Annotated in this window: 101 protein-coding genes (2 of these 101 only partly in view); 64 read left to right on the top strand and 37 right to left on the bottom strand. The window is 42.9% G+C overall.

Features of this window, described 5'->3' with window-relative positions:
- Window positions 1–548, top strand: the 3' portion of a protein-coding gene (locus CWD77_RS11460) for a DUF4910 domain-containing protein (RefSeq protein WP_101073701.1). It extends 781 nt beyond the left edge of the window; the window shows 548 of its 1,329 coding nt (coding positions 782–1,329); the start codon falls outside the window, past its left edge; the stop codon is at window positions 546–548.
- A gap of 18 nt (window positions 549–566) precedes the next feature.
- Here the strand turns inward: CWD77_RS11460 and CWD77_RS11455 are convergent, their stop codons facing one another.
- Both CWD77_RS11455 and CWD77_RS11450 read right to left on the bottom strand, forming a co-directional pair.
- Window positions 567–1,997 (bottom strand): aspartate kinase, encoded by a 1,431-nt coding sequence (locus tag CWD77_RS11455; RefSeq protein ID WP_101073700.1) that lies wholly within the window; start codon window positions 1,995–1,997, stop codon window positions 567–569.
- Between the two features lie 84 nt (window positions 1,998–2,081).
- Entirely contained in the window at window positions 2,082–2,813 is a 732-nt protein-coding gene (locus CWD77_RS11450) for a porin family protein (protein WP_101073699.1), read from the bottom strand.
- Window positions 2,814–3,043: 230 nt separating this feature from the next.
- Here CWD77_RS11450 and CWD77_RS11445 point away from each other — a divergent pair, with 230 nt between their 5' ends.
- The 3 genes from CWD77_RS11445 to CWD77_RS11435 all read left to right on the top strand — a co-directional run bounded on the left by CWD77_RS11445 (window position 3,044) and on the right by CWD77_RS11435 (window position 7,783).
- Window positions 3,044–4,222, top strand: coding sequence for a DegT/DnrJ/EryC1/StrS family aminotransferase (locus CWD77_RS11445; RefSeq protein ID WP_108722897.1), 1,179 nt, complete (start codon window positions 3,044–3,046; stop codon window positions 4,220–4,222).
- Window positions 4,223–4,500: 278 nt separating this feature from the next.
- Entirely contained in the window at window positions 4,501–6,411 is a 1,911-nt protein-coding gene (locus CWD77_RS11440; RefSeq protein ID WP_101073697.1) for a polysaccharide biosynthesis protein, read from the top strand.
- A 424-nt stretch (window positions 6,412–6,835) separates the two neighbouring features.
- Complete coding sequence (locus CWD77_RS11435; protein WP_165779141.1) at window positions 6,836–7,783, top strand: MraY family glycosyltransferase; 948 nt, start codon at window positions 6,836–6,838, stop codon at window positions 7,781–7,783.
- A 25-nt stretch (window positions 7,784–7,808) separates the two neighbouring features.
- On the opposite strand, the gene CWD77_RS11430 is transcribed toward CWD77_RS11435, so the two are convergent.
- Together CWD77_RS11430 and CWD77_RS11425 are read right to left on the bottom strand one after the other, a co-directional pair.
- A complete protein-coding gene (locus CWD77_RS11430; protein WP_101073695.1) occupies window positions 7,809–8,087 on the bottom strand; it encodes a hypothetical protein in 279 nt (92 codons plus the stop codon).
- 407 nt (window positions 8,088–8,494) lie between these two features.
- On the bottom strand, window positions 8,495–8,890 hold the full coding sequence (locus CWD77_RS11425) for a hypothetical protein (RefSeq protein ID WP_101073694.1): 396 nt from the start codon (window positions 8,888–8,890) through the stop codon (window positions 8,495–8,497).
- A gap of 288 nt (window positions 8,891–9,178) precedes the next feature.
- On the opposite strand from CWD77_RS11425, the gene CWD77_RS11420 reads away from it, so the two are divergent.
- Complete coding sequence (locus CWD77_RS11420) at window positions 9,179–9,430, top strand: hypothetical protein (protein WP_101073693.1); 252 nt, start codon at window positions 9,179–9,181, stop codon at window positions 9,428–9,430.
- 52 nt (window positions 9,431–9,482) lie between these two features.
- On the opposite strand, the gene CWD77_RS11415 is transcribed toward CWD77_RS11420, so the two are convergent.
- The 6 genes from CWD77_RS11415 to CWD77_RS11390 form a co-directional block, all read right to left on the bottom strand.
- Entirely contained in the window at window positions 9,483–10,319 is an 837-nt protein-coding gene (locus CWD77_RS11415; RefSeq protein WP_240596803.1) for a lysophospholipid acyltransferase family protein, read from the bottom strand.
- A 5-nt stretch (window positions 10,320–10,324) separates the two neighbouring features.
- A complete protein-coding gene (locus CWD77_RS11410; RefSeq protein WP_101073692.1) occupies window positions 10,325–10,687 on the bottom strand; it encodes a YraN family protein in 363 nt (120 codons plus the stop codon).
- Between the two features lie 5 nt (window positions 10,688–10,692).
- Entirely contained in the window at window positions 10,693–11,280 is a 588-nt protein-coding gene (locus CWD77_RS11405) for a GbsR/MarR family transcriptional regulator (RefSeq protein ID WP_101073691.1), read from the bottom strand.
- A gap of 8 nt (window positions 11,281–11,288) precedes the next feature.
- Entirely contained in the window at window positions 11,289–11,537 is a 249-nt protein-coding gene (locus tag CWD77_RS11400) for an FmdB family zinc ribbon protein (RefSeq protein WP_101073690.1), read from the bottom strand.
- Window positions 11,538–11,625: 88 nt separating this feature from the next.
- Window positions 11,626–12,819, bottom strand: coding sequence for a pyridoxal phosphate-dependent aminotransferase (locus CWD77_RS11395; RefSeq protein WP_101073689.1), 1,194 nt, complete (start codon window positions 12,817–12,819; stop codon window positions 11,626–11,628).
- A 208-nt stretch (window positions 12,820–13,027) separates the two neighbouring features.
- Complete coding sequence (locus CWD77_RS11390; protein WP_101073688.1) at window positions 13,028–13,597, bottom strand: NUDIX hydrolase; 570 nt, start codon at window positions 13,595–13,597, stop codon at window positions 13,028–13,030.
- A gap of 13 nt (window positions 13,598–13,610) precedes the next feature.
- Here CWD77_RS11390 and CWD77_RS11385 point away from each other — a divergent pair, with 13 nt between their 5' ends.
- From CWD77_RS11385 to CWD77_RS11350, 8 genes are all read left to right on the top strand, one after another.
- Window positions 13,611–14,789, top strand: coding sequence for a phosphorylase family protein (locus CWD77_RS11385; RefSeq protein ID WP_101073906.1), 1,179 nt, complete (start codon window positions 13,611–13,613; stop codon window positions 14,787–14,789).
- A 323-nt stretch (window positions 14,790–15,112) separates the two neighbouring features.
- Window positions 15,113–15,340: a hypothetical protein gene (locus CWD77_RS15485; RefSeq protein ID WP_133120221.1), complete on the top strand. Its 228-nt coding sequence runs from the start codon at window positions 15,113–15,115 to the stop codon at window positions 15,338–15,340.
- Between the two features lie 145 nt (window positions 15,341–15,485).
- Window positions 15,486–16,106: a DUF2975 domain-containing protein gene (locus CWD77_RS11375; protein ID WP_101073686.1), complete on the top strand. Its 621-nt coding sequence runs from the start codon at window positions 15,486–15,488 to the stop codon at window positions 16,104–16,106.
- A 3-nt stretch (window positions 16,107–16,109) separates the two neighbouring features.
- Window positions 16,110–16,847 carry a hypothetical protein gene (locus tag CWD77_RS11370; RefSeq protein ID WP_101073685.1) on the top strand — a complete coding sequence of 246 codons (738 nt, stop codon included), beginning with the start codon at window positions 16,110–16,112 and terminating at the stop codon, window positions 16,845–16,847.
- A gap of 2 nt (window positions 16,848–16,849) precedes the next feature.
- Complete coding sequence (locus CWD77_RS11365; protein WP_101073684.1) at window positions 16,850–17,062, top strand: helix-turn-helix domain-containing protein; 213 nt, start codon at window positions 16,850–16,852, stop codon at window positions 17,060–17,062.
- A gap of 320 nt (window positions 17,063–17,382) precedes the next feature.
- A complete protein-coding gene (radC, locus tag CWD77_RS11360; protein ID WP_101073683.1) occupies window positions 17,383–18,099 on the top strand; it encodes a RadC family protein in 717 nt (238 codons plus the stop codon).
- A gap of 116 nt (window positions 18,100–18,215) precedes the next feature.
- Window positions 18,216–18,755 (top strand): RNA polymerase sigma factor, encoded by a 540-nt coding sequence (locus CWD77_RS11355; RefSeq protein ID WP_101073682.1) that lies wholly within the window; start codon window positions 18,216–18,218, stop codon window positions 18,753–18,755.
- 101 nt (window positions 18,756–18,856) lie between these two features.
- A complete protein-coding gene (locus CWD77_RS11350; protein WP_101073681.1) occupies window positions 18,857–19,651 on the top strand; it encodes a tetratricopeptide repeat protein in 795 nt (264 codons plus the stop codon).
- A 15-nt stretch (window positions 19,652–19,666) separates the two neighbouring features.
- On the opposite strand, the gene ppk1 is transcribed toward CWD77_RS11350, so the two are convergent.
- Window positions 19,667–21,901, bottom strand: coding sequence for a polyphosphate kinase 1 (ppk1, locus tag CWD77_RS11345; RefSeq protein WP_101073680.1), 2,235 nt, complete (start codon window positions 21,899–21,901; stop codon window positions 19,667–19,669).
- 83 nt (window positions 21,902–21,984) lie between these two features.
- Here ppk1 and ruvB point away from each other — a divergent pair, with 83 nt between their 5' ends.
- From ruvB to CWD77_RS11295, 10 genes are all read left to right on the top strand, one after another.
- Window positions 21,985–23,013, top strand: coding sequence for a Holliday junction branch migration DNA helicase RuvB (ruvB, locus tag CWD77_RS11340; protein WP_101073679.1), 1,029 nt, complete (start codon window positions 21,985–21,987; stop codon window positions 23,011–23,013).
- Between the two features lie 223 nt (window positions 23,014–23,236).
- The gene (metK, locus tag CWD77_RS11335; protein WP_101073678.1) at window positions 23,237–24,388 is read left to right on the top strand and encodes a methionine adenosyltransferase; all 1,152 of its coding nucleotides are present in this window, start codon (window positions 23,237–23,239) and stop codon (window positions 24,386–24,388) included.
- Between the two features lie 439 nt (window positions 24,389–24,827).
- The gene (locus CWD77_RS11330) at window positions 24,828–26,123 is read left to right on the top strand and encodes an amidohydrolase family protein (RefSeq protein WP_101073677.1); all 1,296 of its coding nucleotides are present in this window, start codon (window positions 24,828–24,830) and stop codon (window positions 26,121–26,123) included.
- Window positions 26,124–26,135: 12 nt separating this feature from the next.
- The gene (locus CWD77_RS11325; protein WP_240596801.1) at window positions 26,136–27,380 is read left to right on the top strand and encodes an amidohydrolase family protein; all 1,245 of its coding nucleotides are present in this window, start codon (window positions 26,136–26,138) and stop codon (window positions 27,378–27,380) included.
- Window positions 27,381–27,894: 514 nt separating this feature from the next.
- Entirely contained in the window at window positions 27,895–28,188 is a 294-nt protein-coding gene (locus CWD77_RS11320) for a hypothetical protein (RefSeq protein WP_101073676.1), read from the top strand.
- A 110-nt stretch (window positions 28,189–28,298) separates the two neighbouring features.
- A complete protein-coding gene (gene uvrA, locus CWD77_RS11315) occupies window positions 28,299–31,115 on the top strand; it encodes an excinuclease ABC subunit UvrA (protein WP_101073675.1) in 2,817 nt (938 codons plus the stop codon).
- Window positions 31,116–31,386: 271 nt separating this feature from the next.
- Window positions 31,387–32,004, top strand: a complete 618-nt coding sequence (locus tag CWD77_RS11310) for a porin family protein (protein ID WP_165779140.1) — start codon at window positions 31,387–31,389, stop codon at window positions 32,002–32,004.
- Between the two features lie 72 nt (window positions 32,005–32,076).
- Window positions 32,077–33,627 (top strand): hypothetical protein, encoded by a 1,551-nt coding sequence (locus CWD77_RS11305; RefSeq protein WP_101073673.1) that lies wholly within the window; start codon window positions 32,077–32,079, stop codon window positions 33,625–33,627.
- Between the two features lie 33 nt (window positions 33,628–33,660).
- Complete coding sequence (locus tag CWD77_RS11300) at window positions 33,661–35,202, top strand: hypothetical protein (protein ID WP_101073672.1); 1,542 nt, start codon at window positions 33,661–33,663, stop codon at window positions 35,200–35,202.
- The gene (locus CWD77_RS11295; RefSeq protein WP_101073671.1) at window positions 35,187–35,948 is read left to right on the top strand and encodes an ABC transporter ATP-binding protein; all 762 of its coding nucleotides are present in this window, start codon (window positions 35,187–35,189) and stop codon (window positions 35,946–35,948) included. The genes CWD77_RS11300 and CWD77_RS11295 overlap by 16 nt, the downstream gene beginning before the upstream one ends.
- Here CWD77_RS11295 and CWD77_RS11290 read toward each other — a convergent pair.
- Window positions 35,935–37,140, bottom strand: coding sequence for an MFS transporter (locus CWD77_RS11290; RefSeq protein WP_101073670.1), 1,206 nt, complete (start codon window positions 37,138–37,140; stop codon window positions 35,935–35,937). The two genes, CWD77_RS11295 and CWD77_RS11290, sit on opposite strands and share 14 nt — an antisense overlap.
- A gap of 199 nt (window positions 37,141–37,339) precedes the next feature.
- Here CWD77_RS11290 and CWD77_RS11285 point away from each other — a divergent pair, with 199 nt between their 5' ends.
- Window positions 37,340–38,095, top strand: a complete 756-nt coding sequence (locus tag CWD77_RS11285; protein ID WP_165779139.1) for a GNAT family N-acetyltransferase — start codon at window positions 37,340–37,342, stop codon at window positions 38,093–38,095.
- A gap of 34 nt (window positions 38,096–38,129) precedes the next feature.
- Window positions 38,130–38,897 carry a lysophospholipid acyltransferase family protein gene (locus CWD77_RS11280; RefSeq protein WP_101073668.1) on the top strand — a complete coding sequence of 256 codons (768 nt, stop codon included), beginning with the start codon at window positions 38,130–38,132 and terminating at the stop codon, window positions 38,895–38,897.
- Window positions 38,898–38,905: 8 nt separating this feature from the next.
- Here the strand turns inward: CWD77_RS11280 and CWD77_RS11275 are convergent, their stop codons facing one another.
- The 5 genes from CWD77_RS11275 to CWD77_RS11250 all read right to left on the bottom strand — a co-directional run bounded on the left by CWD77_RS11275 (window position 38,906) and on the right by CWD77_RS11250 (window position 47,839).
- Window positions 38,906–41,995 carry an efflux RND transporter permease subunit gene (locus CWD77_RS11275; protein ID WP_101073667.1) on the bottom strand — a complete coding sequence of 1,030 codons (3,090 nt, stop codon included), beginning with the start codon at window positions 41,993–41,995 and terminating at the stop codon, window positions 38,906–38,908.
- Window positions 41,996–42,082: 87 nt separating this feature from the next.
- Window positions 42,083–42,472: a four helix bundle protein gene (locus CWD77_RS11270; protein ID WP_101073666.1), complete on the bottom strand. Its 390-nt coding sequence runs from the start codon at window positions 42,470–42,472 to the stop codon at window positions 42,083–42,085.
- 28 nt (window positions 42,473–42,500) lie between these two features.
- Window positions 42,501–45,773: an efflux RND transporter permease subunit gene (locus tag CWD77_RS15680; RefSeq protein ID WP_240596799.1), complete on the bottom strand. Its 3,273-nt coding sequence runs from the start codon at window positions 45,771–45,773 to the stop codon at window positions 42,501–42,503.
- Window positions 45,774–45,785: 12 nt separating this feature from the next.
- Window positions 45,786–47,126: an efflux RND transporter periplasmic adaptor subunit gene (locus CWD77_RS11255; protein ID WP_240596797.1), complete on the bottom strand. Its 1,341-nt coding sequence runs from the start codon at window positions 47,124–47,126 to the stop codon at window positions 45,786–45,788.
- Between the two features lie 257 nt (window positions 47,127–47,383).
- Complete coding sequence (locus tag CWD77_RS11250; RefSeq protein ID WP_101073664.1) at window positions 47,384–47,839, bottom strand: GAF domain-containing protein; 456 nt, start codon at window positions 47,837–47,839, stop codon at window positions 47,384–47,386.
- A gap of 96 nt (window positions 47,840–47,935) precedes the next feature.
- On the opposite strand from CWD77_RS11250, the gene CWD77_RS11245 reads away from it, so the two are divergent.
- From CWD77_RS11245 to CWD77_RS11235, 3 genes are read left to right on the top strand one after another with little or no spacing between them, the layout of a single operon-like run.
- Entirely contained in the window at window positions 47,936–48,646 is a 711-nt protein-coding gene (locus CWD77_RS11245) for a MarC family NAAT transporter (protein ID WP_240596794.1), read from the top strand.
- A 4-nt stretch (window positions 48,647–48,650) separates the two neighbouring features.
- Window positions 48,651–49,118: a DinB family protein gene (locus CWD77_RS11240; RefSeq protein WP_101073662.1), complete on the top strand. Its 468-nt coding sequence runs from the start codon at window positions 48,651–48,653 to the stop codon at window positions 49,116–49,118.
- Between the two features lie 51 nt (window positions 49,119–49,169).
- Window positions 49,170–50,588 (top strand): alanine/glycine:cation symporter family protein, encoded by a 1,419-nt coding sequence (locus tag CWD77_RS11235; RefSeq protein ID WP_101073661.1) that lies wholly within the window; start codon window positions 49,170–49,172, stop codon window positions 50,586–50,588.
- Between the two features lie 78 nt (window positions 50,589–50,666).
- Here CWD77_RS11235 and CWD77_RS11230 read toward each other — a convergent pair whose 3' ends face one another.
- Entirely contained in the window at window positions 50,667–51,092 is a 426-nt protein-coding gene (locus CWD77_RS11230) for a hypothetical protein (protein ID WP_101073660.1), read from the bottom strand.
- Window positions 51,093–51,184: 92 nt separating this feature from the next.
- Complete coding sequence (mce, locus tag CWD77_RS11225) at window positions 51,185–51,607, bottom strand: methylmalonyl-CoA epimerase (RefSeq protein ID WP_240596790.1); 423 nt, start codon at window positions 51,605–51,607, stop codon at window positions 51,185–51,187.
- Between the two features lie 246 nt (window positions 51,608–51,853).
- Here mce and CWD77_RS11220 point away from each other — a divergent pair, with 246 nt between their 5' ends.
- Together CWD77_RS11220 and CWD77_RS11215 are read left to right on the top strand one after the other, a co-directional pair.
- Window positions 51,854–52,282, top strand: a complete 429-nt coding sequence (locus CWD77_RS11220) for a YciI family protein (RefSeq protein ID WP_101073659.1) — start codon at window positions 51,854–51,856, stop codon at window positions 52,280–52,282.
- A 15-nt stretch (window positions 52,283–52,297) separates the two neighbouring features.
- Window positions 52,298–52,876, top strand: a complete 579-nt coding sequence (locus CWD77_RS11215; RefSeq protein ID WP_101073658.1) for a DNA-3-methyladenine glycosylase I — start codon at window positions 52,298–52,300, stop codon at window positions 52,874–52,876.
- A gap of 408 nt (window positions 52,877–53,284) precedes the next feature.
- On the opposite strand, the gene topA is transcribed toward CWD77_RS11215, so the two are convergent.
- The 7 genes from topA to CWD77_RS11180 all read right to left on the bottom strand — a co-directional run bounded on the left by topA (window position 53,285) and on the right by CWD77_RS11180 (window position 59,843).
- A complete protein-coding gene (gene topA, locus CWD77_RS11210; RefSeq protein ID WP_240596788.1) occupies window positions 53,285–55,882 on the bottom strand; it encodes a type I DNA topoisomerase in 2,598 nt (865 codons plus the stop codon).
- 17 nt (window positions 55,883–55,899) lie between these two features.
- Window positions 55,900–56,373, bottom strand: a complete 474-nt coding sequence (locus CWD77_RS11205; protein ID WP_101073657.1) for a peroxiredoxin — start codon at window positions 56,371–56,373, stop codon at window positions 55,900–55,902.
- 153 nt (window positions 56,374–56,526) lie between these two features.
- Window positions 56,527–57,033 carry a pantetheine-phosphate adenylyltransferase gene (gene coaD / locus CWD77_RS11200; protein ID WP_240596785.1) on the bottom strand — a complete coding sequence of 169 codons (507 nt, stop codon included), beginning with the start codon at window positions 57,031–57,033 and terminating at the stop codon, window positions 56,527–56,529.
- Window positions 57,034–57,134: 101 nt separating this feature from the next.
- Window positions 57,135–57,689: a 16S rRNA (guanine(966)-N(2))-methyltransferase RsmD gene (rsmD, locus tag CWD77_RS11195; protein WP_101073656.1), complete on the bottom strand. Its 555-nt coding sequence runs from the start codon at window positions 57,687–57,689 to the stop codon at window positions 57,135–57,137.
- On the bottom strand, window positions 57,686–58,573 hold the full coding sequence (locus CWD77_RS11190; protein WP_101073655.1) for a hypothetical protein: 888 nt from the start codon (window positions 58,571–58,573) through the stop codon (window positions 57,686–57,688). Before CWD77_RS11190 ends, rsmD begins: the two co-directional genes overlap by 4 nt.
- Before the next feature lies 1 nt (window position 58,574).
- Window positions 58,575–59,051 carry a hypothetical protein gene (locus CWD77_RS11185; RefSeq protein WP_101073654.1) on the bottom strand — a complete coding sequence of 159 codons (477 nt, stop codon included), beginning with the start codon at window positions 59,049–59,051 and terminating at the stop codon, window positions 58,575–58,577.
- 126 nt (window positions 59,052–59,177) lie between these two features.
- Window positions 59,178–59,843 carry a class I SAM-dependent methyltransferase gene (locus CWD77_RS11180; protein WP_101073653.1) on the bottom strand — a complete coding sequence of 222 codons (666 nt, stop codon included), beginning with the start codon at window positions 59,841–59,843 and terminating at the stop codon, window positions 59,178–59,180.
- Between the two features lie 72 nt (window positions 59,844–59,915).
- Between CWD77_RS11180 and CWD77_RS11175 the strand changes: the two genes are divergently transcribed.
- Both CWD77_RS11175 and CWD77_RS11170 read left to right on the top strand, forming a co-directional pair.
- Window positions 59,916–61,217 carry an MATE family efflux transporter gene (locus CWD77_RS11175; RefSeq protein ID WP_101073652.1) on the top strand — a complete coding sequence of 434 codons (1,302 nt, stop codon included), beginning with the start codon at window positions 59,916–59,918 and terminating at the stop codon, window positions 61,215–61,217.
- Window positions 61,218–61,297: 80 nt separating this feature from the next.
- A complete protein-coding gene (locus CWD77_RS11170; protein ID WP_101073651.1) occupies window positions 61,298–61,795 on the top strand; it encodes a SixA phosphatase family protein in 498 nt (165 codons plus the stop codon).
- Here the strand turns inward: CWD77_RS11170 and CWD77_RS11165 are convergent.
- Complete coding sequence (locus CWD77_RS11165; protein ID WP_101073650.1) at window positions 61,792–64,020, bottom strand: S46 family peptidase; 2,229 nt, start codon at window positions 64,018–64,020, stop codon at window positions 61,792–61,794. The two genes, CWD77_RS11170 and CWD77_RS11165, sit on opposite strands and share 4 nt — an antisense overlap.
- 111 nt (window positions 64,021–64,131) lie before the next feature.
- On the opposite strand from CWD77_RS11165, the gene CWD77_RS11160 reads away from it, so the two are divergent.
- From CWD77_RS11160 to CWD77_RS11140, 5 genes are all read left to right on the top strand, one after another.
- Window positions 64,132–64,482, top strand: a complete 351-nt coding sequence (locus CWD77_RS11160; protein ID WP_101073649.1) for a hypothetical protein — start codon at window positions 64,132–64,134, stop codon at window positions 64,480–64,482.
- 132 nt (window positions 64,483–64,614) lie between these two features.
- The gene (locus tag CWD77_RS11155; protein WP_276307523.1) at window positions 64,615–65,118 is read left to right on the top strand and encodes a Dps family protein; all 504 of its coding nucleotides are present in this window, start codon (window positions 64,615–64,617) and stop codon (window positions 65,116–65,118) included.
- A gap of 159 nt (window positions 65,119–65,277) precedes the next feature.
- On the top strand, window positions 65,278–66,099 hold the full coding sequence (locus CWD77_RS11150; RefSeq protein ID WP_101073648.1) for a mechanosensitive ion channel family protein: 822 nt from the start codon (window positions 65,278–65,280) through the stop codon (window positions 66,097–66,099).
- Between the two features lie 182 nt (window positions 66,100–66,281).
- Window positions 66,282–68,483, top strand: coding sequence for a DUF349 domain-containing protein (locus tag CWD77_RS11145; protein WP_240596783.1), 2,202 nt, complete (start codon window positions 66,282–66,284; stop codon window positions 68,481–68,483).
- A gap of 230 nt (window positions 68,484–68,713) precedes the next feature.
- Window positions 68,714–69,817 carry an MBL fold metallo-hydrolase gene (locus CWD77_RS11140; protein WP_240596781.1) on the top strand — a complete coding sequence of 368 codons (1,104 nt, stop codon included), beginning with the start codon at window positions 68,714–68,716 and terminating at the stop codon, window positions 69,815–69,817.
- 209 nt (window positions 69,818–70,026) lie between these two features.
- Here CWD77_RS11140 and CWD77_RS11135 read toward each other — a convergent pair whose 3' ends face one another.
- Window positions 70,027–70,491, bottom strand: coding sequence for a hypothetical protein (locus tag CWD77_RS11135; RefSeq protein WP_240596779.1), 465 nt, complete (start codon window positions 70,489–70,491; stop codon window positions 70,027–70,029).
- A 322-nt stretch (window positions 70,492–70,813) separates the two neighbouring features.
- On the opposite strand from CWD77_RS11135, the gene CWD77_RS11130 reads away from it, so the two are divergent.
- The 8 genes from CWD77_RS11130 (at window position 70,814) to cdaA (ending at window position 80,307) form a co-directional block, all read left to right on the top strand.
- Window positions 70,814–71,383, top strand: a complete 570-nt coding sequence (locus tag CWD77_RS11130; RefSeq protein ID WP_165779138.1) for a TIGR04282 family arsenosugar biosynthesis glycosyltransferase — start codon at window positions 70,814–70,816, stop codon at window positions 71,381–71,383.
- A complete protein-coding gene (locus CWD77_RS11125; protein ID WP_101073646.1) occupies window positions 71,380–72,075 on the top strand; it encodes a TIGR04283 family arsenosugar biosynthesis glycosyltransferase in 696 nt (231 codons plus the stop codon). Before CWD77_RS11130 ends, CWD77_RS11125 begins: the two co-directional genes overlap by 4 nt.
- Before the next feature lie 210 nt (window positions 72,076–72,285).
- Window positions 72,286–75,492 carry a TonB-dependent receptor gene (locus tag CWD77_RS11120; protein WP_101073645.1) on the top strand — a complete coding sequence of 1,069 codons (3,207 nt, stop codon included), beginning with the start codon at window positions 72,286–72,288 and terminating at the stop codon, window positions 75,490–75,492.
- 76 nt (window positions 75,493–75,568) lie between these two features.
- Window positions 75,569–76,801: an alkaline phosphatase family protein gene (locus CWD77_RS11115; protein ID WP_101073644.1), complete on the top strand. Its 1,233-nt coding sequence runs from the start codon at window positions 75,569–75,571 to the stop codon at window positions 76,799–76,801.
- A gap of 19 nt (window positions 76,802–76,820) precedes the next feature.
- Window positions 76,821–78,062, top strand: a complete 1,242-nt coding sequence (locus CWD77_RS11110; protein ID WP_101073643.1) for an alkaline phosphatase family protein — start codon at window positions 76,821–76,823, stop codon at window positions 78,060–78,062.
- A 145-nt stretch (window positions 78,063–78,207) separates the two neighbouring features.
- Window positions 78,208–78,546, top strand: a complete 339-nt coding sequence (gene fdxA, locus CWD77_RS11105; protein WP_101073642.1) for a ferredoxin FdxA — start codon at window positions 78,208–78,210, stop codon at window positions 78,544–78,546.
- A 58-nt stretch (window positions 78,547–78,604) separates the two neighbouring features.
- Window positions 78,605–79,474 (top strand): dihydropteroate synthase, encoded by an 870-nt coding sequence (gene folP, locus CWD77_RS11100; protein WP_240596777.1) that lies wholly within the window; start codon window positions 78,605–78,607, stop codon window positions 79,472–79,474.
- 20 nt (window positions 79,475–79,494) lie between these two features.
- Complete coding sequence (gene cdaA / locus CWD77_RS11095) at window positions 79,495–80,307, top strand: diadenylate cyclase CdaA (RefSeq protein WP_101073641.1); 813 nt, start codon at window positions 79,495–79,497, stop codon at window positions 80,305–80,307.
- Between the two features lie 288 nt (window positions 80,308–80,595).
- Here cdaA and meaB read toward each other — a convergent pair whose 3' ends face one another.
- From meaB to CWD77_RS11075, 4 genes are all read right to left on the bottom strand, one after another.
- The gene (meaB, locus tag CWD77_RS11090; protein ID WP_206018003.1) at window positions 80,596–81,672 is read right to left on the bottom strand and encodes a methylmalonyl Co-A mutase-associated GTPase MeaB; all 1,077 of its coding nucleotides are present in this window, start codon (window positions 81,670–81,672) and stop codon (window positions 80,596–80,598) included.
- A gap of 58 nt (window positions 81,673–81,730) precedes the next feature.
- On the bottom strand, window positions 81,731–82,111 hold the full coding sequence (locus CWD77_RS11085; protein ID WP_101073639.1) for an endonuclease domain-containing protein: 381 nt from the start codon (window positions 82,109–82,111) through the stop codon (window positions 81,731–81,733).
- A gap of 269 nt (window positions 82,112–82,380) precedes the next feature.
- Window positions 82,381–84,516 (bottom strand): methylmalonyl-CoA mutase, encoded by a 2,136-nt coding sequence (gene scpA / locus CWD77_RS11080; protein ID WP_101073638.1) that lies wholly within the window; start codon window positions 84,514–84,516, stop codon window positions 82,381–82,383.
- Window positions 84,513–86,501, bottom strand: coding sequence for a methylmalonyl-CoA mutase family protein (locus CWD77_RS11075; RefSeq protein ID WP_165779137.1), 1,989 nt, complete (start codon window positions 86,499–86,501; stop codon window positions 84,513–84,515). The genes scpA and CWD77_RS11075 overlap by 4 nt, the downstream gene beginning before the upstream one ends.
- A 152-nt stretch (window positions 86,502–86,653) precedes the next feature.
- Between CWD77_RS11075 and CWD77_RS11070 the strand changes: the two genes are divergently transcribed.
- The 8 genes from CWD77_RS11070 to CWD77_RS11035 all read left to right on the top strand — a co-directional run bounded on the left by CWD77_RS11070 (window position 86,654) and on the right by CWD77_RS11035 (window position 96,304).
- Window positions 86,654–87,823: an acyl-CoA dehydrogenase gene (locus CWD77_RS11070; protein ID WP_101073636.1), complete on the top strand. Its 1,170-nt coding sequence runs from the start codon at window positions 86,654–86,656 to the stop codon at window positions 87,821–87,823.
- Window positions 87,824–88,056: 233 nt separating this feature from the next.
- Complete coding sequence (locus CWD77_RS15675; protein ID WP_101073635.1) at window positions 88,057–89,316, top strand: PAS domain-containing protein; 1,260 nt, start codon at window positions 88,057–88,059, stop codon at window positions 89,314–89,316.
- A 61-nt stretch (window positions 89,317–89,377) separates the two neighbouring features.
- Complete coding sequence (locus CWD77_RS11060) at window positions 89,378–89,812, top strand: SufE family protein (protein WP_101073634.1); 435 nt, start codon at window positions 89,378–89,380, stop codon at window positions 89,810–89,812.
- 86 nt (window positions 89,813–89,898) lie between these two features.
- On the top strand, window positions 89,899–90,510 hold the full coding sequence (locus CWD77_RS11055; protein ID WP_101073633.1) for a DsbA family protein: 612 nt from the start codon (window positions 89,899–89,901) through the stop codon (window positions 90,508–90,510).
- Between the two features lie 3 nt (window positions 90,511–90,513).
- Window positions 90,514–91,062, top strand: coding sequence for a gamma carbonic anhydrase family protein (locus CWD77_RS11050; protein ID WP_101073632.1), 549 nt, complete (start codon window positions 90,514–90,516; stop codon window positions 91,060–91,062).
- Between the two features lie 56 nt (window positions 91,063–91,118).
- Entirely contained in the window at window positions 91,119–92,255 is a 1,137-nt protein-coding gene (hemW, locus tag CWD77_RS11045) for a radical SAM family heme chaperone HemW (RefSeq protein WP_101073631.1), read from the top strand.
- A 6-nt stretch (window positions 92,256–92,261) separates the two neighbouring features.
- The gene (locus tag CWD77_RS11040) at window positions 92,262–93,971 is read left to right on the top strand and encodes an ATP-dependent DNA ligase (protein WP_101073630.1); all 1,710 of its coding nucleotides are present in this window, start codon (window positions 92,262–92,264) and stop codon (window positions 93,969–93,971) included.
- Window positions 93,972–94,063: 92 nt separating this feature from the next.
- A complete protein-coding gene (locus tag CWD77_RS11035; RefSeq protein ID WP_101073629.1) occupies window positions 94,064–96,304 on the top strand; it encodes an ATP-binding protein in 2,241 nt (746 codons plus the stop codon).
- Here the strand turns inward: CWD77_RS11035 and CWD77_RS11030 are convergent.
- The 3 genes from CWD77_RS11030 to CWD77_RS11020 all read right to left on the bottom strand — a co-directional run bounded on the left by CWD77_RS11030 (window position 96,301) and on the right by CWD77_RS11020 (window position 98,744).
- On the bottom strand, window positions 96,301–97,284 hold the full coding sequence (locus CWD77_RS11030; RefSeq protein ID WP_101073628.1) for a hypothetical protein: 984 nt from the start codon (window positions 97,282–97,284) through the stop codon (window positions 96,301–96,303). The two genes, CWD77_RS11035 and CWD77_RS11030, sit on opposite strands and share 4 nt — an antisense overlap.
- The gene (locus CWD77_RS11025) at window positions 97,281–97,718 is read right to left on the bottom strand and encodes a hypothetical protein (protein WP_101073627.1); all 438 of its coding nucleotides are present in this window, start codon (window positions 97,716–97,718) and stop codon (window positions 97,281–97,283) included. The genes CWD77_RS11030 and CWD77_RS11025 overlap by 4 nt, the downstream gene beginning before the upstream one ends.
- Window positions 97,719–97,811: 93 nt before the next feature.
- Window positions 97,812–98,744, bottom strand: coding sequence for a hydrogen peroxide-inducible genes activator (locus tag CWD77_RS11020; RefSeq protein ID WP_101073626.1), 933 nt, complete (start codon window positions 98,742–98,744; stop codon window positions 97,812–97,814).
- Window positions 98,745–98,861: 117 nt separating this feature from the next.
- Here CWD77_RS11020 and CWD77_RS11015 point away from each other — a divergent pair, with 117 nt between their 5' ends.
- The 8 genes from CWD77_RS11015 to CWD77_RS10980 all read left to right on the top strand — a co-directional run bounded on the left by CWD77_RS11015 (window position 98,862) and on the right by CWD77_RS10980 (window position 111,013).
- Window positions 98,862–99,146, top strand: a complete 285-nt coding sequence (locus tag CWD77_RS11015; protein WP_101073895.1) for an acylphosphatase — start codon at window positions 98,862–98,864, stop codon at window positions 99,144–99,146.
- 3 nt (window positions 99,147–99,149) lie between these two features.
- Entirely contained in the window at window positions 99,150–99,704 is a 555-nt protein-coding gene (gene thpR / locus CWD77_RS11010) for an RNA 2',3'-cyclic phosphodiesterase (protein ID WP_101073625.1), read from the top strand.
- A complete protein-coding gene (locus CWD77_RS11005) occupies window positions 99,701–100,519 on the top strand; it encodes an alpha/beta hydrolase (protein ID WP_101073624.1) in 819 nt (272 codons plus the stop codon). The genes thpR and CWD77_RS11005 overlap by 4 nt, the downstream gene beginning before the upstream one ends.
- A 94-nt stretch (window positions 100,520–100,613) precedes the next feature.
- Window positions 100,614–104,837, top strand: coding sequence for a DNA polymerase III subunit alpha (dnaE, locus tag CWD77_RS11000; RefSeq protein WP_101073623.1), 4,224 nt, complete (start codon window positions 100,614–100,616; stop codon window positions 104,835–104,837).
- A gap of 105 nt (window positions 104,838–104,942) precedes the next feature.
- Complete coding sequence (gene trxA / locus CWD77_RS10995; protein ID WP_101073622.1) at window positions 104,943–105,269, top strand: thioredoxin; 327 nt, start codon at window positions 104,943–104,945, stop codon at window positions 105,267–105,269.
- Between the two features lie 217 nt (window positions 105,270–105,486).
- Window positions 105,487–106,578, top strand: coding sequence for an efflux RND transporter periplasmic adaptor subunit (locus tag CWD77_RS10990; protein ID WP_101073621.1), 1,092 nt, complete (start codon window positions 105,487–105,489; stop codon window positions 106,576–106,578).
- Window positions 106,575–109,679, top strand: a complete 3,105-nt coding sequence (locus CWD77_RS10985) for an efflux RND transporter permease subunit (protein ID WP_101073620.1) — start codon at window positions 106,575–106,577, stop codon at window positions 109,677–109,679. The genes CWD77_RS10990 and CWD77_RS10985 overlap by 4 nt, the downstream gene beginning before the upstream one ends.
- On the top strand, window positions 109,676–111,013 hold the full coding sequence (locus CWD77_RS10980; RefSeq protein ID WP_101073619.1) for a TolC family protein: 1,338 nt from the start codon (window positions 109,676–109,678) through the stop codon (window positions 111,011–111,013). Before CWD77_RS10985 ends, CWD77_RS10980 begins: the two co-directional genes overlap by 4 nt.
- Window positions 111,014–111,050: 37 nt before the next feature.
- Here CWD77_RS10980 and CWD77_RS10975 read toward each other — a convergent pair whose 3' ends face one another.
- Window positions 111,051–111,461 (bottom strand): ATP-binding protein, encoded by a 411-nt coding sequence (locus CWD77_RS10975; RefSeq protein ID WP_101073618.1) that lies wholly within the window; start codon window positions 111,459–111,461, stop codon window positions 111,051–111,053.
- Between the two features lie 20 nt (window positions 111,462–111,481).
- Entirely contained in the window at window positions 111,482–112,789 is a 1,308-nt protein-coding gene (locus CWD77_RS10970) for a Glu/Leu/Phe/Val family dehydrogenase (RefSeq protein ID WP_101073617.1), read from the bottom strand.
- Window positions 112,790–112,983: 194 nt separating this feature from the next.
- On the opposite strand from CWD77_RS10970, the gene CWD77_RS10965 reads away from it, so the two are divergent.
- The 3 genes from CWD77_RS10965 to mnmA all read left to right on the top strand — a co-directional run.
- Window positions 112,984–114,123, top strand: coding sequence for a hypothetical protein (locus CWD77_RS10965; RefSeq protein ID WP_101073616.1), 1,140 nt, complete (start codon window positions 112,984–112,986; stop codon window positions 114,121–114,123).
- Window positions 114,124–114,209: 86 nt separating this feature from the next.
- Window positions 114,210–114,707 carry an HNH endonuclease gene (locus tag CWD77_RS10960; protein WP_101073615.1) on the top strand — a complete coding sequence of 166 codons (498 nt, stop codon included), beginning with the start codon at window positions 114,210–114,212 and terminating at the stop codon, window positions 114,705–114,707.
- Window positions 114,708–114,830: 123 nt separating this feature from the next.
- On the top strand, window positions 114,831–115,343 hold the 5' portion of the coding sequence (gene mnmA / locus CWD77_RS10955) for a tRNA 2-thiouridine(34) synthase MnmA (RefSeq protein WP_101073614.1). It continues 624 nt past the right edge of the window; 513 of the gene's 1,137 nt are visible here — the first part of the coding sequence; its start codon is at window positions 114,831–114,833; its stop codon lies off the right edge, out of view.

The following is a 115,343-nucleotide window of genomic DNA, read 5'->3' as shown; positions in this document are numbered from 1 at the left end:
ATGGTTCAATTACCTATAAAAAAACCAGGCAGGAAGATTCACTTACGGATAGAGTTGCTGAACATGTACTTGAAAATAGTAATCAGAACTTCGATACGCTTCCATTTGACCCAATAGGCAGTGATGAGCGTCAATACTCTTCACCCGGCTTCAACTTTCCGGTTGGGGTAATGATGCGAACACCCTTTTCGAAGTATCCTCAGTATCACACGTCGTTGGATAACAAAAGTCTAATGAATTTTGATAAAATGGTTGAATTGATAAAGATTCTGAGTGATATAGTAAAGTCATTTGATTTGAATACTACTTACGAGAATCAAATAACATATGGAGAACCGTTTTTGGGGAAGCGAAATTTATTTGAAGATCTGAACTCCAAATTATCGCATTCTGAAATAATTAAGCGCAGATTGCGGTTGCTGAATTTTTTGGATGGAGAGAGAGATCTACTGTCCATATGTGAGAAATATGGGTACTCAATTTTAGAAGTGGAAAAAGAAATAAATCAATTACTAGAGCATCACTTAATTAAAGATCCTCGATTCTGAAGGAATGAATTAAATAGCTCAAGTACTTATGGTGTTTTTGTATAGATTTTTAATTGATGAGTTAATAATATTTTCAGGTAACGAAGAGACTAGATGATGTGTTGAGTTGAGGATTTGAAGTTCATGTTTTTTGTCGGAAAAGATTGAAAGACTCTTTGAATTGTTATCGTACATAACCGATTCCAACATGTTTTTTGGAGTCTTCGATAGATAATTTACAATGGTTTTATGAAAAAGGGCTGATGCATTATCGTGAACTATTGTAACCATTGACAGATTCTGGTGATATACGTACTTAGTAATAATTTTAGATAAATCAGTTCTTATTAATTTATCTATTTTGGACTTGGTTAACGATTGATGACGACTAGAAAAAGCAAATTTGATGTCAGTATTTGTTTTAGTGTGGGTGACAAAAGTAATTCCGAGTTTGTCATTAAAAAAAATATTCTTGAGCATACTATTCTCAATCTGACTAATGTCCTTACTTTGAAATGTAATGAGCGAAATATTTGAGAAAGATGAGATACAGTATTGTTTTCTATAATTAATATTGGAATTGCTTTCTATGATCGTTCCGGGGTTGCTTGGCCTGAATGTGTTTTTTATATAAATGGGAATGTCATATCTCATGGCGGGCTCAATTGTTGGAGGGTAGATTACTTTAGCTCCAAAAAAAGACATATTTTTTGCAGACTCATATGAAACTCTGGTTATTAAAGATGCCGATTCGACTTTTTTAGGGTCCGCAGTCATTAGCCCATCTACATCAGTCCAGATTTCTATTGCATTTGCCTGAATAGCAGCTCCAAAAAGTGAAGCAGTATAATCAGAGCCTCCTCTTCCCAGGGTAGTAGGAATACCGTCAACTGTTGAAGATATAAAACCGGTTGCTATTATTACAGCATTTCGATTTTCACGGTAATACTGTTTAATGTTCTTGTAGGTAAGATTTTCTATAATTGCTGCTGAACCATAATTATCATCCGTTTTAATAAGCCTACTAGAATCTGTATACAATGCGTTGATTTTAAGACTTATAAGACATTCAGTAATTATCTGTGTTGAAAGCTTTTCACCAAACCCAACAACGTAATCTTGCTTTTTTTTAAAATCTTTTGGAGAGTAGGCTTTTACTGAAAGTGCATTTTCTAATTCTATGAAAGTATTTTTTACTTGCCTTGTGGCCCTCTCGTGCTCAATATTTTTTAATAAATTATCGATGATTTTATAATGCCTCTCTTTTAAGGCTTCTAGCAGGTCTTGATATTGAGCGTTATTCGAAGAACAAAGTTTATTAAGTTCATATAATTGATCGGTGACGCCATTTAATGCAGATGTAACTACAATGATATGCTCGTCTTTAATCCTATTTTTTATAATGGATAAAACTTTTTTTATGGCGACTTCATCCGCTAATGATGTTCCTCCAAACTTTAGGACTCTCATAGGTTTTATATCAAATTAGTAATTAGAATCTGCTATTCTTGATTTTTATGATTGCAAATCTTTTCTGGTGTTGATAGACGCCAACTAAATCACATAATAAACCGCAATTGTAACACCCATATTCTGTGGTTTAAACGTTTCAAAGGTGTCACGGTTACCGGAATCTATAACGGAGAAGAGTGCACGCACTTCCAGTCCAATCTTAGAACGATTTCCGTGTTCAACTCCGCCGCCAAAAATCAAGCCTCCGTCATACGGTTTGTATTGATTCATCACATCTTCAGAAAAGTCACCTTCAAACTGAATACCGATAGGTGCACCGCTGTTTGTTCCGCTAAACTTGGCGTTAAGCAAATAGCCTCCGTAAACGCCTCCGGTTAAATGGTAGGTAGTCTCGGCGCGTTGCCGTCCGTAAACGACTCTCTTGGGCGGTGTAGTGCTAATTTGGATCAATAACGGCAGCTGTAAGTAGAGAAGATCAGTTTTGCTGTCGGATTGAAAATCAAAACCCCGCAGTTCAAAATTGTCGTTGTATTTAGCACCAAGCATTATAACAGAAGGTTCTGCCTGAAAACGAACGGATTGGGAAATTGGTGCTCTGACAATAAGTCCGCCGTTGAAGCCCATGGATGCCTCGGGGCTAAAGTTGATTTGAATATCCCCGTCTTCAAACTGAAAGTTCTTGAGGTGAGTACTCACATTTAAACCTGCCGAGACACCGAACTCTACCTTCTGTGCATACGCTTCATTTGTAGCATGCAATGTTAATAAGAAAGCGAATAAAGTGGTATAAATAATGTATCGAATTCTATTCATGTTGATTCTCTTCTATTCTGTGGTCGAATTAAAAAATTAAATAATCTCTCAGGGATATTTGCTTTGGACGCCAACACGTAAATCTATTAAAAGAAATAGTAAAACTGATGCTTTTATGGGATAATTAGAAAGGTGTAATATTTATGAGCTTACTCTTATTGATAGTTCATAGTAATGAATTTGTCTTTACTTTATGGTTAGGCATTAATACTTAATTATATCGAGAAGCATTGAATAGAATATATCTCTCCTCGCCCCATATGGGCGGACAGGAAATTGATTTTGTAAACGAAGCCTTTGAAACAAACTGGATAGCACCCCTTGGAAAAAACGTGAATGGTTTTGAGGAGGATCTACAGAAATACACCGGCAGGAAGCATGCTGCTGTAGTAACTACCGGAACAGCTGCAATTCACCTGGGTTTGATTTTGTGCGGTGTAAAACCGGGAGATGAAGTCATTTGCCAATCCTTCACATTTGCTGCAACAGCTAATCCGATTAAGTATCAGGAAGCTCAGCCTGTTTTTATCGACTCTGAACCGGAAACATGGAATATGGATCCGGTGCTGCTTGAAAAGGCTTTACGTGAGAGAAGAGATAAGATCAAAGCCATTGTAGTGGTCCATCTCTACGGCATGCCGGCTAAAATGGAATCCATTCTGAGCATTGCTGAAAAATATGGTGTTCCGGTGATAGAAGACTCTGCAGAAGCTCTGGGTTCATCAATAGATGGACGAAAATGTGGCACGTTCGGTAAAATTTCGGTTTTGTCATTTAATGGGAATAAAATTATTACAACATCGGGTGGTGGAGCCCTCTTAAGTGATGATGAAGAGATTGTGCAGAAAGCGCGGTTTTTGTCTACACAGGCCCGGGACGACGCTCCTCACTATCAACATTCTGAGCTCGGTTATAACTATCGAATGAGTAATATTGTGGCCGGGATAGGCCGTGGACAGATGAAGGTTTTGGATGAACGGGTTGCGGCAAGAAGAGCAAATCATCAGTTCTACTTTGAGAATCTGAAAGGTGCTTGGTATAAAGGTAATGGTAAAGATTTTTCTGACAACGATGAGATGAAGTCAGGTTCAGGTATCTATTTTCTTCAAGAACCGGATGGCTATAAAAGTAATCGGTGGTTAACAACGATTTTGGTAAATCCTGATGAAACAGACGGTATCACCAGAGAGCATTTACGCCAGGCTCTTGAAAAACAGAACATTGAGTCCCGGCCTTTGTGGAAGCCTATGCATCTTCAGCCCTTATATGGGAAAAGCCCGGTTTACAAAAATGGAGTATCAGAATTTTTATTTGAATATGGGCTCTGTTTGCCATCCGGCAGTAATCTAAGCGATGAAGAAAGATGGAGAGTTTTAAACGCGATTAAGGAGGTGTTGGGTAACTCTTAATCAGCGAAAGAGGTGTAAACTTTTTTGAGTTATTTTTAATGAAAATCGAGGTCTTGTGGTTTAGGGCTCATAAAAATTAATAATTGAGACTGTTTAATTAAGAGATTGTAATCTGACTTTCCGAAATAATTGAATAGCTTCAATAAAAACTGATTTTATTAATACATCCATTTATTGGAAATAAAATGATTCAATAATTGAATTAAGAGTAGAGTTCTTTTTGTAGAGTGTGTTTTGACTGCTGTGTTGCAAAAAGATTTTGAGAAAGGGGAATTCATATGGAAACTGAAATATTCAATAAACGCTACAAATTACTAAATAAATATACGAGAGGGCTGGTTCTTCTGACCGGGGACTTCATCGCCATTGTACTATCCTGTCTGATTTCTTATCAGCTATTAGCCGTGCTTCTCGTTGATCAGTTCTCATTTATTATTGGCTACTCGGCACTGATGACCTTGTCGATTTTAACCGGGCTTGGGTTATTTAAAATGTATGTGGTTACGTGGCGGTATACGGGACTCCGGGAACTTATCAGGCTCATATTAGGGATTACAGCCGGTGGACTATTTACTGTCGTGATCTCAAATATCTTATGGGAACCCGGCAATACAGAGCTCAACTACATGGCACTGGTGTTGGCTAACAGCATTTTGCTGATTGGTGCGTTCAGAATCAGCAAGCGTGTGCTAATCGAGTTAGTTGATATGCCCGGCAGAGATAAGAAGCACGCTATCATACTGGGCGGCGGGACCGAGGGAGAGCAAATACTGAGAGATATCAGGAGAAACAGCAGCTGGAATCTTTTTGTTAATGCACTGTTTGATGAAAGAAGTATACCCGGCGTTATGATCCATGGAGTACGTTGCAGAGGAGGTTTGCAGGATATGTATCAGTACCTGGAGTCGAGCCCTACTGAAATGATGATAGTGGCTTACCCTGAGATACCAAAAAGTGAGTTGAAGGACATCATAGATAACGTGAAGTCCATCCGTCCAAAAATGGAAATTAAGATTTTACCTTCGTTTCACCATTTAACGGATGACCCGGTTGGGGTGAAAAATATTCGTGATATCAGCATTGAGGATATTTTAGGTCGCGATCCTGTGAAATTGGATATGAACTCAATTGCCGCCAGTATCAGCAACAAGACGGTGCTCATTTCCGGCGCCGGAGGTTCAATTGGCAGCGAGCTGGTTAGACAGTGTGTGAAGTTGGGACCAAGTCAGTTAATCGCTCTTGATATCGACGAGACAGAGCTGTTTCATGTTGAGAATGAACTTGCAGAGTCGGGCATTGATGTAATACCGTGTGTTGCAAGTGTAATCGATGAGCATAAAATTGATCAGATACTGAATTATTACAGACCGGATGTCATATTCCATGCTGCGGCATATAAGCATGTTCCGATGTTGGAAAGCTATCCGGAAGAGGCTGTAAAAGTGAATATTGGCGGTACCCGTATTTTGGCGGAACTGGCTTGCAAGTATATGGTGGATAAATTTGTAATGGTTTCAACCGATAAGGCAGTGAACCCTACAAATGTGATGGGAGCTACAAAAAGAGTGGCCGAAGAGATCTGCATGTCCTACAACGGGGATTGTGTGACGAAATTTATCTCGGTCCGGTTCGGTAATGTTCTGGGTTCCCGTGGTTCTGTTGTTCCGTTATTTATGGAGCAGATAAAGAATGGAGGGCCTGTTACCCTGACCGATGACAGAATGCAGAGATACTTTATGACCATACCTGAGGCTGTTTTGCTGGTTATGCAGGCAGGCTCAATGGGTAAAGGCGGTGAGGTTTTTGTTCTTGATATGGGTGAGCCTGTCAAAATTATTGATATGGCCCACGATTTAATCCGCTTACATGGTTTGGAACCCGGTAAAGATATTAACATTGAAGTCACCGGTCTTCGTCCCGGAGAGAAATTGTTTGAGGAGTTACTGAATGCGGAAGAGGGAGTATTAAAGACAGAGCATGTAGAGATCTTTAAAGCAATTTGCAGCAGTAAGTTGACAAAGCTGGAGCTTGAGATGAAGATCATGAATCTGTTTAACCTGATTGATAAAGGTGCAACAGCATCATTAAGGACGTCACTTCAGGAAATCGTACCCACTTACTCATTTAAGGATGAACTCAGAAATATGGGTTTGGGCAGGAGAGAGCTGGGTGTTCATAAGAATGATTAAGAAGAAAAGAGAAGAATTGACCTGACGGTCTCTTTTAGATTAAGTAATTCTAATCAGATATCAGGCTAATTAAGCATTTTCACCTAAGGCTTTCTTTTATTTGAATGGATATTTTCTTAACTACGTAGTCCTGATTTAAGACAGATAAATACAATCTAAGAATGGGTAAAAAAATCAGGAGTGACTGTGTTAGTCAATTGATTTTTTGGTAGAGAGAACAGAGATAATTTTTAGTTAGTAGGGGTAAATTAAAATGTTGAATTTAGAACTATATTACATTCTGCCTGCCGCAGTGATGGCGTTTGTGATTACGTGTATAATTATTCCATTTTCATACAGTTTGCTAAACCGTATAATCGAGAGTATAACAAATGAGAATGGAAAGAGCGGTAACAACTCTGCAGCTTATAACCTTGCCCCGGCAGTGGGTATTATTCTGGCTGTACTGATTACCTACAAATTATGGGGAAATAGCGAATACAGAAGTTTTTCTCCCTATTTGATCTCCTCGTTATTTCTCTTTTTTCTCTCAGGGTATGTTGACGGAACTAAAGTATGGAAGAGATTAAAGAGCTTTGTTATTCAATTCTCAGCCGCGGTTGTGCTGATGATCGGTATCAGCGCAGATATTTCAAATTTCCCTGCGCTACTTGGAATTGAAGGTCTATCCTATAACGCGGCAATCATACTTTTTTCCCTCTTTATTGTGATCATTTCCCACGCTTTTGACCAGCTGGTGAGTATAAATCACTTGAGTGGAGGATCCGCGATCATTGCCATTGGGGTGTTGGGTGTCTGGTTTTGGGCTGCTGGCTTCATAGCAATTGCGCTTTTTTCTTTAATTATCGCAGCTTCAATTGTAGGGTATACTGTTTGCCGCGCAAATATTGAAGAGATGAAATTGGGGAATCTTGGCTGGAACGGTATCGGGTTTGTGTTAGCTTTTTTAGTTGTAGAATTTTTACTAGCCAATTCAATGATTTCCGGTCACGCCATGCATATTACAAATGGGAGTAATCTTGTTTTATCCCTTTTGATTATCCCGGTCATTTTTTGGTGTATTGATAGGGTTTACATAAAAATGAATGGTGACAAGGTTGGCGATCATCCCTTTACACTTGTAATGAATTACAAACGGGCTGGGATGAATGAAAGTCAAATCTCTCTTATCTTCTGGACTATAAACCTAGTAATTATCGGCATTGCTTACTCTACAATGCATCTAAGCTTATATGTTCAGGCAACGATACTGATGCTATCGGCAATGACCTATATGATAGGTATATACAAAGGAGTTTTATTCGCTAAGGAAGCCTCACGAAAAATCCCAAAGAAAAATACTGCCTGGGTAATGAACTGGATTAAGGAATAGATAGAAAGAGTATCAAACGTCTTTCTTAAGAATCCGTATCATTTTTTTCAGTACCTGCCTGTCCAAACAGTGCTAATAGTTTGTGACTAACTTGACTGTCACTGAATCCTTCCTCTTTGATTCTAAAGAAGAAATCCTTGCTGTGTTTAGACATATTCAATAAGTGAAGGAATAGTGCTCCTCCAAATACAACCGCAGCTAGCAAAGGCCAGTTAAGCCAGGTAACAAAAGCATAGATCAATGGTGTGATGATTGAAATAACCAATCCGTAGTAGATAAGGTCTTTATTTGTTTTTGAGCTCATAGGGATAAAATGAGAGTAATTGTATATAAATACACTTCCTTTGGTAAATAAGAGTCAGAAAAAGAAATTTTGTTACCGATATTTTCTGATTCCTTAATATATTAATAAAATCTAATTAACATTAAAAGCCTGTAATTAAATTTTAATGTGAATAACCCGGGTGGGTATCCTGTGATATTTAAGACTTGATAAAAGAAGTCCAGTCAAAAAGAAAGAGGTTTGCTTACATGTAATACAGCAAAAACACTGCGACCACTAGTCAAATGAGAAAAGAACTAAATGAATTGGTTGATCAGAGGTCGGGTGCAGAATTAAAGGGCAAAGGCATGTATAAGAGAAGGAGAGGTAACTAGTCAAAATATAAAGTAGACAATGCCCCTTAAGGAATGTGTCTCCTTAAAGGTATGCTACTTCCCTTTCTTGATTCTCTTCTTCTTTTTGACTTTGCTCCAGATAAATGTCCCAATCCATCCGGTTACTATTCCAAATCCAATGGCAAGGGCAAGTGAGAGAATAAATTGACTGTGAATCATATTTGAAATGAGTATACGACTGACAAAATAGACAATAACAGCAAGCATGTATCCAATAATAAAACTTGAAATCATATCTTTGGATTTAAGATTGACTACAATCAGTGTTACAAATGAAGCGATGATTCCCAATACACCCCAGGCAATTAAAAACGAAGGAGCGGTGAAATCTACAGCAGTTCCGGTTTGCGTCCACAAAGGAATTCCAGCCGCCAGTGTAGAAATAAAAATGGCAATCAGTTTATAATTTTGTCGGGTAGTTTCAAGCATGATTGAATAGTGCTGGTTTCGGTTTCATGGACGTTACTTCAGGGAATCGCAACAGGCTAAAAATACACAAAAAAGAAATATAGAATATTTATTATCTAACAGTTTTTTTGAAAACAATATTAAAAAAAGTTTCTAACTGCCTGATTTTGAATTATATGAATTCCAATTAAGATGAGTGTTGATTTGACTTTTGGAATAGATTGTAAAAATTAATTTAATCTGATGGTCAAATGCGAAAACCTTTTATATATTTGAACACTGAATTATTAAAAATAATAAAATAATAAGATGGATATTAAATTTGTAAAACGTTCTCAAGTTCAGTCAAGTAAAAGAAGGTCTTCTAAGTTTAAACCGCTGATGGATGCCCTGGATAAACTGGAACCCGGAGGTCAGGCTGTTGAGGTTAGCTATACTAATGAAAAGAGTGTAAACTCGATGCGGACGGCAGTATATCAGTACAATCAGGAAAATAATGTGAAAATAAAGAGCGGCAAAGACGCCAATAACAAAAAAATTTACTTCTATAGAGAAAAATAGATTTTATCGTCAAGCTCATTTTTAAAAGCACTCTGACTTACGGGGTGCTTTTTTATTTGTTATTCGTCTCTTCCGTTACGCCTGCCCATTTCATGTAAAGGTCTCTTACTTGATCAATTTTCTTATCCAGATTGTCTAAATCCCAATCTGAAGTATCAATTGGAGGATAAATATGTGCGGTTGCACTTCCGGTTTTTGTAAGCAAAAAACCTCCCTCGCTTAACTCTCGGTTTCCTTCAAAGTAGATCGGAACAATTGGGTATTGTAAATCCAGTGCCATCCGAAACGGACCCTTTTTAAAAGGGCCAATGATACCGGGATGTTTTCTCGATCCTTCGGGAGCGAGCATAACCGTAAGGCCATTTCGTTTAATTCGGCTCACATTTTTTTTAAGCGTTTGAACAGCTTTGTCAGACTTTTCGCGACGAATAAAAACCTGGCCGGTTAACCTTCCCAACAGAAAAAAAAGTGGATTGTATTGAAGCTGCCATTTTGCTACAAACCGAACCCTGGGCAGACCCAAGGCAAGTATGGTAAGTATATCTAAAGTTGAACTGTGATTAATAATATAAACGGCAGGATAGTGTATTTCTCCGCTATGTTTTTTGATCTTAAAGTCAATTCCGGCTACGGGAAATACAGGTTTAACAATAAGAGGAGCAATTTTCTCAACAACAAAGCTGCTTAATCTGCCAAGGGAAAAGATCAGCAAAAGCAGAATGATGGGTGTCATTATTATCAGCATGAAAAAGAAAACCAAAATAGAGAGAATACTTCTCAAGTATTCTGCCGGGGTTAGCTTTGTTCTGCTGTTTGCCATCAATAAGGAGTGCCGTTCCAGTTTTAATTCAATTACGGAAATAGTGTGATGCCAATCAAACAGGGACATTTTGTTTATCTGAAAACGTCTTTAAAATGTTTGATTTGAGGGGCTTCATTTCTTTCCTGCACAATTGATAAAACGTCAAACCGGGCAACAGCGGTTTCCATTTTTCTTTCATAAAGCCACGCTTCAGCCGCTTTTCGGATATTTTCTTCTTTTTTAGGCGTGATGAAATCTTCAGGTTCACCAAAGTAGGTATTGGTCCGATATTTTACTTCAACAAAAATAATATAATTCCGGTCGGTGGCAACGATATCAACCTCTGCTTTTTCAAAAAAGTAATTCCGGTCAAAGACTAGCCAGTCTTTCGATTCAAGATACGCCGTCGCAATATCTTCACCTTCATTGCCAATCTCTTTACTGGTTTTAGCCATGTGGGTTATGAATCCTCTGTTGATTTTTGATTGCTTCCTTTCAGGGATTGATGAGCCTCCGCAAGCTTAACCAGGTGCTTTAGAAAAGTGAGATTTTTTTTGTTGATGTAGGGAAGCAGCGCTTTGGTGAATCGATCAAACATTTCAAGAAATTCAACAAAGTTATCAATTCTCTCTTTGAATTCGATTTCGTCCCGGCTCAACTCATTTTCGTGCTCAATGATAGAAAGTGTATCTACCAGGTTTTGTTTGATAGGGGCTACTTCCCGCAGCTGTCGTTCTTCCACGATTCGGGAGACTATAGTCCATACATCCTGCTCAGCCGAAAAATAGTCCTTTCGCTGGCCTTTATAGTGAACTTTTTGAACCAGTTTCCACTGCATTAAATTACGCAGGTTCATGTTGGCGTTTCCGCGGCTGATGCTCAGCTGTTCCATAATAGTGTCCGTATCCAATGGTTCTCCCTCTGCGTAGAGGAGCGCATGGATCTGAGCCATCGTCCGGTTTATTCCCCAGGCGGATGCCATTTCTCCCCAAACCTGAACAAATTGTTCAATCGCTTTTCGGTGATTATCAGATTTGGGAGTTTCCATAGATAGAGTTAATTAGCAGATTCTGTAGAACAGGCACACGCACTACCGGATGCAGGTTCACAAGCCGGTGCAGCAGATTTGTTTTTATAATCGGTATTGTAAAAGCCGGTGCCTTTATAAACGACTCCGCCGCCACCTGATATCATTCTTTTTACCGGTTGTCCGGTTTCGGGGCAGTTAGTCAGAGCGTCATCGCTCATACTTTGGAAAACTTCAAAAACGGATCCGTCTTCTCTTTTATACTCGTATGTTGGCATTGTATTGAGAGTTTAATTTGGTTAATAAATTACTCGAATAGAAAGCAGAAATTGTGCCATTTTGCTATTCGAAAAAAGATTGTCAGAATTATTTCAGCAGTTCAAATCCGCTTTTCAGTCTGACAACAGCTTCTTTTAAATTCTCCATGGAAGCGGCATAGCTGAGACGCAGACCGTTTGGTTCACCGAATGCATCCCCCGGAACTGTAGCTACTCCATGATCTTCAAGCAGGTAAAGTGCAAGATTGGTGGTTGTGTTAACTTTTTCACCCGATGGGGTTGTTTTTCCAAGTAATTGGTGAACATCCGGGAACACGTAAAATGCACCGGATGGCTTAAAGCATTCAACGCCATTCATCGAGTTCAATTCTTTGACGATGAAATCACGACGCTCCATAAATGCCTGGCGCATATCATGGATTGGTTTCATTGTGCCGGTATAGGCGGCGAGTCCCGCTTTTTGAGATATCGAAGAAGGGGCAGAAGTTTCCTGACTTTGAATTTTTGCCACGGCATCCACGATTTCCTTGGGACCGGCCATGTATCCCAATCTCCATCCCGTCATTGCGAACCCTTTCGAAAATCCGTTGATGATAACAGTTTGATCTTTCAACTGAGGAGCTGCATTCAGAATACTCACGTGATCCTGGTCGAAAACGATATACTCATAAATCTCATCAGATATAATCAAAAGATCCGGATAATCTTTCAGTACATCGGCCAACTCTTTGAGCTCATTTCTGGTATAGCAGGCGCCGGTAGGATTAGACGGAGAACAGAGGATCAGGGCTTTTGTTTTTTCTGTGATCGCCTCCTCAAGCTGCTCGGCAGTAAGTTTATAATTATTCGCAAAGGTGGTGTTAATGATGACCGGTTTACCATCTGCCATTTTTACCATTTCCGGATATGAAACCCAGTAAGGTGCGGGAATCAACACTTCGTCCCCGGGATCAATTGTGGCTAACAGAGTAAACCCGATCGATTGCTTGGCACCGTTGGAGCAGACGATCTGGTTGGGTTCGAAATGAAAGCGATTATCTTTTTTAAGTTTGGTGCTGATCGCCTCTCGAAGTTCCGGCATTCCGGTGTTCATGGTGTATCCGTGGAACCCATTTGTAATAGCCTCAATGGCCGCATTACAGATATGTGCCGGTGTTTTAAAATCGGGTTCGCCGGCGCTGAGAGAAATGACCGACTTACCTTCTCTGGCTAACTCTTTAGCTCGTGCTGTAATTTTTAAAGTTTCTGATGGTGATAGCTGTTGGGCTCGCTTTGATATCATGTTTTCCTGATTTTTAAATGAGATCCGAAAGGTAGTAAAAAGGGCTCTGTTTGTCTATTGGGTTCTTTATATGAGTATCAGGTTTTGAGTAGTAAGTATGGAGTATCAGGTAGTGGTTTTGCATAATGGGGTCTTAAAAAATACTTTACCTGCTACCTGCTACCTGCTACCTGCTACCTGCTACCTGCTACCTGCTACCTGCTACCTGCTACCTGCTGCTACCCTCACTCAAAAGAAACTGAGCTACTGCAGCCAATACGATGGCGTGATGGACTGTGCCGTCCCGCACGAGTTCCAGAAAATCATTCAGAGGTATCTTATGCACTTTGATATCTTCTGATCCGTCGGGATTATTACTGCCGGTATAGGAGCAGTTTTTGGCGATATAAAGATGTGTGAAGTTGTTCAGAATAGCCGGATTGGAACTGGTCTTTCCGATCAATTTCCACTCATTAGATTTATACCCGGTCTCTTCCAGAAGCTCACGTTTAGCAGCACCCAAAGGCGATTCACCCGGATCGACCATTCCGCCGGGCAGCTCGAGGGTGGTTTCATCCACTCCTACGCGATATTGCTCCACTAATACGATCTCATTGTTATCTGTAAGCGGGAACATGTTAATCCATTCGGGAGCTTTCAAAACATAGAAAGGATGAATGGATTCCTGAACGGCCGGATTTAGTTCTAATTGGTGAAGAGAAAAAATGGGAGTTTCAAAGAGTTTCTTATCTTTGAGCAGTTCCCATCTGGGCTTGGAAAATTTGAATGAATCACTCATCAGTAAACTTTTTATGGATAAACGACTAGAAATTACGAAAGACTCAATCAGCAACGAAAAGGAAATCGATGATTTAGCAAATCAGGCATGCGACTTGATGGAGAAAATCTATGATGAGGGAGACTATCCAAAGCTGATGATTAAAAGGTCTTGGTCGGAGCACAATCCAATCATAACCGGTGAGATGGCATTGCCTCATGCATATCGCTGGTATCTGACCCGCGAGATGAAAAAACTGATGCAGAAAGGTGCAGATGTAAAGATTTTTCCATCACGCCCGCGTGTTGAAATGAATGACCCAAACCTGTTTGATAATGCCGACGAGGATGAATGGGATATCACCCAGAAAAAGCTCTTCCTTTTTACGCCGGAACGGATCGATATTTCCCTGAACAGGCTGGAACACTACACCGGCACAAAACCTCAGGACTTTCAGCGCTACATCCTTTTTACTAACTACGATATGCATGTGGAGGTGTTTAACGCACGCTATCCGGACTGCGTAAAACCGGACCGATCTGTTCAGATGCCGGCTTATCACCATAAACTTCCCGATAATAAAGGTGTTACACTGATCAACATGGGAGTGGGGCCATCCAACGCCAAAACGATTTCTGATCACGTGGCTGTTCTTCGCCCCGATGCGATGGTGATGGTGGGTCACTGTGGCGGTTTGAGAAATCACCAGGAGATCGGCGATTTTGTTCTAGCCACCGGTTTTATGCGCGAGGATAAGGTATTGGATGACATATTACCGCTCAACATTCCGATCACGCCAAATCATCTGTTAAACGTCTATTTAAAAGAGGTGATGGATAAATATGAAAGAGAGTATCGGTTGGGTACCGTGTATACGACGGCTAACCGAAACTGGGAGTTTATCAAAAAGAGAACCGTTGAGCAGATTCACATCAGCCGCAGCCTGGCTGTGGATATGGAGTCGGCTACGGTGGCAACCAATGGGTATCGCTACCGTGTACCGTTTGCTACGCTGCTCTGTGTGAGTGATAAACCGCTTCACGGTAAGCCAAAACTGACCGGTGCGGCTCAATCATTTTACGAGAACTCCAAAGAGCTGCATCTTAAAATGGTCATTGAGGCACTTGACCTGAGTAAAACACACTACCCGGAGGGATTGCCGAACTCCAGTATCCGTGCTATAAACGAGCCGCTGATGGGCGGAGCGGAATGATGGTACTGGCGAGAGGTAAGAGGCCAGAAGCGAGTTAAGCTTAGATTTTTAATCTACAATTTAAGAGCCGGCAGATTCGAAAGAGTCTGCCGGTTTTTTTGTTTGAGACACTGCCCGGATATCATGCTTTTGTACTCGTGGCACGCCTTAAAGTCGTGCCACGAGTGGTTGGGATATTTTTAACTACTCACCTGGAGTATTCATCTGATAACTATGAGGCATATATTCGTTAGGAATTTCTTTAAAAGACAAATATTTATTGTATATCAATAAATAATTATTGATAATAGGAGTGAGATATTTATGATCTAATTCGATATGAGATGATTCATAATGTAGAAAAGGGACTTTCACTGCCTCGTAGTTTGGCGTTTCTATCACTCTTGGGTGCAGTGATGATGTTAATTATTGTGGCCTACACATTAGCTGTTTTTATCCATGATGGAGGTGTGGGAGGCATGCCTGTAGAGTCTATTTCAAATACGAGTGGTGATAATTGGAATTTATTACTACCTCAGAGGCTTTCTCATTTCCTATTTGATCCGGGATGAACTGTCTGCATCGGGGAGTGCGATTAGTGGTTCAAGTGGCTATATGAATGAGTTTATTTTGGTGGGGATGATTCTCGTGCTGTTTGGCTACATCATTGAAGAGGGGAGTAAAATTTACGAAGAACAAAAACTGACGGTTTAGGTTATGAATTCACTCAAAGACAGAAATTCAGTTTACTATTCATACGCCATTATCAACTTTCTGTGGTATGCACTGTGTGGAGTCGCAATACTGATACTTGGATCCATTTTTACCAAACATACTTTTGGTCTAACGCTGGAGACTTTAAATATTCAAATTCCGGTAGAAGCTGATCAGCTTACTCTTCAAACAGCTATCGACTCGTCCATGATCAGCATTAACTCAGCCACAGCTTCCCTTAATCCGGATTATATCATGAATAACCGCTTCGGCCTTTATGTCGGAATGATGATCTCTTTGGTTATTGGATTGGGATTATTTCTGTTTGGTTTTTTTCAACTCCGGATGATCCTAAAATCAGCCTGGAATGATCAGGTTTTCACCCAAATGAACATCAAACGACTTAAAATTATTGCCGGTTTGATCATTGCTTTCAAGCCTCTTGAATGGCTTATGTATCAGCTGTTTATAGTACCCATTGAAGAACTTATGGTCGCTAATGAAATCTCAATAAGACTGAATTTTGAACTTGGAAGTTTTGTATTTGGTCTATTGCTTTTTGCTTTGGCTGCAGTATTTGAAAAAGGGCATGATATGTATCAGGAATTAAAACTTACGGTGTAGAATATGAACAGAAAAAATTATCTGGAGGGTGACTTTATTCCGAAATCTGTATTTCAAACAATAGTTCTTGGCTTTTTGGGGTTTGCGATGATACTTATTGCATATAACGGCTACCAGAAGTATCAGGCGATAAACGGTTTTTTTGAAAGTGAAGTATCAGACAATCAACAGTCGGTCTATGAAATCGGATATCTAAATGTTACAAAAGTAAATTACTCTGCTAATTATGATCAGCGGTCCCGATTTTATGTTACAATAACAGGTTTAAGTTACCCGATTAATGATTTCGAAAAGATTTCAGAAGATCAATTAGAGGCCAACGGAATATTGATGCCCGGGCTTGTTAGTCACCCTTCTTTTATGGTTACAGACGAGAATAAATCATTTTGGAAGTCTCAGTTTAATTGGGTGCTTGCTTACCATGCCGGAGGGTATTTACTTTTGTGTTTGCTCATATTTGCAGCGACTTTACTAAGATTTCGTCAGGGTCAAAAATTGTTTACCAAAGAACTCAAATATGCAGTTTACGCTTTTTTTGGATTGATCATGGCTGGTTATTTTCTTTACGCAGTTATTTTTGGAAGGATGATCTATTTTCTAAATCAGAGCACAAGACTTAATGAGTCTTTGACTGCAGGCATATCTCCGGAATTGTTAAATGTTGCAGTTGTTATCCTCATATTGATTGTATTAGTGGAACAAGCTATTCCTATTCAAAATGAACAAGACTTAACGGTATAACCATGGCCATCATCGTAAATCTGGACGTAATGCTGGCCAAGCGAAAGATGTCGCTGACAGAACTTTCTGAGAAGGTAGACATCACCATGTCGAATCTCTCCATTCTGAAGACGGGAAAGGCCCGGGCCATTCGCTTCTCTACTCTTCAGGCGATCTGTGAAGCATTGGAGTGCCAGCCGGGAGATATTCTGGAGTACCGGGTAGATAAGGAATGAAGAATATCAAATGTTGAATACCTAATGTCGAAGTATTGTCCGTTCCTGATATAGCGTGAGTTCGATAAAAAATCATTGAATTTGGTAACATTAGAAGTCCCCTCATTTTCAAGGAGGGGATTTAGGGGTGGTTGAAAAAAACTCATAAGCTAATTTCTTACCACTAACTCGTTAACATAGTATGATTTTAGACCCTAACAATAATCCCTAGGCATCAACTTTCTGCTTCATCATTTGATATTCGGCGTTCAGTATTCAACGTTTCTGAATTTTTTCTGTAAGGAATTCTCTGTTTTTCCCTCTTACAGATAAAAAGAGATATGAAAACAGAAGAATTTGATACAGGGAGATATTTTGGACGGGCTGTGCGCGACATGCAGCCGGATGAGCAACCGAGAGAAAAGCTTCTAAAATACGGGGCCGACTCTCTGTCTGATGCCGAACTTTTAGCCATTCTGCTTCGAACCGGAACCAAAGGAATGAACGTGATCGACACATCCCGGGCGCTGCTGGACCGGTTTGATGGCCTGAGAAATCTGTCCCGGCAGGATTGGCAGTCTCTGAAGGTGATTCCCGGAATTGCCAAAGTTAAAGCGCTAACTCTTGAAGCGACATTTGAGTTGTCCAAACGGATACAGTTGGCATCGCTGGGTGATCAGGTAAAAATTACATCACCGGATGATGCGGCCGCATTTTTTGCTCCGCGATTGAGAGATCTGCCACACGAAGAGTTTTATGTGGCCTTTTTGAACAATGCGAAAATACTGACCGGTTACAAAAGAATCAGTCAGGGTGGAAATAAAGCCACCGTGGTTGATGTACCGGAGGTGATGCGTCAGGCGATTCTAAATCAGGCCAATTCCATCCTGGTAGCTCACAATCATCCGTCAGGTTATGCCAAAGAGTCTGCGTCGGATATCAATTTGACAAACCGGATTGTTGAGAGCGGCAAGCAGATTGGTATTCCACTCGATGATCATATCATTATAGCTGGAGATCAATACATCAGTTTTAGAAACAAAAACCTGATTCGGTGAATCTGGAAAAGCAGGTTAATTCTAAAGTTACCTACGCTTTTTTACGGATATTTTAATTTGCTCAAATCAGATCAACCGTTATCTTCAGATTTTAAAGGAACAAAATCTATAGGGGTATGGATTATTCGGAACTTGTGGAGGCGCTTCAAAAAGGGGATAAGACGTCAGTCAATTCAATCTGTTCAGATTCACTTTTAATTCTAAAAAAATATTTGATTGCGAGGATGGGGGCTTCTCCTCATGATGCAGAAGATGCTGTTCAGCAAATGTTTGAGTATCTGATTCCAAAAATCAGAGATGACGTTATAGATAATCCGGGCGGATTAGCAAAATATATGATGAAGGCATCAAGGCACACCTATCTGAATTTACTGAGAGATCATAACCTAAATGAACTTGAAGAACTCAGCGAAGAACCGCATGTGGAGGAGGGACAGATATGGAATCTTGTAAATGACGACAGAAAGAAGATATTGAAGCACTGTATCAAAAAGTTAAAAACTCACTATCGTGCGCTGGTTGAATTCTTGTTTAAGCATCCGGAGGCAGATGCACAGGATGTTGCCGAGAATTTTGATATATCCCTGAATAATGCATGGCAGCGCAAGCACAGAGTTATTAAGCAGTTAAGCTCTTGTGCGGAAAATCATATTTAAAAAAGTGAAATTATTTTGTAAGGATTATTAAAAAACGGGTCCTTACAACTGAGTACTGTGAAAAAAATCAAACAGAGCTATTGAACGGCAAGTAAAGAGAAATGTCTGAAAAAGAGATCTATAGAGAAATTACCCGTTATATAGATGGAGATCTTTCCGGAGAGGAAGTGGATAACCTTTGGGAGCAATTTATCAATAACCCGGAGTATTATAAGTGGTTCGAAACGGAACTTCATTTAAGAGATTTGGCGAAAGATGAGAATGGAAAAAATATTCATTCCATTCATTCACGATCTCAAAGCACACCCGAAAATACCCGGAATAATAACAAAACGTGGATTATTGCTGCCGCAGCTGTCGTAATCTTGAGTTTTGGAATGCAACTGTTTTTTGCGGGAGACACAGATAACCCTCACCTGAGTTCAATTTCTCAGATTGAGATTGATGAAATGTCAGGTTCTGATATCATGCGCTCTGAGGGGACAACTTCCCACTCCGTTGATGTTGAAATTAACAGGGCACTGGCATTGGCATATGAGGGTAATGCGGAGAGTGCTGCAGGAAAATTTAAGACGCTGTTGCTTGAAGATCCCGATCCACAACAGAAAGCCAGAATAGAGATGAACCTGGGCATCCTTTATTACAATATGGCAGACTATGATCAAGCCAGGGTTTATTTTGAGTCTGCCGCTGAAACAGATGCTATGAGCCGCTTTTTTAACGAAAAAGCATGGTGGTTTCTTGGAAATGCTTATCTAAACCTGGAAATGCTGGAAGACGCGAGGAGTGCAGTGAATAATGCGTACTTATTAGAAGGTCGCTTTATTGAGCCAGCTGCCTCTCTATTGAAAAATCTGGATGAAGAATTGGGGCACGATTCTGATCAACCAGAGTAAGCGCCATTCGAGATATTAGCTTTGGCCTAAGCCGGGAATAGGTGCTTTCATTGATTTAACATGGTTCATTAAAAACTGATGAACCGATACCTTCTCTTCTCCTTTTTGGGGAGATATTTTTTTATACTTCCCATTCGGTTTTAATACCCATCTCTGTTGGTTATCACGCAAATTTACATTCAGAAGAAACTGCAGATACTCTTTTAAATTTGGATTTAAAATGGGTGAGAGTACTTCAACTCTTGCATCCAAATTTCGATGCATCCAGTCGGCCGAACCAATAAAGTATTTATCCTGTCCGCCCCCATGAAAGTAGTAGCAGCGGGAATGCTCCAAAAACCTTCCGATGATGGTATGCACTTTGATATTCTCGCTCAATCCTTTTTTTTGGGGTATTAACCTACAGACGCTGCGAACAATTAAGTCAATTTTAACACCGGCTTGTGAGGCCTCATAAAGTTTCTGAATGATCAATGGATCTTCCAGATTATTCATCTTCCCAATAATTCGTGCATCCTTCCCTTTTTTAGCCTCTTTGATTTCGTAATCTATGAGACTTGTAATTTTGTTGCGCATATGTTTAGGAGCAACCAGCATCTCTTTATAGGATTGATCCGGCGCATATCCGGTCAAGAGATTGAAAATATCGGTGACGTCGGATGAAAGGTCTTCACGGCATGTGAAATAGCCTAGATCTTCATAAAGTTGGGCCGTATCCGGATGGTAATTTCCTGTTCCGATGTGGAGATATCTTCTCAATCCGTCATCCTCTTCACGAACAACGATGGTGAGCTTGGTGTGAATTTTCAAACCCGCAATTCCATAAGATACATGAGCTCCGGCTTTTTCAAGTTTTTGAGCCCAGGAGATATTTCTCTCTTCATCAAAGCGGGCTTTCAGTTCTACTAAAACAGCAACTTGTTTGTCGGCTTCTGCAGCGCGTATAAGTGCATGCATTACGGGTGAATCACTTGAGGTTCTGTAGAGAGTCTGTTTAATGGCAAGAACCTTTGGGTCTTTCGCCGCCTCTTCAACAAATCGTTGGGTTGATGTTTCAAAACTGTGATAAGGGTGATGTACGATAAAATCACCGTTACGGATGGTGTTAAAAATATCCGGCAATTCTTCTTCGAGCCCATGCTTGAAAACAGGATGGAGTGCGGGAGTCCATGGGTCATATTTCAAGTGGTGGAAACCGTTGATATCATAGAGCTGCGTTGCGTCGGCCAAACCCAGGGGGCCGTCCATTTCAAAAACATCATGACTTTGAATCTTCAATTGATTCAGTAAAAATTGCTTTACATCCTCGGGCATCTTTTTGTCAACTTCCAAACGTACAATCTCAGCAAACCTGCGTTCACGAAGCTCGTCCTCAATCAGTTCGAGCAGGTCGTCGGCTTCCTCCTCATTTCTTTCGAGGTCGGCATTTCGTGTTACCCTGAAAATATGTGCAGATTCTACATCCATACCCGGGAAAAAGGTGGAGATCTTTTGTTTAATTAAATCGCTTGTAGAAAGCAGGATAACATTTTGAGATTCATTCAGCAGAGGAATCCAGCGCGGGCGATTGGCCGGGATTTTAATTCTTGCAAAGAGATAATTATTGGAGTTTTTTTCTCTCAGCTTAATAGCCAGAGAACGACTTTTATTGGAGATAAATGGAAACGGGTGTGCTTCATCAACAGCCAGCGGTGTGATGATTGGATAGATCTGCTTTAGGAAATAATCATCCGCTTTGTTTTTCAAGTCTTTGTCCAGATTCTTGTACTCTTCAATTCGAATTCCCTCTTTTCTGAGGTTGGGTAAAAGGTCGTTGAAAAAGCAGTCGCGATAGGCGCGGATCATCTTTCCGATATCTTTTCGGATTGCGACGAGCTGTTCTTTAGGCGATAATCCATCCAGAGATAGTTCAGTAACACCGGCATGAAACTGACGTTTAAGTCCACCCACACGTTTCTGATAAAATTCATCCAGGTTGGAACAGACGATGCCAATAAATTTTACCCTTTCAAGAAGGGGATTATTTGGATTCTGGGCCTCATGTAAAACTCGCCAGTTAAATTTCAACCAGCTCAATTCATAGTTGATGAAGTACTCCTTGCCGAATATCTTTAAGTCACTCTGTGTTAAATCCGGTTTTAAACCTTTATTACTCAATACTTCATTCTTTTTGAAATTGACAGATTTCTTGTTTTGCCCGGCGGACAATTTTTTAGAAAACGAATCGGGTGAAAATGACGATTTTGTCATGGCACAATTGCAATGAAGCAATTTCGATTTAAGTTAAGTATTATAGTGTTACCAAAGTTTAAACAAATCAGATCTGTACCGCTTTGCAAAACCCTCTTTTAGACCCCGAAGAAAAAGATTTTACGGTAGAAGAAAATCTGCGACCATCATCATTGAATGAGTTTGTTGGCCAGCAAAAAGTGATTAACAATCTGAATGTTTTCATTCAAGCGGCTAAAAAGAGAAACGAAGCACTCGATCATGTTATTCTTTCGGGGCCGCCGGGTTTGGGGAAAACTACGCTCGCCTATATCATTGCGGCCGAGATGGGCGTTCAGATCAAACCGACTACCGGGCCTGTGCTAGAAAAGCCGGGAGATCTGGCCGGACTGCTCACCAATCTGGAAATGGGAGATGTACTGTTCATCGATGAAATTCACCGGCTTAATCCGGTGATTGAGGAGTACCTCTACTCGGCAATGGAAGACTATAAGCTCGATATTGTGATTGATTCCGGGCCTAATGCCCGTAGTGTGCAGATTGATCTGAATCATTTTACGTTGGTTGGGGCTACCACACGAAAAGGATTACTAACGGCTCCACTTCGCGCTCGTTTTGGGATCGATATGCGGCTCGACTACTACGATACTGAACTTTTACAAAGAATTGCTCTCCGAACGGCACACATTCTCAACTTTGGAATTACAGAGTCGGGTGCGCACGAAATTGCCCGCCGAAGTCGCGGAACGCCGCGCATTGTGAACAAGCTGCTGAGAAGAACTCGGGATTTTGCCCAGGTTGATGGGTTGACGGAGATCGACGATAAGATTGCCGATAAGGCCCTGAATGCACTGGATGTGGATCAAAATGGTCTGGACGATATGGATATCCGTATCCTGAAAGCGATTATTGAAAATTATAATGGCGGACCGGTTGGCTTAAGCACACTTGGTGTTGCGGTTGGTGAGGATAAAGGGACGATCGAAGAGGTTTACGAACCATTTTTGATTAAGGAAGGTTTTATGCAGCGAACCCCAAAAGGACGCGTGGCAGCTGCAAAAGCGTATCAATACCTTGGGATTAATCAATCCGGCTCGACAGGCGATGGTGATCTCTTTTCAGGGGATGAGTGATTTTTCAGTAGGAAGTCATTGAAAATCCATCAAAATTATTCATCCCAAGCCTAACTTTAATTTCATAAATCGAGCAGATTTCATTCATAAAGTGAGATCGTTTACTTCTTTCAGGTTAACTAAGAAGGTTTTATAAAGTCATCTTTGAGTGAAAACCTTACAAAATTTTCGTACTTTCAATCCGCTTTTTAAATCAAAGAATTAATTTCTACAGACAAAATTGATGAAAAGATTATTTACTTCCGAATCGGTATCAGAGGGACATCCGGACAAAATTTCAGACCAAATTTCAGACGCGATATTAGATGAAATGCTGAAGGGCGATCCAAACTCAAGGGTTGCGGTTGAAACATTGGTGACAACCGGATTGGCCGTAGTTTCCGGAGAGGTTACAACCGAATCTTATGTGGATGTACAGGAGATTGTACGGGAAGTAATCCGGGATATTGGCTATACCAAAGCGAGTTATCGTTTTGATGCCGATTCATGTGGAGTGCTCACTACGATTCATCAGCAAAGCCCCGATATAGCACAGGGTGTTGATGAAGCAGGAGAGAAAAAACAGGGTGCCGGCGATCAGGGTATGATGTTTGGATACGCCAATCGTGAAACTGAACAGTACATGCCAATGACGCTGCAGTATTCGCATGATCTTCTTCGAAAACTGGCTCATATCCGAAAAGAGACGGCGTTGATGCCTTACCTGGGACCGGACAGTAAGAGTCAGGTAACGGTAGAGTACGATGTAAATAAGCAGCCGAAGCGAGTCGACACGGTTGTAATTTCAACACAGCACGATGAAGGGGTTGAGCAGGCTCAGATCAAGCAGGATATCAAAAAACATCTGATCGGGACCACAATCCCGGAAGAACTGATTGATGCCGATACTATTCTGCACGTTAATCCTACAGGTAAATTTGTCATTGGCGGTCCACACGGAGACACGGGGCTGACCGGAAGAAAAATCATTGTAGATACCTATGGTGGTCGCGGTGCACACGGTGGCGGTGCTTTCTCGGGCAAGGATGCTTCGAAAGTAGACAGAAGCGCGGCCTATGCAACCCGGCATATCGCTAAAAATATTGTAGCCGCAGAGCTGGCGGATGAGTGCCTGGTTCAGGTTGCCTATGCAATTGGTGTTGCTGAACCGGTATCGGTTAACGTGAATACTTACGGGACCGGAAAAGTGGACGATATGAAGCTTGCCGAAGCCGTCATGAAAACATTTGACCTTACACCATCCGGAATTATAAAACGGCTGGACCTTAAAAAGCCCGGATTTAAAAAGACTGCAGCATACGGGCATTTTGGCCGCAATGAATTCACATGGGAGAAGCTCGATTTTGTGGATCAGATAACGAACGCTGTTAAGTAGATTTGAGATGTGAGCCTTCCCTCGTCCGGAGCTCTGCTCCGTAACGACAATCACACAGCTCCGGCTACTAAATTTTCCCCTCCGGAGAGGGGAAAAGCGTAAATAAAGTGACCTGGTCGGCTTTATTTAGCGAGGGGTGTGTTGTTTGGAGTAAAGATCTCAAATTCTCTACAATCATTGAGGTAAGTATTCTATTCAGCGCGGAACACACCTCTGAATCCTCCGCTGAACACTTCGGATTCTGTCTCCTCTCCAGAGGAGAAGTTTATCTTCCTTCTTTTCAGCGTATTAGCAAAATTCTCTTTCATCTTTCAGTTTCTCTCCGTAACTCGCCTCTGAAGCCTGAAGCCTGAAGCCAGTCTTTATTTCTTTTTACAAACAGGCTCCGTTTAACTATGTTAATTTCACACGTAAATATAAACCAAACAGAGTCAGATTTATGAGAAAACTGCTTACTGTATTTGTGATGTTGTGTCTGTGGACTATCAGCCTGCAAGCTCAAGATCGCCCGCATGTTTTTGAAGGTGCGGAGATTATCCCGATTACGGGAGAAGTAATATCCAACGGTGTGTTGGTAGTACAAAATGGAAAAATTGAAGCTGTAGGCGAGGCGGGCTCCGTCTCTATTCCGCGAAATGCTGTACGTGTGGACGCCTCCGGCAAAGTAATTATGCCGGGACTGGTCGATACCCATTCCCACATTGGGGAAGGCGACGGTGGCGATCGCTCGGCAACATTGCATCCGGATGTTCGCATCATGGATACGATCGACCCGCGAAGTAAAACCTTTTACAAGGCGCTTGCCGGTGGATTGACTACGGTAAATATTATGCCGGGTTCAGGTCACCTGATGAGCGGACAGACGATATATGTAAAGACCATGCCGGCCAACACCATTGAAGATATGCTGGTTGTGGTAGATGAAGAGACCGGTATATACGGCGGATTGAAAATGGCAAACGGTACCAATCCACTGCGTTCCGGTGGTACACCCGGTACCCGGGCTAAATCTGCTGCAATGGTACGATCACTCTTTTTAAAAGCTCAGGACTATCAAAACAAAATCGAAGAGGCGGACGGGGATCCTGAAAAAATGCCTTCCCGAGATCTGGAGATGGAAACTCTGGTCGAAGTTCTGGAAGGAAAGCGAATTGTTCACAACCATACCCATCGCCATGATGATATACTGACGGCTATTCGCCTGTCTGAAGAGTTTGGGTATCGTTTGGTGCTGCAACACGTAAGTGAAGCGTGGAAAGTGGCTGATGAAATTGCCAACTCCTCCAGTGTGATCGGTTCATCCATTATCGGGCTGGATTCTCCGGGCGGTAAAATGGAGACGATTGAGATTTTCGATATCAACGGACGTGAACTGGAAAGAGCCGGTGCGGATGTGGCATTCCATACCGACGATCCGATTGTAGACTCTCGGTTTCTATTCCGAATGGCGGCAATGGCCGTTAAAGAAGGTATGAGCCGTGAAAAAGCTTTGGAGTCATTAACACTTGCCGGTGCCAGAATGCTGGACCTCGAAGATCGGGTTGGCTCATTGGAGAGTGGAAAGGATGCAGACTTCATCATTTTGTCGGGAGATCCATTCAGCGTCTATACGCATGTGGAACAGACCTGGGTTGAAGGTGAAAAAGCGTGGGACCGAGAAGATCCTGAACAAGGAAAATATGCAACCGGCGGTTACGATATTTTCCGGGCTGCAACACTTCACTCACACCACTAAGGAGGCTGAATTATGATGAACAAAAGAATGAAAGCAATGAAACACAGAGTGAAATTTTCAGGTCTTGCCCTGATAGTAATGATGTTTGCGGTGTCCCTTTTTGCGGATACAGCAGAAGCTCAGATCGCCGTAAAAGGTGAAACGGTTTATACCATGAACGGCAACGCCATTACAAACGGCGTGGTTTTGATCAGCGATGGAAAAATTGAGCGGGTTGGACCGGAAAGTCGTGTTCGGATTCCCTCAGGATATGAAGTGCATGAAGCCAAAGTAGTAACACCCGGTCTTATTGACGCGCGTTCTGTGGTTGGTCTGGCCGGTTATTACAACCAGGACCACGATCAGGATCAGCTAGAAACCTCTTCAGCTGTTCAGCCTGAATTGCGAGCATCAGACTCCTACAATGCCCGAGAATTTCTGGTTGAATATTTGAAGGATCACGGGGTTACTACTATTCAGACCGGTCACGGTCCCGGCGCTGTAATTAGCGGACAGATGATGATTGTAAAACCAATTGGAACCACGGTTGATCAAGCGTTGGTGCAGGACGGGACGATGCTGTCTATGACTCTCGGTTCCGGAGTAAGGAGCAATTTTAGCTCACCGGGAACCCGATCCAAAGCGGTGGCCGTGTTGAGACAGGAGTTGATCCGTGCAAAGGATTACGCCGAAAAACGCGCTGAAGGCGATTCTGATGGAACTGATTTGAAATCTGAAGTTCTGGCAGATCTGATTGATGGAAACATTACAGCTCTGGTAAATGCTCAAACTGCGCAGGATATCAATACGGCTCTTCGAATTCAGGAAGAGTTTGGTTTTAAAATGGTTCTGGAAGGAGCTGCCGAAGCCTATCTTCTGATAGATGAAATCAAGGAAGCCGGTATACCGGTGATTATTCACCCAACAATGGCCCGACCGGGTGGCGATATGAAGAATATCAGCTTTGAAACTGCAGCTAAACTGCAAGAAGCCGGTATTCCGATTGCCTTCCAAAGCGGATATGAGGGATATGTGCCCAAAACCCGTGTAGTTCGCTACGAAGCGGGGATTGCGGCTGCAAACGGTTTGGGAATGGAGAATGCACTTCACGCCTTGACTGCCGGTGCGGCTGAAATTCTGGGTATTGCAGATCGTGTAGGTTCCCTTGAACGTGGCAAGGATGCCGACATCGCCATGTTTGACGGTGATCCATTTGAGTATCTGACTCATGTAAAAGGTGTGATTATCAACGGTGAAGTAGTGTCTATGCCGGAGTAGTCTAAACCTTAATTATTTCTACCAAACCCTTCTTCAATAACATTGGAGAAGGGTTTTTTAGTTTTAGGGAAGGAGGGTAAAGCCGTTAAGAACTAAGAGAATCATCTACTCCGACCTGTCAGCATATGGAGCGAAGCGGAATTTCTGACAGCGTCGTAAGGATGGCACTACTAGTGTTCATCGTGTTTATAGAAACTCTTATAGACACCATAAATAGCTCCGGCGGAGTCTCCTTTCGGGGTTTTTTTTCTCATCACAATTATGGATAAAAGGTCGCACCTACGGAGCGATGGTGGTTTTTCTATCGGTTGCTACAAACAGGACATTCCTCCGGAATGTGTGTTAGCTACAACTTTGAATGGTTGTTTTCCAGAAGTTACACTTGACGTATCGCTTAAACCGTTGATTCTGAACCACATGTCTTTTATCAACTCCGAAATTAATTGCCTATTTGGGTTTCAAAAAAACTCCGTCAGGAGTTCCCTGTTTATAGAAACTCTCAGAGACATCATAAATGGCTCCGGAGGAGCCTCCTTTCGGTGATCTTTTTCTCATCACAATTATGGATAAAAGGACGCTCCTACGGAGCGAAGGTGGGTTTTCTTTCGGTGGCTACAAACGGGGCATTCCTCCGGAATTTAAAAATGCAATAACATTGATTTTTCATACGCCGGGAAATCCTTTAACGCTGTCAGATCCGGCGGGTGCTGACAGGTTGATCAATCCCAAAATCCTCTATATGCAGCAACTGGACATTTATGGTATCATTCACTTCCGTGCTCACGGCGCCTTAGCGGTGGACCACTGAACGCATTAGGCTGATCTGATTGTTGTGGATTATTGTATAAATCCATTCTGCCATTCGGGTAAATAGTTTCGTATTTTAACACGTTTGCGGAATCATCTAATCAACGCTTCATGAGCGAATCTACCATCGAAAAGAAAGAAAGTTCAAAAAACGGAATCCCCAGTTCTGAACGGCCCATCATAGTAAAAGGGGCCAGGGTTCACAACCTCAAAAATATTGATGTTGAAATTCCCCGAAATAAGCTTACGGTTGTTACGGGCGTATCCGGATCTGGGAAATCGAGTCTCGCGTTTGATACGATCTACGCCGAAGGACAGCGGCGCTATGTGGAGAGTCTGTCGAGTTATGCCCGTCAATTTCTGGAGCGGATGGACAAGCCCGATGTCGATTTTATGCAGGGGATTTCGCCGGCGATGGCTATTCAGCAGAAAACAACCAGCAGTAACCCGCGATCAACGGTTGGAACTTCCACGGAGATCTACGATTATGTGAGATTGCTCTTTGCCCGGATCGGTAAAACAATCTCTCCAAAATCCGGGAAGCAGGTTCAGAAAGATACACCCGAGACTATCATCAAGGAATTGTTTGACGAGCTTGAGGAGAAAACAAAATTCTATGTACTTTTTCCGATCGATTTGAGGGAGGGGCGAAAGATGGAAGAGCAGCTGACCGTGTTGAAGGAGAAAGGACTCACACGTTTGCTGAAAGTTGATGATGAGCAAATAGTCGACTTAAGCGGTGATGATGCAGATCCGAAAAAAATCAAACCGAAAAATTACCGTGTATTGGTTGATCGTCTCGCCTTGAAAAAAGATGATGAAGGCCGAAGCCGTTTGGCCGATTCGATTGAAACGGCATTCAGAGAAGGAAATGGCAGATGCTCTATTAAAGTTCGTGATGGGAAAGAGTACCCGTTTAGTGAGCGGTTTGAACGAGATGGAATGGAGTTTCTGGAGCCGACACCACAGATGTTCTCATTCAACAATCCCTTTGGTGCCTGCGACACCTGCGAAGGATTTGGCCGCGTAGCCGGCATTGATGAAGATCTGGTGATTCCCGATCACGACAAGACGATTCGCGGCGGTGCTGTGGCTCCGTTCGATTCGCCAAAATTTAGTAAATACCTGAAGGATTTTATCAAGGTTGCGGCCAAAGAGCAGCTACCGATTGATGTTCCCTATAAAAATCTGGATAAGAATACGAAGCGTATTTTGTGGAATGGTAAAGACGGTTATACAGGAATCCACGGATTTTTTAAGGATGTAAAGAGTCAGTTTTATAAAGTTCACATGCGTGTGCTTTATTCCCGTTACCGTGGTTACAGCCGCTGCCCGGATTGTGAAGGATTCCGTGTTCGAAAAGATGCTCTCTATGTAAAAGTGGGCGGATTGCATATCGGTGAGGTTTCTGAGATGACTATTGGCTACGCCCGGGAATTTTTTGAGGAACTGACGCTTACCGATTTTGAAAAAGAAGTGGCCGGTCAGATTCTGTATGAAATCAGGAAACGCCTGAAATATCTGGATGAGGTTGGACTTGACTACCTCACACTGGAACGTCTGACAAATACATTGAGCGGTGGTGAGTCTCAGAGGATCAGTCTTGCGAACTCGCTGGGAAGCTCACTGATTGGCAGTCTGTACGTTCTGGATGAACCGACTATTGGGCTTCACCCAAGAGACAACGATCGGTTGATAAACATTCTGAAGTCACTCAGGGATATCGGGAATACCGTGTTGGTTGTAGAACACGATCCGGAGATGATTAAATCGGCGGATAATATCATTGATATCGGTCCATTTGCAGGAACTTATGGCGGAGAGGTCGTATTCAGCGGTCCCTATGATGAACTTTTGAAATCAAACACGCTGACCGGAAAATATCTGAGTGGGAAAAAGGAGATTCCGGTTCCAAAAAAACGCCGTAAAGGAAATGGAAAATCCCTGCTTGTGGAGGGCGCATCCGAACACAATCTGAAGAGTATAGACGTAGAATTCCCGCTTGGTAAACTGGTATGTGTAACCGGGGTTTCAGGTTCCGGGAAATCGACCTTGGTTCACGATACACTCTATGCATTCATTCAGAACGAACTTGGAACGTGGAAAGAGAAGATTGGCCGTCATCGAAAACTGAGTGGATTGCGCCATGTTGAAGCGGTAGAGATGGTGGATCAGAGTCCAATCGGGCGATCAACACGTTCAAATCCGGCCACATACACCAAGGCGTTTGACGGTATTCGCGATCTGTTTTCAAATACACGTCAGTCTAAAATTATGGGATACACACCCGGGCACTTTTCATTTAATGTACCGGGCGGGCGATGTGAAGCGTGCCAGGGAGAAGGTGTTCAGAAGATCGAGATGCAGTTTATGGCCGACATCGAGCTTGTTTGTGAAGAGTGCGGGGGAACTCGTTTCAGAAAAGAGATTCTTCAGGTGAAGTATCGCGGGAAGAATATCCACGATGTATTGGAGATGAGCGTGAGTGATGCTCTCGATTTCTTTGTGGATGAGAATTCGATTGTGAATAAACTTCAGCCGCTGGATGATGTTGGGCTTGGTTATCTGAAACTGGGCCAGAGTGCAACCACGCTATCCGGGGGGGAAGCACAACGCGTGAAACTGGCGAAATTCCTGTCCAAGACAAACAACGATCACACACTTTACTTTTTTGATGAACCTACCACCGGACTTCATTTTGAGGATATCGCAAAACTGCTGAAGTCGTTTAACGATCTTGTGAATCAGGGACATTCTGTCATCATCATTGAGCACAATCTGGACGTCATAAAATCTGCCGACTGGATTATTGATATTGGTCCGGAAGGTGGATTTGGCGGTGGACAGGTTGTTGCAACCGGTACTCCTGAGGAGATAGCTTCTGTTGAGGAGAGCCATACCGGACAGTTTCTGAAAGAGATATTGTAAGTCTACTCAAAAGTTGTAGATCGTTACATTCCAGCTCTGTTTTAGATAGATATTCAGGCCAAGGCAATATTTTTGCCGATCGTGATTGAAAATACCGGGTAATTTCTTCTATTCTAAAAACCACTTCGATATAAGCCGGAGTGGTTTTTTATTTGGAGGTATCATGAAAACCCTATTTCATTTGATGAGCGAATTTGATTAATTGTTGTAACAAAAGTTGAGGGAATCTATCCTTAATAAAACAAAACACTTAAAAAGACAGAGAATGTATATGAAAAAGCTAACGAGTCTGCTGGTTGTCATATTTATGGCAGCGGTTGTAGTACAGAGCGCGAATGCACAAAGCCCGGTCAGTATTGGACTGAAAGGAGGGATGAACATATCAAATTTTAGCGGTTCCGATTTTGAATACGACGCAAAAACCGGATTGTTGGTTGGGGCCACTTTAGAGTTTTCTGTGCCGGCATTACCGTTCGGTATCGAAAGTGGGGTCTACTACACCCAAAAAGGTGCAAAGGTTGAAGATAGCGGCGTGTCCGGAAAAGTAAAGCTCGATTATATTGAAGTGCCTCTGACGGCAAAATTTCAATTGGGCCCTCCCGGACCGATTACTCCACATTTTTTAATTGGCCCGTACATTGGTTTTAATATGAATGCGGAAGCTGAGTTTGATGACGGTGAAATTTTTGGCGGGGTTGATATTGACGATCAGACAAAAAGTTCGGAGTTTGGCGGAGTAGCAGCCGTTGGCCTTGATTTCAATGTTGGGGTTACGAAACTCAACGCACAGGCAAGATACAGTTATGGATTTACATCGGTTTTTGAAGACGATGCAGATGACGGTGAGAAAAACGCAGTCCTCTCAATTGCCCTTGGAATCACATTCTAAATTTAAATTATAAAGAGTTGTTTTAAGCCCCGTTTTTTCGGGGCTTTTTTTCTGAAGTAATATCATGTACAGATGATCAGCAAGCTGCTTTACCTGAACTGGAAGTTGTTTTTAGCCAGGCTTACCACTTTTCAGACCGTTCTTTTGGTTGGGTACAGCCTGTTTCTTCTGGTTATGCTGGTCAACTTGATGGGATCTGCTCTCGTTGTACTTTTCCTGGATTCGAGTTCAGAAATTGCCGTTGAACTTCCCTGGCTCACACCCGAAATTCATCAGTTGATTATTCTGGTTTTTGCCAACGTATTCTGGATCATGCACTTTTCGTTTACGAGCACCCGGCTGTTGAATATGGAGGAAAACCGGAAACTGCTCGCTTTGGGATACCCAGCCGGTAAACTCTCCTGGCATCTGAATTTGATGGCCCTATATCACCCGGTAAACATGATCTACAATTTTACTTGGTTGATCTTTCTCTCCCTTCAAATTGATAGTGCGTGGAATATCCCGATTCTGGTAACAGCGGTGCTTCTTAATTACGGAATGATCTTTTCCATCAAGCATCGGTTTTTAAGAATGGTGGAAAAACGTTTTCGAATTATTGTATTCAGTTTCATCTTCATAGTATTTGGAGTGATCACTGTCCTGACTATTTTTACCCGCCGCCCTGAATCTGTAATCGGAGATTTTGCGGAACAGTTTACCGGATTTTCAGAGCTGTTTATGTGGCTGCCGGGTGGCCTGTTGCTTCAATCTGCATCATACGAGCACAGCCTGATTTTAACCGGGGTCCTCTTTGGTTTCCTGTTCTTACTTACAGTGCTGATTTTTCGGGATCATTTCTATAAAACCAAAGATGGTTTGATGAAACCGGCGGCAATTAAATTCAGAAAAGAGGCGGGAAGTTTACTCAAGTTTTTAAAACGGTATTTGGGAAACAACGCGGGCAAGTACTACTACTACGTAATGACACATCCGTATAATAAACTTCAGGTGTTTGCGATTGCGTTAATCCCATTGGTGTATATCCCAATTCTTTTATTGGTCGATTTTGGGGTAATATCAACAATACTGATTACGACCATGCTTGCGGCAATCCCGGTAGCACTCCTCGGTATGGTGATGGCCAACATGTTTGGATACGAGCACCGCGAGTTTTTACTCCATCTTCAAATGCCGGTTCCGTTCGAAAAGCAGCTTAAAGAACGGTTTCTAGGCATAATTACAGTACCTCTGTTCATTTTTTATGCAATTACTATATTTGAACTGATCTACTTGCCTCAACTGGGAACCGTATTTGCCATCTACATTGCCAATACTTTCTTTTTCCTATGTTTTATGATCATTTTTCTCTGGAGCTCATTTTATCAATATCAACAGGCCAGCTACAGTTCATTCAGTTTTAAACATCCGGTTATTCCGCAAAAGGTGACTTTTACAATGTCATCCGCGATATTCATCCTTGGTTATTCGGTTTTTGTGCCCCTGGGCGAATGGCAGCCCTACAGATTATGGGTGATGTTCGCCTTAGTCGGGGCAATTACAATCTACTTATGGCGTAATTTCGATCTGCTGTCAAAAGCGTTTAAGGGCAGGATTTTACATCAGCTCTGGAGCGATTATTAATCAGACAGGCTCTCATAGTTCTCAATATATCACATGGTAAAGCTCTTTTTTGAACTTAACGGAAAATTGTGGTGGCGTTCTCTTCGCAGTGTAGAAGTTAGCGCAATCATTCTTTACTCCCTCTTTCTGCTCCTGATTTTTGGTCAGTTTGTGGGGGTCGCTTTTACATTGGTATTTGTTTCAGATCATGCCACAGTGCAGCAAGAGTATCCCTGGTTTACGAGAGATGTTCAATTTCTGGTACATCTGGTGTTTATTAACCTGGTTTGGTTTTCACAACTGTTCTATACCAAAATTAGCCGGCTGAGACTAAACGATAACCGAAAACTGCTTGCCCTGGGGATGCCGCTTCAGAAGCTAATCAACTACATGAATATTGCAGGTTTTCTGCATCCTGTGAATCTGATGTTCAACATATTCTGGTTTGTATATCTTGGATTGATGGCAACAACTGTGTACCAGGCCGTGATGGTCTCCGTTTTGATTGTGTTGAACTACGGCCTGATCAATGCGATTAAATGGAGATTCAAAACGTTTACGTCAGAAAATTCAAAATGGCTGAATGGATTACTTGGATTGATCGTCATGATCTTAATTCTCTTTGCTACTCAGATCGATCTGACGAATTTTGTTGCTTACCCTGAATTTTTTGCACCCAAAATTAACGAGTGGCTGGTCTACTCACCCGGTATGATCTTCTATTCCGCAGCTGCATGGATACCCGGTGAGCTGGTATTTTTAGTGGTATTCATCACAGTGATGATCTGTGGATTTGTGCTCCAAAAAGATCTCTACCTTCAAACCCGAAAAGCCCTGCTTACTCCATTGGCCAGCGATTCATCTGAAGATCATTCAAATGGTATTCGCTTCTTTATCAAATGGCTGGGCAGGCAAGGAGGTAAATTTTTCTACTCGGTGTGGAAACACCCATTCAGTAAAACTCAAATTCTGCTGACCTACTTTTTTGTGATCCCCTATATCGTGTTTGTGTCAACCGGAACGGAAAATGGTGGATTTATGACTTCCGTTCTGCTCTCCCTGATTCCAGTTATTTTTCTGATGGTAATGATGGCAAACATGTTTGGATTTGAAAACAGAGAACTTTTACTCACTCTTCAGGCGCCCATTAAACGGGAAAAAATTATTATTGAACGGTTTTTTACGGCTTTTAAAATCACGCTGGTTGGTTTGATCTCAGTGTTGGTGTTTATTCCGTTTCTATACCAGTCGCCGTTGACTATGGTTCAGGTTTTTATGGGAGTGCTGTTTATTACCATGGTGTTTTCTCATTATGTTTTTAAAAGCTCCATGAACAACTATAAAAAAATTGAAGATGTTAGCCTGATGTCGGTTTCAAATCCGGTTGTACCTGCATCCGTTAATTTTTCGGGAATGTTTATTGTGCTTTTATTGGGTGTTGTGACTTTTCCGGTTTACGAAAATGTTCAGTGGTATCATATTGCCGCACTTGGTGTGGGCAACGTAATACTGCTGATTATGTATATTAAGAAACTGAAAGGGGTGTCAATCTCCTTCAACAAAAAAGTGATCCCTCATTTATGGAACGAGCTTTAATTATAGAAAAGCTTACAAAAGCTTACGACAAGGAACCTGTTTTAACCGAGCTGGACCTGGAGGTGCCTACCGGTACAATATTTGGCCTGATTGGTCCAAACGGAGCCGGGAAAAGTACCCTGATTGGTATCTTAACCGGTCTGTTAGATTATAACCAGGGCTCTATTGTGATCAACGGATTGAGTTATAATTCCTCCAATGAGATCGAAATAAAAAAGGATGTGGCTTCTGTATTGCAACCTCCGTTGCTGTTCGAGAATTTTACATCTCACGAATTTGTAACGTACGTTTGCGAAATGTACAGTATTCCGGCGCACGGACTGAATAAAAAAATAGAATCTCTGTTCGACTATTTTGAAATCACGGAATTCATGCATGTGAAAACGAAGCAGCTCTCTTCCGGCAGCCGTAAGAAATTGGCGTTCTGTGCTGCAATCTTAACAGAGCCGAAGCTTCTTTTTTTAGATGAGCCGTTCGAAAGTGTGGATGTGATATCGATCGGGCGTATGAAAAATGTAATTCGAAGATTAAAACAGAAGGGGACTACGATTTTCATTACCAGCCATATTCTCGAAGTGGTGGAGAATTTATGCGATGACATCGCGATTCTGCACAAAGGAAAAATCCTGGCCTATCTGGATTCAGCAACACGCAAAGAGCTAGAAAAAAATTCGAACCTGAGCGAAATATTTGAACAGTATGTTGAGTCGGGCGGCAGAAGTGATGATATGCTTAGCTGGTTGTAAGGTCTGCTTTTCTTTTCCCGGTACGTATTAACGTCAGGCTGTTTACTACAAACAGGGCGCCGGCAATGGCTGTAACATAAAACGTACCATCCAGGCTGAGATACAGATAAACCAATCCCAGAACGTACGGGCCTAACGCCTGACCAATTCTCATCACCATCCAGTTTACTGATAGGAAAGCAGCTCTATATTCTTTAGGTGCATAGCCGGTCAAAAGGTTCAAAATACTTGGTATGTTCATTCCTTGGGCAACTCCAAATAGAGCAATTGGCAGAGTGAAGTACCAGATATTCTCAACCATTGGGATCATTAAAAAGATTACCGTATACAGAATCGCTGCTGCGGAAATCAGATTTTTCTCACTAAAACGCTTGGTTAAACGACCCAGCTGGGCTGATGTAACGGCAGTAACCAGGGAAGATCCGGAGAGGATGATTCCAATGGCAAGCGAACTCTTTTCAAACTTCTCATCAAGCAGGATGGTAAAGAATGTGATGTAGCCTCCATAGAGAATGATAAAGGTCAAAAACATACCTATAAATAAACCCAGCACCATTTTTGACATCAATGCCGATTTGATCTCTTTCAGATAAAGGTTTATTCCCAATCCATTTTTTTCAATTTTTTGGTCCAGAAAGAAAAGTGCAAAGAGACCAACGGGAATCGCAATCAGGGTGAGGAAAAAGGGGTAATTCCAGCCTAAGATGGCCAGCGCACCACCAATTGCCGGATACATAGCCGTACCAATACTGAGCACACTGCCGTTGTAGCCCATCACAGAAGCGCGCTGATTACCGGAGTAGAGATCTCCAATCAGTGTTAAATTGAGGACTCCAAGCGCAGCACTCCCAACTCCCTGAAATGCCCTGAAAAGCAGAAGCTGATCGAAGGATGTGGCAAATGCACAGGCTGTACCGGCAATACCAAAAAGAAAAAGTGAGGGAATCAGTATCACCTTACGATTGTATCTGTCGGCCAGGATCCCGAAAATGGGAGTGAAAAAGATGCCCGGAAGTGTGAAAAATGTAATAAGCAGACCAATTTGATCTGTTGTTACATCCAGTGAGCGCGCAATAGAGGGAAACGCAGGCGCTATACTGGACACTCCCATTACGGAAGTGAGTGTCACTCCAAAGATGATGTAAAGATTGACGTCTTTAAATAGACCCTTCTGGGTTTCAGCTGTGCTCAAAAAAGAATAATTTATTTTACGATTTCACGTCAGATTAATAATTTTAAAGGGTGAAAAATAGGCCATTTATCAGAGAATAGAAGAAAACGTTTGTAATCATTTTCGTTCATTCGGAGATAGTTTATAATTTCTGATACAATTTTTTGTCAAATTTGTTACCATCCGTTGGTTATATCGATAATAAATAATTAGTACTGCTTTGTTCATAAAAAATCGGGTTCTAAAAGAAGTTAAAAGTCAGCAATACACCATTAAGTTTGCTAAAAATGAGGAAGAAGTTGATGCTGCGTTGCGACTCAGATATGAGGTGTTTAAAGAAGAGCTGCAGCGCAATTTTCAATTTGATGCCGGAAAAGAGAAGGATCAGTACGATGATCAGGCTCACCATCTGATTGTAGTGGATAATGAAACACAGAAGATCGTGGGTACTTACCGGATGCAGACGTACGAACAAGCGAAAGCCGGTAACGGATTTACGAGTGAAGTTCGATTTAACCTTCAGGATCTTCCCATGGATGTGCTTGAGAATGCAGTTGAAGTGGGCCGGGCATGTATCAGTAAAGAGCACAGAAGCGGCAGAGTGCTTTTCCTTCTCTGGAAAGGATTTGCGGGATACCTCGAGCATTTCAATAAGCGCTATCTGTTTGGATATGCTGCATTGGATACCAACAATATGAAGGTGGCTCAGAACACATATCGCTATTTAAAAGAGGAGGGACATCTCCATCCCAAATATTATATTGAGCCAAATGAGGACTTTAAGCCGACCCCGGATCAGTTTAAAGAGGAAACTGACGAACATGAAATTCCGCCTCTTTTTAAAAACTATCTTGACGTTGGGTCGAAGGTGATAGCCGGTCCGTCGTACGATAAAAAGCTCGATTTAATTCACTTTATGATCTTGCTGGACATTGAAGAAATATCAGACCGAACCAGGAAAATGTTTTTTGGTTAATACCCATCAGGGATCAAAATCTCATAAAAGTATCATGAGGACTTTAATAGCATCCGTTAAAATTTTCTTGTTGATTACTTTTACGCTATCGCTCTACCTGATCTATTTGCTGGCTTATGCTTTTGTTCGTTTGGTGAGACTGCCTTACGAACCGCTTCGAAATCTCTATATGTATACGTGGTCGAAGGGGATGTGTATTGTTCTGAATATCAGAGTTAAGACGGAAGGCGAACCGCCTGAGGCTCCATTTTTCTTGGTGTCTAACCATCTCAGCTATATTGATATTATTCCTCTCTACCTAAACCTGAAATGTACATTTGTAGCAAAAAAAGAGGTCAGATCCTGGCCACTGCTTGGATTTATGGTGAAAACGATGGGGGTGATATTTATTGATCGCTCCATAAAGCGGGATGTTACCCGGGTGAACGAAATTCTATCTAAAAGCTTGAATAAATACCAGGGGATGATTCTTTTTCCGGAAGGAACCACATCTGGCGGCGATCAACTGCTTCCATTTCGTCCGTCACTGCTCGATTATCCGGCAAGTGAAGAAATTCCGGTTTATTATTCCACAATCTGGTATTCAACGGCTGAAGAAAAGGGTGACCCACCGGCAGATATAAGCGTCTGTTTTTATGGAAAGCGAGACCCTTTTCATAAACATGTTATGAAATTGGCAAAGAACAGACGCGTTGATTGCACCATCCGGTTTTGCAGTACGCCCGTGCAGTGTGGAGACCGAAAAATATTGGCTCAAAAACTTCATCAGGGAATGTCTAAAATTTTTGAGCCAACCAGATAGAGTGTGGCTTAGTCAGAAAGTGCTTTTTTGATAACTTTTCGTCTCTTTTTGGATATCCCGACCACCACTGTTGGGACCACAAACAGTGTTAGAATTGTGGCAAACGCCAACCCTCCAATTACAGAACGTGCCAGCGGACTCCAGGTTTCCGATCCGGCACCTAACTCAAGTGCAAGCGGAATCATGGAGAAAATAGTGGTCATTGCGGTTAACAGAATGGGTCTCATCCGGCGCTTACATGCTTCCAGGAAGAGTGCGGCATAATCGGGTGAATCTTCCTTTCCTTTAGTTCTCAGGTGAATGTAATCGAGCAGTACTATCCCATTGTTTACAACAATACCGATCAGAATTACAATACCGATGTATGCCGGTACACTCAGCGGTGTTCCTGTGATGTATAGAAAAAGAAGGGAACCGAAGAATGCCAAAGGCACGGAGAACATGACAATAAATGGATCCCGCAGGTTTTCAAAAACGGATGCCATAACCATGTAGGTTAGCAGCAGTGCAAGAAACAGTGCAATCATGATCTCTCCGGAACTCTGTTGCTGGGAGAAAACGGACCCGGAAAATTCGTATCGATATCCGTCAGGTAAAATTATTTCATTATCCAGCAGATCGACTATTCGCTGCTGATACTCTTCCATATCTCCGCGCACCATAACAGCTACATCCAGAAGTGTTTCACGGTCTCGCCGCGTAATTGTGCTTAATCCCTCAACCGGAACAAAGTCACCCAAACCAAGAACAGGAATTCGCTGATCCTCAAACTGTACCAGTTCTAAACCAAAAAGGTCTTCGCGGTTCTGAAACTGATCCCGGTTATTCCGTACCTGTATGGCAATTTCGCGACCTTCTTCCCGGAAAAACCCGGCTCGATTACCACGGGCCTGAGCTCCAAGAGCACTGGCCACACCCTGCGAGGTGGCTCCGGTACGGCTAATTCGGTTTCTGTCTAATTGATACTGCAATTCAGGCATGGGTCTTGATCGGGGATTACTGACCGACATCACCATTGGATCATCAATTAATGCATTTTCCATTTCGAGGGTGAGCCGTTGAAGTACCTCTACATCGGGGCCAATCAGGCTAACGCGAATGCCACGTCCACCCCAGCCTCCACGGCCCATGGGAATACCGCCACCGCCGCCCAGGTTAGCAATTTCAATGTTAATTTCCGGCTCCCGAAGCCTGTCTTGTAGCTCTGAAGCAACATCGCTTGTTGTGGCTTCTCTCAGGTTTTCGTCAACCAGTGTAACACTTAATGTTCCGCCGTTGGTTAATGTGCTTCTGCCACGTCGGCCGATGTTGGTAATAACGGTTTGTACCTCCGGTGAGTCTACAAGGATGTTTGTGTATTCCCGAAGTTTTTCAGCGGTTGTAGCCAGATTTGTGCCGGCCGGGAGTTCAATTCGCAGGTCAAATTGACCTTCATCAGTTTCCGGGAAAAACTCTTTCTGAATATCCTGAAACAGGAACCCGGCACCTGCTATAATCAGAACAATACTTATCGTAATGACGTACTTGCGGGCAAGGATCCATTCAAGAATGCTGATGTAGTTGTTTTCAAGCGATTTGATCCATGCAAAGGTGTAGCTCTTTTTCATGAACTCTTCTCGTTTTAAAACCAGTGAGGCCAAAACGGGAATGAGTACAATTGAAGCAATAAACGAGCTGGTAATGGAGATGGAGATTGTGAGGGCTAAATCTTTTGCAACGGTTCCCTGAAAACCGGATAGTCCCATAATTGGAATAAAAACGGCAAGTGTGGTAAGCGTTGAGCCCAATAGTGCACCGCCGACCTCATTGGTACCGTTTAGTGCTGCCTGAAACCTGCTTTTACCGCTTTCGAGCTGACTGGCAATACTCTCGGATACTACAATGGAATTATCAACCAATAGTCCAATTGCAAGCGCAAGTCCGGTAATGGAGATAATGTTCAGGGTGATATCCAGGAAGTACATGAATGCGAATGTTGCGGTAAGCGAAACCGGAATACTCATAGCCACAACGAATGCGATTCGCCATCCGCCCATAAAGAGAAGTAGAATTAAAATAACTACTACCAGAGCGATGAGAGCAGATTGAGCAAGGTTTGATATTGAATCTTCAATAAATTGCCCTTCGTTATTGAGAACCTGCATGGTTACACTGGCCGGCAGGTTTGGAGTGAACTCTTCCATGGTTCTGATTACCTGCTGTGCAACATCAAGGGTGTTTGCGTCCGACTGCTTCTGAACTTCTATGGTAACACTGTTCCGCCCGTTTATTTCAACAATATTGGTGATGTCTTCATAATCGTCCCGCACTTCTGCTACGTCACGAACCCGAATAGGGACATCATCACGCATGGTAATGATGGTTTGATCAATTTGATCAACATTGTCGTACATGGCACTTGCACGAATGCTGTAGCTGGTGCGATCTGTGACAATGCTTCCCACAGGTTGCTGTACATTATTACCTTGAATGGCACTGCTTACCTGTGCCGGAAGTAACCTGTGCCGCGACATTGCTTCGGGGATAAGATCTACATATATATTCCGATTAAGCCCTCCTCGGGTGTCAGCCGATGCTACACCGGGTATACGTTCGAAACGTGGTTCAATAAATTCGAGAGCGAGTGTGCGCAGTTCATCCAGACCCAGCACGTCCGATTCCACACTGAGCTGCATAATTGGAGCCCGATCGGGATCAAACTGAAATATAACCGGTTCGTTGGCTTCCGAAGGAAGCTGAGGACGAATTCGATCAACGGCTTCGCGAACTTTCTGTTCGGTAACCATAATGTTGGTTCCCGGTTTTAAGCGAAGAATAAGGAAAGCGCCTCCGCGCCGAACGTTGGAGTCGAGAGATTCTACTCCTTCTACTCCCATAATAACACCTTCAATCGGCTCAACCACAAGTCTGAGCATGTCATCGGGAGCTACATTGGAGTAGTTTACCGAAACAGCCATCACCGGAATGTTGAAGGTTGGGTAAAGGGTGACCTTCAGGTTTAACAGCGAGAAGATGCCAAAGCCAATAACCAGCAAAGACATCATAATGGCCGTTACAGGTCGCTTCAGTATTCTTTCAGTTATTGTGATTTTTTTCATATCGAGATGCTTCCCAAAGGGAAAGCGTTTCAGGTTTAAAGTTTAAGGTTTCAGGTTTACCTCAAAAACATTGTCTTACCTGTTTATTTACTGTTTGAATTTCGAACCTCTAAGATCAGATTTACTGAGATAATTCATTAAAGATGAAATTTTCTTACTGATAAAAACTGCTTTGTTTACAAGTGTCTCAAATTCAGTTTCTGTAATGTATTCGTAGTCAAATGATCTGTACAATTGCGAACGTGTTTCACCACAAGATCCTTTAGCGATGCTCAAAAACTGTATGAATTCTTTATTGCCTCCACGCTCAAATCCTTCTGCAATGTTATCCATTATAGATCCGGATGATCCTCGAATTTGATTTCTAAGTTTGAAGTCCTTAGCAAATGCTCCAAAATTGGTTATTTGATATACATCTTTGCAAAGCTCACGGGCAAGTTGCCATATTTCCAGATCTTCAAACCTTTCAACTTTCATATCATCTTAAACCTTTAACTTTAAGACGTTAATTTTTCAAAGGATCTTCCTTATGAACCGCGTCAAACCCCGCTTTTTCCACCAGGGCGTTGATCATATTATACATACAAGGAACGGCAAAAAGCATTAGTATGGTACTCATGGTCAATCCTCCAATAACGGCACGGGCCATCGGGCTCCAGGTCTCAGCTCCGGCGCCCAGCTGAAGCGCCAGGGGAACCATCGCCAAAATAGTGGTGAAGGCAGTCATCAAAATGGGTCGTAACCTTCGTCCGGCACCATTTACAATTGCATCATGACGGTTTTGTCCGCGAGATTGCAGAATTTTTATGTAGTCGATCATCACAATACCGTTGTTTACTACAATCCCTGTTAGCAGTACCAGACCGACCATTGCCGTTACACTGATTGGGGTGGATGTTATCCAGAGAATTAAGAGTACACCGGTTAAAGCCAGTGGAATGGTTACAATGATGATAAACGGTTCCACAAGACTTTCGAACTGAGAAGCCATGACCATGTATGTCAAAATTCCGGCAATCAGAAAAGCGATCATCAAATAGAAGAATGACTCTCGCTGCTCTTCGGCAGAACCTCCCAGTTCATATCGATAACCTTCCGGGAAGTTAATAGTGCTTATGGCCGAATTTGCAAGATCGGTGGCGGTGCGCAGATCAATTCCACCCAAATCACCTTCAACTTCAACCATCCGTTCCTGGTTAACACGCAAAATATTGGATGGTCCGGTGTAACGTTCAACACTTGCCAGATTCTTGAGAGGCATCCAGTCTCCTGCGGGAATCTGAATTTGAAGCTCCTCAAGGGATGTTGATTGTGCTTTGTCAATCGGATCCATTTCAACGAGGACTTCGAATTCCAGTCCCTCATCAACGAACGTAGTTGCAGTAGCACCCTGAACGGCATTACTTAAGGAAGTTGCTACCTGTGAGGTTGTCATTCCTACACGGGCAATTCGTTCCCTGTCCATTTCCACGCGAAGTTCCGGACGCCCCTGATCAGCTGAGCTGAATACATTGACAAATCCGTTGATATCATTCAACTCCGCCATTACATCTGATGCTATAGTACGTTTAACATCCTGGTCAAATCCATAAATCTGTACAATCAACCCTGTCTCTCCATCCGGGCTTAACGGATCTTCGCGTACTTCTCTGATGTTAGCTCCCGGAACAGCATTCAAAGCTGTTAAAACCGATGAGGCGATATCCATCTGGCTACGATCCCTCTCTTCTACTTTTGTCAATTCAATTCGTATCCGGCCTTGATTTCCACCCGGGCTGTCTGCTCCTTCAATTCCGATTTTATCACCGTAGTCCGAAACGATCAGTCGTGCTTCCGGTACTTCCTGACGAATAATATCCTCTGCCTGAATAATGGTTCTTTCCAGTTCAAGTAAACTGACACCCGGTTCTCTTTGAACTTCAAGGATGATGAAGTTTTCATCTACCTGAGGGAAAAACTCGCCGCCCAAAAGGAAATAGATTGGAAGCGATGCAATCAGAAGTGCAAAAGCTCCAAATACTACTAAACCGCTTTTTTTCAGGCTTTTGTCCAATGTATTTTTGTAGCTGTTTTCAAGACGGTCAAATTGTCTGCCCAGCCAGGGTCCCACCCGATCGGAAAAGAGTGCTTTTGATCGGGAAGCAAACCACGCCCAGATTTTAAGAAAAGGCCATAGTAAGAAGTAAACGATAAAAAGCGGAATGGCTAATATGCGTGTGAATACATTTTGTCTGCGCCACACCAGCAGTTTGTTCATCAGGTTTTTGGCGGGATCTTTTTTATCTGCATCAATCAGTTCTTTGTCAAACAGGCGCGAACTCAGTACCGGAATCAATGTGATGGCAATCAGTACAGAGACAATCAGAGCAAAGGAGATAGTTAAGGCAAGATCGCGGAAGAGTAATCCGGCGATACCGGGTACAAAAAGTATTGGCAGAAATACAACAAGTGTGGTCAGAGTGGAGACGATAACCGGTGCGGCAACTTCCTGAGCTCCCGAAATTGCGGAGTTTTTACTGTCTTCTCCATCTTCTTTAAACCGGAAAATATTCTCCAAAACCACAACGGCGTTATCAACTACCATACCCACTGCGAGCGTGAGTCCGGAAAGTGAGATAATATTCATACTCACATTCGAGAAATCCATAATACTGAATGTGGCTATGATAGAGATCGGAATTGTAATCGCCACAACCAGCGCAGACCGCCCATTTCTCAAAAATAGCAGAAGCATGATGATAACCAGAACCACAGCCTGGAGGCCGGTCATGATCAGGTTATTAATCGAAAGACTGATAAAGTCTGCTTTGTTGGTGAGAATTTCGAGGCTTACATCACCTGGCAGTACATTTCGGATCTCATCCAGAGAGTTTACAACACCACCGGCAGCACTTACAATATTGCTATCGCTCTGTTTGTAGATGTTCATGATCACCCCATCGTTGCCTTGCACCCGCACATTGCCGATGGGTTGTGCAATACCATCTTCTACTCTGGCGATATCTTTCAGGTAAACGGGATTGCCATCGTCTGTAACCGATATAATACTGTTTCGAATTTCCTCAATATTTTTGAAGTCGCCGATTGTGCGCAACGAAAAAACAGTTTCCCCCTCAGTGAGCTCACCGGCCGGGACCTGGACATTCTCCTGCCTCAGTCGACTCGAAATATTACCCACGTCCAGATTATAGGTCAGCATTTGGGCGTTACTGATCCGAACGTTGATCTGACGGTCAAAACCACCGGCCGTTTCTGCTGAGGCGATGCCTTCTATGCGTTCAACACGCTGCTCAATTTGCCTGGTGGCAATAGTTCGCAGCTCCCGCGGGCTTCTTGTCTCTGATGTCAATGCCAGAACCAGCACCGGCTCGTCATTGGGATCGTAGGAGAAAACAATGGGCTGTTCAACCTCATCCGGCAGTGATCGCCGAATCATATCAAGCCGTTTTCGAACTTCTGTTTCGGCAATAAAGAGATCGGTACCCCAGTTGAAGTTCAGTTTTACAACAGAAGCTCCCTGGCTCGATAGTGACCGAACCCGGCGTACTCCGGAAATACTCCCAACCTGTTCTTCGATTGGACGGGTAATCAGCGCCTCAATATCTTCGGGAGCAACTCCTTCAAATGTTGTATAGACGGTTATTGTAGGAAAGGAGACATCCGGATAGAGATTCAGCCTTAGATTATTCAGTCCGTAGAGACCAAATCCGATCAGAATAATACTGATCATCATGAAGGTAATCGGCCGGTTAACAGCAATTTTGGGTAGATTATTCATAAATCCCGATACCTAATTGTTATTGCCGGATTGCTGACGATTACCGGATCGGGCACTGTCGCTCCGCTGCCTTTGCTCTCGCATTTTCTGACGCTCTTCGGGCGACATATTTTGAATCCTCTCCCTGCGCTCTTCAGGACTTAAATCCCTGAGGTTTTCTGATGACTGCCCCGAATCAGATTCGGCTTGTTGGGGTTGTTCTGTTTCTATGGCTCCAGCTACCCGAATTCTGGCTCCGTCATTTAAATTTCGTTGACCGGTTACAATTAAACCGTCTCCTGCCTGCAGTCCGCTTATGACCTCAATTCGGTCTCCCTGTTCAATACCAAGTTCCAGTTCCCGGCGAACCGCTATGGAATCGCCCTGATTTACAAATGCAGAGTATGTTCTCTCCAATTCAATCGTTCCGGTTTCCGGTTCAATGTATGTATCCACTTTTTCTACCATAGCAGATCTCGGAATGACAACCGCATTTTCGCGGGTCTGCAGGTTGATTCGTGTCTGAACCAACGCTCCCTGGTAGATATTTGATTCTGTATCGGTTAGAGTAATCACAACTTCACCAAGTCCGGTAGTAGGGTCCAGTTGCGGGCTGATACGGGAAACAACACCCTCAGCTATTGCATCAGACCGGCTTGAGAGTGAGAGGGATACAGATTGCCCCGGCTGGATCAGCTCCCAGTCCTGAAGAGGTAAAAATACACGGGTTTCAAAACCAACAAGATTAGCTACTTCAAAAGCAACCTGTCCGGACGATGCAATATCACCTTCGGCAATAGAGCGGCTTAGAACAACACCATCAACCGGCGATTTGATCTTGGTGTGTTCCAGATTCTCCCGGCTCTGGGTCAGGTTGGCACGGGCTGCTTCGAGCTGAGCCCGGCTGTTCAGGTAAGTGGCACGAACATTATCCAGTTCAGACCGGCTGATAAGATTACGATCAAAAAGCTGTTGCTGGCGGGCAAACTCTGAACTGTCTCTTTCAAATGCTACTTCCTGTTGCCGAATCTGTGCCTGAGCTTGTTCCATGGCATCACGGAAGGGCACATCGTAAATTTCTGCCATCACTTGTCCGCGGCTGACATTATCTCCCAGGTCAACTAAAATACGGGTAACCTGATTGGTTACCTGCGGGGTGACAGAAACAACATCCTGAGCCCGAATGGTGCCATAAGATCGGACCTGGTCAGAAATTGATTCTGTTTGAACAGGAACAACCTCTACGCTGGCTGCAGGGCCCTCACCAAAGCCGCCGGGACGGTTGGGTGACATATTATCCGAATCTTCAGAACTACAGGAAGAGGTCAAAAGGATGAATAGAATAGCGCTTGAAAGGTAAAGTAGCTTTTTCAACCGAATAGTATTTTTAGTTAACATTGGTAAATTAAAAATGTAAGAACTCGTACGTCAGTTTTTCTGAAGTGATACAATTTATCACACATAAAACCCTATTTTTTATAATTTATTACAACTTCCATTGATGGAGTAAACTATAAAAAAGACACGTGGGTATTAGACGGAAAAAAGATTCAACCGTTTGCTCTCAGCCCGGAAAAAACCACCCCCTCTCAAGAATCGTTCGGCAGAGTGGATTCGTAAGGTAAATGCGCTTAGAATATTGGGGCTAACGATTTACAAATCTCTTCACAAAGAGTTTGTAATTCAGGTGATATTGCGTCTTTGGTATGAGAGTCGATATCGAGTTCACCCACAAATTGCTCTCCTTTTAAGATAGGGACTACAATCTCAGATTTCACATGAATACTGCATGCCAGGTAGTTGTTCGCTTTATTTACATCCTGAACAACAAAAGTTTTCAGCGTATCTGCGGCCTGCCCGCAAATTCCTTTTCCAAACGGGATTCGGGTATGATCGGTTGCTTCTCCAACATAGGGACCCAGTTCCAGCATGTTCTCTTCATCCTCAGCTACCAAATAGAATCCGGTCCAGTCAAAAACGTCAACGTTTTCGTCTAAAAGCTCACAAATAGACTGTAATTTCTCATTTCTGCTTTCAGATCCGTTTATAATCTGTTTCGCCTTTTCTAAAATCTCTGAGGTATCCATTGTATAAATCAAATTTGATGTAGGATTGCAAGTAGACTGCAAAGGTACAAATTATTCGTTTTTTGTTTGAATGATTGGTGAAAATTTTGATTTAAAATGCAGCTAATCCTCATTATCTTTGACGCTATGTTTGAATGGATACCCGATACAATTACAGATGGAACGGCATCACACTTTTTAAACTGGGGTGGACTTCTTTTTGCAAGTTTTACCTCTCTTTTTTCTGTGGTTAACCCGCTTGCTGCAATGCCGCTTTTTCTATCATTAACGGACAGATTTAGCGATGCTGAACGAGATCAGACTGCACTCTGGGCTTCTCTTTATATGTTAGGCGTACTTATCGTTTTTCTGCTGCTTGGTACGTTTATACTTAGTTTTTTTGGAATATCACTTCCCGGTATTAGAATAGCCGGAGGATTAATCATTATGCGGACAGCTTACTCTATGTTAAATCCGGAAAAGTCCGGGAGAAAGCTAACAGAAGAGGATGAGAAAGCTGCGATGGAAAAAGAGGATATTTCATTCAGTCCATTGGCTCTCCCACTATTATCCGGTCCGGGAAGTATTGCTGTTGTGATTGGTTTTGCCACACAGGCAGAGAGTATGTTCGACTATCTAATTAATGGTATTTCAATCGGTTTGGTAGTTATAACAACATATGGTCTGCTTAGACTCGCTCCGATATCGGCCAAATATATTGGACACACAGGGTTGAATGTTATGACTCGTTTGATGGGTTTCATCGCGCTGGCCATCAGTGTTCAATTTATTTTAAGCGGAATCGGCAGATATTTCGGAATTTCATAATTTAATGGATCAGCGACAGCCTCTTCAGCTTCTTTTCACCTACGATCTTTGGTGTACCCGTAAACTGCTGGATCACATCAGCAGACAAACTCCTTTTAAAAATGAAGTGGCTTGCCGGGCATTTTTAGCGCACATTGTAAATATTCAGGATGTCTGGTACAGCCGTGTGGTGGATACATCCATGTCTGAATCTGAAAAATGGGATGAGTATAAACCCGCAGAACTTCGAAGAAAAGCAAAGCAGTTAAACAGAAAATGGATCGATTTGATCGGCGATCACGAAGTAAATCTTGACGCCGAAATTTATTATTTAACAGAAAAAAGAGTTAAAAAAAGTGCTGTTTTAAATAAAATATGCCGACATATTATCGTTCATGGCGAATATCATCGTGCTCAAATTTCACTTTTTCTCAGAAATTGTGATATTAAGCCGCCGAAGATTGATTACGCTGATTATCGATCCGGACGGTGAAAGCCTCGACTTTCATTCATCCAATAACCAAACCCAATGTGAGGTACAGCTCTGGAATTTTTAGAACAACTGTTTGTCGATTTTGCTAATTACGCCTGGGGAACTCCTCTCTTGGTTCTGCTTGTAGGCGGTGGGATATTTTTTCTCGTATTTAGCCGATTTATGCCCTACAGGAACTTTAAGCATGGAATTGAAGTCCTCTCCGGTAAGTATGAAGATCCCGATGCACCCGGTGACATCAACCATTTTCAGGCACTTTCCAGTACGCTTGCGGCAACCGTTGGAATGGGGAATATCAGTGGAGTTGCCATTGCTTTAGGTGTGGGCGGTCCCGGTGCTATTTTTTGGATGTGGGTGACGGCTATTGTAGGTATGGCCACAAAATTCTTTACCTGTACGCTCTCAATTATGTATCGCGGGAAAGATTCCAGTGGAAAAATACAGGGTGGGCCTATGTATTATATCACAGAGGGACTGGGTGAAAAATGGAAGCCACTTGCCATCTTTTTTAGTATTGCCGGTTTGATTGGTTGTACTCCAATGTTCCAGTCGAATCAGCTAACACAGATTGTTCGGGATACCATGCTGGCTGAAAACGGATTGCTGGGGTATGAGACGATGATCCTTGCCGGGTCTTTTCTTACAGAAACGGGATTTCGCCTCTCCGATATTATCGTGGGTTTAATTCTGGTTGCCTTGGTTTCACTGGTTATTTTTGGCGGAATTAAGCGAATTGGGCACGTAGCTGCGCGATTGGTACCGTTGATGGTACTTCTCTACATTCTTACGGTTGTCTATATCATTATCAACAATATTGTGGATGTACCACACTATTTTTGGCTGATAGTAACAGATGCATTTACCGGAGAGGCTGCTGCAGGCGGTGCTTTGGGTGTTGTGATTTCGAATGGAATTCGCCGGGGTGCATTTTCAAATGAAGCAGGAATCGGTACTGAAGCGATGGCACACGGTGCTGCAAAAACAAGAGAACCGGTTCGCGAAGGATTGGTTGGAATGCTGGAGCCGGCCATTGATACACTTCTTGTTTGTACTATGACGGCTTTTGCGCTGCTTATGACCGGCGCCTGGACCGATAATACTGTTGACGGAATTACAATGACGGCTGTAGCTTTCGATACCGGAATTCCTGTATTCGGTACCTATTTGTTACTGATCTGCGTGTTTATCTTCAGCATTACTACCATGTTCACCTATTCGTACTATGGTACTAAATGTTTGAATTTTATAGGCGGTGCACACAGAAAACACTACTACAACTACTTCTACATCTTCTCAATCTTCATCGGGTCTATTACAACAATTGATATGGTCGTTAACCTGGTTGATGGAATGTTTGCCATGATGGCACTGCCAACAATGATCGGAACACTCATGCTGGCGCCAAAAGTTGTAGACGCTTCGAAGGACTATTTTATGCGGAAAAAAAGAGGGGATTTCGATCACTACTAATTCTAATTACCAACTCGACCTTTACTAAACAGTCGACCTTTATGGTCGGCTGATTTACAGAATGTCTTAAAAAATGATCTAAGAGTGTCCGTTTTTTGCTTGATGCTCTTTCAGCTCCTGGATATACTCGTAGCGAGCCTTAATGCCTGCCCGGTTACCGTAGATCATTCCCAGAATACAGGAAATTCCCAGAACCACAAGAATTAAGATTTCAGTAGTTGTAAAGGGTTCGGCAAACGCAGTTACCCATGCTGCGGGTGGGAGAAAAACCAATACGGTAAGCAGTATATGAAGGTTGGTGGGAGCCGGTACCTTGCGAATGTATCGCTTCACGGCGGCATAGGTTAAATTCATATAGAGGAACCCGAAAGCTAACAGTACCAGTGTACCTGTAAATCCCGGTTCAGAAATAAAATCAAGAAAGCGATTGGTAAAAAGAATGATAGCCAGTGAAATCATCACTGTCCAAGTAGCATAAGCAAAAAAACGTGCGCCGTCTTGCATGTTGATCGGTTGACTTAATTTTTAAATTGTGAATCGTAAAGGTAAGACTGTTCCCGCGGAAGTGAAAAGGAAACCGTCCGGGTTGAGTTGTTTTATTTGTTCTGCGATTGACAGAGTTCAACCAATACGCCATGATTTCCTTTGGGGTGAAGGAATGCAACCAGCTTGTTATCAGCTCCCTTTTTGGGTTTTTCGTTCAGGAGTGTAAAGCCTTCTTCTTTCAGACGTTTCATCTCTGCAATTATATCATCTACTTCAAAAGCGACGTGATGAATACCTTCACCGCGTTTTTCGATATAGGTGTTTATGACGGAATCCGGAGAGGTTCCTCCCAGCAATTCTACTTTTGATTCTCCGGTTTGTAAGAATGCGGTATCAACTTTTTCACCTTCAACAACTTCTCTTTTGTAGCAAGTTGTATTGAGAATTTTCTCGTACGTTTTAACGGCTTCATCCAGATTTTTTACTGCAATTCCGATATGATCGATGTGCATAGTGTGTTTTTTAGATGTCATTAAAGAAATTTGTACTAGTGAGTGCTTTAAAGAACCAGCTGCATCATTCTGAACCAAATGAGCCATTCTTAACTTGCTGCGTCATTCTGAACGAAGTGAAGAATCTCCCACAAAAAACTTTACCCGAAATCCTTCGCTAAACTCAGAATAAATCAAAAAAAGTTCTGCAAAACATTCCGACTATTTATTATAAAATAAAACTTTGTAGCTTCTCTATCATAACTCAAATCAAAAGACAGATAAAAGATGAGAAGAATACTTTTAACATTAGGTCTGACTTTGGCGGCAACAGTAATGACTGCTGAAGCACAGCAGACCGATTCTACAGCTGTTCCGGAAACGTTTGTATATGAGTGGGCCGGTGAAGAGATGACGATGCAGAAGTACTTCATCGTTTTTCTGAAGTCGGGACCTGAGCGGAGTCAGAATCCCGAAGAAGCTGCCCGGCTTCAACAGCAACACCTGGAGTATTTGGGCAATTTGTATGAAAAGGGGATTATTAATTTGAATGGGCCGACCGGTGATGAGAGTGATATTCGCGGATTTTCAGTTTATAGTGTTGCTACAATTGAAGAGGCGGAGAAACTGGCGAGCGAAGACCCGATGGTGAAGGCAGGGCGTCTGGAGGTTGAAGTTCATCCCTGGTGGCTGGCAAAAGGATCAACTGTACAATAATTAGTTTTGTTTGAGATGGATCAAAAAAAGAGATGCAGCTGGGTTGTAAATACTTTTGAACAGTATGTCCGCTATCACGATGAGGAGTGGGGTGTGCCGGTGCATGACGATCGTGTCCACTTTGAATTTTTGATCCTTGAAAGTGCCCAGGCCGGATTGAGCTGGAGTACCATTCTTAAAAAGAGAGAGGCGTACCGCAGTGCATTTGCAGATTTTGATCCAAATGTTGTGGCAGGATTTGGAGATGAGGATGTGGCGCGATTGATGGAAAATGAAGGAATTGTGCGATACGACAAGAAGATCCGATCTGCGATTAACAATGCGAAGTGTTTTTTAGAAGTACAAAAAGAGTTCGGTTCATTTGACAAGTATATCTGGGAATTTGTTGATCACCAACCAATCGTAAATTCGCCTGAATCCCTGAAAGATGTACCTGCTAAAACGGTATTGTCTGATCAAATAGCAAAGGATTTGAAAAGAAGAGGTTTTTCATTCTTAGGCAGTACTACCGTTTACGCCTATATGCAGGCGTGCGGTTTGGTGAGCGACCATACCACAGACTGTTTTCGATATCATGATCTGAATCCTGAGTAAGTAGTTAATTCCCGTTGAAGGTTGATTTTTAGTTTAGACAAAGGGTTTAAAAATTCCCTCTTTGAAGGTGGCAAGGGGTGTCATTCTCTGAGTTTTAATATAAAATTATATGATTTCGATGGATTTCTGTTTCGCCAAAAGATTATACTATGAGTCGAACTCTGGTAAATATTGAACCCCTTCAGGATTCTAAATAATCACCTTTTTCTACTATCCCGACTTGCAGTCGGGGCTATTCACATTTGATCCGCGATTGCGGATCGTGTTTGGAGAAAATACTTTAGAAGTAAGCTGTAGGAAATGTGATAAATCTCAAGATGGAGTATTTAGTGCGCCTTCTGAAACTCCTGTACAGAAAAAAAAGCCCAACAGTACTGTTGGGCTTTTCTTCAGGTTAAATGCAAAAAATTACTTCTTCCCTTTTTCTTCAATTAAGCGAACTGCATCTCCCATCGATACTTTTTCGGGTTCTGTTCCTTTGGGAAGCGACACGTTTTTCTTGCCATATTTCAGGTAGGGACCGTATCGTCCGGTCATTACTTTTACCGGCTTGTCCGTTTCAGGATGGTTTCCAAGCTCTGCAATAGTTGAACTTCCCCGGCTTCCCTTGCTCTTCTCTTTAAGCAATTGAACGGCCCGGTCGAGATCAACCGTCAGGACATTGTCATCTTTTTTCAAGGATTTGAATGTACCGTCGTGCAATACATAAGGTCCGTATCTGCCTACTCCGGCTTTTACAACTTTGCCGGTTTCAGGGTGTTCACCCAAAGTTCGAGGGAGTTCCAGTAGTGAGACGGCCAGATCAAAATCAACGTCATCCGGTTTCATTCCCTTCAGAAGGGATACTCGTTTAGGCTTCTTGTTCTCTTCTGTTACCTCTCCGAGCTGCACATAAGGCCCGTAACGGCCCGAAAGCACAAACACGGGCTCTCCGGTACCCGGGTGGTTTCCAAGCGATTTAGGCCCCTCTTTTTCAGCCTTGATCAACTCTCTGATTTTATCAGCAGAGAGCTCTCCCGGATCCAGATCAACCGGAAGTGAAGTCGTCACTTCTTCACCGTCAATCTCTCCCTTTACATAGGGACCGTAACGACCCACATGAACCTGCATTCCGTTTAACCCTTCAATAGGCAGGTCCAGTAATCTGGCTTCCTGCGGGTCAATTTTATCTTCACGCTGATCGACTTTCTCCTTTAGTCCGTTTTCACCTTTGTAGTAGTCATCCAAATATTTTACCGGGTCGTATTTGCCTTTGGCAATTTGATCCAGCTTATCTTCAAGCGATGAGGTAAAGTCACTGTCTACAATTTCAGGGAAGTGTTTTTCAAGAAGCTCAGTTACAGCAAATGCGGTGTACGTCGGGACCAGGGTTTTCCCTGCTTTCTGAGCATAACCGCGATCCTGAATGGTGCTGATAATTGTAGCGTACGTACTGGGGCGTCCTACGCCTCTCTTTTCAAGCTCTTTGACAAGAGTAGCCTCAGTAAAGCGTGCAGGTGGTTTTGTTTCGTGAGAAATGGATTCCAGATCATGCAGATCAATTCCTTCACCTTCCTTCATGTCGGGCAGAAAAATTTCCTGGTTTTCGAGCGCAGCATCCGGATCGTCACTTCCCTCCACATAGGCACGGAAATAACCGGGGAATAGAATCTTTTTACCGCCTGAACGGAAATCAGCTTCTGTATCGTCTTTTTTAGCCGTAATGGTTACGTTGGTAAACTCCAGTTTTGCTTCCGCCATCTGAGTCGCAATGGTACGTTTCCAGATCAAATCGTAGAGTTTAAACTGGCGTCCGCTTAGCTTGGCCTTTTCCGGATGAACGAAACTTGAGCCGGCCGGACGAATAGCCTCGTGGGCTTCCTGAGCTCCTTTCGATTTCCCGTAATTCCGGACACGCTTAAACAGATACTCTTCCCCATACTGTTTTTCAACCTCATTCCGTGCGGCATTAATTGCCTGACCGGAAAGGTTCATGGAGTCTGTACGCATGTAGGTAATCAAACCGTTTTCGTACAGTTTTTGTGCGATACTCATCGTATCTCGGGCCGAAAATCCAAACTTCCGGTTTGCTTCCTGCTGAAGCGTTGAGGTAATGAATGGAGGAGCGGGATTTCGCTTCTGAGTTTTTACATCAATATCCGTAACAGACCAGGCAGCCTCATTGAGAAGGTCCCGAAGGTTTTCAGAATCCTCTTTTTCTAAAAGAACTACACTGTCCGGCTTTTTCAGTTTGCCGGTATTCTCATCAAAATCTTTACCGCTGGCCAGGCGCTTGCCATTCAGGTGAGTGAGATCACCTGAAAATTTATTCTTTTTATCACCTTCTTTAGAGAGCTGTGCTTTCAGGTCGAAATAGGTAGCACTTCTGAATTTCATCCGTTCCCGCTCGCGGGAAACCAGGAACTCAACGGCAACAGACTGAACACGTCCTGCAGAAAGTCCGGGAGCAATTTTCTTCCACAGCAGCGGAGAGATGGTATAACCGGCAAGTCGATCCAGAATACGGCGTGTTTCCTGAGCATGAACCAGGTTCATGTCGATATCCCGAAAGTTTTCGAGTGCATTTTGAATAGCTTCCTTTGTAATCTCTCGAAACACCATCCGTTTTACCGGAACTGTTGGTTTTAACAGCTCGGTCAGGTGCCATGAAATTGCTTCACCTTCCCGGTCTTCATCCGTTGCGAGTATCAGCTCATCGGCATCTTTCAGCTCTTTTTTCAGCTTTGTAACAATCTTTTTCTTTCCGGCGGGAACCACGTAGAGTGGGTCATAACGGTCGTCTACATTAATGCCAAGATTTGACCACTCCTCTTTTTTATACTTGGCCGGTATCTCTTTTGCGGATGAGGGGAGGTCGCGGATATGCCCCATGGAAGAATCCACCACATAACCTTTAGGCAGATACTTCTTAATTGTCTTTGTTTTTGTAGGGGACTCTACTATTACTAACGATTTCATGTGGTAATCTATCTTCAGGTTTACCGATGCAGTTTCCATCGGTTTCATAAGGATGCCGGTTCTATTTAAAGCGTTTCAATCAGCTCAAATAACTCTTCGGCATGTGCTTTGGTATTGATTTTTTCGATAACTCCAAGTACAGTTCCATCCGTATCGATGATAAAGGCAGAACGAGAAGGTGCGTCAAATGTTTTCCCGTACATCTTCTTCTCTACAATGGAATCTGTTGCATTGGCAAATTTAAAATCAGGATCGGATGCCAGTGTGTAGTTGATGTCGAGTTTTTCGGCGTAATTTTTATGCGAACCACAGGTGTCTTTACTCAATGCAACAAGATTGAATCCTTTCTTGTCAAATTCATCTGCGTGTTCTGCAAGGCTCCTGTTCTGTTTGTCGCAACCACTGGTATTGTTACGCATGTAAACAGAAACGATGGTTGGGCGAGTCAATAAATTTGAGAATTGAACTTCTTTCTCCTTGCCGTTTTCAACAACGTTTAACGTAAAATCCGTATCAATTTTTTCTCCTTTTGAAATCATCTATGCTGCTATTTTTTGTTAATGTTTGGTTGATATAACTCCAAACAGTTTGCATTTCGTTCTCAAAACTGCACTCAAATAATGACAGACTTTTATAATACACATTAATTGATGCACGTGGCAAACGGTTTCTGAGAAGGGGCGCGTCAGGGTTTAACTGTTGTATTTTTCCCGTAGGGCTTTTGCCACATTATCAGGGACAAAACTGTTTAAATCGCCATTCCAGGCAGCGATCTCTTTAACGATGGTGGCAGAGATAAAGGTGAGTTGTTCATCCGGCATCAGAAAGACCGTATCAACCTCCGGGGCAAGGCGCCGGTTGGCTAAAGCCATTCTGAATTCATATTCAAAATCTGAAATCTGCCGAACTCCGCGCAGCAATACATTGACATCTTTCTTTCGGGCCAGATCAATCAGCAGTCCCGTAAATTGAATGATCTCTACCTGATCTGACCAGTCATAATCTTGAATCGACTCTCTGATTAACTCAATTCTCTCCTCTCCGGTGAAGACTGCATTTTTTTTATTGTTGACCGCAACAGTAACAATAATCTTATCAAACATTTTAACGGCTCGGCTCAGGATATCGAGGTGGCCGTTTGTCCAGGGATCAAACGATCCGGGGTAGAGTGCAATACGTTCCATTTGAGAGTGATTCATTAAGTGTAGATTTCTGAATAAAGTATAGATATTCAAATTGATACACCAATCCCTGGAATGTAAATATGATAATACGGGAAGTGAACTCGGATTATGGTGAGTTAAAATCCTTCGTCCGTATGGCGAAATATGGATGCAATGGTTCGGCCATACGCTTTTGAAAACCGGCATTGTGGGTGGTCAGAAAAATCGTGCCGTTTATCGTGTTCCAGGATAAACCAACCGTCATCCTTTAGAAGCGATCCTTCCATAACCTGACCGATCATTTCTGTCATCCAGAAGTAATCGTAAGGTGGATCGGCAAAGATGAAATCGAATGAGCCGTACTCTGTTTTTTCCAGAAAGTTTTCAATTTCGAGCTTTAGTGTACTGATCTGATTTTCGACACCAAACAGGTTTGCAGTTTTTTCAATCTGTTTGATATGATCAATTTCCTGGTCTACAAACAAAACGGAGGAAGCCCCTCTGGAAATAGCTTCAAAACCCAGGTTTCCGCTACCAGCAAAAAGATCGAGTACACGGGTATTATCAAAATAGGTTCGTGCATCAATGACGGCAAAGATTCCCTCTTTGGTACGGTCAGTAGTGGGGCGCAACAGGTCTGTATTTGGGACCGGAATGTTTCGCCCTTTCAGTTTGCCTGTAATAATTCTCATGACGTCGGGTCTTCAATTTCAGCGTCTTTATTCAAACTCATCATAATAGCGGGGTAAGCACTTTCCAGCTTAAACCCATACGTTTTTTCATCCGCATCAACATGCATTGCCTGAAGTGAGTTCATCACTTGAACGGGTCCGGAATCGTCCCAAAACGTACTGAGTGATTCAATTACTGAGTGGCTGTGTTGGCCATATACATAAATCGTGTCGTGCAGCCCATTCATCCAACTCAGTTTATCGGCATACATATTCCAGAGATAGGGCAGGTCGGCCGCATTTTCATGCCGGATAAATGTACAACCCCTCAGTTTTCCCAAAATAAATGAAGCCGCAGAGATATAGTTTTTTTGGCAATAAACTTTCATAAAAGAGCCGCTGGCACGGCTGTGTGTCTGCCAATCGGCGCCTATTTCAAACTCAGCAACGTATTCTGAATCTGTAAATTCGCCCAGAAGGTAATTAAACCCCTGCATTGTTTCTGTGTTTCTGAGCAGGAGCAGTTTGTAATCGGCATTGCTTACTGGAATCCATGTGGTTTCAACCTGGCTGCGTTGAACACCGTGCATAAGCAGGGAGATGTGTGCCTCGCGTTCGGAGGAATCTTCATACACAGAGCGGGGAACAATGGTCCAGCACTCTTCTGTTGCGGGGGAGAGAATTTTAACTGTAGAGCAGTTGAATTTCTCTTTTAGATTTTCGAGAGAGCTTTTTATAGCGGGAAACCCATTTTCGCTCCCCGTAATAATGGCTTGCTGTACATCGAAATTAAAATCGATGCTGCCAATATGGTTCAGATGGTCCTTTTTTTCGGGGTCATTAACCGAGTAGAACAAATGATTGTCGGCATATGAAACCCCGAGACAAGAACCACCAATTGCCATATTAATTCCAGTTAGGCGCGTTCAGCAACGTAGTTCGCTGTAGGTCGCCAATCTTATCATCCGTGCCCGGATTTTCAAGAAGATAGAGCCGTGGTCGGATCGTATCGTTCAGGGTATACTCAAACTTATTGTGCGGAGGTCTTGGAGAGAAAACCAAAGAGTCGGCACTGTACGTGCTGGGGGGCATAAATGTGAAGAGAGAATCAGCTCGTTCAACAATGAATTCATCAGTTTTCAGGAACTGAACAAGACTGTCAAGTCCGCCATCAGTTGGAGGGAAATTTCCTCTTCTATTTCGATACTGTACTAAAACATCGCGAACCAACTCCATACGGTGTCGTTCACGTTCTACCATTTCTCTTTCTTCAATAACTTCCTGGTAAGGGTCAACGATAGACCGGTACAGAAAATATGACAGGGCTACGATAAGAATACCGAGAACGACTGTTAAAATCTTGTTGCGCGTGTATAAATCCATGTGAGAAAATATGTTGGTTTACGATATGGGAATGTAAATGCGAATCAGAAAATAATTGCAGGTAATTTGATATGCAACCTTCTTACTCGAATAAAGGCTAATCTTAACAAATATTGAAGGTTTTCTTCAACTTTTAGATGTAAAAAGAATAAATCTTTCCATTAGTCCGCTCTTCAGACCCCGTTTTTGGAATTTTTTGAACCGATTTATGTCAATTCTGTTCTCTTCCAGGATTTTAGTTTGGTAATCAGAGCCTATATAGTGCATTAGCTCATCATCGGGAACACTAAACGGCGGACCCGGCATTTCATTCTGAGCATAAATGAAGTGATGAAGCAGAATATCGGTATGATCTGAGGTGAGACTTAACAGTTTTTCCATGTACCCGCCTCTTCTGTTTTCAGGCAGAGCAACGAGTGCAGCCTTGTCGTAAATAAGATCTACAGGTTTGATTTTGTGCGCCGGCAGTTTCATGAAATCACCGCACCAGAGCTCAAATATTCCCGAAGTATATATTTTGAAATTTGCGAAAGTTGATACCGAATACTCCAGATTCTGTTCGCGAAAAAATTCCAGGATAGCTTTCTCCGAAAACTCAACCCCCATCACTTTCCCGAAATATTTTGAGAGCGTGATCAAATCTACGCTTTTCCCACAAAGAGGTACCAGAACTGTGCCATCTTGAGGAAAGGTCAGCGTTTTCAGATGTTTTTCAAGTGCGAGATATCCGTCCGGCATGTGAAATCCGATTTTATTTTTTCTCCATCGGCTTTCCCAATAACTCAATTCCATATCAGGTTTTCTTTCTTAGAAATTTTACGATAGTTTTGACGCTTATTCCGCCGCCAATGTAACCATCTTTTCTTGAACAAGAATATACTTAAACTGGCCATTCCCAATATCATCAGCAACCTTTCGGTTCCGCTGCTCGGTGTGGTGGATACAGCGCTGGTCGGTCACTTAGATCAGGTGTACTATTTAGGAGCGCTGGCGGTAGGGGGCATGATTTTTAATTTTTTGTTCTGGGGATTTGGCTTTTTGAGAATGGGGACTACCGGATTAACGGCGCAAGAGTATGGCGGACGCAACCGGCAGGGTATGATGATGATACTGGCCAGGGTGCAGCTCATTGCCTGGTCGATGGGGCTGCTGATCATCCTGTTGCAGTCACCCATTGCGCTGTTCAGTTTGTGGGTTATCGATAGCAGCAGCGAAGTTGCGAATTTTACAAAGGTCTACTTCGATATTCGGATCTACACGGCGCCGGCTGTTTTAGCACTTTACGGACTGAATGGTTGGTTCCTCGGGATGCAAAACGCCAAATACCCGATGATTGTGACGATTGTTCATAATCTGCTGAACATTGTTCTCAACATCTTTTTTATCCAGGTCTTGGATATGCATGTAGACGGTGTGGCGTATGGAACCTTGATTTCTACTTACCTGGCCCTCGGCCTGGCTGTTTACCTTTATGTGAAACGGTACAAGCGATACCTGTCTCATTTTATCAGAACAGAGCTGTTTAATCCGGATGAACTGAAGAGATATTTTTCGGTAAACCGGGATATTTTTATCCGTACGCTTTGCCTGATTTTCACCTTCTCGTTTTTTACAGCAATGTCGGCCAAGCAAGGTGACTTGGTTTTGGCTGCCAATACAATTCTGCTTCAGCTTTGGATGGTTGCATCGTACGGAATTGACGGTTTTGCTTACGCCGCAGAAAGTCTGGTTGGGAAGTACAAAGGGCGGCGCGATCAGGAGGGACTTCGAAAGGCCGTTTACTACAACCTTGGATGGGGATTGGTTTTGGGGATGATTGGGACAATTGCCTACGGTGTGTTCGGTGATGCTATTTTAAGAATCTTTACCAACAATGCAGAGGTGATTGAACTCGCAAAAGTTGTTCTCTTCTGGACAGTGATGGCACCGCTTGTTTCCAGTTTCTGTTATATTCTGGATGGTGTTTTTATTGGGGCTACGGAAACAGGACCGATGCGAAATACAATGCTTGCAGCTACTTTTCTATTCTTTTTGCCTGCCTACTATATTGGAACAGAACTCATTTTAATTCATGGATTGTGGCTGGCTATGCTCCTGTTTATGATTGTGAGAGGAGCCGCGCTAATGTTCTACCTCCCGGGTAGAATTTTGAATAAAATTCCATAATTATTTTAAACGAAATATTGTGGATGAGCTTGCAAAACAGCATCTTAGTATAACTGATATAGAGATAAAAGGAGATAAGAATGAAAAAGAAAATCTTGATGATGAGACACGCGAAATCCTCCTGGAGCGATGAAAAACTACGCGATTTTGATCGGCCATTGAATTCAAGGGGAATGAAAGATGCACCAAGAATGGGGGCTTATCTAAAGGAACTGGGGATCATCCCAGGGCAAATATTTAGCTCTACGGCAAAACGGGCCCAACAAACAGCTCAGGCCGTGGCAAAGGAGGTTGGATTCAATGTTGAGAGAATCAACTGGGATGAAGAGCTCTACCATGGAGAGCCGATGGCTTATTTAAATGCCATCAGGTCAGCAGATGCAAAAAGTGAAGTTGTCATGACCATTGGCCACAATCCGATGACGGCTGAAGTTATGAGTGCACTCTCTAAGCAATCTTTTACACATCATGTTCCAACTTCAGCCCTGGCCTGTTTTGAAACGAGTGCCGAATCCTGGAACGACATCCGGCAGAGCAGTTGTAAATTGCTTTGGATTGTGTCGCCCAAGGAGATTTAGTCGGATATAATTCTGAGTTCATCAAGCAGCCGGTCTGTGTTATCAATTTCATCCATCATAAATAGGATGAACCGGATGTCTACACTCAATGTTCTGCTAAGTTGAGGAATAAAAAAGTAATCACTGACAATCCCTTCGATATTTCCATCAAAAGCTAAACCGATCAACTCTCCGTGTCTGTTTAAAACGGGGCTTCCGGAATTCCCGCCTGTGATATCGTTGGTTGAAAGAAAATTAAGCATCAAATCCCCATCGTAATTTTCGTAGCCTGAAAAGTCTGCCTGATTTGCAGAATATGTTGTTAATTTTTCGGGAACTGAAAATGGAAATTCGTCACGGTTTTTGGCAAACATACCGCTGAGTGTTGTGAAAGGCAGATTATAAACACCATCTTCCGGCTTGTAACCCATAATTTCGCCGGCGCTTAAACGCAGTGTAAAATTGGCATCGGCATGATGAAGATTTTCCGGATTCATCTCCTGAACCCCCTCAACATACCGTTTTTGTGCAGGCAGCAGATATCGAAAGTGACGAACGTAATTCTCTCTGCTCTGTTCAAACATTTCGTGAATGTCATTGGCAATGAGGTAGAGGCTATCGGGCCGGGACTGCTCAGAAGGATTGTATTCTGAAAAAATCAAATCCCTGGCAGCTGAAGTGTCTGTTAAAACTGAAGTGCTAAATTGCCGGTCTATAAACTGCTGCAGTTCATGTTGAAGTTCATCCGTAGCTGCTCCATCAAAAAACCTGTAGTAGATGAGGGGTCTTCTGTCTTCCGGGAGTTCTGCAAAAGCAAAGAGCAGATCTCTCAAAATGATCCGTTCTGAATCCGGATTGTAAGCCTGGTGAAGCTGCCTGAAAAAATCATACATCATAAGCTTCTCCTCATCAGATTGCTGAACTTCATCATCTGGGGAGGTTGAATAGATTTCATCAAAAAGGGAGGCTGCCTGGAGTATTTTACTAAATTGAAGAGCGTAGAAACTCAGGTAGAGAACATCTCCAGTTTGTCCGGCAATGGAATAGCTTTGTTCTAATTGCTGCAACACTCGCCCATATTTTAGGTTTCGTAGGGAATCGGATTTGACCCATTCATAAAACCGGTCATCAAATTGGCTCTTTTGTTGAGTGATATTGTGTTTTTCAAACCCTTCTCTGATTCCATTGTAATACTTTAAGGTATTCGCAATGGATGCTTTTTCTGCAGCTACTTCAGTATTACCGTCCTGAGGTGAAGAGACTGATTCCAACCCGTTCAGATAAGCACGGAACGCTTTTTCCAAAACAGGAAACTGCCGATGTTCGTAAAAATCGAATGCGTAACTGCTCTCCTGGCGATAGGTGGTGCCAGGAAACCCGAGAGTCATAGTGAAATCGCCGGGATTCAATAGCCCGTTTTTAATAGGAAGCGTGTAGTCCGGTTGATATGGTACATTTTGAGGCTGGTACTCTTGTGCGGTACCATCCTGAGATACATAAGCCCGCAGAAAAGTAAAATCCCCGGTATGTCGCGGCCACATCCAATTGTCGATATCACCGCCAAATTTACCGATCGCTTCTTCCGGCGCATATACCAAGCGAACATCCCGGATGATTTGATAGGATGAAAGAATATACCGGTTACCGCTCCAGATATCGTCAATTTCTGCTGTAATATCCGCATCATCAGTGGTGTACTCTTCAATAAGCTGCTGTTTTATGACTTCAATTTGTTCAGCTTCCTCCTGATACGTCAGTTCAGAGTCCAGCCGGGAAGTGATTTCGTTCGTAATATCAATTTGTTCGAGGGGGATATGCACGGTGTAGCCGGGAACAGGAATCTCATCTTTGGCTGTTTGAGCGTAAAATCCGTTAATGAGGTAGTTGTGATCGGTTGAGCTTGCCGAAGTGATGGCATCGTAAGCTACATGATGGTTGGTAAGTATGAGTCCTTGATCTGAGACAAAAGATCCGGTGCCTCCCCCTTCATTTCCGATATTAATGCGTGTTATTGCGCGATGAAGTGAAGGTTCGGTATTGCTATAAATTTCATCTTCGGTTAATGTAAGTCCCCGCTCGTTAAGTAATTCATAAAGTTCACCCTGTAACTGAGGCATCAACCACATTCCCGAATGATCGGGAGATGAGGGAGGGAAAGGATCAGATTCAGTAACGGTTTGGTGAGTGCTGCAGGCCGTGAACAGGATGAAACACGAAATGATACACCCGAATAAAATAGATTTCATATCCCCGAAAAACGTTGGTTGATTCTGACGTGTTGCAATAGCTATACTTAGTCAGAACTTTGATACAATTGTTGTATATTCGCTTAAAATAAAAAGATATCAGACAATCAGATGATCTATAAGCAAAAATTTTACTATCTCTGCAAAACACCATTAAGTGCTGAAGGCCCTGAGGATGTTGAAGTTGTTGACCGGGCTGACGATAACAATGAGTTTCCGGCACTTTTTCAAAAGTTTGAAGATCTTCGCTCTCATGCCTTCAATGAAGATAATATCTATAGCATTGTACGTGCTGATGATATCTATGATCTTCTGAGAACCGGAACGGAAAAAGAGGCTAAGGAGATGGCCTACGAGAGAGCGGAATCGGAAATTATCACCAACCTCCAGCATCGTGTAATGCAGGGGAAAGACAAAAATGCCAAAGCCATTCTTAAGGAAGTCCATCAGATCGACGCCTGATTCAACTCGCTAACCTCCATTCCCTTAGGGTCTCGGAGGGTCGATTAACGTACTGTTTTATATGGAATGATATCAGGTTCAGATTTGTCATTTAAATAAATAATGAAAATTTGAATCTATCGGAGAAGTATTATGCCTGATATCAAAACAGTTAACGGAACAGACAAGATGGACATCAATATTGGAATTTCTGACGAACACAGAAAGAAAATAGCTGAGGGGCTTTCAAGAGTATTGGCCGACAGCTATATGGTGTACCTGAAAACCCACAATTACCATTGGAATGTGACCGGGCAGCTCTTTCATTCTCTTCATGGAATGTTCGAAGAGCAGTACACAGAGTTGGCTGAAGCCATCGACGAAATAGCTGAAAGAATTCGATCAATCGGGTATCCTGCTCCCGGATCATTTCGGGAATTTTCTGAGATCACATCCATAGAAGAGGATACCGATCAACCGGATGCTCTACAGATGGTGAGACAACTGGCTCTTGATAATGAAACGATATTAAGAACAGCTCGGGAAGTGCTGCCTGCTTGTGAAGAGGCCGGCGATGAAGCTACAATCGATCTGATTACGGAGCGATTAGATGTTCATTCCAAAACGGCCTGGATGCTAAGGAGCCATCTGGAATAATCTGAAACTTTAAAAATCCGGCTTTGCACATGCAGAGCCGGATTTTTTTATTTAAACTATTGGGTATACAAGATGTAAGCGGTTGTTATTTAATAGTGGGGACTTTTATTAATGCTTCTCTCTCTGCAATAAACATTAATTGAAAAATACGAATAGAAGATGGAAAATCTTGAAGGACAATTTGAAGAGCTAACACCAATGATTGTTGAGCACGGTTTAAGTGTAGTTGGTGCAATTGTAATACTGATGCTTGGCTGGTGGCTAGCCGGTTGGGGAAAAAGAAAAGTTGTAGCTAAAGCATCTGCATCAAAAGGGATTGATGATACTCTCGTCCCCATACTTGGTCAGACCATAAAGATTTTGATTCTGGTCATAACAATACTGGCAGTATTGGGACAATTTGGAATTGAGACTACAAGTATTGTAGCAGTTCTTGGTGCTTCTGCATTGGCTGTCGGTCTGGCGTTGCAGGGTACACTCAGTAACGTAGCCGCAGGCGTAATGCTTCTGATTTTACGTCCGTTTAAAGTTGGCGATGCCGTAAATATTGGAGGCACAACGGGTGTGGTGGATTCTATCGGGTTGTTCACAACTGAAATGCACTCGTTTGATAATATTGGAATCTCCATGCCAAACTCAAATGTTTGGGGAACTGAAATACAGAACATGTCAAAGTTTGAAAAACGACGTGTAGATATGGTATTCGGTATCGATTACAGCGATGACATGGATAAAGCGATGGAGATCATTAAGAAAGTTTTGGATGCGGACGAGCGCGTATTGAAAGATCCTGCACCACAGATAGCAGTTAGTAATTTAGGAGATAGTTCTGTAGATATTATAGCGCGTCCCTGGGTGGAAAATGCAAACGTCTGGCCTCTTCGTTTTGATGTGACCAAGAAGGTGAAAGAGGAGTTTGATAAGAATGATGTCAGCTTCCCATTCCCTCAAACGGATGTACATCTCTTCAAAGAGAACTAAACGTGATATTTCTCAAATGTTTACAAGGCTCCGGCAACCCCGGGGTCTTTTTTTTGAAAAACGTGTTAAGGGGCTCCCAGAGTATAATTGGTGGTTGCTTCCATATTGAAACTTGTTTAAACTATAAAGCTACATAAGAAGGCTTAGGGCCGTAATTTTGCAATTTAAAGATCCAATCTGTTTTGACTGATTCTAAGAATACCCAACCCGCTGATAATAAACATCTTTTTGAAAATGATTTTGTCTATGTGACGGATGAGGGGGATGTGAAACTGAAAAAAACAAACCTTTTCGAAGAGAGAACACTGGGCACAGTTGATCCTGAATCGGTTGAAGCACAAGTGGAAGCTTTTGAAAAAGCATTTTCCAATCTGGAGCAGAAGGTGAATACATTTCTGGAAAGTGCCGAGGAGACCGTTAAAGAGAGTCCCGATAAAGCTGATGAAAAGCTGACCGAATTGATTGATGAAATCAAAGGAGCAGAAGCAGTTGGTGATTTTGATAATTTGGTGCAGTCTGCAAAAGATCGTTATGAAGAGCTGAAAGAAGCTGTATCCACAGCAGAAGAGGAAAATCAGGTGGATCAAGATCAAGATGAAGAGGATTCAAGTGAAGAGGCCGAATCTTTGGAGCAGAGTGAAGTGGATGAGGTTAAAGAAGTGAAAGCAGAAGATGAAGAAACAGCTGCTGAAACTGAAGACGCTTCAGACGAGGACGATCCGTTGACTTTTTACAAAGAGCTTGAGAAAAAAGCAGAAGAGTTGATGGATATGACGGATTGGGCATACGTATCGATGGAGTTTGACAATATTGACAACTCCTGGGGCGAAGGTCCTGACCCTGAAGATGCAGACATCAAGCCCATTAAGGATAAAATTGATCAGCTTCGCGAGCAGTTTGAAGAGAAGAAACAGGCTCATTACGAAGAACAGAAGCGTATTCGACTTGAAAATCTGGAGAAGAAGAAAGATCTGCTGAATCAGCTGAAAGAGATTGTAGATGAGAAAAAGTGGAGCCACACCAAAGATGTAGGTAGAATAAAAGGGCGCTGGGAGCATGTTAAGCCCATTCCGGCAGATGAGGCTGAAAAGCTGGAAACCAAATTTGAATCCCTTCTCAGCACATTTGATGAGCATAAGGTAGACCGCCTTGTAAAACAGAAGCAGAAGGAAGAGGATAATTTAACCGGTAAATTGGTGATCCTCGAAAAAATGGAAGCTTTTGTAAGCGGTCTGAATGAATCTGCCGACTGGCCTGAGCAGGAGAAGAAATTTGATGAACTGACCAAGCAGTTCAGGAAAATCGGCCGTGTACCTTCCGATAAGAATCGTGAAGTATGGGGTAGATATCACAGCGCGCAGGATACATTCCACTCTATGCGCTTTAAGCACGACAAGAAGTACAGAAATGAAATTGAGAAGTTCCTGTCTAAGAAGAAGAAACTGATTGATGAAGCTGAAGCTCTGCTCGATGCGGATGATCTTGCAGATGCAGCTCGCCGTGTAAATAAACTGCACCGCCGCTGGAAAAAAGTAGGCAACCTCCCGCAGAAGGATGAAAATGAGATGTGGGATCGTTTCAAAGCGGCAACGGATGCATTCAATGATAAGAAATCTGAAAACCTGGATCTGCTAAGAGAACAGGAAGAGGAGAACTACGAAGAGAAGCTGAAAATCGTTGATAAGGCAAACGAGCTGAAAGATTCTGAAGATTGGGAAGCAACCCATAAAGCACTTCAGGATTTGATGAAAAAATGGAAGGAGATCGGTCCTGTACCCAAGAAGAAATCCGGCAAGATCTGGAAGAAGTTTAAAGGGGCGATGGATCATTTTTATGACAGGCGCCGAGACCACTTTAAAGAAGTGAAGGAAGAGAGAAAAGACAACCTGAAAGAGAAAGAAGAGGTTCTGGAGAAACTTGCGGAGTTAAAATCTCATGACGATCCTATAGATGCTGTTGAAAAGGCGAAACCACTTCAGGAAGAGTTTAAAAAAGCGGGATATGTGCCAATCAAGCATAAAAATCGCCTTTGGAAAGAGTATCGCGAAACCTGTGATGTTATTTACGATCGCTTCAGAGCTGCAAAAGCTGCAGTTGATGTGGTAGGCCGTGAAAATGTAGAAAACTTTTCAGCCGATGATATTGCTGATATTCGCAAGAAGCAGAACGAAATTAATAAGCTTAGAAAAGACGTGGGTAAGCTTACCGGCGAAGTTCTTCAAATGAAAGAGTCATTAAGTTATTTTAAGCCTTCAGGAGGCTCGAGCAGTTTGCTGGATGAGGTTAAAGAGAAGATCAATAAAGCCGAAAATGAGCTCGAGAAGAAAGAAGATAAGCTTGCTGATCTGGAGAAAGAGGTCGACCAGATTAAAAAAGATTCATAGTACCTGATAAAAATATCATATACTTTTAGAGCTGTTCTCTTATGTAAACCAAGTCTGAATACTCTTAGTATATCCTGAAGAATCTATACTCAAATATCGCTCACGTCCTTGCAAGTAAATCTGCCGAAGGAAACCTTAGGGATTCCATAGAAGAGCTTGAGGTAGAAATTTTCTTTTCCAGCAACGGCAATGACGCCGAAAAAGATCTCAATGGTCGTCAACCCGATGTATTGGTTATCGAAAAGAATTTCCTGGATGAAAATCACATCCAGTTTGAACAGACCGTTAAACTGTGCCCCGGACTGAAGTTTGTTCCGGTAGTCTATCTGGGTACAAGAGATGATAACGGAGTCGGGAGTTTGCTTCAGTTTAACAGCTTCCGGATTGTAAAAGATAATGAATCTCTCCTGGACGCGGTAAATGAACAGCTTATGCCGTCTGTAAGAATTCGATTTTGGGGTGTTCGCGGATCTACCCCATGTGCGAATTTTGAAAATATTGAATATGGCGGTAACACCAGCTGCATGGAGATTGATGCCCCCGGCATGGACGAGCTGCTGATATTTGACAGTGGAACAGGTATCCGGAATTTGGGGAATCATCTGGAACGACTGGATAAAATGAACAATAGGGGAAGAATTTTTATAACCCACCCGCACTGGGATCACATTCAGGGATTTCCATTTTTCAAACCGTTCTATTCCAGTAAAAACAAATTTTCAATTCATCTTCCTGAACAATATCGTGGCGGTGCTCAGGAGATTCTGTCCGGTCATCTCACCAAAACATTTTTCCCGGTTACTCTCGACATGCTGGATGCAACCATTGAGTATGTAACTCAAAAAGAGGAGAGAGAGGATTACGGACACTATTCAATTGAGTACTTTGTGGCAAATCATTCTACAAAAACAGCAATCTATAAGATCAGAATAGGCGGGCGTGTCATTGTTTATGCGCCGGATAATGAGTTGCCACTCAACACAACCCCGATCCGGTTTGTCGAGAAATTCCAGGAGTTTATAAAGGATGCGGATGTATTGATACATGATGCCCAATATACACTTCAGCAGTACAAAGAAAGAGAAGGGTGGGGGCACTCCGCATGGGAGCGTGTGATTGAAGTTGTAAAACCTACAGGCGTGAAAAATCTATATTTAACGCATCACGACCCTGATACTAACGACGAAGTTTTAAGAAGAAGAGACAGTAGACTTAAACAGTATGAAGGCGCTCCGTTTGATAAAGTTAGTTTAACAAGGGAAGGAGCTGAAATCAGAATTCCTGTCAAGCGATCAGAAACCATAATGAGCGGAAACAGGGCAAAAGTTTCCTAGTTTAACGTGAGTTCGACTTAAGAATCTTGAAAATAATTCTCCCCTCCTGTGTAAGGAGGGGTTGGGGGAGGTAGCCCTAATGATTTCAGGCTTTAAATCTGATCTGACATTGGTTTCAACCACCCCTAAATCCCCTCCTTGAATAAGGAGGGGACTTCTTCTATGCCTTTACCTTCATTTTATATCGAATTCGCGTTAGCTTATAAAAATTAAATAAATATTCGGATACCAATCCCGCCATTAACCCCAAAACTGGTTTCGGGAATGAGATCAAGGGTTGGGGCTACTTCAAAAAACATCGATAATCTGGTTTCCGGAAACATATATTGTAGTCCTACCGGAATTCGGGCTCCAAACTTAGAGTCATCAGAAAAGAGGGCTCTTGCACCCAGGCCATAGTAAAAAGCCAAGCTTCCGCTTTCCACAGTTAGCCACTTGTGACGGAGATAATCTGCATGAAGGTGAACGGAGCCGTTGTCACCAAATGACCAGGCTAAAGCCGCATCAATTGCTGTATTATCTGATTGCCAGGCTTTAAAGCTGATACCGGTGGGTTCACCTAATATTACACCAAGTTCTGTATCGCTATATCTGGACTGGGCATCCAAAGTTGAAATTGCTCCAAATAACAGCGCAAATGCGAATGTTAAAATTGTAATTTTTGCCTTATTCATTAGTATGATATTTAATTATTTCGCAGTCAGTTAGTTACGTATATGTTACTTTAACAAGTATGGCAACTAAAAGTTCCTTAAGCTTTTAGTGGTGAATGGCTTTGCAAAACCTATACAATTTGTCATTCTGAGTTTATCGAAGAATCTTTATATGCAAGTATTGGTTTTAAAACTAGATTCTTCACTACGTTCAGAATGACAGCGCCGATTCTGTAAAGCCTTTTGGTGAATGATTCACGTTAAGAATTAATTTTAAAATGATTCAAATGAATAAGCAAAAATAGATAGTACTCTAATGGGAGAAAATTTATTAATCATTTTCGTGAAGACACCTGAAAAAGGCCGGGTGAAAACACGTCTTGCAGCATCTGTAGGTGATGATAAAGCGCTCAATATTTATAAAAAGTTATTGGATATAACAGCAGAAACGGCAGCTGGGGTTCATGCAACAAAAAGGGTTAGCTACTCGAAATCAGTGGTAATCGATGATCAGTTTGATGTGAATATATTTGAAAAAACTGTACAGTCGAACGGTGATTTAGGCAGGAAGATGAAAAGTGCCATTCATGCAGGCTTTGAGCAAGGATTTAAAAGAGTCATCCTGATTGGAAGTGACTGTCCGGGCATTTCGAGCAACTTAATAGATGATGCATTTGATAGGCTGAAAAGCGTTGACTGCACTATTGGCCCGTCAGACGATGGAGGGTACTATTTGATTGGCATGAGCAGGTTTTTACCGGAGATATTTGATGATATAGAGTGGAGTACTAACAGCGTCTGTGAAACGACGATTGAAAAACTTGAAGAATCGGGGGCTACGTACAGTAAACTAACCGTCCTTAATGATATTGATACAGAGAGTGATCTGATGAAAAGTGATCTTCGGATATGAATGAAGAAGCAATAAGCATTATTATTCCAGTCCTGAATGAAGAGGGTCAGATTAAAGAACTGATAAATAACGTTCAAAAGCTTCAATACGATGATGGAAATGAGATCATTGTGGTAGACGGGGGGAGTTCTGATCGTACGGCTGAATTGGCTAAACGGGCAGGTGCTAAGGTAGTCGTTGCAGATAAAGGGCGTGCCAAACAGATGAACGCCGGCGCCAGAGCTGCCAGGGGAGATGTTCTCTATTTCCTACATGCAGACACCACACCGCCAAAACTGTTTGACCGGGAGATTCTAAAAGCAATTCAAAAAGGGTACGGGTTTGGATGCTTTCGGCTTGTTTTCGACTGGGATCATCCGATACTTCGGTTTTATAGCTATTTTACGCGATTCCGTTTAACAGAAATTCGTTTCGGAGACCAGAGCTTATTTGTGCAAAAAAAGCTGTTTGAAAAGGCAGGTGGTTTTGACGAGGATTTGATTGTGATGGAAGATCAAAAGATTGTGAGAGACCTAAAGAGAATTGGAAGTTTTTATCTTTCAGAAAGAAACGTCATTACATCCGCTAGAAAATACAGAAATGTAGGTGTTATTAGGCTTCAGCTGATTTTCACTTTTGTTTGGCTTGGATACTATGCGGGGTTGAGCCAGGAAGTGTTGTTTCACTTTTATAAAAATCAGATTTCATCTTAATAATTGGCTCTTAAACAGATACGTGAAAAGTTGCCTATTCACGTCTCGATGAAAGCGCTTTATCAAAATTATAAATTGAAGTATTGGGTTCTATTCTCTTAAAAAAATCATTACCTTTTCGCCGTTGTTAATAGTCGCTTAACAAACAGTTCTTATTATCTCTGACCACATAAAAACACATAAAAACTAATTCTAATCATATCGCCAATTATGAAACGATATTTACTACTATTCGTCGCTCTTCTTGTGCTGCCAATTTCTGTGTTCGCACAGGGTACCACATCCGGGTCGATTGAAGGAACAATTACAGATGTAACGGGTGAGCCGCTGCCGGGAGCCAATGTGGTTGCCGTGCATATGCCTACCGGAACCGAATATGGGACATCAACACGTGTTGATGGTCGCTACACTCTCAGAAATGTTCGAGTTGGGGGGCCTTATGAAGTACGTGTTACTTTTATCGGTTTCAATTCTCAAATTAAAGAGATTACCAGAGTCGAACTGGGTGAACGTGTAACTATGGATTTTGAACTTGAAGAGGGTTCTCTTGAATTAGGAGAGATCTCAGTAACTGCGGTTGCAGATCAGGTTTTTAACTCAGACAGAACCGGCGCCAGAACCAACATCAGCAGTGAAGATATTGCTGTTACTCCAAGTGTATTCCGATCTCTCGGAGACTTTACCCGACTGACACCACAAGTTACCAGTGGAAACAGTTTTGGTGGAGCGAACGACAGATATAACAATATTCTTGTTGATGGTGCTACACTTAATGATGTTTTTGGATTGGGTGATGCAACTCCGGGATCTCAGGCAGGTGTTGGATCTCCGTTGAGTATCGACGCTATCGCGGAATTTAACGTAGATATCGCCCCTTTTGACGTGACCAATAACGGATTTACCGGTGGCCAGGTTAACGCGATTACTAAGAGTGGTACAAACACGTACACCGGATCTGTTTACTTCCAGACCAGAAATCAAAGTTTGGTTGGTAACTATGAGATTGACGGTGATGAGTCCAGTGATTTTCCTGACTTTACTGAGCGCTACATCGGTTTGAATGTTGGTGGTCCGATCATTGAAGATAAACTCTTCTTCTTCGTGAATGCTGAGTTTAAGCGTGAAACCAGCCCAATTACAGGCGGTATTCTTGGAAGCGGAGCTACAAACCAGGTAAACTTTGAGGCTTCTACTTTTGATCAGATTGCTAATATTCTTGAGAATCAGTACGGATATGATCCAGGCGCCTATACATCACCGTTGGATACAGAAACCAATAATGACAAAGTGCTTGCAAAATTGGATTGGAACATCAATCAGGACCACAAACTGAGTTTCCGTTACAACTATGTGGACGCTATTGCAGACAGGGGAATCAGTCGGGGGACAAGCTCGTTCACATTCTCCAACCGTCAGTACGATTTCAACAGTAAGCAGAACTCAGTTGTTGCGGAGCTGACCAGTAGAATCAGTGACAATGCGTTTAACGAAGCTCGGGTAGTATACACAGCAATTCGTGATTCACGAGATGTGCCTTCCCAGCGATTCCCAAGTGTTACACTTAGTTTGCCGTATGATGACGATCGAAGTGGATTTGGATCAATCAATGCGGGTGTTGAGCGTTTCTCTCAGGCAAATGGTTTGGACCAGGATTTGATTGAGCTAACCAACAACTTCACCTACATCTCCGGTAATCATGAATTTACCTTAGGTACAAGCAACCAGATCTTCACGTTTGATAACCTGTTTGTTCAGGATGCTTTCGGTACATATACATTTAGAGGTATTGATGATCTGGCTGATGGAAATCCATTTGATTATGCTCACAGCTACCTTCTGCCAGGCGGAAGCCCGACAGCTAACTTTACCGGAATGCAGTTTGGATTGTACGCACAAGACAAATGGACTGTGAATAACAGTCTTACACTGACTTACGGTTTAAGAATTGATATTCCAGTACTGCCTGATGAGCCAACCTTCAATCCTCTTGTTCCAACAGCATTCCCGGGATACTCAACCGATAAGATTGCTTCCGGAAATATTCTCTGGGCACCTCGTGTTGGATTTAACTGGGATGCCAGTCAGGGACAGAGAACCACACAAATTCGTGGTGGAGCGGGTATCTTTTCCGGTACACCTCCGTTTGTATGGATCTCCAACCAGTACAGTAACACCGGTGTAGACTATGGTCGTGTTAGTGAGAGAAACTATTTAGGTGATGGATTTTTTAGCCCGGACCCTGATAACCAGCCAACTCCAAGCACCAGTGGCCAATTGGATCCAATTGCAACATCAGAAATTAACCTGATTGCAGATGACTTCAAGTATCCTCAGTCATTGAAAGTGAATCTCGCTGTTGACCAGGAACTGCCTTACGGTATCCGTGGTACACTTGAAGGGGTTTACTCCAAAGCGATTAACGATGTAACTTTCTCAAACATTAACCTGGTACAGGAAGGAACATCTGCATACGGAAGACCTATTTATGGTGATATCACATTCAACTCAAACTTTGGTAATGCATCCGGAACACCATCAAGACTGGATCCGAACTTTACCAATGCGATCTTATTGGAAAACACAAATGACGGCTATCAATACAGCATCACCGGTGAGTTGGAAAAACGTTTTGAGAGCGGGTTTTTTACAAGGTTGTCTTATACCTATAACCGTGCAACGAACGTAAATAACGGTACTTCCAGTCGTGCGATCTCTAACTGGCAGTACAACGAGAACGTTGATGTGAATAATGCTAAAGTGGGAACTGCGGACTTTGAAAGACGCCACAGAATTCTCGGTATTGCTTCGTACAGACTGGACTGGGCTGAAAGATTCAATACTACATTCTCATTGATTTATGACGGACGGTCAGGTTCTCCATACAGCTACATCTACAGAGGTGATGCCAACGGAGACGGTCGATTTGATAATGACTTGCTTTATGTGCCTGCTGAACAGGGTGAAGTTGTACTGATGAGCAACAACTGGAATGAATTCGATGAATTTATTTCCGGAACTGATGCACTGAATGATTACAGAGGTGGTCATGTAGAACGTAACACTGATCGTGAAGAGTGGACAAACTTCCTCGATTTCAAAGTAAGTCAGCAGGTTCAGACCTTCAGCGGTCAGTCTGTTGAGTTTAGCGCAACAATGCTGAACGTACTGAACTTACTGAATCCTGAGTGGGGTGTACGTCAAGGTGTTAGCTTTAACAACCATCAGGCTGTCGATTTCTGGCAGTATGTAGACCAGGACTTCATCGATAACAACCCTGGTCTTGGTTTAGGTGCTGATGATCTTGACAAGCCGGTTGTATTCTTCGACCCGGCTGAACAAGAAGACGAAAACAAGTTCAACGTCAGCGACTTCGGTTCAAGATGGCAAATGCAGTTTACAGTGAAGTACAACTTCTAAAACCAACTGTAAACAAATTTTTCAAAGAGGAGGCCGTTCGCGGTCTCCTCTTTTTTTATATCCTATACCCGACTTTATGCACAAGCTAAAACTGTCTATACCAGCCTTTATCTTTTTATTTACACTTCTTTTTGTTGCTGCTTGCGATAAAAGAAAGGAGATTGATTCGAATAAACTTCTTCTTATTTCTATTGACGGTTTCCATCCCGATTATTTAAACAATTATGAAACACCCAACCTGGATCGAATTGTTGAGCAGGGAGTTCTGGCAGACTATATGATCCCGGTTTTTCCAACCAAAACCTTTCCCAATCACTACTCCATTGTAACCGGCCGATACACCGAAAACACCGGATTGATTGCCAATAATATGTACGATTCAGAGATGGACTCTTACTACAGTCTCGGCAATAGAGAAGCCGTTCAGGATGCCCGGTGGTATGAAGGCGAACCGATCTGGGTAACGGCAGAGAAACAGGGAGTAAAATCGGCACCCATGTTCTGGCCCGGCTCGGAGGCGCCGATTGGCGGAACTCATCCAACGTATTGGAGTCCTTATGATGACTATCACCCCTACAGTGCCCGGGTCGATTCAGTCATTCACTGGCTGACCATGGAGCCTGAACAAGCACCCGGATTTATGACACTCTATTTTAGTAAAGTAGACACTTATGGGCATCGGTACGGACCAAACTCAGATTCCACAGCGGTTGCCGTTAAAGAGGTAGACGAACAGATTGGATATTTGCTGTCGGAGCTTGAAAGAGTTGATAAAGGAGAAACATTGAATATGATCATCGTTTCCGATCATGGAATGGCAGAAGTATCCGAAGAACGAGTTATTTTGCTGGATCAAATTATCGATTTAGAATTGGTTGAAATGATCGATTGGAACCCGGTTGCGATGATTCAGCCAAATGAAGGAGAATTAGATGAAATTTATGAGTCGTTGAAAGCAAATGAGAAGAATTTCAGCGTGTACAAAAAAGAGGATCTGCCGGATCGTCTCCATTTTAAAAATCACGATCGTGTTCCGGAATTTATCCTTATAGCGGATTTGGGGTATAGTATTACAACCTCCAATCGATTGGAAGAGTATGGTGTAGCCGGTGGTGCTCACGGGTATGACAATCTGTATCCTGAAATGCATAGCTTATTTATTGCAGCAGGTCCCTCGTTCAAGCAGGGGATAACAACCGAAGGTTTTCAAAATATTCATCTCTATGAACTGATGACCCATCTACTGGATCTCGAGCCGGCTCCAAACGACGGGAGACTTGATTCATTAATTCATATCTTACAAAAATAATATTCAACTCAAGTTTATCATGCTACGAAAGAACGCTCTCTACCTGTTAACAGCACTTGTATTCGTTTTAAGCCTGAATGGCTGTGAAAATTCAGATTCGGACCGGACAGAAGCTGAACCCGCCCCGGTTTTACTAATTTCTGTTGATGGATTTATGAATAAATATATCGACCGGAATGAGACACCCAATTTTGATGAATTTATTTCAGAAGGTGTACAGGCGGAGTATTTAATTCCTGTTTTCCCAACCAAAACCTTTCCAAATCACTGGTCACTGGCTACCGGTCTGTACGTTGAAAATCACGGAATTATATCCAACAGTTTTTATGACTATGAACTGGAGGAGCGATTTAGCTATGGAGCTCCGGATGGTCAGCACGATGAACGCTGGTGGGGAGGTGAGCCGATTTGGGTGACGGCCGAGAAGCAGGGTAAGACATCGGTGAACTTTTTCTGGCCGGGCTCTGAGGCTACTTTTGTTGGTTTACAATCCACGAAGTGGGTGGATTATGACGGCTCCATACCGGACAGTACCCGGATTGACAGTATCGCTGCATGGTTTGATCCGGCCGGTGATGTACAGGCAGATTTTGGCACACTCTACTTCAGTTTTGTGGACAGTCGCGGGCACAGTTACGGTCCGGATTCTCCGGAAGTGGATGAAGCCGTGGTGCAAATGGATGGTCTGCTGGGTTATTTCCTTGAGAAATTAGATGAGGTAGGACTATCCGATAACATCAATATTCTGCTGGTCTCGGATCATGGGATGGCAGCCCAATCGGAAGAGAAGGTGATATTCCTGGATGAAATTATCAATTTGGACGACGTAGATATGGTGGACTATACTCCGGTTGCTATGATTAAACCCCACGAAGGGAAAACGGATGAAGTTTACCGCGCACTGAAAGAGAATGAGGAAAATTACCGGGTGTTTTTGCGTGATGAACTGCCGGAGAGGTTCCACTTTTCAAATCACTACCGAATCCCGGAGATTATTATGATCGCGGATAATCAATTCACGATTACTAACCGGGAATATTTTGAGGAGCGAGGTGTCGTTCCCGGTATGCACGGATTTGACAATTTCGAACCGGATATGCATACATTTTTTGCAGCCAAAGGACCTGCATTTAAGTCCGGTGCAATTGAGGGGCCGGTTGAGTCTGTTCATATGTATGAACTGATGGCCTATCTGCTGCAAATTGAACCGGCTGAGAACGATGGAAGCCTGGATGAAGTTAGAAAGTTTTTGAATCAATAAGGCAGTATGCAGTTAATCTGAAGACTCTTTTTCTCAAATTTGACATCAGTAATTGTCTCTTTTTGAATTGCATCTTAGCCGAATATGAAATACCATACGCAATTGATCATTGTGTAAGAACCCCAAACAACACTTGAACAGATAAATGGCATACGTAGTAACAGAACCCTGTGTAAACTGTAAATACACGAATTGTGCGGCGGTTTGTCCCGTTGACGCTTTTCGTGAAGGCCCCAATTTTTTAACAATTGATCCACTTGAATGCATCGATTGTGATGCCTGTGTATCCGAATGTCCTGTAGAGGCGATCTATCCAGATGATGAAGTTCCCGAAGAGTGGGAGCACTATATTGAGCTGAACGAACGACTGGCCGAAAAATGGGATGATCGTGTCATTAATGAGACAAAAGATGCACTGCCTGATGCGGATGATTGGGCAGAGAAAGAGAATAAGCTCGAATTTCTACAGGAAGACTGGGACTAATTCATTAAGTGACGCACCTGAATTCCTTCTAAAATTATCTTAAAGATTGTCCGTGTCATTGAGTAAAACTGCAGAATCCCATCACATTCTAAAAATCAGAAATAGAGAGCTGGATTTAAGCACTCCTAAAGTGATGGGAATTTTGAATGTAACCCCCGACTCCTTTTCGGATGGCGGTGAGTACAATCAAAAAGAGGTTGCGCTCAAACGTATAGAAGAGATGATCCGTGAGGGCGCTGAGATTATCGATATTGGAGGAGAATCCACCCGGCCGGGTTCAGATCCGGTTTCAGTTGATGAAGAAGTTTCGAGAGTGTTGCCGGTATTAGAGGCAGCGTTAGAGAAATTCCCGGATACAATCTACTCGGTTGATACAACAAAATATGAGGTTGCGCGTCAGGCTCTTGAATTAGGAGCACATATCATCAACGACGTGAGTGGACTCCGGAAAGAACCCCGATTTGCTGAATTGTGTTCGGAGTTTAATGCAGGTTATGTGTTAATGCACTCTCAGGGAGATCCCAAGACGATGCAGAAAAATCCGGACTATGAAGATGTGGTTTCGGACATCATAGCTTTTTTAAGCCGCCAGATTGAAGTTCTGAAAAATGCCGGAGTTGAAAATGTGTTTGTTGATCCCGGTATAGGCTTTGGAAAAACTCTTCAGCATAATCTGAAAATCATTTCCGGACTTCATAAATTCACGAAATTTGGCTACCCTATAATGATGGGTGCTTCCCGTAAATCAATGATTGGACAAATTTTAGATAACAGACCTGCATCCGGCAGATTGGCGGGCACAATTGCGGTACACTACCAAAGTTTGATCAATGGTGCTAAATTATTGCGAGTGCATGATGTTCAGGAAGCCTCTGATTCAATTCAAGTATACAACGCTATAAAGTCATCTGAGACAGATAGCAGATAAACCTCAAATAAAATAAAACTGTGATACCGATAGGATTTTTAGAGTTTGGTCTTAAAGACCTGCTGGAGACACTGGTGATAGCACTGGTGTTGTTCTATCTGTATAGGTGGATACGGGGAACATTTGCTATACAGGCGGCCTTCGGCCTTCTTTTTGTGATTGTTTTAAATGGTGCCGTAAGTCTGTTAGGTTTTACTACACTTAATTTCATATTGCGAAGTATTCTGGATGTGGGTGTATTGGCTGTATTTATCATTTTTCAGCCCGAGATACGAAAGCTACTCTACAGCCTGGGGCAAAACACAACATTTGACCGGTTTATCGGACGGTCGGGAGCCGACACGGTTATCGAGGAGGTGATTGATGCCGTGAAAAATATGGCTCAGGTTAAAACGGGGGCACTCATAGTTTTTGCCCGGAGTTCTTCACTGCAGGATCTGGTTGATGTGGGCGTGAAACTGGATGCACGTGTAAACGCACAGCTGTTGCAAACGATATTCCAGAAAGATACACCTCTTCATGATGGCGCAGTTGTAATTCGTAATAACCGAATAGTGGCTGCAAGCTGCTACCTTCCCATTTCTCAGAATCCTAATATTTCGTCTGTTTTTGGAACACGTCATCGGGCTGCAGTGGGAATCAGTGAAACCAATAATGTATTTGTGATCATAGTTTCTGAAGAGACGGGACGTATTTCGATTGCCAAAAATGGAGCCCTTACCAGTGGTTTGTCTATTCAAAAACTGCGCGCCGAAATGGAGCAATCATTGGGTGAAGAGAAAGGCGGCGATATGGGATTCAGTTCAGAAAAAGCAGATCTTGAAATGAACTGATTGTTTAGATTAACGTGAGTTCGACTTAAGAATCTTGAAAATGATTCTCCCCTCCTGCCTGCCCTCGAAACGTCGGGGTGTAAGAGCCAGTCCGGCTACTGATGGAAGGGGTTGGGGGAGGTAACCCTAATGATTTCAGGCTTTAAATCTGATCTGATATTGGTTTCAACCACCCCTGCCTTCCGAAGCTTCAGCGCAGGCAGGCCTAAACCACTTCGTGGGAATCGCTTTGCTCGGAGCCCCTCCTTGGGAATGAGGGGACTTCTCATGTTGTCAAATCCAATGACTTTATCCTGAATTCATTTTAAATAGATCTAAAAGCTCTTTAGCCGCTTTAAATGAGCTAAGCTTACCAGTCTGAACATCCCTCTCGAACTTTGCGAGCTTTGCTTTCACTTCCGGATTCGAGTAAAATTTCTGTTTTAACTCCTGGTTAATGGTTTCGTACATCCAGAATGCGGCCTGTTCTTTTCGGCGTTTCTCGAAAAATCTATTTTCGGAAGTTAACTCCAGGTAGTTCTGCACCTCTTCCCAAATTTCTTCAATTCCTTTTGCCTGAAGTGCAGAACAGGTCATTACTTTCGGTTTCCAGCCTGAAGGGGATGGTGGAAATAAAGACAACGCATTTTCATATTCCTGTTTCGCCTTTTTAGATGCATTGAGATTGTCTCCTTCCGCTTTGTTGATTGCAATCAGGTCGGCCATCTCCATAATTCCACGTTTGATCCCCTGCAGCTCATCGCCGGCGCCGGCCAACATCAGGAGCAGGAAAAAATCAACCATCGAATGTACGGTCGTTTCGGATTGCCCCACACCTACTGTTTCGATAAAGATCGTGTCATATCCGGCAGCTTCACACAATAGCATGGTTTCCCGGGTTTTTTGCGCAACACCGCCCAAAGTACCGGAAGTGGGGGACGGACGGATAAAAGCCCGGTCATCAGTAGAAAGTTTTTGCATTCGTGTTTTATCGCCTAGAATACTCCCTTTGGAGCGGCTGCTGCTCGGGTCAATCGTCAGCACAGCGAGTTTGTGATCATTCTGTATGAGGTACTGTCCTAAGGCTTCAATGAATGTACTCTTTCCAACCCCGGGTACTCCGGTAACTCCGATCCGAACGGAATTGCCGGTCTCTGATAAACACTGTTCAAGGATCTCTTGCCCGAACTCTCTATACTCCTTTTTTGAACTTTCAATCAGTGTAATGGCCTGAGACAAGATGGTTCGGTCACCACTCTTAATTCCTTCCACATACTCCTTTAAGGATCTTTTCGAAAGTTTCTTTGTCCGATAATTTGGATTGATGGATTCGTTCACATCAGAACCTTTATTAATTGAAAGCGATTTGTTTTTGGATTTTGTCATAGACATTCTCCCCTTGAGGGGAGTACCATCCCGAATTCTTTCGGGATGGGGAGGGGTGTTAAGAATTTTGATTTTGATTCAATTTGATCCAATTATGTATGTCTTCTACAGCACCTGAAATATCTTTCCGAATCTCAGACTCATTAAATCTAAGAAAGTTGACACCAATTTTTTCAATTTCCTGTTGCCTGTTCAAATCTGAAATGGATACTTCAGGATGATTATGGTAACAACCATCAATTTCGATTGCTAACTGTAGTTCATGGCAAAAGAAATCAACGATGTAATTTTTTATGGGTACTTGTCGGTGAAATTGATACCCTAATTTCTTTCCTCGAATCTCTTGCCATAACAGTACTTCACCGTAGGTCATATTACGGCGCAGTTTCCTGGCAAGTTTTTTCAACTTTGGGTTGTATGGAAGAATTTTGTTGGGCATGAATTAAATGGCAGGTTATTTTACACCCCTCGACCGCTTACGCGCCCACTCCCCTCGAGGGGAGATAGGTTGACTCATCAGCACACTTTAAGACAACTTTAGAAATTTGATTTTCGGTCATATTCATCATTCTTAGTGTCCCTTCGTGAAAAACTTAGTGCCCTTTGTGGTTAAGTATTCTTTGGGTAATGTATAAGCACGATTTCGAAATCAAAACACCCCTCGACCGCTTACGCGCCCACTCCCCTCGAGGGGAGATTACATTGTGGTTAATCCTCCATCAGGATTTTCAAAATCTTTTGTGCTGCTTCGGGGATCACAGTTCCGGGACCGAAAACGGCGGCTACTCCGTGATCGTAAAGAAACTTATAATCCTGATTTGGAATGACTCCGCCTACGATCACCATGATATCTTCACGTCCTAGTTTTTTCAGCTCCTCTATCACTTTAGGAACAAGCGATTTATGGCCGGCTGCCAAACTCGATACTCCAAGAATATGAACATCATTTTCCACGGCTTGTCGTGCTGCTTCTTCAGGAGTTTGAAAGAGCGGGCCAATATCCACGTCGAATCCCAGGTCGGCAAAACTCGTGGAGATCACCTTGGCGCCGCGGTCGTGACCATCCTGCCCCATTTTGGCTACCATGATGCGCGGCCTTCGTCCTTCCTTCTCTTCAAATTGGTCTGCCAGTTCTCTGGCTTTACTAAATTCTTCGCTGTTGTCTATTTCTGATGAGTACACGCCTGATATAGATTTTATGGTTGCCTGGTATCGACCGAACGATTTTTCCATCGCATCGGATATTTCACCCAGTGTGGCTCTTTTTCGAGCGGCATCAATAGCCAGCTCCAATAGATTCCCCTCACCGGATTCAGCACATTTGGTAAGAGCAGTAAGAGATGTATCTACTTCATCCTGATTTCTTTCAGTCTTTAATTTTTGAAGCCGTTCGATCTGAGACAGCCGAACTTTTTCGTTATCCACTTCAAGGATATCGATGGGCTCTTCTTTAGCCAGCCTATATTTATTTATGCCGACAATAGTCTCTTTTCCGCTGTCTATTCGTGCCTGTTTACGAGCCGCTGCCTCTTCAATTCTCATTTTTGGGACACCGGCTTCAATAGCTTTGGCCATGCCACCCAACTCTTCCACTTCTTCAATCAGACCGAGTGCATTGCGTGCAAGCTGATCGGTTAAACTCTCCACGTAATAGCTTCCTGCCCATGGATCGATCGCTTTTGTAATGCCGGTCTCTTCCTGGAGATATAATTGAGTATTCCGGGCAATTCGAGCCGAAAAATCCGTTGGGAGTGCAATCGCTTCATCCAGCGCGTTGGTATGTAGTGATTGAGTATGACCCAAAACAGCCGCCATCGCTTCAATCGTAGTTCGGGCCACGTTGTTGTAGGGATCCTGCTCGGTAAGGCTGTAGCCGGAGGTTTGAGAGTGTGTTCTCAGGGAAAGTGATTTCGGATTTTTTGGATTGAACTGTTTCATCAATTTTGCCCAAAGCATTCGTCCGGCCCGCATTTTTGCAATCTCCATAAAATGGTTCATTCCAATTCCCCAAAAAAAGGAAATACGAGGTGCAAAATTATCGACATCCAGTCCGTTTTTTACACCGGCGCGAACATATTCTAGGGCATCAGCTAATGTGTAAGCGAGCTCCAGGCAAGCGGTTGCTCCGGCTTCGTGCATGTGGTATCCGCTCACGCTGATTGAGTTAAAGCGTGGCATCTTCTTGGATGTATACTCAAAAATATCACCCACAATTCGCATCGACGGTTCCGGCGGGTAGATGTAGGTGTTGCGAACCATAAACTCCTTCAGGATATCATTCTGAATGGTTCCGCTGAGTTTTTCCGGAGAAATTCCCTGCTCTTCTGCTGCAACAATGTAGAACGCCATAACCGGAATTACGGCTCCGTTCATCGTCATGGAAACAGACATCTCATCCAGCGGAATTTGATCAAACAGAACTTTCATATCCAGAATGGAGTCGATGGCGACACCCGCTTTTCCAACATCGCCGGAAACCCTGGGATGATCGGAGTCGTAGCCGCGGTGTGTTGCCAGATCAAATGCCACGGACAGTCCTTTTTGTCCGGCGGCCAAATTTTTGCGATAAAAAGCGTTGGAATCTTCTGCAGTTGAGAAGCCCGCATATTGCCGAATTGTCCAAGGCCGTACCGTATACATCGTGGAATACGGTCCGCGAAGATAGGGCGGAATTCCGGCCGCAAAGTCGAGATGATCTAAATTCGAAATATTGCTTTCTGAATACCCGGGTTTTACATCAATTTTTTCAGGGGTTTTCCAGGTGGATTGGGATGAAGAGTCAGGAGTTTTACTTACTCTTCCCAAATTGGCTTTTAGTTCAATTTTTGAAAAATCAGGTCTCATGATGTTGCCTTTTCTGAATTAAAAATTTGATCCTGAATTGCACTCAATACTTTTGGGATATTCATTCCGGAGTATATAAAGTGTTGAATGCCGTAATCTCTGTATTTTGATTCAAGGTCACTGTCTGCAGGTTTGCCGGCCAGAATAAGGAGCCCATGCTTAGAAAACTTTGCACAAAACGACTTTGTCATCTCCTCATAGTCCGCGTCTGCTCCACATAGTACATATAAATCTGAGGTTGAATTTTTAAGCTCATTGAACGCCTCTTCAGCGGAGTTGTAACCGATGGGTGAATCAATTTCGAAACCGGCACAACCCAATATGTTTGAGGCGAATGTTGCCCGTAACTTTCTCCATTTTATGTTGCCAATGGGTACCAGTTGAACCCGGGTATTTTTACCGTTCTTTTCTACTTCCTTTTCAGTTCTCCGGCGAATCGATTCGAAGATCTCTCCGGCTCGAAATGGTTCAAGCGTAGTGTAGAGAACTTTTTGCGGTTCAAAGTATGATGAGAAAAGATCTCCGACCAAGGCGTCGCTCTTGAATGCTTCGGAGAGCGAAGAGATCAGGTTTGATAGATCAATTTCTGCAGAGTCATCGGTCACTTCTAATGCATTTGTAAAATCAGTTGAGATGACTACATCGGGAAGTTCTTCATCACTATTGGGGTAGTTATTTGTGCCTACCAATGTGCGTTTCCCTGTTGCGTATGCTTCTAATTTTCTTTTTTTGGAATCAGCCACTTTTGGTTGGATGACTCTGTTTTTCAAAGATTCCATAAATCCACCCTGTTTTTCAATCATCTGAAAAAATTCCCAGCTCTTTTCAGCGATTTCATCCGTGAGAACTTCAACATAGTAGGAGCCGGCAGCGGGATCGGCTACTTTGCCAAAATGTGACTCTTCATTAATAATGTGATGAATATTGCGAGATATCCGGGATGAAAATGGATTTGATCGATTAAATTGACTGTCATGGGGTTGAATCAAAAGAGAGTCAACGCCACCGATAACTGCCGACATCGCCTCTGTAGTTGCGCGAAGTAAATTGTTGTGAGGATCTGACAGCGTTTGATTTTGAGGTGTGGTTTCTGCGTGTATGGGTAGCGGAACAGAACTGTCTATTCCATATGCATCCAGCAGATTTGCCCACAGAATTCGGACAGCTCTGAATTTTGCAATCTCAGGGAAGTAGAGCGGTCCGGCGCTTAAACGAAATAGAATGGACCGGGCCGTTTGAGTAAGTTTTTCTTTAGTACTGCGAGCTAAATACTCACTTGCAATAGCGAGTGAAATTCCCAGCTCCTGGATGATAGAAGCACCCGAGGTGTGATAAAAAAGCCCATCGGCAGTCAGAGTTTTGAAATCATGATCGCCTGAAAGTTGATTAATGATGCTATTTAGTTGATCAGTCGGTAAAGGCTCACGCCCGTGGCTTGCGGTAAATGTGAATGGATCGAAAAAGAAAGCTGCATTTCGTATTTCAGTATCCGAATTTTGCAGCATGGCCAGAAGTGCCGGGGTATTCATCCCGCTGTCGAAGTAAAGGGTTTTGTCGGTTAAGTCGATGCCGGATATCAGTTCATCAAAATTGTGCTGAGATTGAAGTTGAGTCCCGATCATGTTTCCGCCAATGGCTCCATCGCTGTACGAAATATCGCAACGAATTTGAAAAGCATTGACACCACCTTCGATAGACTTGTTAATCTGTTCATTAGCCTCGGAAGGTTTAGATCCCGAAATGGGCTCGCACTCTGTCCATGTTGAGCTAATTTTCTGATGAATCGTATTGGATTTAGAATATTTAACTTTTTCTAAATCATCACTCCTATAAAACGGGAGTGGGGTAAGTCCCTCAAGGGTTTCCCAGCTTAGCTTCTCTTTGTAGTCTGCACCTTTAAGATCTTTTTTGATCTGCTCTTCCCACTGTTTACGACTAACGGGTTCAAAATCTGAAAAAAGATTCGTTTCTTGTTGCTTCTTCACTGCAATTAATTTTATTCTGTTTTTAATCTGATTGTAAAATAGTGAGGAGCACTCTGTTTCGCTAACTAAAACAGAAATTGGGTACGGAAAAGCGCTTACAAACTGCTATATTTACATCGGAAAATTTACTGAATAACTAAAAAAGACCGACTATGTCAGATACAGAAAATAAAATTTCTCCGCTCACGCAATTGACTGAAGATGAGCAGATGCTGAGAGACGCTGCAGCTGAGTTTGCAGATACGATAATCAAGCCAAAGGTTCATGAAATGGATGAGGCTGCCAAATTGGATGAAGGCCTGATCAAGCAGTTTTTTGAAATGGGTTTTATGGGCATCGAAATCCCGGAGGAGTATCAGGGTGGAGGCGGATCATTTTTTATGAGTATTGTTGCCATCGAGCAAATTTCCCGGGTTGATGCATCCGTTGGAGTATTTATGGATGTACAAAATACTCTGGTGAACAACGCATTTTTGAACTGGGGTTCGGATGATGTTAAGAAAAAGTTTTTACCCCAGCTGGCAACCGAAAAAGTAGGTGCCTACTGTCTGTCTGAGGCCGGTTCAGGAAGTGATGCTTTTGCGCTGAAATGTGCGGCTAAAGAAGACGGTGACGACTATATTTTGAACGGAACCAAGCTTTGGATTACCAATGCAAAAGAAGCGGATATATTTCTGATTTTTGCCACTGTAGATCCATCAGCCGGATACAAGGGAATTACAGCATTTATCGTAGAGCGGGGAATGGAAGGATTTTCTGTCTCCAAAAAAGAAAATAAACTGGGTATACGTGCGAGTTCTACCTGCGAATTGCTTCTCGAAGATGTACGTGTTCCAAAAGAGAATGTGCTTGGTGAAGTAGGAAAAGGATATAAAGTGGCTATTGAAACACTGAATGAAGGGCGAATCGGTATTGGCGCTCAAATGATCGGAATTGCACAGGGAGCCTTCGACGCGGCTGTTTCTTATACCAAAGAGCGAAAGCAGTTCGGTAAAGCTATTGCCGATTTCCAGGGTGTTCAGTTTCAGCTGAGTGAAATGGCTACACAATTAGAAATGGCGAGACTACTGGTTTACAACGCTGCACGCTTGAAAGAAGCCGGCCAGCCATTTCTTAAAGAGGCAGCAATGGCGAAGTACTACAGCTCCGAAGTTGCAGAAAAGGTTAGCTCTATGGCTGTTGATCTCTATGGCGGGTACGGTTATGTGAAAGAGTATCCCGTCGAGAAATACTACAGAGATGCAAAAATTGGCAAGATCTATGAAGGAACATCCAACATGCAGCTTGCTACCATCGCCAAAATTATCCTGAAAGAGGGATAATTAAGTAATTCTGATTGACGATTTGACTGCGGAAAGTAACTTTTTCGCAGTCTTTTTTTGGCACAGAGGGAAGTGAGAATATTCTAAATGGATTAATTGAAAAAAAATTCAAATAATTGGAATGATTTCAAACGAACTTCTCGTTAACACACTTTGTTGCGCAAAATGACAGTGAACGAATCGTGAAGAATTTCACTTTTACGAATAGAATTAGGTAATCAATAGGTAGTTTAATGGAAAAATTAGTACAGAAATTGCAGTCTCTCACGAAAGATAAAGAATCTCTTAAAGAACTGATGGAGATTGTAAATAGGATCGAGAGGGAAAAAGAGAAGGTTGAAAGGCATTTAGAGCTTCTCGAAAAAGCAATACGAAGTGATTACGATTCTATTTTAATTACAGAACTTGGGCTGGAAGAGCCGGGTCCCAAAATTGTTTATGTAAATGAAGGTTTTACCCGTATGACCGGATATTCACGGGATGAAGTTCTGGGCAAAACCCCTCGAATATTGCAAGGACCAAAAACTGACCGCGCGGTATTAGACAAACTGAAAGAGCGTCTGAAAGAAGGGAAAGCATTTTTTGGCCATACGGTCAACTACAGAAAAGATGGTTCTGAGTTTATCAACCAGTGGGATATTCATCCATTGACCAATGAACAGGGTGAAATTACGCATTGGGTTTCATATCAGCACGACATTACTGAAAGAAAACGGTCTGAGAAGAAGGTTGTTGATTCAGAAATGGAATTTGACAAACTCAGGGAAGAGAGTAAGAAAACCCTGATTGATGTGGATGAACAAGGTAATATTGTCACCACGAACAAAGCATTCCGCGACTTAACGGGATACGCAGACGAAGAGCTCAAGAAATTTAAGTTTTGGGAGATTCTTGAAGATGAACTTATAGAGTCTTACAAGCATAAATTCGACTCATTTAAACCCAGTGATTTTGAAGATCGATCGTATGAGATGGTCATCAAAAACAGAAAAGGTGGACCGGTAGAGGTAAAAGCTACAGCAAGATTGTTAACGGTTCATGGACAGAAAATTGTTCGAATGTCTTTTGAAAATAAATCACTTCAAAAGAGAATCATGGCAATGTTGTCCAAGCGAAATGCCGATTTTGACCGGGTTTTCGAAAAGAACAAAGATTTCAACTATAAACTGATCCAAACTGACGATGATGAGTTTATGTTTGAATATGTATCAGATAGCTTCAGTAAAATCACAGGAATTACAGCGGATGAAGCTGTGACGATGAATGTTGAGGATATTGTGCATAAAGATGACATCGATAAATTCCATGACCATCTGAAGATTGTAATGGATGGTAAACCAAATACAGAACAGTATCGAATAAAAAGTAAGGAAGGCGGTTACGTGGAAGTAATCGACTACGCTAAACCTGACTGGGATAAAAGCCGAACAACTGTTGAAGCGATCAAGGGTGCTACATCTACAGAAATCTCATCAGAATATAAATCTCACTAAAGCTTGCTCTACACCCAATATTTCCCCTGTTTTTTTGTAACTTTGAAAAAAAGTTAAAGCTATGACAATAGAAGAAAAACAGGACCGGATTATCCGGGAATTTGAAGCACTTGACGACTGGCCGGAACGCTACAAACACATCATTAAACTTGGCCAAAAACTGGAACCGCTTGACGAGAAGTATAAAGTGGATGAGAATCTGGTACGCGGTTGTCAATCGCAGGTTTGGCTTCACACCGAACTGGATGGCGATCAGGTGATTTTCAAAGCAGACAGCGATGCCGCAATAACAAAAGGTTTAGTGGCGTTGATGGTTCGGTTTTATTCAGGTGAAACTCCCGATGAGATTCTGAGCCATAATCCGAATTTTATTCAGAAAATTGGGATGCAAGAGCATCTTTCCCCCACACGATCCAATGGATTGGCTTCGATGATCAAGCAGATGAAAATCTACGCCATGGCATACAGATCGAAGCTTCAAAAATCTGAAAATTAAAATTTCGGGAACACTCGGTAATCTCTTCTTATATTCACCGTTATCAATTCGCAAAATATCAATAAGATCATACTCTTTCCCCTATTATGAATAAGAAAAACATACAAATTATTGCTTTGGTAGCTTTTGTAGTAATTGCTGCCGGTGTTCTCTACTACGGATTAAATAATAATTCAGACAATGGCTCAGCTACAGCCGAGCGAGGTGAACCACAGAAAGTTCATATCCTGAAATACAGCGACTATCAATGTCCGGCATGTAAAGCCTACATTCCTGCTCAGGAAGAGTTGGAAAGAGAATTTGGCGACATGATTGAGTTCGAATATCGTCATTTCCCGCTAAGCGGACATCAATTTGCAGAGCTTGCAGCCCGATCTGCTGAAGCTGCCCGGGAACAGGGAAAATACAAAGAGATGCATGATCTGATTTTTGAATATCAGGAAGCATGGTCGCAGGGTGATGCCCGTAACTACTTCACCGATTTTGCTGAGGAGATCGAGTTAGACATGGAGCAGTTTGAAGCAGATCTGGAGTCGGAAGAAATTCGCCAGCGGGTTGAAAGCCAGCGACAGGAAGGAATTCGGCGTCAGGTAAATGCAACGCCTACTTTCTTCATCAACGGCCAGCGTTTACGGCAAAACCCTCAGAATTACGACCAGTTTAAGTCTATGGTTGAACTCTATATGTATCGCTCTTAAAGGATGGTATATCAATTTTTAAAAAAGTCTCCACAATTCGATGAGTCTGTATTTGTGGCTCCAAGTGCAGACATTATTGGAGATGTAACCATTGGTGAGAACAGTTCCATATGGTTCAACTCCACGATTAGAGGTGACGTAAACTGGATTGAAATTGGTGAGCGAACCAATATTCAGGACAACGCCTCTATTCATGTCATGAATCAAACCGGGCCCACAAAAATCGGAAGTGACGTGACGATTGGCCACAATGCGATGGTGCACGGATGCACGATCCATGATCGGGTATTGATTGGAATTCACGCAACCATATTGGATGAGGCTGTGATTCATTCGGATGTGATCGTTGCAGCCGGTACACTTGTACCACCCGGTAAAGTTCTGGAGTCTGGATATATGTACATGGGATCTCCGGCCAAACAACATCGGAAATTAACCGATGAGGAGATCCAATCAATCCGGGAATCGGCTGAGAATTATGTGAAGTATCAGCGTACTTATCGGCAGGTGGATTCTTACGAAACCAATCCTTTCTATACCCCCAGGCAGTAACTGCGTTTAGTAAAAAAGCACGGTAAATCCGTGCTTTTTTGATTCAATAGTATTTTATGGCCGGACTTTACATACATATCCCATTTTGTAAGCAGGCCTGCAGTTATTGTGATTTCTATTTCGTAACCCGAAAAAGCTTAATTGAGCCATTTACGGACTCCCTGATTGATGAAATCCAGTCCTATGCCAATACTCCGCTGTCAGATGAAGTAATTGAAACGATCTACATTGGAGGTGGGACACCATCGCAACTCTCATCAAAACAGCTGAAGAGAATATTTGATGCTGTAGACAACGTATTTCAGCTGAATACGACTGAAGTAACGATGGAGATGAATCCGGATGATGTTACACCCGGCTATCTGCATTCACTGCTGGATTTGGGAGTTAATCGTGCCAGCATGGGGGTTCAATCTTTCGACGAAGAAATACTTCAGTTTATGCACAGGGCACATACCAAAAAGGAAGCACTCCAGGCCCTGGAAAATCTTCATAAGGCGGGTTTCCCAACATATACAGCAGATTTAATCTACGGAAATCCCGGGCAGACTCCCGAGATGCTGGAGAGAGATATCGATCAGCTGCTGCAGTTCGATCCACCGCATATTTCAGCATACTCACTTACTGTGGAACCTCAAACGCGATTAGGAAAGCAGGTTCAACTGGGCAGAATAAAACCTCCTGAGGATGAGTCTGTGGCTGAACATTTTGATCTGTTGCTCGAAAAACTGAGTTCTGCAGGAATATATCAATATGAAGTGAGTAATTTTTCAAAGCCCGGAAAAGAAGCTGTACATAACAGCAACTACTGGAATCATAAGAATTACCTCGGTTTAGGTCCGGCGGCTCACTCTTTTTGGTGGACAGAGGATGGTGCTAAACGATGGGAGAATCAACCTGATATCAAACACTATCTGGATCGTGCATCTTCAATTTCGGATGAGCCGGAAGAGCTTTCACTGCAAACACTTGCTGAAGAACGATTGATGCTGGGATTGCGAACCAAGTGGGGAGTTGGCTCGGGAGAACTCATAAATCGATATGGTTATCAGTTTAACGAAAGCCAGAAAAATTGGCTTGACTACCAAGAGCGTAATGGAATGTTGACGATAACGGACGACGTTGTGAGATTGACACCAAATGGATTGAAACTTGCTGATCTCTTAATAGTAGATCTTCTCTCAAAGGGTTAAACAAATATGTCTGCTACTTTTTATGAACTGTGCCATACGATTCAGAAGATTCGTGAAACCCGGGGCACAAATGCCAAAATTTCGATTTTTGCAGAGTATCTAAAAGCTCTGGAAGCTACAGATGAGATAGAATTTGCTGCTCAATTTGTCGGTGAGGGAGCATTTTCAAGCATCAGCGGGAAGCGTGCATCGGTGGGGAGCAGAACGGCCGGATTGGCCGCCTCAGAGTTTTGTGAAATCGATTACGATCTGGTTTATAAACCTTGCAGAACGGCTACAGGGAGTAATTCTGAGACCATTGAGAGATTATTCGATAATATTCCAAAGGCTATTGAAAAAAGAACATCTGAAAATATTTCACTTCAGGAGATGAGCAGGCTCTTTAACGAGCTGCTTGAGGTCTCATCACGAAATGACAAAATGGAGTTGCTGCAAAAAATGTGGATGAAAATGCATCCAGTTGAGGTAAAATACTCCATCCGGATGTTAGGGCAGGGTTCACTCAGAATTGGATTTGAAACTAAAAGCGTAGTCGCTGCGATTGCCAAAGCGTTCGGGTACAAAAAGAATGAGGTTCGATATGCCCATATGATTACGGGAAGTATTGGGCAAACTGCTGTTTTGGCAAGTGAAGAGAGATTGGGTGAAGCGGAATTCAAACAGTTCCATCCGTTGTCATTTATGCTGGCTTCACCGATTGAGAGCCGGGCTGTAAAGAATCTGTCGGATTATATTGCCGAGGAAAAATTTGACGGTATGAGGGCACAGGTTCACTATTCAGGAAACAGGGTTGAGATCTACTCAAGGGATTTGAATGTCATCACGCACTCCTTTCCGGAAGTTCAGGATTTTTTTAATGATAGAGAGCTGGGAAGCGTAGTGCTGGATGGAGAGATTTGTGTCTATTATGGCGATAAAATCCAGCCGTTTCAGCTGCTTCAAAAAAGGATGGGTTTAAAGAAGCCATCAAAAAAAATAGTAAAGGAGTTGCCCGTTCTTTTCATTGCCTATGATCTGCTTTTCATGGATGATGTTCCTGTATTTGGTCAAACCTTAAACCAGAGAAGAGAGATGCTTGAACAGCTGGCTGCAAGTCATGCCATACCCATTTCCAACCAGTTTGAGCTAAATGAATCCGATCGGCTGGATGAACTCTTTGATCGCGCGCTTGCCCATGGGAACGAAGGATTGATGCTAAAAAAGAAGGGATCTGCATACGAATATGGTCAACGTGGGAAATCCTGGCTGAAAGTTAAAAAGCCGGGAGGGAGTCTTGATACAGTGATGATGTATGCCCACGCCGGCAGCGGCAAACGAGGTGGACTGTATTCTGATTTTACACTTGGCATATCAGTAAAAGAGGATGAAAGATATGAGGAAGAATTTATACCGATTGGTAAAGCGTATGGCGGATATACAGATGAAGAATTGAAAAGATTGAATACTGAGATTAAAAAACTAACGGTTGAGAGGTATGGCCCAACACTGGGTTTGCTGCCTGGATTAGTGATTGAGCTTGAGTTTGATGATATACAGGTGAATAAGAGAACTAAGGCCGGATATACACTCAGACTGCCTCGTTTTAAACGAATTCGATGGGATCTTTCACCAAATGATGCCGATTCCTTGAAAGATGTTGAAGAGCTATATCAGAAGCGGTTAGAAAAAGAGAGATTGGTTCAAGGGGATAATCCCTCATTTTATTTCAACCCTTAAATACAATCTATTTGATTAATACGATATAAATACTCTTATTGGGAATATTCTTATATATTAGAAGTATCTAACATAAACTAGCCAACTTACGAATGCGGGTACTGCTCAACCTGAACATTTTTCTCCTGTTACTTTTCCAGGGAGTGGTATATGCACAACAGGCTGATTTAGACAGCCTGAGGGCTAATGTAAATCCGGCTATTACTACACCGGAAACGGTTTATTCTCTTAGCGAACTGGGCGAAAGGCTTACCCGGCAAGGAGAGTTTGCCGAAGCAAAAGAGTGGTTACTACTTGGTTTTGAAGTTTCAGACCGCCTGGACAGTGAAAAGGATGAACCCCAGTTCGACATTCTGCTGAATTTAGGATCACTATATCTGTCTCAGGAAGCGCCGGACTCTGCGATAATAATGTTTGATCAGGCAGATTTGTTAGATGTTGCCCCCGAAAATCGTAACAGATTATACAACCTAAAGGCAACGGCCCATCAAATGGCGGGTGATCTGGAGCTTTCGTCACAAATTTTTGAAGATGCGATATCGCTTGCTGACTCATTAGGCAGGGAAGATCAGGTTGCCGGATTAAGAATGAATCTTGGTTCAGTATACAGATCCATGGGGGAAGATATTGAAGCCATGCGTAACTATTACGATGCATTGGTATTCGCAGAACAGCAAGAAGACTCAACATTCATTGCCATTACTACTAACAATATTGGCCACTTGTTTGTAGATATGGCTGATTACGATCAAGCCTCTTTTTATCTGGATACATCAGAAGATGTGAGCAGGGCTATTGGCCACACCGTAAACCTGAAAAGGGTGATGGTGAATAAAGGGAATCTTTATACTGCCATAGAAGAGTATGATTTAGCTGAGGATTATTACCGGGAAGCTCTGAACCTAACCGATGAAGCAAATGATCGCTTGGGGGCAGTGAGGATATACTATAACCTTGCCAGAATGGAATCGAAAAGAGGAAATTTTGCTCGGTCAGAGGAGATATTTCTTTTCACCCTGGAGGAGACCCGTCGGTTGGGGAGTATCGAAGGGCAATATAACAGTACAATCAGTTTAGGTGACCTGGAGGCTGAACAGGGAAATTATGGAGCTGCTGCCCGGTGGTTTGCAAGGGCACAGTCACTGGCCGAAGAGAGAGGATATCGGGGGCTTCAAAAAGAGTCGTACAACAGATTATACGATGTGTATAAAGAAGCCGGGAATGCGTCCATGGCGCTGCAATGGCTTGAACGGTTAAATGAATTAGAAGATTCTCTATCAACGGATGAGAAATTAGAGCTTCAAGCCGAATATGAAACACTTTTCAATATTCGCACCAGGGAACAGCGAGCAGAAATCATTGAAGCACGCCAGCAGGAGGTTCAGGCGCGGGTCAATCTCCAACGGTGGCTGATCATTTTTGCTTTTTCTTTGGGAGGATTTCTATTGGCTGTTGCTTATGTATTGAATAAATCGAACAGAAAAGTAAAAGAGGTGAATTCTGAACTTGAAGATTCGAATTTGAAGATTCGGGAAGTGAATAAAACCGTGAAAGAGCAGAATGATGAGCTGGAACAGGTTAATCAAATCAAGAATAAGCTGTTTGCAATTATTGCTCACGATTTAAGAGGACCTCTGAGTTCACTCCAAAGCCTGATCTATCTGATTCGGGAGCACGACCTTTCCAAAGATGAGATGGATAATATACTGGACTCTCTGGATCGCAATATTCAGGATAATTCGAATATGATGGATAATCTGCTGGCCTGGGCAAAAGCGCAGATGAACGGAATTCAGCTTAATAAACGTACGTTTGATCTTTTTGAAGCCTCAAAAGCAGTAATAGAGCAGATCCGATTTCAGGCAAGCTATAAGGGAGTGGATTTACAAATGGAGATCTCTAAAGGCGTGCTGGTTTCTGCAGATTATGATGTAGTTAAGTTGATTCTTAGAAACTTGGTTGCAAATGCAATTAAATTCAGTCAGGCTGATGACACGGTTACCGTCAAAGCGGAGTTTAAAAGCAGCTTTGTTGAAGTACAGGTGATCGATGAAGGGATGGGAATTAAACCTGAGGATCAACCCAAATTATTTGGAAATACACATTTCACAACTCGTGGCACAAAGAATGAGAAAGGCAGCGGACTTGGACTCAATCTGAGTAAGGAGTTTATTGAAGGTCACGGCGGACAGCTTTGGTTTGAAAGCGAGTACGAAGCAGGAACCACATTCTATTTCACACTGCCGAAAGCAAAAAAGAGTGAGTTAGAGAATCAAAATGGAAAAAGCTCTGATGAGATTAAACCGGAAACGGTAAAGCAAGAGTCCAGCTAATCTTCCGAATCATACTCTACATTCAGGAAAGAGCTTGAGATCCCTTCATTTGTGAGATAGTGCTGTACAACATCCGGATTAGGTGTATGTGTTACATAAACGTGCTTTGGTGAGAGTTGCTTACAGAAACTGATGAGTTCAAAAAAGTCGAGATGATCGGAGAGTGGAATTAGTTTGTCTGCCGTAAGCTGTGTCCTTCTGGACTCGTTCGACGCCCACCCCGAACAGTATGCTACTTTCGTTTTAGATAGGTTGGATGCAAATCCTTTAGAGAGAGCTGAGGATGGGGTGATTAAAATATTTCCTTCGCAGTTTTCGCGGTCGTAGGCGGAATAGTTGCCCAGGTCTACTCCATATTTTTCATAAACATCACACAACTTATACCCCGCACCGTGTATCATCATTGGAAATCCCAAAGGGGCGAGGATGTGCATAATCTCTTGAGCTTTCCCCAGATTGTAACCCAGAAATATGGGAGTGTAGCCTTCATCCAGGGATGAAATTGCAAAGTCTTGAATTTCCTGTATCAATTCCTCCATGGGTTTCCAGCGATAAATGGGAAGGCCGAATGTGGCTTCTGTTATCAGCAGGTCTGCCTGATCAGGAGCCTCGAATCCCTCCGATGCGGGTGATGGAGGAGTCTTGAAGTCGCCGGTATATAAAATCGACTCTTCGTCGGTTTCGATGTAAATCATGGCCGAACCAAGAATATGCCCTGCAGGGTAGAGAGTTGCACGAAACTGTTCTGTCGCGATAGATTCGTGAAACTGTATTTTAAATTTTTCTCCTTTAAAACCCCTGCGGTCCATCAATTCTAAAGTGGCAGGCGTTGCATACGCTTTGGTATTTTTATTTCTCGGCATATGATCGGCGTGCGCATGACTCACGAAAGAAAAATCTGCTTCAGGATGGTAACCATCCAGCGTGATACCTAAATCAGGAAAATAGAGTCCGTGGTAGCCGGCTTTTTTGATGATCATACAAGAGTACCTGACCTTTCAAGCAGAACGTAGCATAATAAAAAAAGAATGAGCCCGATTGACATCATATTTGCGGCTACAAATCGAATTTTCCGTTTCAGGTTATCCTTATTTGCAATGATCGCCTTAGAAGTGTGTGGCCAGACCAAAATAAGTTGACCGGCCACAAAAATAATCAGTAATGCCCAAAGTGAAAACAAAAGCTCTATCCAGGAAAATGGAATAAAAGAAAGAAACAGGCCCGGGAGGGTGAATAAAAGCAGATATTTCAGATATTTTTTCCATGAAGCAGGGGGAGTCTCATCCTGAGCTGCCGATAACAAATACTCTTTCATTTGATCGGTTTTAAAAAGCAAAAAAACTCCATAGCTAATCAAAAGTGTACCAAGGGATACATAAAAAGCGAGGAACCACTGCGTCGAAAAGTTTTCCATGAAATGCCAGAGAGCTAATAAAATTGCTAACAAATAGTTGTGGCACTAAATGTAGAGAAAATTTAGTGCTTTCGCAGAGTAGTAGAGTACGGCTTATTCAACCAAGACCTTCTCATCATTGTCCTTCAACTCGGATGGAATGGAGTTGGTAATAGATTCTTTAAAAGCCTGAATGACGGTTTTCTTCAGGTGCTTTCGTCCATAGATTAACCGAACTTTTCTGGATGGAATCGGGGCTTCGAACTCCTTGATGACTGCATTTGAGCAGGAGTCTTTGTGTTCACTGATAGCCGTCCATGGAAGGAGCGTCATCCCAAAGTTCTGCTCTACAAGGCGTTTTAATGTCTCCAGGTTTCCACTTTTAAACTCTACAGAAGGCTCTTTATGATCCTGAATCTCTTTGCAAAGCTGTACGGTTTGATCGCGGAAACAGTGCCCCTCGCTTAACAACCAGATATTTGCACGGTCAAGATCGTTAATCGTCAGCTTCTCTTTTTCAATGAGTGGGTGACTGTGAGACAGGTAGCCTACAAAAGGCTCCACATAAAGATCTTCAGTATAAATAAAACTTTTTTCGGTAGGTGTGGCAATAATTCCAGCATCCAATTGATCATTCCCCAGTTTTTCCAATACCTCACTGGTGATCAATTCCTCAAAAATGAGGTCTACATTCGGATATTTTTTGATGAAAGACCGAATGAATAGTGGAACCAGATACGGAGCAATAGTTGGAATGATGCCCACCTTAAACTTTCCCTGAAGTTCATCCTCTTTAAAGTTGGCAATGTCGGATATCTGTTTAGACTCGTTAAGGATAATTTTCGCCTGAGCTATAATTTTTTCACCAATTTCGGTAGGAACAACCGGCGATTTAGAACGATCAAAAATCGTGACACCCAGTTCATCTTCAAGTTTATGAATCTGCATACTGAGGGTAGGCTGGGTGACATAGCTTTTTTCGGCGGCTGTTGCGAAGTGCCTGTATTTGTCAACCGCAATAATGTAAGAGAGTTGTGTTAGCGTCATGGATTTAGAATCTTTCAGGTAGAAATCAGATGGATAATCTTTTGCATAATTATTGTTATAAGATCAAATAAAAGATCATGAATACCAATAAAGTTGATTAATATGCATGATCAAGATATGAAATTCAAAGAAATGAAGTTGTTAATCTCCGGAAGGGTGCAGGGAGTTGGTTTTCGTCACTTTACCCGAACCAACGCCGGGGAGTTAGGTTTAAAAGGATGGGTTCGAAACCTGAATAACGGTGATGTTGAAGCACTTCTTCAGGGACCGGAGAATAAACTCAGCGAGATGATCGAAAAGTTAAAAAACGGTCCGCTCCCGGCGCGGGTAGACCAGATTGAAGTGGTCAGTGAATCTGACAATCCGGACGATATAGGAGACAATTTCAAAGTCGTGCGATAATCGATGAGCAGATATTTTATATCCATAACCCTACCTCAGGCAATACAGGAAAGCGTGGATCAAATTTTACCGGATGAACCACAATGGAGAAAAGTGAAGCGAGAACAGCTGCATCTTACACTGAGATTTATTGGTGAAGCAGAATCATCCCGGATTGATCAGATACAAGAAAGTCTGAAGGAGATTGATCTGCCAGCCTTCAATCTAAAACTGAAAGGAGTTGGATTTTTCCCGGACGATGGACCTGTGCGGGTGATTTGGCTGGGGATAGAAAATAAATCTGCCTTGATGGATTTACAGCAGAAAGTGGATGAAATTGTTTCAGATGTGATGAACAGTGATCGTGAGCATTCATTTGTGCCCCATGTGACGCTGGCGCGGATCAAAAAAGGGTTTTTAAAATCAGAGAAGCTATTGGACTCTATTCCGGAAGAAAATGAGCAATTTGAGTTCAAAGTACGATCCTTTCAACTGATGGAGAGCAAGAAAGGATCGAGGGGTGTGGATCATCATATTGTAGAAAATTATGAACTGAAATCCGGTGAAAGGAATCAATGAATCTACTTTTTAAAATTTTGATTGCCCTGGGCGGCATCTACCTCTTTTTGATCATAATCCTCTACCTGTTTCAGGGACAAATGCTTTTTCTGCCCGAAAAAGAACATTTCCGATCACCACAATCTTTAGGGCTGGATGCAGAAGATGTGTTGGTTGAAACGGAAGACGGTCTGAAAATACACGGTTGGTATTTTTCACAGAGTGAATCTGATTTTGTTGTGGTTTTATCGCACGGCAACGCGGGTAATATTAGTGGAAGACTGGAAATTGCGGAGATGCTCCTGGATCTGGGTATTTCCGTTTTGATGTACGATTACCGTGGATATGGAAAAAGTGAAGGCCGTCCGTCAGAAAAAGAATTGTATAATGACATCGATTCCGTGATTGGGTTTTTGACGGAGCGAATGGATTACAAGGAAAGTCAGATTATTTTGTATGGACGATCACTTGGAGGAGCTGTATCAGCCTATGGAGCGGCAAATCACACTGTTGGCGGACTGGTTCTGGATTCAGCGTTTAAAGACATAAAATCCATGGCCTCGGATATTTATCCGATTGTACCAACCTTTCTGGTACGGTTAAACTTTTCCACGATCAATTTCCTCAACTCGATAGAGAATACGCCACTTCTCATTTTGCACAGCCGGGATGATGAAATTGTAGGCTTCCATCACGGCGAAGAGTTGTACGAAGCAGCCTCAGAACCCAAGAAGTTCGTTCCTCTGCGGGGTGGCCATAACGATCTCTTTTTCACTTCAAATAATACCATCAAGCGAAGCTGGCAGGAGTTTCTTGAACGGATCAAAAAGGATTGAAAATCCAGGGGGTTTCTAATTCAATCTTCGCTGTTCGGTTAGTATATTCAACTGATAAGATGTAAGCCAAACCGTTTGACAGAGATCCCTTTTTATGTATCTGATTTTTGATACCGAAACCACCGGCCTTCCCCAGAATTATTCAGCTCCGCTGACCGACTTCGATAACTGGCCGCGCTGTGTTCAGCTTGCCTGGCAGGTCCATGATGTAACCGGAAAGTTAATCTCTTCAGGCGATTACATCGTAAAACCTGATGGATTTACGATTCCTTTCAACTCTGAAAAAGTTCACGGCATTTCCACAGAGCGTGCGCACGCAGAAGGAATTCCTCTGAATGAGGTGATGGATATTTTTAATCGCGAACTGGAGAGGTGCACCTTTGTGATTGGTCACAATCTGGAGTTTGATCTCAATATTATGGGATCGGAATATCTCCGGATGGAGCGGGAGAATCCGCTGACCAAAAAAGTATCGATCGATACGAAGGATGAGTCTACAGAGTTCTGCGCTATTCCCGGCGGACGCGGACGCTACAAGTGGCCAACACTTGCTGAACTTCATGACAAACTTTTTGAAATTGGCTTTGAGGAAGCTCACAATGCCGCCGCCGATGTGGATGCAACAGCTCGTGCATTTCTGGAACTGGTTCGGATTGGTGTGATCCGGCCGAATCACCCCCAGGATCCGTCGCAATCACCGGCAAATCCGGCTCAAAAAATTGAAGAGTCGCACTACATGCCAAAAGTGGAGGAGCTTCGGCAGAGAGGAGTAACCGGAGAGGAGGATGACCAGTCATCGGCGATTGATTTACCAAAAGAGTCCGCCGGCGTAAAAGTGGACTCCCCATTTTCTCATTTGCACAATCATTCCAAATTCTCTGTTCTTCAGGCAGCTTCGGGTGTGAAGGATCTGGTGAAGAAGGCGAAAGAGGATGGCATGCCGGCTGTGGCAATGACTGACCTCGGGAATATGTACGGCACGTTTCATTTTACTAAGGCGGCGTACGCGGAAGGAATCAAGCCGATCATCGGGCTGGAAGCCTATTTTGTAGAAGATCGCCATCAAAAGAAATTTACCCGAGACCATAAGGATAAACGGTATCAGCAGATATTTCTGGCCAAAAACATGCAGGGATATCGGAATCTGGCAGAGATGTGCTCTCTCGGTTTTATTGAGGGATACTACTATAAATTTCCGCGGATTGACCGCGAGTTGGTGGAGAAATATCGAGAAGGGCTGATTGCAACAACCGGTGGGCTATTGGGCGAAGTACCCGATCTGATTTTGAATCGTGGCGAAGAGGTTGCCGAGGAAGCGCTCAAGTGGTGGCACGACCTGTTTGGCGAGGATCTCTACATCGAGATTATGCGTCACGGACTCGAGGAAGAGGAGCGGGTAAACAGTGTGCTTCTGAAATTTGCGGAAAAGTATGGCATTAAGGTGATTGCCACCAATAACACGTTCTATATGGAAAAGGCGGATGCGAAAGCGCACGATGCCTTACTCTGTATCGACAATAACGAGTCGATCTCCACGCCGATTGGGAAAGGGCGCGAGAAACGCTTTGGTTTCCCGAATGATGAATTCTACTTCAAGACGCAGGAGGAGATGAAAGCTCTATTTGCGGATGTGCCAGAGGCGATCTCCAACACGCAGGAAGTGGTGGATAAAATTGAGGAGATCAAACTGGAGCGGGATGTAATTCTCCCCAATTTCAAACTTCCGGAAGGTTTTGAAACAGAAGATGATTATCTGCGTCACTTAACCATCGAAGGCGCGAAAAAGCATTACGGTGAGCTTACCGATGAGGTTACTGAGCGAATTGATCATGAGCTCAACATTATCAAAACGATGGGTTTTGCCGGATACTTCCTGATTGTGCAGGATTTCATTATCAAGGCGAAGGAAATGGGCGTCTATGTGGGACCGGGTCGTGGTTCGGCTGCGGGTTCGGTGGTTGCCTACTGCACGGGAATTACCAACATCGACCCTCTCAAATACGATCTGCTTTTTGAACGTTTCCTGAACCCGGAGCGTGTGTCGATGCCGGATATCGATATCGACTTTGATGATGATGGACGTCAGCGCGTAATTGATTATGTGGTTGATAAATATGGCAAGGACCAGGTTGCGCATATTATCACATTTGGTACAATGGCCGCGCGTTCGTCGGTTCGTGATGTAGCGCGTGTACTCGACCTTCCGCTTTCTGATGCGGACAGGATTGCAAAACTGGTTCCAGAAACGATTGGAATTTCGCTGGAAGATGCATTCAAAGAGGTGAGAGAACTCCGGGATCTGAAAGAGTCTGATTCCCTGGAAGGCCGAACACTCCAGATGGCGGAGACTTTGGAAGGATCGGTTCGAAATACCGGGATTCATGCTGCCGGTGTGATTATAGCCCCGGACAAATTGACGAACTACATCCCGATCGGAACGGCTAAGGATGCCGAACTCTATGTGACTCAGTTTGACGGTAAGGTGATCGAAGACGCCGGGATGCTGAAGATGGACTTCCTTGGACTGAAAACACTCTCCATCCTGAAAACGGCGATCGGGTATGTGAAGGAGAATCACAGCAAGGAGTACAACCTGGATGATATTCCGCTGGATGATGAGAAGACCTTCGAGATGTTCAAAAAAGGGGCAACCGTAGGGATTTTCCAGTTTGAATCGGACGGAATGCGGAAGTATCTCAAACAGCTCAAGCCGACGAAAATTGATGACCTGATTGCTATGAACGCGCTCTATCGTCCGGGCCCGATGCAGTTTATCCCGGATTATATTAAACGGAAGCATGGCGAGGAAGAGGTGGAATACGATCACGAGGATTTGATCGATATTCTGGAGCCGACTTACGGTATTATGATCTACCAGGAGCAGATCATGATGGTGGCACAGCGAATGGGTGGCTACTCTCTCGGTGAAGCGGATGTACTTCGCCGAATCATGGGTAAGAAGAAACCGGAACTGCTTCCGCCTGAAGAAGAAAAATTTGTAAAGCAGGCCGTTGAGAAAGGGTACGACAAGAAAACCGCGAAAGAGGTTTTCGACAAGATGGCGATGTTTGCCGGCTACGGGTTCAACAAGTCTCACTCTGCGGCGTATTCTGTGGTAGCCTATCACACCATGTATTTTAAGGCGAACTATACCGCGGAGTATATGGCCGCTGTATTGAGCCATAACATGAACGACATCAAAAAGGTGAGCTTCTTTATTGAGGAGTGTCAGCGAATTGGAATTCCGGTGGATGCTCCGAATGTAAATTCTGCCGAGGGAAAATTTGTGGCCAAGGACGGCAGGGTTCAGTATGGCTTGCTTGCAATAAAAGGAGTCGGCTCAAATGCGATTGAGGAGTTGGTGAAAGAGCGGGACAAGAAAGGAAAATTCTCCTCTATTTTTGATTTTTCATCCCGGATAGACACCCGTGTTTGTAACCGCAAAACCATGGAGAGCCTTGCACAAGCCGGCGCATTCGATTCTTTGCATCAAAACCGGGCACAGCTTGTGGCAAGCATTGATGATGTGATCAATTACGCTTCCCGTAAACAGGAAGAGGAACGCCTTAACCAGGTAAGCCTTTTTGGTGAATCATCGGGCGGAGGCGGAATGGGAGGTGAACCGAACCTGAGAGAGTGTCCGCCGTGGACCAATATTGAGCGGCTCAACAACGAACGAGAACTTATCGGATTCTATTTGAGCGGCCACCCGCTGGATAAATTCAAGGAGGATGTTCGTCTGTTTGCCTCGCACTCACTCAATGTGGAAGATCTTTCGAAACTGGGAGATCGGGAAAAAGTAAGAGTGATAGGGATCATCACGTCGGTAAGGAGAATTAGTGATAAAAAAGGGCGTCCGATGGCATTTGCTCAAATTGAGGATCTTGAGGGAAGTACTGAGGTTCTCATATTTAGCGAAGTTTATGATCGTCATCAGGGGTTAATTGCTCCGGATACGGTTTTAATGCTGGAAGGAAATCTCTCAAAAAGAGATGAACCGCCCAAGATTATTGCTTCTTCGATGGAAAGAGTGGAAAACCTTCGCGAAAAATTTCAGGCTCAGCTGCAGCTCAACATTGATTTGAAAACAGCTGAAGTATCAGAAGATGACCTGGCCGATATGGCAACTCTGTTTAGTGTGCATAAAGGTGAAACGCCCATTAAGCTGCTGGTTAGAAGTCATAAAGCGAAAAAACCACTAAAGATGAACGTCAGGAAATATGTAGTGGAACCGAATAATGAGCTGTTAAGTGGATTGAGGAATATTTTGGATAAAAACTCTGTTCGGTTAATCAGAAATGGTACAAATGGAACCTGACCGATTTTTATAAGTTTTGATAATAAGATTGATAGCGAATTGATATGTGTAGTTCTGCATAAGAATTCAGATCTTTCATAAATAATAAAAAAAGAAAAATGAGATATGAGTAAACCAATTGAATTCACAGACGATAATTTTTCGGATGAAGTAGAAAATTCTTCCGAACCTGTATTAGTTGATTTTTGGGCTGAGTGGTGTGGACCTTGCCGAATGGTAGGGCCGATTGTTGAAGAGCTTGTCGGCGAATACGAAGGGAAAGTAAAAATCGGAAAGGTAAATGTAGACCATAATTCAGAAGTTTCAGTGAAGTATGGAATCCGAAGTATTCCAACTCTTCTGATCTTTAAAGACGGTGAAGTTGTAGATCAAATCATCGGTGCAGTTCCGAAAAATCAAATTAAAAAGCATTTGGACGCGCAAGTAGCGTAAACCTTTTGTTTGATAGAGAAAAGGCGGTCTGATTTCAAATCGGATCGCCTTTTTTTATTTTTGATATCCAGCATCAGGTTACTCTTTTGAATAGGAATACGTAAAGTTTCTTACCTGTTTGGTCTACAAGTTTTTACATAAACGAAGCGAATAGGGCAGAACTATACGTTAAATTTGTTCGTTACATCGTTGTTATATAAAATATTTAAATCTCGACATGAGTAAAGTTACGAAGCGTATTGTTTTTTTTACAGTTCTGGCGATTGTTTTGGGAGCTTTGGCATACCCGAAACTTAAACCTTTTTTCCAGTCGAATGATGCACAAGCGCAAGGCGGACCGGGAGGCGGGGGTGGTCCGTTACAAGTTGAAGCCGTGGTGATGGAGCCGGAAACTATTCAGGATAGAATCTTTTCAAGCGGAACAATTCGCGCTAATGAGGTTGTGGATCTGAGCACAGAAACCTCCGGTATCATTACCGGGATCTTTTTTGATGAAGGCGGTGAAGTGGGAAAAGGTCAGTTGCTGTTAAAAATCAACGACAGTGAACTTCAGGCTCAGAAACAACGAGCCAACTTCCGATTGAACCTGGCTGAACAGAGAGAGGAGAGACAGCGAAGGCTGTTGGAACGAGGCGGAATTAGTCAGGATGATTATGACGCTACTCTGAATGAAGTAAATGTACTGCGCTCCGAGCTCAATCTGATTGATGCTCAAATTGAGAAGACAGAAATTAAAGCTCCTTTTGCCGGGCGCATCGGTTTAAAATATGTGAGTGAGGGAAGCTACATTAGTCCAAATACACGAATTGCTTCACTACAGGAAATTGATCCGGTTAAAATCGATTTCTCCGTTCCTGAAAGGTATATCTCACGTGTAGATATAGGAGACGAGATTAATTTTGATGTTCAGGGAATTGACTCCTCTTTTGTGGGTGATGTATATGCTATTGAGCCCCGGATAGACTCTCAAACGAGAACACTGCAAATTCGGGCGTTAAGTCAGAATGATGAACAAATTCTTTTCCCCGGTGCATTTGCGAATATTGTATTAATCCTGGATGAAATTGACGACGCTCTGATGCTGCCTACAATATCAGTAGTGCCCGAACTGAATACTCAAAAAATATTTGTTATTCGAAATGGTGTTATCGAACAGGAGAGAATTCAGACTGGGATCCGTACAAGCGATAAACTGCAAATTATTGAAGGTGTTGCCGTAGGGGATACGGTTTTGACAACCGGTCTTCTTCAGGTAAATCCGGGTACGGAAGTTGATATTGTGAAATTGAATAAAAGTTCTGAACTATGAGTTTATCGTCACTAAGTATTCGCCGGCCGGTATTGGCCTCGGTCATGTCGATAGTGATTGTGCTATTTGGTGTGATCTCATTTTTTTACCTGGGTGTGCGTGAATATCCCTCGGTAGATCCTCCCATTGTTACGGTATCTACAAGCTACGTGGGGGCTAACGCGGATGTGATAGAGTCTCAAATCACGGAGCCTCTCGAAGAGTCGGTAAATGGTATTGCCGGAATTCGAACGTTGACATCAACCAGCCGTCAGGGACAGAGTACCATTACGGTTGAGTTTGATCTGGAGGTGGATATGGAAACGGCCGCGAATGATGTTCGTGACCGTGTGTCGAGAGCTCAACGAAGTTTACCGCCCGATGCTGAGCCTCCAACGGTGCAGAAAGCGGATGCAGATGCATCACCGATAGTCTTTTTGAATGTAAATAGCGACCGTCGGAACCTGTTGGAGCTTACATCCATAGCTGAGAATATTTTTAAAGAGCAGCTTCAGACCATTCCAGGAGTAAGTGAAATTCGAATCTGGGGTTCCCGTGAATATGCCATGCGACTATGGATGGATCCGCTAAAACTTGCTGCATACAGCGTTACTCCCCTGGATGTTCAACAGGCACTTAACCGAGAGAATGTAGAACTTCCATCCGGACGTATTGAAGGAAGTACAACAGAGCTCACCGTGCGCACTATGGGGAGGCTATCAAACCCCGAAGAGTTTAATAATCTGATTATCCGGGAAGAGGACGGAAGAAAAGTTCGTTTCCAGGATATCGGGTATGCTGAGCTGGGTGCTCAGAATGAGCGCACGGTATTGAAGCGAAACGGTGTGCCGATGGTGGGAGTCGTTGCCATTCCGCAACCGGGTTCAAATCAGCTATCCATTGCAGAGGAGTTTTTCGTACGAGTTGATCGCATAAAGAGAGATTTGCCCGAAGACATTAACATAGCTGTTGGTTTTGATACAACAGAATATATTCAGGAATCTATAAGTGAAGTGCAACAAACGGTATTCCTGGCCTTGGGTTTGGTAATCCTTGTGATTTTTATGTTCCTCAGGGATTTAAGAACCACCTTTATTCCAATCATTGTGATCCCGATTGCGCTAATTGGAGCATTCTTCATTATGTATGTCGCCGGATTTTCAATCAATGTACTCACTATGCTGGCGATTGTATTGGCCATTGGTCTGGTTGTGGATGATGCGATTGTGGTGCTGGAGAATATCTATGCAAAAATGGAAAGAGGCTTGCCGACAATAGAAGCCGGAATTCTCGGCTCTAAAGAGATCTTCTTTGCAGTTGTTGCAACTTCCCTTGCTTTGGTATCAGTGTTTATGCCAATACTCTTTCTGGGGGGTACTACAGGGCGTCTCTTTCGGGAGTTTGGAGTCGTTATTGCCGGTGCAGTTATCATTTCCTCATTTGTAGCTCTTACGCTTACACCGATGCTGGCTACAAAAATTTTGAAGAATGGTGCGGAAAAAAATCGATTTTATCGTGCAACTGAACCGTTCTTTAAAAAAGTAAATAGTCTTTACCGGAATTCTCTTGAGTCGTTTATGAAGCGCAGATGGATGGCGTTTGTGATTCTCGCTTTTTCCGGTGTATTGATTGGTGTTCTATATTCGGCAATTCCTGAAGAGCTGGCACCGAGAGAAGATCGCGGTCAAATCAGAATGTTTGCCACTGCTCCCGAAGGTGCTTCCTTTGAATATATGGATTCATATGTGGATCAAATGATTTCTACGGTTCAGGAAAATGTACCGGAAGTGGTTGCAATGAATACGGTTACATCCCCCGGTTTTGGAGCTTCAGGTGCAATTAATTCAGCTTTTAGCTTTATAACTCTTGGTGATGCAGACAACAGAGATCGCTCTCAGCAAGAAATTGCAGACCAGTTAACAGGGTTGATGTCGAACCTTACCGGCGCTCAGACATTTGTATCACAGCCACAGTCGATTGGGAATCGTCGTGGCGGCCTTCCGGTTCAATACGTGCTTCAATCTCAAACCATGGATCAGCTGAAAGAGGTTATCCCTGAATTTCTAAGAGAAGCGAATCAGGATCCGGCTTTTGTATTTGCTGAAGTTGATTTGAAATTCAACCGTCCGGAACTTCAGATAGAAATCGACAGAAACCGGGCCCGTTCATTGGGTGTGTCCGTCCGGGATATAGCAGAAACCCTTCAGTTATCCCTATCCGGCAGCCGATTTGGCTTCTTCATCATGGATGGGAAACAGTACTGGGTAATTGGTCAAATGGATCGTCAGTATAGAAATGAACCGATTGATCTGAAAACGATTTATGTAAGAAGTCAGGACGGATCACTTCTCCAGTTAGATAATCTGGTTACCGTAAGTGAACAGAGCAGTCCACCCCAACTTTATCGATTTAACCGGTTTAAGTCTGCAACAGTATCTGCTCAGTTGGCTCCGGGTTATACGATTGGAGACGGTATCGAGGCAATGGATGCAATTGCAGCAAGAGTGCTCCCTGAAGCTGTAATTACTGATTTGGCAGGACCATCAAGGGATTTTGCAGAAAGTGCGGCCAGCTTGCTGTTCATATTTGCATTGGCACTTGTGTTGATCTACCTGGTACTGGCCGCTCAGTTCGAGAGCTTTCGAGATCCGTTTATCATACTGTTTACGGTTCCGCTCGCCATTTTAGGGACATTGGTATCACTTTGGTATTTCGATCAAACACTCAATATTTTCAGCCAAATTGGAGCCATTATGCTGATTGGGTTGATTGCGAAGAACGGTATTCTGATTGTGGAATTTGCTAATCAGCGTCAGGAGCAGGGAATGTCGGTCATGGATTCAATTATGGATGCAGCTGCCGTTCGATTCCGCCCGATTTTGATGACGTCAATTTCCACGATTCTCGGAATTTTACCGATTGCAATGGCGCTTGGTGCGGGCTCAGAAAGCAGGTCCTCGATGGGTATTGCTGTTATCGGCGGTCTGCTGATCGGTAGTATATTAACTCTCTATATTATTCCTGCAATCTACTCTTACTTCGCATCTGAAAAGAGTAAAACCAAAGAGATTCAGGAGCGTGCAAAAGAAGCCGAAAAATTAGAAACTGCCAGCGTTAAATGATGAAAAGATATCTATTTATAAAATTCACGTTCATCTCACTTTTTCTAATTGTTTCCGGGGTCAATGTTCAGGCTCAGCAGGTTTTGACTCTCGAAGAGGCCGTTTCTATCGGATTGGAGAAGAATTATGGATTACAAATTAGCCGTAACCTTCAGGAAGAAGCGGATAATAACAGAACAATAGGTAATGCCGGTTTTTTGCCCACCATAGATGTAACAGCCGGTCGAACAGAAAGTATTGAAGACAGTGAATTCAGGTCTGCTGATGGAACAGGAAGAACAAATGAAGGAGCCCGAAGTACCAATACTAATGCGGCAGTTAACTTAAACTGGACTATTTTTGATGGGCTAACGTCATTTGCAAGATACGACCGGTTGGGAAAGCTGAAAGAGATTAGTGATGAAGAACTCCGGTTTGACATGGAGTTTTTAGTGAGCCAGATTGCGCTTTCTTACTTCAATATCATCAGAATCAGTGAACAGATTAAGGTTCTGGAAAATAATATTGAAGTGTCACTTGAACGAATTGAAATAGAAGAGACGAAAGTGGATTTGGGTTCCGGATCTGAGTATGATCTTCTTCAGGCTAGGTCTGATTTAAACGCAGACCGTGCAGCGTTTATTCGTGAAAGAAATCAATTGAATGAGGCGAAAATTTCGTTAAACGAACTTCTTTCTCGTGATCCGAGAACAGAGTATGATGTAACGACTGAGATTGATGTGAATCGTTTTCTCCCCGAAGAAGAGCTGTATAATCGCTTGATGGAAGAAAATGCAGAATTGTCTATTGCAAGATTTGAAAATGAAGTGTCTCGCATTGAAACTCGAGAGATACAGGGAGAGCGCTATCCGCAAATTTCATTAACATCCGGCTACAGTTTTAACCGGAGTGAAAATGATGGGGGATTTTTTCAGTTTAATGAGACCACAGGTTTATCTGTGGGACTGACTGCCCGTGTGAATATTTTTAATGGCTTTAATATAAATCGAAGAGTGCAGAATGCTCAGATCAGAAGTAAGAATGCCGAGCTGAATCTGGAATCGCAAAAGCTTCGATTGGAATCCGAATTTCAGGCAATTTACAGGACTTATCAAAACAGCATTCAATTGGTGGACCTGGAGGAAGAAAATTTGTCTAATGCAGAAGAGACGTTAGATATAGCCCTGGAGCGATTTCGGCTGGGATCGATCAGTTCGCTGGAGTTCAGGGAAGCGCAGCGTACGTTTATTGCAGCAGAGAATAGGCTGATCAATGCAAAGTTTGAAGCGAAAGTAGCCGAGACAGAACTTCTGCAACTAACCGGAGAGATGGACCAGCTTTTTACCGCTCAGTAAAACAATCCAGATCAAAATGCGTGATGAGATATCACGTTTATCTCTGAATTTTAAACTGAAGGGTAGTCCCGTTATTTGAAAATTCCATGGAATCGGAGAGCTCCTGGATGATAAAAATTCCGCGCCCTCCGGGATTCAGTAAATTTTCCTCATCGATAGGATTGGCCTTTTTTGCCTTTTCCATATCGAACCCTTCCCCTTCGTCGGTCACCTTGGCCATAATCTCCTTTCCATTGATGAAGATCTCTATAGTAACGTTCTTCTCCGGATCGTATTGATTGCCGTGCTGAATGGCATTATCAACCGCTTCGCTGAGTAACAACATGAAAGTTGAAGCTTCATCTTCATTCAATGAAGCTTCATTCTGTATTTCAGTTACAAAATCCGGGACCCTGGCCGCCTCTTCATGGGTAGATTTTAATGAGAGTCGGTAAGTATTTTCAGCCATTATAAAAGGTAAAGTGGAGGTTAAGCATAGATACCGCGAAGCTTGAGTGTAGTTGCTACACGATTTATAGCGTATACATACGCAGCCTGACGAAGAGTAATGTTGTATTCTTCACTTACACCATACAGGTTGTCAAAAGCATTTCTCATCATACGGTTCAGGCGTCGATTAACTCGCTCTTCTGTCCAAAAGTAACCTTGGCGGTCTTGCACCCATTCAAAGTAAGAAACGGTAACACCGCCGGCATTGGCGAGAATATCTGGAATAACCATCACTCCATTTTGCTCTAATATTGCATCGGCGTTTGCAGTAACTGGACCATTTGCACCTTCAGAAATAATTTTTGCACGGATTTTGTGTGCATTTTCACGGTTGATCTGATCCTCTTTGGCAGCCGGAATGAGTACATCACACTCTAATTCAAGCAGTTCATCATTGCTGATTTTCTGAGCATTTTCATACCCTTCCAGAGAGTAGCCATTATTTTGTGAGTACTCAATCATTTTAGGAATGTCGAGCCCCTCTTCGCGATAATAGCCACCTGAGATATCACTTACTGCAATGATTTTAGCGCCCTGCTCATACATCAACTGCGCAGAAACGGATCCCACATTACCAAAACCCTGAACGGCAACTTTTGTTTTATTGGGCATGATCCCCATTTTGTTCAGGGCTGCTAAAGTAACGGTTACCACACCGCGTCCCGTTGCTTCCTTTCTACCCTGTGATCCACCCAATATAATAGGTTTTCCTGTTACAACAGCAGTTTCAGTTCGCTGTGCATTCATACTATAGGTGTCCATAATCCAGGCCATCACCTGCTCATTGGTATTCATATCGGGAGCGGGGATATCTTTATCAGGGCCAAAAACTTCGAGGAGGGCAGCAGTATATCGGCGAGTCAGTCTTTCAAGTTCAGTTTTTGAAAGATCTTTAGGATTACAGCGAACTCCGCCTTTTGCTCCGCCAAACGGAACATTTACAACTGCACATTTCCAGGTCATCCAGGATGCAAGAGCTTTAACCTCATCCAGGTTAACATCCGGCGCATATCGTATCCCACCTTTTGAGGGTCCGAGTACGTTATCATGAATAACACGATACCCTTCAAAAACTTTAATTTCACCGTTATCCATTACAACCGGTATGGATACAATGACCTGTTTAACAGGGCTTGCAAGATATTGGAACATCCCTTCATCCAGTTTTAAAATATCCGCAGCAAAACGGAAACGCTCCATCATAGACTCAAATGGAGATTCTGCACTTAGTTTGGGGCCGGGTTCCTTGTAGAAATTTGAATTGGAACTATCTTTTTTTGATGACATAAATCTGTAGTTATGGTAGCGCTTGATTTTAATTTTTAATCATACTTTTTGTAAAGTATTTAAAATCAAAAATACGGCTTTTTCTTCAAGGTGAAACACTTTTTTTAAGATCATAATCTGAGGCAGATAATATTCTCTTAACATTAATTTGATAGGTTATAAAACTGTAAAAACAATTTTGCTCATCTGTTTCAATGGGAAAGGAAAATAAGCGAAAGTCTAAAAATAAAGTCGTTATCAGTTACCTTGAGAGTTTGATTCCAACAGGAATGATGGACCTCATCAAGAGTGAACGCCGTTTTCTTATTTTGATAGGTATCTTCTTTTTTGTGGCAGGGGCTACTTACGAGACACCGCACATTGCGATGTGGGTAGGATTTTTCTTTGCGGCTTACTCCGCCATCGCGAACGATAGCATTCAAACAATCGGGACTTTTCTCGCATCAAATGCTAATCAGAAATGGTGGATACTCTGGCTTTTTATAGGAGGGATTTTTGTTCTTACGGTGACCTATAGCTGGGTTACGTATGACGGCGATGTCACATACCAGCGACTAACCTCAAAAGGGTTTGATCAGGCGCCTGAAAGCTTTGTTTTTCTGCAAGTGGCCGCTCCGCTGTTTCTGTTGATAATTACACGGCTAAAAATGCCGGTATCAACCACATTTTTACTTTTAAGTGCATTTGCAACGGAACCGGAAGGGATTATGCAAGTTTTGGAAAAAAGCTTGTCCGGTTATTTCGTGTCTTTTGCTGTTGCTATCATCATCTGGCTGCTGCTAAACAGACAGCTGTTAAAATGGTTTAAGGGAGATCCGCATCCTGCGTGGAGACCCATTCAGTGGGTAATTAGCGGCCTTTTATGGGCGGTATGGTTAATGCAGGATGCTGCAAATATTGCTGTTTACCTGCCACGTTCACTATCCATAAATGCATTCCTTACCTTTATTGGGTTTATATTTCTCGGGCTTGGCGTACTGTTCTATTTACGAGGGGATAAAATTCAGCAGATCGTAACAGAAAAATCGGATGTAACAGATGTACGTTCGGCTACAGTTATTGATGGCGTTTACGCAATTATTCTTTGGTATTTCAAAGGGGTGAGTACTGTGCCGATGAGTACAACCTGGGTGTTTATCGGTTTATTGGCCGGTCGCGAAATTGCAATGAGTCTGACTGATTCCAAAGGAAAGGGAAGGCCGATGTGGCAGTCGATGAAGTTAATTTTTAAAGATGCAAGCTACGCCATGATCGGTCTAATTATTTCCATTATTTTGGCCATCGCAATAAATCCTGTTATTTGGGATGAACTTGTAAACTTTATTTTCGGTTGAATTTTACATTAAAATAATTCATAATAAATAGGCGTTAAAAAGCCTTGAAAAATGAATGAATTGCAGACGTGTAAAATTTCAAACCGATGAACTCCAATGTACTTGTATTAAATCAGGACTATCAGCCACTAAGTGTGTGCTCTGTGCAACGCTCTGTAAAGTTGCTTTTTCTGGACAAGGCAGAGATGCTTCACGATGATCCGGATAAAGTAATTCGTACAGTTGATGAGGAGTTTTCCTATCCCTCTGTGATTCGTTTGAGAAGCTATATTCGAATTCCATACTCACGCATTGTGCTCACCCGGAAAAATATCATGAAAAGGGACCGGCACATTTGCCAGTACTGTGGTTTGAAGTCTGACCTGACCCTTGATCATGTAATGCCTAAAAGCCGTGGCGGGAAAGATACTTGGGAAAATCTGGTAACCGCCTGTAATAAGTGTAATGTTAAGAAAGGCGACCGAACTCCGGATGAGGCTAAAATGCCGCTTAAGACCGCACCGTACCGTCCTATTCACATTACATTTTTTCAAAACTTGATGGGCGGAGTGCAGGAGCACTGGAAGCCATATTTGTATATGTAATCGTGTTCATCGTTTCATTGCGTTCAATAAGATCTGCGGATTTTGTTCGTTAATCAGCTTCATACGATTTACACAGAAAATCCGTATTTTGGCTAGTCTAATAAAAAAATCAAATCGACAGTTATGAGTACCAAAGGACGTGTTCTTGTTGCGATGAGTGGCGGAGTGGATTCTTCCGTAGCCGCAGTGATGCTCAAAGAGCAGGGATACGATGTGATCGGAATTACAATGAAAACCTGGGATTACCACCGAAGTGGCGGTAATGACGGGAAAGAGACGGGATGTTGCACGGTAGAATCTATGAATGACGCCCGTCATATCGCCGTTAAGTACGGATTTAAACACTTTATCGTCGATATCAGGGATGAGTTTGGCAATTGGGTGATCGATCGGTTTGTGGAAGACTATACCAGCGGACGTACACCTAATCCGTGTGTGCTTTGCAATACGCACATCAAATGGGCCGCACTGCTGCGACGAGCTGACAATCTGGGTTGCGATTACATTGCTACAGGTCATTATGCGAACGTGAGAGAGGAAAATGGCCGACATGTGATATCGAAAGGAAAAGATCATAACAAAGATCAATCCTACGCGCTTTGGGGTGTGGAACAGAAACATCTGGAACGAACCATT

Source organism: Rhodohalobacter barkolensis (genome assembly GCF_002834295.1).
GTDB classification, from domain to species: Bacteria; Bacteroidota; Rhodothermia; order Balneolales; family Balneolaceae; genus Rhodohalobacter; species Rhodohalobacter barkolensis.
The sequence above is the reverse complement of the archived record's forward strand: the minus strand, read 5'-3'. Positions and strand labels throughout refer to the sequence as shown.

What these genes read in the sequence shown, in the direction of transcription:
- meaB (WP_206018003.1), bottom strand. Translation starts at nt 81,672, where the DNA reads ATGACAAAATCCAAAAACAAATCGCTTTCAATTAATAAAGGTTCTGAT.
- CWD77_RS11160 (WP_101073649.1), top strand. Translation starts at nt 64,132, where the DNA reads ATGATCTATAAGCAAAAATTTTACTATCTCTGCAAAACACCATTAAGT.
- uvrA (WP_101073675.1), top strand. Translation starts at nt 28,299, where the DNA reads ATGAGCGAATCTACCATCGAAAAGAAAGAAAGTTCAAAAAACGGAATC.
- CWD77_RS11120 (WP_101073645.1), top strand. Translation starts at nt 72,286, where the DNA reads ATGAAACGATATTTACTACTATTCGTCGCTCTTCTTGTGCTGCCAATT.
- CWD77_RS11170 (WP_101073651.1), top strand. Translation starts at nt 61,298, where the DNA reads ATGAAAAAGAAAATCTTGATGATGAGACACGCGAAATCCTCCTGGAGC.
- CWD77_RS11375 (WP_101073686.1), top strand. Translation starts at nt 15,486, where the DNA reads ATGAATTCACTCAAAGACAGAAATTCAGTTTACTATTCATACGCCATT.
- CWD77_RS11355 (WP_101073682.1), top strand. Translation starts at nt 18,216, where the DNA reads ATGGATTATTCGGAACTTGTGGAGGCGCTTCAAAAAGGGGATAAGACG.
- dnaE (WP_101073623.1), top strand. Translation starts at nt 100,614, where the DNA reads ATGTATCTGATTTTTGATACCGAAACCACCGGCCTTCCCCAGAATTAT.
- CWD77_RS11155 (WP_276307523.1), top strand. Translation starts at nt 64,615, where the DNA reads ATGCCTGATATCAAAACAGTTAACGGAACAGACAAGATGGACATCAAT.
- CWD77_RS11395 (WP_101073689.1), bottom strand. Translation starts at nt 12,819, where the DNA reads ATGATATCAAAGCGAGCCCAACAGCTATCACCATCAGAAACTTTAAAA.
- CWD77_RS11230 (WP_101073660.1), bottom strand. Translation starts at nt 51,092, where the DNA reads ATGCAAGACGGCGCACGTTTTTTTGCTTATGCTACTTGGACAGTGATG.
- CWD77_RS11005 (WP_101073624.1), top strand. Translation starts at nt 99,701, where the DNA reads ATGAATCTACTTTTTAAAATTTTGATTGCCCTGGGCGGCATCTACCTC.
- CWD77_RS11050 (WP_101073632.1), top strand. Translation starts at nt 90,514, where the DNA reads ATGGTATATCAATTTTTAAAAAAGTCTCCACAATTCGATGAGTCTGTA.
- CWD77_RS11135 (WP_240596779.1), bottom strand. Translation starts at nt 70,491, where the DNA reads ATGAATAAGGCAAAAATTACAATTTTAACATTCGCATTTGCGCTGTTA.
- CWD77_RS15485 (WP_133120221.1), top strand. Translation starts at nt 15,113, where the DNA reads ATGATTCATAATGTAGAAAAGGGACTTTCACTGCCTCGTAGTTTGGCG.
- CWD77_RS11450 (WP_101073699.1), bottom strand. Translation starts at nt 2,813, where the DNA reads ATGAATAGAATTCGATACATTATTTATACCACTTTATTCGCTTTCTTA.
- CWD77_RS11350 (WP_101073681.1), top strand. Translation starts at nt 18,857, where the DNA reads ATGTCTGAAAAAGAGATCTATAGAGAAATTACCCGTTATATAGATGGA.
- CWD77_RS11025 (WP_101073627.1), bottom strand. Translation starts at nt 97,718, where the DNA reads ATGGAAAACTTTTCGACGCAGTGGTTCCTCGCTTTTTATGTATCCCTT.
- CWD77_RS11390 (WP_101073688.1), bottom strand. Translation starts at nt 13,597, where the DNA reads ATGAGTGATTCATTCAAATTTTCCAAGCCCAGATGGGAACTGCTCAAA.
- CWD77_RS10990 (WP_101073621.1), top strand. Translation starts at nt 105,487, where the DNA reads ATGAGTAAAGTTACGAAGCGTATTGTTTTTTTTACAGTTCTGGCGATT.
- trxA (WP_101073622.1), top strand. Translation starts at nt 104,943, where the DNA reads ATGAGTAAACCAATTGAATTCACAGACGATAATTTTTCGGATGAAGTA.
- CWD77_RS11305 (WP_101073673.1), top strand. Translation starts at nt 32,077, where the DNA reads ATGATCAGCAAGCTGCTTTACCTGAACTGGAAGTTGTTTTTAGCCAGG.
- CWD77_RS11300 (WP_101073672.1), top strand. Translation starts at nt 33,661, where the DNA reads ATGGTAAAGCTCTTTTTTGAACTTAACGGAAAATTGTGGTGGCGTTCT.
- CWD77_RS10975 (WP_101073618.1), bottom strand. Translation starts at nt 111,461, where the DNA reads ATGGCTGAAAATACTTACCGACTCTCATTAAAATCTACCCATGAAGAG.
- metK (WP_101073678.1), top strand. Translation starts at nt 23,237, where the DNA reads ATGAAAAGATTATTTACTTCCGAATCGGTATCAGAGGGACATCCGGAC.
- CWD77_RS11275 (WP_101073667.1), bottom strand. Translation starts at nt 41,995, where the DNA reads ATGAAAAAAATCACAATAACTGAAAGAATACTGAAGCGACCTGTAACG.
- topA (WP_240596788.1), bottom strand. Translation starts at nt 55,882, where the DNA reads ATGAAACCGATGGAAACTGCATCGGTAAACCTGAAGATAGATTACCAC.
- CWD77_RS10970 (WP_101073617.1), bottom strand. Translation starts at nt 112,789, where the DNA reads ATGTCATCAAAAAAAGATAGTTCCAATTCAAATTTCTACAAGGAACCC.
- CWD77_RS11085 (WP_101073639.1), bottom strand. Translation starts at nt 82,111, where the DNA reads ATGCCCAACAAAATTCTTCCATACAACCCAAAGTTGAAAAAACTTGCC.
- CWD77_RS11280 (WP_101073668.1), top strand. Translation starts at nt 38,130, where the DNA reads ATGAGGACTTTAATAGCATCCGTTAAAATTTTCTTGTTGATTACTTTT.
- CWD77_RS11330 (WP_101073677.1), top strand. Translation starts at nt 24,828, where the DNA reads ATGAGAAAACTGCTTACTGTATTTGTGATGTTGTGTCTGTGGACTATC.
- mce (WP_240596790.1), bottom strand. Translation starts at nt 51,607, where the DNA reads ATGACATCTAAAAAACACACTATGCACATCGATCATATCGGAATTGCA.
- CWD77_RS10980 (WP_101073619.1), top strand. Translation starts at nt 109,676, where the DNA reads ATGATGAAAAGATATCTATTTATAAAATTCACGTTCATCTCACTTTTT.
- CWD77_RS11310 (WP_165779140.1), top strand. Translation starts at nt 31,387, where the DNA reads ATGAAAAAGCTAACGAGTCTGCTGGTTGTCATATTTATGGCAGCGGTT.
- CWD77_RS11385 (WP_101073906.1), top strand. Translation starts at nt 13,611, where the DNA reads ATGGATAAACGACTAGAAATTACGAAAGACTCAATCAGCAACGAAAAG.
- CWD77_RS11400 (WP_101073690.1), bottom strand. Translation starts at nt 11,537, where the DNA reads ATGCCAACATACGAGTATAAAAGAGAAGACGGATCCGTTTTTGAAGTT.
- ppk1 (WP_101073680.1), bottom strand. Translation starts at nt 21,901, where the DNA reads ATGACAAAATCGTCATTTTCACCCGATTCGTTTTCTAAAAAATTGTCC.
- CWD77_RS11015 (WP_101073895.1), top strand. Translation starts at nt 98,862, where the DNA reads ATGAAATTCAAAGAAATGAAGTTGTTAATCTCCGGAAGGGTGCAGGGA.
- CWD77_RS11270 (WP_101073666.1), bottom strand. Translation starts at nt 42,472, where the DNA reads ATGAAAGTTGAAAGGTTTGAAGATCTGGAAATATGGCAACTTGCCCGT.
- CWD77_RS11035 (WP_101073629.1), top strand. Translation starts at nt 94,064, where the DNA reads ATGCGGGTACTGCTCAACCTGAACATTTTTCTCCTGTTACTTTTCCAG.
- CWD77_RS11415 (WP_240596803.1), bottom strand. Translation starts at nt 10,319, where the DNA reads ATGTCCCTGTTTGATTGGCATCACACTATTTCCGTAATTGAATTAAAA.
- CWD77_RS11070 (WP_101073636.1), top strand. Translation starts at nt 86,654, where the DNA reads ATGTCAGATACAGAAAATAAAATTTCTCCGCTCACGCAATTGACTGAA.
- CWD77_RS11220 (WP_101073659.1), top strand. Translation starts at nt 51,854, where the DNA reads ATGAGAAGAATACTTTTAACATTAGGTCTGACTTTGGCGGCAACAGTA.
- CWD77_RS11165 (WP_101073650.1), bottom strand. Translation starts at nt 64,020, where the DNA reads ATGAAATCTATTTTATTCGGGTGTATCATTTCGTGTTTCATCCTGTTC.
- CWD77_RS11455 (WP_101073700.1), bottom strand. Translation starts at nt 1,997, where the DNA reads ATGAGAGTCCTAAAGTTTGGAGGAACATCATTAGCGGATGAAGTCGCC.
- CWD77_RS11185 (WP_101073654.1), bottom strand. Translation starts at nt 59,051, where the DNA reads ATGGATTTATACACGCGCAACAAGATTTTAACAGTCGTTCTCGGTATT.
- radC (WP_101073683.1), top strand. Translation starts at nt 17,383, where the DNA reads ATGAAAACAGAAGAATTTGATACAGGGAGATATTTTGGACGGGCTGTG.
- thpR (WP_101073625.1), top strand. Translation starts at nt 99,150, where the DNA reads ATGAGCAGATATTTTATATCCATAACCCTACCTCAGGCAATACAGGAA.
- CWD77_RS11320 (WP_101073676.1), top strand. Translation starts at nt 27,895, where the DNA reads ATGGCTCCGGAGGAGCCTCCTTTCGGTGATCTTTTTCTCATCACAATT.
- CWD77_RS11240 (WP_101073662.1), top strand. Translation starts at nt 48,651, where the DNA reads ATGGATCAGCGACAGCCTCTTCAGCTTCTTTTCACCTACGATCTTTGG.
- CWD77_RS11430 (WP_101073695.1), bottom strand. Translation starts at nt 8,087, where the DNA reads ATGAGCTCAAAAACAAATAAAGACCTTATCTACTACGGATTGGTTATT.
- CWD77_RS11115 (WP_101073644.1), top strand. Translation starts at nt 75,569, where the DNA reads ATGCACAAGCTAAAACTGTCTATACCAGCCTTTATCTTTTTATTTACA.
- CWD77_RS11205 (WP_101073657.1), bottom strand. Translation starts at nt 56,373, where the DNA reads ATGATTTCAAAAGGAGAAAAAATTGATACGGATTTTACGTTAAACGTT.
- CWD77_RS11055 (WP_101073633.1), top strand. Translation starts at nt 89,899, where the DNA reads ATGAATAAGAAAAACATACAAATTATTGCTTTGGTAGCTTTTGTAGTA.
- CWD77_RS11060 (WP_101073634.1), top strand. Translation starts at nt 89,378, where the DNA reads ATGACAATAGAAGAAAAACAGGACCGGATTATCCGGGAATTTGAAGCA.
- CWD77_RS10965 (WP_101073616.1), top strand. Translation starts at nt 112,984, where the DNA reads ATGGGAAAGGAAAATAAGCGAAAGTCTAAAAATAAAGTCGTTATCAGT.
- CWD77_RS11215 (WP_101073658.1), top strand. Translation starts at nt 52,298, where the DNA reads ATGGATCAAAAAAAGAGATGCAGCTGGGTTGTAAATACTTTTGAACAG.
- CWD77_RS11440 (WP_101073697.1), top strand. Translation starts at nt 4,501, where the DNA reads ATGGAAACTGAAATATTCAATAAACGCTACAAATTACTAAATAAATAT.
- CWD77_RS11020 (WP_101073626.1), bottom strand. Translation starts at nt 98,744, where the DNA reads ATGACGCTAACACAACTCTCTTACATTATTGCGGTTGACAAATACAGG.
- CWD77_RS11410 (WP_101073692.1), bottom strand. Translation starts at nt 10,687, where the DNA reads ATGGCTAAAACCAGTAAAGAGATTGGCAATGAAGGTGAAGATATTGCG.
- CWD77_RS10960 (WP_101073615.1), top strand. Translation starts at nt 114,210, where the DNA reads ATGAACTCCAATGTACTTGTATTAAATCAGGACTATCAGCCACTAAGT.
- rsmD (WP_101073656.1), bottom strand. Translation starts at nt 57,689, where the DNA reads ATGAGAATTATTACAGGCAAACTGAAAGGGCGAAACATTCCGGTCCCA.
- CWD77_RS11365 (WP_101073684.1), top strand. Translation starts at nt 16,850, where the DNA reads ATGGCCATCATCGTAAATCTGGACGTAATGCTGGCCAAGCGAAAGATG.
- CWD77_RS11150 (WP_101073648.1), top strand. Translation starts at nt 65,278, where the DNA reads ATGGAAAATCTTGAAGGACAATTTGAAGAGCTAACACCAATGATTGTT.
- CWD77_RS11040 (WP_101073630.1), top strand. Translation starts at nt 92,262, where the DNA reads ATGTCTGCTACTTTTTATGAACTGTGCCATACGATTCAGAAGATTCGT.
- CWD77_RS11295 (WP_101073671.1), top strand. Translation starts at nt 35,187, where the DNA reads ATGGAACGAGCTTTAATTATAGAAAAGCTTACAAAAGCTTACGACAAG.
- scpA (WP_101073638.1), bottom strand. Translation starts at nt 84,516, where the DNA reads ATGAGACCTGATTTTTCAAAAATTGAACTAAAAGCCAATTTGGGAAGA.
- hemW (WP_101073631.1), top strand. Translation starts at nt 91,119, where the DNA reads ATGGCCGGACTTTACATACATATCCCATTTTGTAAGCAGGCCTGCAGT.
- CWD77_RS11250 (WP_101073664.1), bottom strand. Translation starts at nt 47,839, where the DNA reads ATGGATACCTCAGAGATTTTAGAAAAGGCGAAACAGATTATAAACGGA.
- CWD77_RS10985 (WP_101073620.1), top strand. Translation starts at nt 106,575, where the DNA reads ATGAGTTTATCGTCACTAAGTATTCGCCGGCCGGTATTGGCCTCGGTC.
- CWD77_RS11125 (WP_101073646.1), top strand. Translation starts at nt 71,380, where the DNA reads ATGAATGAAGAAGCAATAAGCATTATTATTCCAGTCCTGAATGAAGAG.
- CWD77_RS11405 (WP_101073691.1), bottom strand. Translation starts at nt 11,280, where the DNA reads ATGGAAACTCCCAAATCTGATAATCACCGAAAAGCGATTGAACAATTT.
- fdxA (WP_101073642.1), top strand. Translation starts at nt 78,208, where the DNA reads ATGGCATACGTAGTAACAGAACCCTGTGTAAACTGTAAATACACGAAT.
- CWD77_RS11190 (WP_101073655.1), bottom strand. Translation starts at nt 58,573, where the DNA reads ATGGCAATTGGTGGTTCTTGTCTCGGGGTTTCATATGCCGACAATCAT.
- CWD77_RS11180 (WP_101073653.1), bottom strand. Translation starts at nt 59,843, where the DNA reads ATGGAATTGAGTTATTGGGAAAGCCGATGGAGAAAAAATAAAATCGGA.
- CWD77_RS11325 (WP_240596801.1), top strand. Translation starts at nt 26,136, where the DNA reads ATGATGAACAAAAGAATGAAAGCAATGAAACACAGAGTGAAATTTTCA.
- coaD (WP_240596785.1), bottom strand. Translation starts at nt 57,033, where the DNA reads ATGAATCACTCTCAAATGGAACGTATTGCACTCTACCCCGGATCGTTT.
- CWD77_RS11425 (WP_101073694.1), bottom strand. Translation starts at nt 8,890, where the DNA reads ATGCTTGAAACTACCCGACAAAATTATAAACTGATTGCCATTTTTATT.
- CWD77_RS15680 (WP_240596799.1), bottom strand. Translation starts at nt 45,773, where the DNA reads ATGAATAATCTACCCAAAATTGCTGTTAACCGGCCGATTACCTTCATG.
- CWD77_RS15675 (WP_101073635.1), top strand. Translation starts at nt 88,057, where the DNA reads ATGGAAAAATTAGTACAGAAATTGCAGTCTCTCACGAAAGATAAAGAA.
- CWD77_RS11370 (WP_101073685.1), top strand. Translation starts at nt 16,110, where the DNA reads ATGAACAGAAAAAATTATCTGGAGGGTGACTTTATTCCGAAATCTGTA.
- CWD77_RS11030 (WP_101073628.1), bottom strand. Translation starts at nt 97,284, where the DNA reads ATGATCATCAAAAAAGCCGGCTACCACGGACTCTATTTTCCTGATTTA.
- CWD77_RS11245 (WP_240596794.1), top strand. Translation starts at nt 47,936, where the DNA reads ATGCAGCTAATCCTCATTATCTTTGACGCTATGTTTGAATGGATACCC.
- CWD77_RS11420 (WP_101073693.1), top strand. Translation starts at nt 9,179, where the DNA reads ATGGATATTAAATTTGTAAAACGTTCTCAAGTTCAGTCAAGTAAAAGA.
- CWD77_RS11110 (WP_101073643.1), top strand. Translation starts at nt 76,821, where the DNA reads ATGCTACGAAAGAACGCTCTCTACCTGTTAACAGCACTTGTATTCGTT.